Genomic DNA, 85,186 nt, shown 5'->3' on the forward strand with positions numbered 1-85,186 from the left:
GGTCATCGCGCGGCCGATGTGGGCCATGAGCGTGGCGTGCACCCAGTTCAGCTGCCCGGCCACCAGGACCGGCAGCAGATCGCCCTCGTCGGCGCCGACCTCCTCGCACAGCGTGCGCTCCAGGTGGTCGGCCGTCTCCTGCTGGAGGTACCACAGCCGCGCCTTCAAGGCCGCCGAGCCGTGGATGACCTTCATGAACCGCTCGTACCCCTCGAAGAGCCCCACCCGCGGCGAGACCGCCTCGACCTCCTCGCGCAGCTCGCGGAGGACCGCGGCGGCGGCCGACTCGCCGGCGCTCCGCGCGCGCACCCAGCGCGAGAGCCGTTCCACGACGCCCTTGCTGCGGTCGAAGAAGAGGTCCTCCTTGGCGGGGAAGTAGTTGTAGACGGTGTTGACGGAGACCTCGCACGCCTCGGCGATCTCCGCGACGGTCACCGCGTCGAAGCCGCGCTCCAGGAAGAGGCCGGTGGCCACGTCCGACAGGTACTGCCGGGTCTGCCGCTTCTTCCGCTCGCGCAGCCCTTCCTTCTTCGGCTCCTCGCCCTTCTTCGGCTCCTCGCTCATGGCCTCATCCTAGGTCCGGTTGTGCGCCCTGAAAATTTGGTGGCATTGCAAAATTGTGGCCGCTCTGCTTTTCTTGCCGCCATGCCCGCCATCACCGCCTCCGGCCTGTCCCGGACCTTCCAGACCAAGCGCGGCCCCGTCGAAGCCGTCCGCTCCGTCGACCTCACCGCCGAGCACGGCGAGATCCTCGGCCTCCTCGGCCCCAACGGCGCCGGCAAGACCACGACCCTGCGCATGCTCACCACGCTGCTGCCGCCCACCGGCGGCACCGCCACCGTCGCGGGCTGCGACCTCGCCCGCGACCCGGCGGGCGTACGGCGGCGGACCGGGTACGTCGCCCAGTCCGGCGGCGTCGACCCGACCGTCTCGGTACGCGAGGAGCTGGTCACCCAGGGCCGGCTGTACCGGCTCGGCAGGTCCGAGGCCGTGGCGCGCGCCCGCGAACTCGCCGCCGACCTGGGCCTGGAAGGGCTGCTGGACCGGAAGACGGCCGCGCTCTCGGGTGGCCAGCGGCGCCGGCTCGACCTCGCCATGGGACTCATCCACCGGCCCGAGGTGCTGTTCCTCGACGAGCCGACCACCGGGCTGGACCCCGGGCGGCGCGCCGACCTGTGGGACCTGGTCCGCCGCATCCGTGACGAGCACGGCACCACCGTCGTGCTGACCACCCACTACCTCGACGAGGCCGACGCGCTCGCCGACCGGCTGGTCGTCATCGACCACGGCGTCGTGGTGGCCGAGGGCCCACCCGCCGCGCTCAAGGAGCGGTACGCCGGCTCGGCCGCCGCCTCCCTCCAGGACGCCTTCCTGGCCCTCACCGGCCGCTCCCCCGCCGCCGAGAAACCCGCCCCGCTCTCCGTATGAGGAGCCCGTCCCGATGTCCACGACCCTCTCCGACACCGCACTGGTCTTCGAGCGCTACGCCCGCCAGACCCTGCGCTCGAAGTTCCAGATCCTCTTCGGCATCCTGATGCCGCTGCTCTACCTGCTCTTCTTCGGCCCGCTGCTGACCGGCCTGCCGCTCGGCTCGGCCGGCAGCTCATGGCAGGTGCTGGTCCCGGGACTGCTGCTCCAACTCGCCCTGTTCGGCGCCTCGTTCTGCGGCTTCGCGATCATCATCGAGAAGAACCACGGGGTGGTGGAGCGGATGCGCGTCACCCCGGTCAGCCGGCTCGCGCTGCTCCTCGGGCGGGTGCTGCGCGACGCCCTGCTCTTCGTCTTCCAGGCCGTCCTGCTGGTCCTCGTCGCGCTGGCCATGGGGCTGCGCGCGCCGCTCGCCGGGCTCCTCATCGGCTTCGGCTTCGTCGCGCTGCTGGTCGTGTCGCTCGCGTCGCTGTCGTACGCGCTGGCGCTGAAGGTCCGTACGCCCCAGGAGTTCGGGCCGGTCATCAACGCGCTGACCATGCCGGCCATGCTGCTCTCCGGGCTGATGCTGCCGATGGCGCTGGGCCCCGGCTGGCTGGACGCCCTGTCGCACCTCATGCCGCTGCGCTATCTGGTGGACGCGGTGCGGGACGCGTACGTGGGTCGGTACGCCACCGCGCACATGCTGTACGGCGTCCTGGTCGCGCTCGCCCTCGCCGCGCTCGCCGTGACGGTCGGCACACGCGTCTTCCGGAAGGCCGGGGCATAACTACGCTGGCGGGATGGTCAATCTGACGCGCATCTACACCCGCACCGGCGACCAGGGCACCACCGCCCTCGGCGACATGAGCCGGACCGCCAAGACCGATCTGCGGATCGCGGCCTACGCCGACGCCAACGAGGCCAACGCCGTCATCGGCAGTGCCATCGCCCTCGGCGACCTCGCCGAGGAGGTCGTCAAGGTCCTCGTCCGCGTCCAGAACGACCTCTTCGACGTGGGCGCCGACCTCTCGACGCCGGTCGTGGCGGACCCGGAATTCCCGCCGCTGCGGGTCGAGCAGAGCTACATCGACAAGCTGGAGGCGGACTGCGACCACTTCCTGGAACAGCTGGAGAAGCTCCGCAGCTTCATCCTGCCCGGCGGCACGCCCGGCGCGGCCCTGCTGCACCAGGCATGCACGGTCGTCCGGCGCGCCGAGCGGTCCACCTGGGCGGCCCTGGAGGCGCACGGCGAGACCATGAACCCCCTCACCGCCACCTACCTCAACCGCCTCTCCGACCTGCTGTTCATCCTCGCGCGGACGGCGAACAAGGAGCTGGGCGACGTGCTCTGGGTGCCCGGCGGCGAGCGCTGAGCGGCCCCCGGTCCTGATCACGGCTTGGTCAGGGTCCGGGGCCGCTCCCCCGTGGCGCCCCCGGACCCGTCCGCCTCCTGCGCCCGCTCGCCCCTCTTCGGCTGCTTCGGCCAGATCGTGTACGTGAGGGCGATCAGCCCGTGGATGCCGACGATGCGGGCCGCCGTGAGCTGCCAGGACCGCAGCGACGCGGTGTCGCCGTCCCCCACGTACCAGACGGCCGCCTGCAGCAGCCCGGCCGCGACCAGCCCCATCACCACCGTGCGCAGCCACAGCTTCCACTCGTGCACCGCGCGCGCCCGGCCGTACCCGGCGCCCGGCGGCTTCGGCCCGCCCGCGAAGCGGTACGCGAACTGCCCGTCCGCCCACCGGATCGTGTAGTGGCCGTAGGCCACCGTGAAGCCGATGTAGACGGCGGCCAGCCCGTGCTTCCAGTCCGCCTGCGCACCGTTGCGCAGGTCGATGACCGTCACCACGAGCAGGACCAGCTCCAGCAGCGGCTCCAGCAGCAGGACCGTGGCCCCGGCCCGCGGCAGCCGCGCCAGATAGCGCAGCGCCAGCCCCGCGACCAACAGCACCCAGAAGCCGACTTCGCACAGCACGACCAGCGTCACGATCACGGTTCGCTCCTCTCCCTCCCCACCAGCCTCCGCGCCCCGGACGCCCTTTTCGTCGTCGCCCGTGACGATCCGCCACTGCATCCTTCGATGTACGCGCCGCCGGCCGCGGATCGTCACGGGTAGGGAGGCCCGGCGCGGCCCCGCCGTGTTGGATGGCAGGGTGCGCCCCTTCACCGCCCCCGGCCGCCCGCACCGCGATGACGTCCTCATCGCGGCATCCGGCCTGCTCGGCGGCTTACTGCTGTGGTTCCTCGGGCTGCACGGCGGCCCGCCGCTGTTCGGCCTGCCGGCGCAGCTCGCGCTGCTCGCGCTCGCCGCCATGTCCGGCGCCGAGCTGCTGCGCCGCACCGCGCCGGGCACGGCCCTGGCCGTCGGCGTCGCGGCGATGGGCCTGGACGTGCTGTGCGGCACGGTGATCGCCACCGTGCTGATGTTCACCGACGTGATCTACGCGGCCGTCATGTACGGCACGCCGGCCGCGGCCCGCCGCATCCCCCGCGCCTGCGCCCTGGTCACCGTCCTCGCCACGCTGCTGCCCGTGGCCCTGCTCCGCGACCCGGAGGCGCTGCTCATCGGCGTCGCGGTCGGCGTCGGCACGGTCGGCCCGGCCTGGACAGCGGTCCTCATCCGCGACCACCGCGACGCCGCCCAGGCCGCCCGGCTGCGCGCCGAGCAGACCGCGCTGCTGGCCGAACTGGACCGCCGGGAGGCCGTCCTCGCCGAGCGCGCCCGGATGGCCCGGGAGCTGCACGACATGGTCGCCAACCACCTCTCGGCCATCGCCATCCACGCCACCGCGGCCCAGGCCCTCGACGACCCCGCCGCGACCGGCGACGCACTCGGCGTCATCCGCGAGAACAGCGTGCAGGGCCTGGCGGAGATGCGCCGCATCATCGGCCTGCTGCGGGACGCCGGGGCGCAGGACGCGCCGGCCGTCACACCCCGCCTCGACGCCCTGGACGCCCTCCTGGAGCGCGCCCGCGGCCACGGCGCCGGCAGCGGCCTCACCTTCGCCCTCGTCGACGAGCGCCCGCCCGGCTGCCCCGCGCTCGCCGCGCCGGTGGAGCTCGCCGCGTACCGGATCGTCCAGGAGTCCGTGACGAACGCGCTCAAGCACGCGGCACCCGGCGAGGTGACCGTCCGCATCGGCCGCACCGACGGCGCCCTGTCGCTCGCCGTCACCAGCCCCTACGACCGGCGCCCCGGACCGCGCGCGCCCGGCTCGGGCGCCGGGCTGGTCGGGATGCGGGAGCGGGCCGCCCTGCTGCACGGGACGTTCGACGCGGCCCCCGACGGAGACGTGTGGCGCGTACGGGCGACCCTGCCCGCCGACGAGAAGGAGGCTGCCTCATGACGACCCGATCCACCGACCGCACCGGGAGCCCCGGCCGGGCGCCCCGCCCGATCCGGGTCCTGGTGGCCGAGGACCAGTCGGCCGTCCGCGCGGGCCTGGTCCTCATCCTGCGCTCGGCGCCCGACATCGAGGTGGCCGGGGAGGCCGCCGACGGCGAGGAGGCGGTCCGGCTGGCCGCGGAGCTCCGCCCCGACCTGGTGCTGATGGACGTCCAGATGCCGCGGCTGGACGGCGTCTCGGCCACCCGAGAGATCACCGGGCAGGGCCTGGCCGACGTGCTGGTGCTGACCACGTTCGACCTGGACGAGTACGTCTTCGGGGCGCTGCGCGCGGGCGCGGCCGGCTTCCTGCTGAAGACCAGCGACGCGGCGACGCTGCTGTCGGCGGTCCGTACGGTCGCGGCCGGCGAGGGGATCATCGCGCCCGCCGTCACCCGGCGGCTGATCGCGGAGTTCGCGGCGCCGCGCCCGGCCGGTCCGGCAGCGGACGCCGCCGTTCTCGACGTGCTCACCCCGCGGGAGCGCGAGGTGCTGGGCTGCCTGGGCGAAGGGCTCTCCAACGCGGCCGTCGCGGCCCGCCTGGACATGGCCGAGGCCACCGTGAAAACCCACGTCAGCCGGGTGCTGAACAAGCTGGAGCTGCGCAGCCGGGTGCAGGCGGCCGTGCTCGCCCAGGAACTGGGCCTCGGCCGCGCGCAGCCCTAGCGCCGGGCCGGACCCGCGGCACTCCCCGGAAAGGCAGCTTCCGAAGGAGCAGCTCCCGGAAAACAGGAAACCCGGACAGTCGTCAAGCCACGTTGACTCTCTGTCCGGGTGGTGCCGCCTCCAGCCAGGCGAGGAAGCCGGTGAGCGCGTCCTCGCTCATCGCCAGCTCCAGGCGCGTGCCCCGATGCCGGCAGGCGAGGACGATGGAGTCGGAGAGCAGGGCCAGCTCCTCCTCGCCCTCCGGGCTGCGCCGCTCCAGTACCTCGATGGAGGCGCGCTCCAGGATGCGCCGTGGGCGGGGCGCATAGGAGAAGACCCGGAACCACTCCACGCGGTCGCCGTTGTACCGGGCCACGCCGTAGATCCAGCCTTTGCCGCTGGGCTCGCCGTCCGGCGTCGTCACGGCCGCCGCGGCGGGCACGTCCCAGCGCAGGCTGCAGTCGAACGTGCCGCCGGACCGCTGGATCAGCCGCCGCCGCAGTCCGAAGACGAAGAGCCCCAGTAGTACCAGGACGACGACCGCGGCGCTCACACACAGAGCGAGGACCATCTCCACCGACCTCCTCGCCTCGAATACGGTTACGCACCTGCATCGCCTCAGCCGCGGACCGCTCTGGAGAATTCCAGCGCAGCCCGCGGCTGAGGGTAAAGCTCGTCTGTGACGGGGTTCAGTGAACGCCTGTCACCGCACGCAGCCGGACATCGGCGCGGCGCTCGGCGGCCGCGTCGGCCTCCGACTTCGCACGCTCCAGGGCCCGCTCCGCGCGCTGGACATCGATCTCGTCCGACAGCTCGGCGATCTCCGCGAGCAGAGACAGCTTGTTGTCGGCGAACGAGATGAAGCCGCCGTGCACCGCGGCGACGACCGTGCCGTCCCCGCTTTCGCCGGTCGTACGAATCGTCACCGGACCGGACTCCAGCACGCCGAGCAGCGGCTGGTGACCGGGCATGACGCCGATGTCGCCCGACGAGGTGCGCGCGACGACCAGGCTGGCCTCGCCGGACCAGACCTGACGGTCCGCGGCGACCAACTCGACGTGCAGCTCAGCCACGATGGCTCCTCGGGTCTTCACCTGCCGGGAACAGCAGATGTCGGGTCAAATACTAGTGGGCGTCGGCACCGGGGGCGGCCACGACCGCCCCCGGGACCGGAAGCCGGGGGTCAGGAGACGCCCAGCTCCTTGGCGTTGGCCTTGAGGTCCTCAATGCCACCGCACATGAAGAACGCCTGCTCGGGGAAGTGGTCGTACTCACCGTCGCAGATCGCGTTGAACGCGGAGATGGACTCGTCCAGCGTCACGTCCGAACCGTCGACACCGGTGAACTGCTTCGCCACGTGGGTGTTCTGCGACAGGAAGCGCTCGACGCGACGGGCACGGTGGACGACCAGCTTGTCCTCTTCGCCCAGCTCGTCGATACCGAGGATCGCGATGATGTCCTGCAGGTCCTTGTACTTCTGCAGGATCGTCTTCACGCGCATCGCGCAGTCGTAGTGCTCCTGCGTGATGTACCGCGGGTCCAGGATGCGGGACGTCGAGTCCAGCGGGTCCACCGCCGGGTAGATGCCCTTCTCCGAGATCGGACGCGACAGAACGGTCGTGGCGTCCAGGTGGGCGAAGGTGGTCGCCGGCGCCGGGTCGGTCAGGTCGTCCGCGGGGACGTAGATCGCCTGCATCGAGGTGATCGAGTGACCACGGGTCGAGGTGATGCGCTCCTGCAGGAGGCCCATCTCGTCCGCCAGGTTCGGCTGGTAACCCACCGCGGAGGGCATGCGGCCCAGCAGGGTGGACACCTCGGAACCCGCCTGGGTGTACCGGAAGATGTTGTCGATGAAGAAGAGGACGTCCTGCTTCTGGACGTCACGGAAGTACTCCGCCATCGTCAGACCGGCCAGCGCGACCCGCAGACGGGTGCCCGGCGGCTCGTCCATCTGACCGAAGACCAGGGCGGTCTTGTCGATGACGCCCGAGTCGCTCATTTCCTCGATGAGGTCGTTGCCCTCACGGGTACGCTCACCGACGCCCGCGAACACCGACACACCGTCGTGGTTGTTGGCCACGCGGTAGATCATTTCCTGGATCAGAACGGTCTTGCCGACACCGGCACCACCGAACAGACCGATCTTGCCGCCCTTGACGTACGGGGTCAGCAGGTCGATTACCTTGACGCCGGTCTCGAACATCTCGGTCTTGGACTCGAGCTGGTCGAAGGTGGGGGCCTTGCGGTGGATGGGCCAGCGCTCGGTGACCTCGGCAGCCGCCTCGGGCTTGTTGAGGATCTCGCCGAGGGTGTTGAACACCTTGCCCTTGGTGACGTCGCCGACGGGGACGGTGATGCCCGTGCCGGTGTCGGTCACCGAGGCCTGGCGGACCAGACCGTCGGTGGGTTGCATCGAGATCGCGCGGACCAGGCCGTCACCCAGGTGCTGGGCGACCTCCAGGGTCAGCGTCTTCTTCGCCCCGGCCTCGGCCGGGTCGGCGACCTCGACGGTCAGCGCGTTGTAGATGTCCGGCATCGCGTCGACGGGGAACTCCACGTCGACGACCGGGCCGATGACCCGCGCGACGCGGCCCGTGGCCACGCCCGCTGCAGCGGTCGGCTCAACAGTGGTGGTCATAGTTGTCAGTCACTCCCCGCGGTCGCGTCGGCCAGTGCGCTCGCGCCACCGACGATCTCGCTGATTTCCTGGGTGATTTCGGCCTGGCGGGCCTGGTTGGCAAGCCGCGAGAGCGACTTGATGAGCTCTTCCGCGTTGTCGGTCGCCGACTTCATCGCGCGCCGGCGGGCGGCGTGCTCGGAGGCGGCCGACTGCAGCAGCGCGTTGTAGATGCGCGACTCGACGTACCGCGGCAGCAGGGCGTCCAGGACGTCCTCGGCCGACGGCTCGAAGTCGAACAGCGGCAGCAGCTCGTTCGCGGCCGACTCGTCGTCGGCGTCCTTCGCGTCGAGGCTGAGCGGCAGCAGCCGGTTGTCGACCGGCGTCTGCGTCATCATCGACACGAACTCGGTGAAGACGATGTGCAGCTCGTCCACGCCGCCCTCGGCCGTGTCCTGCTGGACGGCCTCGATCAGGGGCGCCGCGACCGCCTTGGCGTCCGCGTACGTCGGGCTGTCGGTGAAGCCGGTCCACGACTCCACGACCTTGCGCTCACGGAAGGCGTAGTACGACACACCCTTGCGGCCGACGATGTAGGTGTCGACCTCCTTGCCCTCGCCCTTGAGCCGCTCGGTGAGCTGCTCGGCGGCCTTGATGGCGTTGGAGGAGTAGCCGCCCGCGAGACCGCGGTCGCTCGTGATGAGCAGGACCGCGGCCCGGGCCGGCTGCTCCGCCTCGGTCGTCAGCGGGTGCTGGGTGTTCGAGCCGGTGGCAACCGCCGTCACCGCGCGGGTCAGTTCACTCGCGTACGGCGTCGATGCCGCCACCTGGCGCTGCGCCTTGACGATGCGCGAGGCGGCGATCATCTCCATCGCCTTGGTGATCTTCTTGGTCGCGGTGACGGAGCGGATGCGACGCTTGTAGACCCGGAGCTGGGCTCCCATGGATCAGGTCCCTTCCGTCGTCACTTGGCGGCGCTGACCGAAGCGTCCTCACCGAGCAGCTTGCCGTCCGAGGTCTCGAACTGCTGCTTGAAGGTGGAGACCGACTCGGTAAGGGCCTGGATGGTGTCGTCGGACATCTTGCCGCCCTCGACGATGCTGGTGAGCAGCTCCTTCTTCTCGCGGCCCATCCAGTCCAGGAGCTCGCGCTCGAAGCGGCGGATGTCCTCCACCGGGACGTCGTCCATCTTGCCGGTGGTACCGGCCCAGATGGAGACGACCTGCTCCTCGACGGGCATCGGCTGGTACTGGCCCTGCTTGAGCAGCTCGGTCATGCGCTGACCACGGGCGAGCTGGGCCTTGGAAGCGGCGTCCAGGTCGGAACCGAAGGCGGCGAACGCCTCCAGCTCACGGAACTGGGCGAGGTCCACGCGGAGCCGGCCGGAGACCTGCTTCATGGCCTTGTGCTGCGCGGAACCACCGACTCGGGAGACGGAGATACCGACGTTCAGCGCCGGGCGCTGGCCCGCGTTGAACAGGTCGGACTCCAGGAAGCACTGGCCGTCGGTGATGGAGATGACGTTGGTCGGAATGAACGCCGACACGTCGTTCGCCTTGGTCTCGACGATCGGCAGACCGGTCATCGAGCCGGCGCCCATGTCGTCCGACAGCTTCGCGCAACGCTCCAGCAGGCGCGAGTGCAGGTAGAAGACGTCGCCCGGGTAGGCCTCACGGCCCGGCGGACGGCGCAGCAGCAGCGACACGGCGCGGTAGGCGTCGGCCTGCTTCGACAGGTCGTCGAAGATGATCAGGACGTGCTTGCCCTGGTACATCCAGTGCTGGCCGATGGCGCTGCCGGTGTAGGGGGCGAGGTACTTGAAGCCCGCCGGGTCGGACGCCGGAGCCGCGACGATCGTCGTGTACTCCAGGGCGCCGGCCTCCTCCAGGGCGCCGCGCACGGACGCGATGGTGGAGCCCTTCTGGCCGACCGCGACGTAGATGCAGCGGACCTGCTTGTTCGGGTCGCCCGAGCGCCAGTTGTCGCGCTGGTTGATGATGGTGTCGACGGCCAGCGCGGTCTTGCCGGTCTGGCGGTCGCCGATGATCAGCTGACGCTGACCGCGGCCGATCGGCACCATCGAGTCGACGGCCTTGTAGCCGGTCTGCATCGGCTCGTGGACCGACTTACGGACCATGACGCCCGGAGCCTGCAGCTCCAGGGCGCGGCGGCCCTCGGACTCGATCTCGCCGAGGCCGTCGATCGGGTTGCCCAGCGGGTCGACGACGCGGCCGAGGTAGCCCTCGCCCACGGCGACCGAGAGCACCTCACCGGTGCGCTGCACCGGCTGGCCCTCCTCGATACCGCTGAACTCGCCGAGGACGACCGCACCGATCTCGCGCTCTTCGAGGTTCAGCGCGAGGCCGAGGGTGCCGTCCTCGAACTTCAGCAGTTCGTTCGCCATCGCCGAGGGAAGACCCTCGACCTTCGCGATGCCGTCACCGGCCTCGCTGACCGTCCCGACCTCCTCGCGCGAGGCCGCGTCCGGCTTGTACGCCTGGACAAAGTTCTCCAGCGCGTCCCGGATCTCCTCCGGCCGGATCGTGAGCTCCGCCATCTGGGTTCCCTGCTCTCCTTGTTGGGCCCGAAGTCTTCATGCGGGGTACGGTTCTCCCCCGCCGCAGGCAGGGGGCGGGTTCGCCCCCTTGATCTTTCCCTGCGTACGGCCCAACTCGGGCCGCTGCTCATGCTGTTGAGTTGGTTGGCTGTCTCAGCCGGCCATCCGCCGGGTCGCCTCGTCCAGGCGCTCGGAGATGGTGCCGTTGATGACCTCGTCACCGATGCGCACCTGCACGCCGCCGAGGACCTCGGGGTCCACGTCGAGGTTCAGGTGGACCTGCCGGCCGTACAGCGAGGTGAGGGCAGCGCCCAGGCGCTGCTTCTGGGTCTCGCTGATCGGCACCGCGGAGGTGACCACCGCGACCAGCCGGTCCCGGCGGTGCGCGGCCAGCTTGGCCAGGGCGTCCAGCCCCGCCTCCAGGCTACGGCCCCGCGGCTGTGCGACGAGTCGCACGACCAGGCGCTCGGTGACCGGGTTCGCCCGGCCGCCCAGCAGCGAGCGGATCAGCCCGGCCTTGGCCGTGTCGTCCGCCCGGCGGTCGGTCAGTGCGGAACGCAGCTCGGCCGAGGAGGACACGATCCGGCCGAACCGGAACAGCTCGTCCTCCACGTCGTCGAGCGCCCCGGCCCGCTGCGCGGCGACGAGGTCGGCGCCGTACGCCAGCTCCTCGATGCCGTCCACCAGGTCGCGCGACTGCGACCAGCGGGAGCGGACCATGCCGGCGACCAGATCAACGGTCTCGCCGCCGACCTGGCTGCCCAGCAGACGCCCGGCCAGCTCGGCCTTGGCCTCGCCGGCCTGCGCCGGGTCGGTGAGGACCCGACGCAGCGACACCTCGCGGTCGAGCAGCGCGGTGACGGCAGCCAGCTCCTCGGCGAGCTTCGCCGCGTCGACGGAGGCGTTGTCCGTCAGCGCGTCGAGACGCTCCCGTGCGGAGGCCAGTGCCTCGCGGCTCGCTCCATTCATCGGCCGGCCTCGGCCTTCGCCGTGTCGGTCGCCGACTTCGCCTCGAGCTCGTCGAGGAAGCGGTCGATCGTGCGGCTCTGCCGGGCGTGGTCCTCCAGGGACTCACCGACGAGCTTGCCGGCCAGGTCGGTGGCGAGCTTGCCCACGTCCTGGCGCAGCGTGTGCGCGGCCTGCTTCCGGTCCGCCTCGATCTGGGCGTGACCGGCGGCGATGATCTCCTCACGCTGCCGCTGGCCTTCCGCGCGCATCTCGGCGATGAGCGCGGCACCCTGCTCCTGCGCCTCCTGGCGCAGACGCGCGGCCTCGTGGCGGGCGTCGGCGAGCTGGGCCCGGTAGTCCTCCAGGACCTGCTGGGCCTCGGCCTGAGCGGCCTCCGCCTTCTCCATGCCGCCTTCGATCGCCGCACGGCGCTCGTCCAGAACCTTGTTGATGTTCGGGAGGAGCTTCTTGGCGAGGAAGCCGAAGACGAGGAAGAAGGCGATCAGGCCGATGACAAGCTCTGGGATCGGCGGAACGAGCGGGTTCTCAGGAACCTCGACCTCGCTCGCCAGGGTGACCAGGGCGTTCACATCAATGCCTTCCGTCTAAGGGGTTCGTCGATGTGGCTCGGTTTACTTGTAAACGAAGCCCATGACGATGCCGATCAGGGCGAGCGCCTCACAGAAGGCGAAACCCATGATCTGGTTGGTGCGGATCAGGCCGGCGGCCTCGGGCTGGCGGGCCAGGGCCTGGGTGCCGTTACCGAAGATGATGCCGACGCCGACGCCGGGGCCGATCGCGGCGAGACCGTAGCCGATGGCGCTGACGTTGCCGGACACCGTGTTCTGGGCGGCGAGGTTGACCATGTCGAGAGCAGCGGACATGCCGTTACTTCCTTCTCTTGCACGGACCGGTGGGGGTTGGCCACCGGACGTCTGGTGGGTATCGGGGAGGCGGGGTGCTCAGTGGTGCTCGGCGAGCGCGCCCTGGACGTAGTTGCAGGCCAGCAGGACGAAGATGTACGCCTGAACAGCCTGGATGAAGAGCTCGAAGGCGGTCATCAGGATGGTCATCACGAACGAGGCGCCGGCGTAGACGATGCCCACACCGTTCAGCAGGTACCAGCTGGCGATGGTGAACATCACGATCAGCATGTGGCCCGCGAACATGTTGGCGAACAGTCGCACCGCGTGCGTGAAGGGCCGGATGATCAGGTTCGAGAGGAGCTCGATGACCATCAGCAGCGGGAGGACCCAGCCGAGCGACTTGTCGTAGCCGGAGAAGTTCTTGAAGGCGCCGACGAAGCCGTGCTTCTTGAAGGTGAGGCCCACCCACAGGAGCCAGACCAGGAGGGCCAGGCCCGCGGGGAACGCGATGACCGAGGTCACCGGGAACTGGGCGACCGGAATGATCGACCAGAGGTTCATGATCCACACGAAGAAGAACAGCGAGACCATGAAGGGGACGTACTTCTCGCCCTCCTTCTTGCCGAGCGCGTCGTACACGAGCCCGCGGCGCACGAAGTCGTAACCCGCTTCGCCGATCATCTGCAGCTTGCCCGGCACGACCTTCGCCCGGCCGAATGCGGCCCAGAAGAACCACACGACGACGACCGTGCTCAGCAGGGCCAGCAGCATCGGCTTGTTGAAGTTGAAGCTGCCGATCGAGAAGAGCGGATCGAAGACGAACGAGTGCAGGCCGGGAGCCTCGAAGCCACACCCTGGAATGAAGAGGTGGCACTCGGTGTTAAAGGCGAGCGTATTCATGTCAGCACTCACCGCGAGCTCCTTCAGCGTGGCGCATAGGTACGGCAACCTCGTTGTGTCGGCGCGGCGTTGATCCGCGGAACGGCACTGGACTGGTCTTACGGATTTGGGGGCGGCATATCGGCACTGGGCCGGTTCGCATCACAGGCGGGGGCCACAGGAGGTGTTCGTCCTGCCCCGGGGGACTCGGGAGCCGCGCCGCCTGCGCCAACTGTGCCGCAGATGGCACCGGACGATAGCAGGCTTCCACAGCTGCGTTTATCCCGGCCCTACGTCTCACGGCGTGGACCCCGCCGTTTCCGCGCGCTTGGCTTCGGCGGCTTCGGGGTCGACGTAGAGAATCTTCGCCTTCATGTACCCGCGGGCCTGTGCGGCGATCCACACGAGAGTCGCGGCGAGCAGCGAGAACGCGAACGCCTTGGTGTCGAAAAGGGAAGTGTCCTTGAACGCCAACAGGAAGACCGCGACGAACAGGATCTGCACGGCGTACAGCAGCAGCCCCATCATCTGGAACAGCCCGGGGTACTTCTTCGCGGTCTGCTGGAGGACGACGAGGCTGAGGCCCATCACAAAGAGCACCAGCGCCACACCGACCACGGCGCCGAGCGCACCCTTCCCGCCGGCGACCAGCGCACTGACGACGGCGGCGAGGGCACCGACGACAAGCGTCGGAACGAGGGCACGAAGAAAAAGGCGAGCGTCATGTGACTGCATGGCGGCGCTCCGGCGGGGTGGGGGCAGGTGTGCTCGCGGACGAGCGTAGACCCGGCACGACGGCGAGCTGACGAGCTGACGAGCCGAATGGTCTGTCCGACTCGGGACTTACGGCTCTATCACCGGGTCTCGTGAACGGTATCACAAACTATTTGATGAGGTCTTTACCTACTTCGTGTGCTACCTGTCACACGTGAGCAGTACCCCGCGCGTTGGTGCACTGACGGTCGCCACTTTGTGTGCTATGCGCACGGAATCGTCCGATTTTCAGTGTGGCGAACATAATGTCGAACGCGTATCAAGAAAATTTCCGGAACCTGCGCTTCAGTGCCGACTGTCGACCCGTCGCCAGTCCTGGAACCGGGACCGGTCGCCGATCGCGGTGGCGCCGTGCAGCCCGGCCGGCACCGGTTCCGGCGCCTCCTCCCCCGATGCCGCCGCGTCCGCGGAGCCGGCTTCGGAAGCCGCGCCGTCCGTGTCGTTCATGTTGTCCGCACCGGCCGCCGCGGTCCGCCGCCGGTACCGCGGCGGCACCATCCGCTCCGCCCAGCGCGGCGCCCGCGGCGTGAACCGGGGCAGCAGCAGGAGCCCCAGGCCCACCGCGCTCAGCGCGACGATGCCCAGGACGATCCATACGCTGGCGTTGTTCACCGAGTACGCGACCGCGCCGAACGCGATGAGCGCCGACCAGAAGTACATGATCAGCACCGCGCGGCTGTGCGAGTGCCCGATCTCCAGCAGCCGGTGGTGCAGGTGGCCGCGGTCGGCCGTGAACGGCGACTGGCCGTTCCAGGTGCGCCGCACGATCGCCAGGACGAGGTCGGCGAAGGGCACCGCGATGATGGTCAGCGGCAGCAGCAGCGGGATGTAAACCGGCACCATCGTGTGCACCGCGAGCCGCTCGGAGCCGGCGAACAGCTGCATCGCGTCGGGGTCCACCTGGCCGGTGACGGAGATCGCGCCCGCGGCCAGCACCAGCCCGATCAGCATCGAGCCCGAGTCGCCCATGAAGATCCGCGCCGGGTGCATGTTGTGCGGCAGGAAGCCCAGGCACATGCCCATCAGGATCGCCGCGAAGAGGGAGGCGGGCGCCGCCGCCTCCAGGCCGTAGCCGTACCAGATGCGGTATGCGTACATGAAGAACGCGGCGGCCGCGATGCACACCATGCCGGAGGCGAGGCCGTCCAGGCCGTCGACGAAGTTCACCGCATTGATGGTGATGACGACCAGCGCGACGGTGAGCAGCGTGCCCTGCATGGGGGTCAGCGAGACCGTGCCGACGCCGGGCACCGGGATCCACAGGATGGTCAGACCCTGCAGGACCATCACGCCCGCGGCGATCATCTGCCCGCCGAGCTTGATGAGCGCGTCCACGCCCCACTTGTCGTCCAGGACGCCGAGGATCCAGATCAGCGCGGCGCCCGAGAGGAGCGCGCGCGGCTCGTTGGAGAACTCGAAGACGCTCTTGATGTTCGTGAAGTGGGCGGAGACGAGCAGACCCGCGCACAGACCGCCGAACATCGCGATGCCGCCGAGCCGCGGCGTCGGTTCGCGGTGCACGTCGCGGGCGCGGATCTCCGGCATCGCGCCGGCCGCGATCGCGAACTTCCGTACCGGCCCGGTCAGCAGGTAAGTGACCGCGGCCGTGACGCACAGCGTCAGCAGGTATTCACGCACGGGCTGCCCCATTGGTATCGCTGGCCATCACAGCCACACACCATATGCGTGTCCGCCCCTCAGCCGTGAATGTAGGTAAGGACGTTCCTCGCGCGCGAGTGGTTCCCCGATTCAGGCCGGTGGGGGATATGGCGGGAAGTTCCGGACCAGTTCCGTGGTGGCTGCACGGACCGCGCCGTCCTCCCGCAGTGCCGCTCCGATCAGCGCCCCGATGCGTGCCATCTCCCCTTCTCCCATCCCCTGCGTGGACACGGCGGCGGTGCCCAGCCGGATGCCGGTCCTGCGCGTCGCGGCGTCCACCGGGCCGGGCAGCGCGCAGGTGTCCAGGACGATGCCGGCCGCGGCCAGCCGCCCGCGCGCCGTCCGGGCTTCCAGCCCCAGCGGCGCGGTGTCCGCGGTGATCAGGTGCGTGTCGGTGCCCCCCGTGGTGACCGCAAGGCCCTCGTCCTGGAGCGCCGCGGCGAGCGCCCGCGCGTTGGCCGTCACCCGATGGGCATACGCCGCGAACGCCGGCCTCGACGCCTCCCCGAAGGCGACCGCCTTCGCCGCGACCGTGTGCATCTGCGCACCGCCCTGGGTGAACGGGAACACCGCCCGGTCGATCCGCTCGGCCAGGTCGGCGCCGCACAGGATCATGCCGCCGCGCGGGCCCCGCAGGACCTTGTGCGTGGTCGCGCACACCACGTCGGCGTACGGCACCGGGTTCGGCGCCGCTCCCCCGGCCACCAGCCCGATGGGGTGCGCGGCGTCCGCGATGAGGTACGCGCCCACCTCGTCGGCGATCTCCCGAAAGGCCGCGTAGTCGATGTGGCGCGGATACGAGATGGAGCCGCAGACGACGGCCTTCGGGCGGCGCCGCACCGCCAGCTCCCGGATGGCCCGGTAGTCCAGCAGCCCGGTGTCCGGATTCACGCCGTAGCCCGCGAAGTCGAACCAGCGGCCGGAGAAGTTCGCCGGCGAGCCGTGCGTCAGATGGCCGCCGTGCGGCAGCGCCATCGCCAGCACGCTGTCCCCGGGGCGCAGCAGCGCGGCGTAGGCGGCCAGCACCGCCGAAGAGCCGCTGTGGGCCTGCACGTTGGCGTGCTCGGCGCCGAAGAGGGCCTTGGCGCGCTCCACGGCCGTTCGCTCGGCGAAGTCCACCAGCTCGCAGCCGCCGTGGTGGCGGGCGCCCGGATAGCCCTCGGCGTACTTGTTGGCGAGCGGGGAGCCGAGCGCGGCCAGTACGGCGGGCGAGGTGAAGTTCTCCGCGGCGATCAGCTGGAGGCCCGCCGCCTGCCGGGCGCTCTCGCCGAGCAGCGCGTCGGCGATCTGCGGGTCCTGGGCGCGCAGCTGGTCGAAGCCCGGCCCGCCCCAGGGCGCTGCGGTGGCCACGGGCCCGGGCGGCCGTCCGTCGCTCTGCTGCCGGACCGGCCGGGTGTGTGGGGTGGCGCTGCGGGTGGACGCGGGAGTCGCTGACATCGCTCGCTCCGGGCCTCGTACGGGGGACGTACGTCCAATGTAGGCGCGGAACGGCGCTCAGGCGCGGTGTACGGCGTGACGGGGCGGCCGGGCGGGTGGTGGCGGGCTGATACGGCCAGCCGGCGGGCAGGGCGGCACAGGGCCGCTCAGGCGCGTGCGGGGACTCCTGTGAGGGCCGTGACGACCGGGTCGAGGGCCTGGTTGATCTCGTCGCCGATGGAGCGGAAGAACGTGATGGGCGCGCCGTAGGGGTCGTGCACCTCGTCGGCCTCGGCGTTCGGCGCGAGGAGCCAGCCGCGCAGCGCGGCCGCCGCGCCCACCAGCGCGCGGGCGCGGGCCACCAGGCCGCCGTCGGGCAGCGCCGGGTCGGGCTCGGGCAGGGTGGCCGGATCTATGGCCTTCACCAGCCGGTTGAACTCCTTCAGGGTGAAGGTGCGCAGGCCGGCGGAGTGGCCCATGGAGATGACCTGGGCGCGGTGGTCGCGGGTGGCGGTCAGCACGAGGTCGGCGCGGATGACGTGCTCGTCCAGCAGCTCACGGCCGATGAACCCGTCGGCGTCCGCGCCGTAGTCGGCCAACACGGTGGCGGCGTGGGTCTCCATGGGGGCGCCCTCGTGGCCCCAGGTGCCGGCGCTCTCCACCACGATGCCGCTGGTCAGCTCGGTACCGAGTCTGCATTGCAGGCCATGGCGGTGCAGCCGCTCGGTGATCGGCGAGCGGCAGACGTTGCCGGTGCTGACGTGGAGGATGCGGAAAGTGGTCCAGCCGTCCTGCGCTCCCGCTATGCCACGCCCCTGCGGGGCCATCAATTGGCCACCTCGAGCTCGGGTACGACCTTGCGGAGCTCGTCGGCGTCGATCGCGCCGGCCCGCAGCAGCCGCGGGATCCTGCCGGTGACGTCGACGATGGAGGACGGCACGGCGGCCGGGGTGGGCCCGCCGTCCAGGTACACGGAGACGGAGTCGCCCAGCATCTCCTGGGCGGCGTCGCAGTCCTGCGGGGAGGGGTGGCCCGTGAGGTTGGCGCTGGAGACGGCCATCGGGCCGAACTCGGTCAGCAGCTCGATGGCGACCGGGTGCAGCGGCATCCGTACCGCGACCGTGCCGCGGGTCTCGCCCAGGTCCCAGGTCAGCGACGGCTGGTGCCGCGCGACGATGGTCAGCGCGCCGGGCCAGAAGGCGTCGACCAGCTCCCAGGCCTGCTCGGAGAAGTCGGTGACCAGGCCGTGCAGGGTGTTCGGCGACCCGACCAGAACCGGCGAGGGCATGTTGCGGCCGCGACCCTTGGCCTCCAGCAGGTCGCCGACGGCCTCCGAGCTGAAGGCGTCCGCACCGATCCCGTAAACGGTGTCGGTCGGCAGCACGACCAGCTCCCCGCGCCGGACCGCCGAGGCGGCCTCGCGCAGGCCGGTCGCGCGGTCGGTCGCGTCGCTGCAGTCGTATCGCCGTGCCATTAGCGGGCCTCCTGGTGCGGAACGGTGGTGGGGGTGGAACGGCGCCCGGCGGCGGCCGGGGCCCGGTGGGGAACTACGGATACGGTCACGGCGTCGCCCTGCGGGCGGTCGCGAAGCGCGGCCGGTTGTTCAGGTCGGGGTGGTCGGCGGCGTCCGCCCAGCCGCGCTCCTCGGTGAAGATCCACGGCACCTGGCCGCCCTGGGTGTCGGCGTGCTCGATCACGACGACGCCGCCGGGCCGCAGCAGGCGGTGTGCGGTGCGCTCGATGCCACGGATGGTGTCGAGGCCGTCCTCCCCGGAGAAGAGCGCGAGCTCGGGGTCGTGGTCGCGCGCCTCCGGTGCCACGTGCTCCCACTCGGTCAGCGGGATGTACGGGGGGTTGGAGACGACCAGGTCGACCTGGCCGTCCAGCTCGGGGAGCGCGGTCAGCGCGTCGCCCTGATGGAGAACGACGCGGGACCCCTCGACGTTCTTGCGTGTCCACACCAGGGCGTCCTCGGACAGCTCCACGGCGTGCACCCGCGAGCGCGGGACCTCCTGGGCGAGCGCCAGCGCGATGGCGCCGGAGCCGGTGCACAGGTCCACGATGAGCGGCTCGACGACGTCCATCGCGCGGACGGCGTCTATCGCCCAGCCCACCACCGACTCGGTCTCCGGCCGGGGGACGAACACCCCGGGGCCGACGTGCAGTTCGAGGTACCGGAAGAAGGCGCGCCCGGTGATGTGCTGGAGCGGCTCGCGGGCCTCGCGGCGCGCGATCGCCTCCCAGTACCGGGCGTCGAAGTCCGCGTCGCCCACCATGTGCAGCTGGGACCGCTTCACGCCGTGCACGTGGGCGGCGAGCTCCTCGGCGTCGAAGCGGGGCGAGGGCACGCCGGCGTCGGCCAGCCGCTGGGTCGCCTGGGCCACCTCGGCGAGCAGCACAGACCGGGCCTTGGGGGCGCGCCCCCCGGGAGACTGCTGCACTGGTCCTCCAGCCGGTACGTACTTCGGTCGTGCGGTGCGGGGCGGGCGCCGGACGCCCGCCCGCGGCTTACTGGGCGGCGGCGAGCTTGGCCGCCGAGTCGGCGTCCACGCAGGCCTGGATGACCGGGTCGAGCTCGCCGTCGAGCACCTGGTCCAAGTTGTACGCCTTGAAGCCCACCCGGTGGTCGGAGATCCGGTTTTCCGGGAAGTTGTATGTCCGGATGCGCTCGGAGCGGTCGACCGTGCGTACCTGGCTGCGGCGGGCGTCCGACGCCTCCCGCTCGGCCTCCTCCTGCGCGGCGGCGAGCAGCCGGGAGCGCAGGATGCGGAGCGCCTGCTCCTTGTTCTGCAGCTGGCTCTTCTCGTTCTGGCAGGAGACGACGATGCCGGTGGGCAGGTGGGTGATGCGCACCGCGGAGTCGGTGGTGTTGACCGACTGGCCGCCGGGGCCCGAGGAGCGGTAGACGTCGATCCGCAGGTCGTTCGGGCCGATCTCGACCTCGACCTCCTCGGCCTCGGGCGTGACGAGCACGCCGGCGGCGGAGGTGTGGATCCGGCCCTGGGACTCGGTGGCGGGCACGCGCTGCACGCGGTGCACCCCGCCCTCGTACTTCAGGCGGGCCCACACGCCCTGGCCGGGCTCGATCTGCCCCTTGGTCTTCACGGCGACCTGGACGTCCTTGTAGCCGCCGAGGTCGGACTCGTTGGCTTCGAGGATCTCGGTCTTCCAGCCGAGGCGCTCGGCGTAGCGCAGGTACATCCGCAGCAGGTCGCCGGCGAACAGCGCGGACTCCTCGCCGCCCTCGCCGGCCTTGACCTCCAGGATCACGTCCTTGTCGTCGCTGGGGTCGCGGGGGACGAGCAGCAGCCGCAGCTTGTCGGTCAGCTCCTCGCGGCGGACCTCCCCCTCCTTGACCTCGTCGGCGAAGTCGGGGTCGTCGGCGGCCAGTTCCCGGGCCGTCTCGATGTCGTCCCCGGTCTGCTTCCAGGCGCGGTACGTGGCGATGATCGGGGTCAGTTCGGCGTAACGCTTGTTGAGCCGCATCGCCTCGCGCTGGTCGGCGTGGACCGCGGGGTCGGCGAGCCGCTTCTCGAGGTCGGCGTGTTCGCCGATCAGTTCCTCGACCGCCTCGAACATCGTGGTGTTCCTCTGCTGGCTGGAATGTACCGGGGGCGCCCGCGGCCGGCGGGCCGGCGGGCCATTGACGGCAAAACGCCGGTCCGGTCGCCCCTGCGCAGGGGCGACCGAGAACCGGCGCCTTGTGGGTCGCTACTTCTTGCCGGACCCGGCGTTCTTGCCGAAGCGGGCCTCGAAGCGGGCCACACGGCCACCGGTGTCGAGGATCTTCTGCTTGCCCGTGTAGAACGGGTGGCACTCGGAGCAGACGTCGGCACGGATGGTGCCGCCGGCCACGGTGCTACGGGTGGTGAACTCGGCGCCGCAGGTGCAGCTGACCTGCGTCTCGACGTACTCGGGGTGGATGTCGCGCTTCAAGGGATTCTCCTATGTATCGGGAGGGCACCGGGTCGTGCTCGCGGGATGCGTCACGTGAACCGGGGCCGACGATCCAGTTTGCCAGTACTGGCCGCATCTCCCCAAACCGGGGGGCGGCTGCCGTTATTCCCCGCCCGGAAGCGGGCCGGGGGCGGCGCCGCCCCGTCTCACCGTACGTAGTCGGACGTGCCGCCCTTGTCGCCGGCCGAGTCCTTCAGGGCCGACTTCGGGATGGCCCGGTCCTCCCGCAGCGCCTTCCAGACCTGCTTGTTCTGGGCTTCCAGCGGCAGCACCCGGTTGGGGTTGTTCGGGTCGTACGTCACCGGCAGCGTGGCCATGTTGATGTGGTTCGAGCCGATGCCGCCGAGGTCCTTGGCCAGGCCGACCAGCGCATTGACCGAGTTCAGCTGGGTGTCGGTGGTGATCGCCTTGGTGGCGGTGTCCCCGATGTCGTACAGCTTCGTGGGCTGGGACAGCACCCCGACGTCCTTGACCTGGTCCATCAGCGCCTTGATGAAGGTCTGCTGCAGCTGGATGCGGCCCAGGTCACTGCCGTCGCCGCCGGGCACGCCGTGCCGGGTGCGGACCAGGCCGAGGGCCTGCTCGCCGCCCAGGGTGTGGGTGCCGGGGTCCAGGTCGAGGTGGCTGTCCGGGTCGTGGATCGCCTTCTTCGTCGTGATGTCGACGCCGCCGAGGGCGTCGATCAGCTTCTTGAAGCCGCTGAAGTCGACCTCGACGAAATGGTCCATACGGATGCCACTCATGGACTCCACCGTCTTGACGGCACAGGCCGGGCCGCCGACCTCGTACGCGGTGTTGAACATGACGTGCTGCGCGCCCGGGGCCTGCTTGCCGCCCTTGGTGCACGAGGGCCGCGAGATCAGCGTGTCCCGGGGGATGGAGACCACGCTGGCCTTCTTGTGGCCCTTGTAGACGTGCACCACCATCGCCGTGTCGGAGCGGGCCCCGCCCTCGTCGGCGCCGTACTTGGCGTTGTCCCCGGCCCGGGAGTCCGAGCCGAGCACCAGGATGTCCATCGACCCGTTGTCGACGTCGTCCGGGCGGTCGCCGCCCAGTGCCGCGTCGATGTCGACGCCCTTGAGGTTGCCGTCGAGCTGGTAGTAGACGAAGCCGAGCCCCGCGCCGCCCAGCAGCACGCAGCTCACCAGCGCGCAGAGTGTGATCGTCAGCGCCCTGCGGCGCCTCGTGGGTCCCTTGCGCCGGCGGCCGGTGGCGCGTATGCCGCGGGAACGGCTCTCGGCCGTCCGCGCGGCCCTGCTGCTGTCCGCCATCTCTCCTCAGTCCTTGCTGCTCGGCTGGCCTCTCCGTACCCGGCTGTCACGTCCTCTCACCGGTGGTGGTTCGCACCTAGTCAGACGGGAGGCATTCGGGAAGGGTTGCACAGACGGCCGGGCCGGCCGGGCGGCTCCGGACGGGCGTGCCGGGCCCGGGGCACAACTGTTCGCCCCTCGCTCACCAGGGCTTTTGTCCGGTCTGTCGGAGGCGGTACGGGACGTTTGCGGACGTTGGGGCTGTGCGGAAGGTCTCAGCGCGCGGCCCTCGTGCGGCCACGGAACGCGGCATGCGTCACAGCATTTTCACGGCGCGGACGCGGCGCCGAGGCACGACGAAGCCCTCCCCGTCACCGGTGGGACGGGGAGGGCTTCGTTCGACGGTGCCGGGGGCGTCAGTCGTTGCCGTTGCCCGGGGTCGGCGTCGTCTTCTGGATCTGCAGCAGGAACTCCGCGTTGGACTTCGTCTGCTTCATCTTGTCCAGCAGCAGCTCGATGGCCTGCTGCTGGTCCAGGGCGTGCAGCACCCGGCGCAGCTTCCACACGATCGAGAGCTCGTCGCTGGACATCAGGATCTCTTCCTTACGCGTACCGGACGCGTCCACGTCCACCGCGGGGAAGATGCGCTTGTCCGCGAGCTTCCGGTCGAGCTTGAGCTCCATGTTGCCGGTGCCCTTGAACTCCTCGAAGATCACCTCGTCCATCCGCGAGCCGGTCTCGACCAGCGCGGTGGCCAGGATGGTCAGCGAGCCGCCGTCCTCGATGTTGCGCGCCGCGCCGAAGAAGCGCTTCGGCGGGTACAGCGCGGTCGAGTCGACACCACCGGACAGGATGCGGCCGGAGGCGGGCGCCGCGAGGTTGTACGCGCGGCCCAGACGGGTGATCGAGTCCAGCAGGACGACGACGTCGTGGCCCAGCTCCACCAGGCGCTTCGCGCGCTCGATGGCGAGCTCGGCGACGGTGGTGTGGTCCTCGGCCGGGCGGTCGAAGGTCGAGGAGATGACCTCGCCCTTGACCGACCGCTGCATGTCGGTGACCTCTTCCGGACGCTCGTCGACGAGGACGACCATCAGGTGGCACTCGGGGTTGTTGCGGGTGATCGCGTTGGCGACCGCCTGCATGATCATGGTCTTACCGGTCTTCGGCGGGGCCACGATCAGACCGCGCTGGCCCTTACCGATGGGCGACACGAGGTCGATGATGCGGGTGGTCAGCTGACCGGCCTCGCCCTCAAGGCGCAGCCGCTCCTGCGGGTACAGGGGGGTCAGCTTGCCGAACTCCGGGCGGCCGCGGCCCTGTTCGGGGGCGACGGAGTTGACGGAGTCCAGCCGCACCAGCGCGTTGAACTTCTCGCGGCGCTCGCCCTCGCGGGGCTGGCGGACCGCACCGGTGACGTGGTCACCCTTGCGGAGGCCGTTCTTGCGTACCTGCGCGAGCGAGACGTACACGTCGTTCGGGCCGGGCAGGTAGCCGGAGGTCCGGATGAACGCGTAGTTGTCGAGGATGTCCAGGATGCCCGCGACGGGGATCAGGACGTCGTCCTCGGCGACCTGCGGCTCGGCGCCGAAGTCGTCACGGCCGCGCCGGCCACGGCGGTCGCGGTACCGGCCCCGGCGACCGCGGCGGCCGCCCTGGCCGTCGTCGTCGAAGTCGTCCTGGCGGTTGCCACCGCCGCCGCCCTGCTGCTGACGGTTGCCACCGCCCTGCTGGCCGCCGCCGTCGTTGCCGTCGTTGTTCTTGCGGCGGTCACGGTCGCGGTCGCGGCCGCCGCGGCGGTCGCCCTTCTGGCCGCGGTCCTGACGGTCGCCGCGGTCCTGGCGGTCACCCCGCTCCTGACGGCCCTCGCCGCCCTTGCGGCCCTCGCCGTCCTGGCCGGAGCCGTCCTTGACCTCGGTCTTCGGCTCGGCCTTGGCCTCGCCGCGAGATCCGTCCTTGGCCTCACCGGCGGCGGACTCGGGGCTGCCGGCCGCTGCAGTGGCGCGGCGCCGGCGGCGCTCGCCGGCCGGCTGCTCGTCGCCGGCGCCCTGGCCGGGAATCTCGATCTGCTGCTGGCCGCCGGCGGTGTCCGCGGCCTGCCCCACCTTATCGGCCTTGTCGGCCTTCTCGGCCTTGGCGGGCTTCTCGGCGGTCTTCTCCGCCGCCTCGCCGGTACGGGCCTTGGAGGTGGCCCGGCGCTTCGGCTTGGTCTCGGCGGGGGCCTCGGCAGGCGCGTCGGCGGTCTTGGCCGCGCCGGCCCCGCCGGCGGCCTGCTTCTCCTTGATGACCTCGATGAGCTGGCTCTTACGCATCCGCGCGGTGCCCTTGATTCCGAGGCCGGAGGCTACCTGCTGCAGCTCGGCCAGGACCATGCCCTCGAGGCCGGTGCCGGAACGGCGTCGCCGCGAGGCACCAGAGGCGGCCCCGGTGGCAGGCGCGGCGGGAGCGTCCGTGGCGGGCGCTGCGGCATCGCCATCGGTGCGTACGCCCATCAGATCGGTGGTGTCGCTCACGAAGGGTCCTTCCCTGGAGCGGGCGTCGGCCTGTCTGGCTCGGCGACCGGTTGTGCTGTCCGACCGCGGTCCCTCGACATTCACGGGCCGGGCCGGGGCGGTGGTCCCGCCGGATTCGGCGGAGAGATCAGTTCATGGTTCCGGCGCGAAAGATGCTGCGCATTCATGCAGGTCACGCTTCATGCACATCACGCCGATTTCCGGAGCATGCTCGCTTCTGCTTTAGGCAGTCGCTCCAAGCAGGTTGGGAGGCTCCCGGAAGAAAGGTGGTCCCGACTGGGGACACGAAGCACCTCGCCGCTGCGGCGTCGGGTACTCACTTGAGGTTAACACTACCGGATCCAACAAACATTCCCCCTCTCTCAGACCGGCAATCCGTCGGTCACCCGGCGAGCGGCAGCACGCTCGTTCCCGCTGCGTCGAGGGACAGCCGATTGGCCGCCCACCCCTCGCCCGCCAGGCACGCGACCTTGTCGGCCGCTCCCTCCTCGACCAGCGCGAGCACCGTCGGGCCCGCGCCGGATACGACCGCGGGGACGCCGTCCGCGCGCAGTCGGTTCACCAGGGCGATGCTCTCCGGCATGGCCGGCGCGCGGTACTCCTGGTGAAGTCGGTCCTCGGTCGCGGCGAGCAGCAGCTCGGGGCGCCTGGTCAGGGCCTCGACGAGCAGTGCGGCGCGACCGGCGTTCGCCGCGGCGTCACCGTGCGGGACGGTGCGCGGCAGCAGGCCCCGGGCGGTCTCGGTGAGCACCGGCTTGCCCGGTACGAAAACCACCGGAACGACGGAATCGGCGGGGTCCATCCTGATGGCGCGGGCTGCGCCGGCGTCCATCCAGGACAGGGTGAAACCGCCCAGCAGACAGGCGGCGACGTTGTCGGGGTGACCCTCGATCTCGGTGGCCAGTTCCAGCAGTCCGGCGTCGTCGAGCTTCTGCTCGCCGCCTATCGTCACGGCGCGGGCCGCGACGATGCCGGCGCAGATGGCGGCGGAGGAGGAGCCGAGGCCCCGGCCGTGCGGGATGCGGTTGGCGCAGACGACCTCCAGGCCGCGCGGCTGCCCGCCCAGCAGGTCGAAGGCGGTGCGCAGGGACCGTACGAGCAGGTGGCTCTCGTCGCGCGGCAGGGTGTCGGCACCCTCACCCGCGATGTCCACGTGCAGTCCGGAGTCGGCGACGCGTACTACGACGTCGTCGTACAGACCCAGGGACAGGCCGAGGGCGTCGAAGCCGGGACCGAGATTGGCGCTGGTGGCGGGGGTGCGCACCCGGACGGCGGCGGCGCGGAACGCTGGACCGGCCATCGCTCGATGACTCTCCTTGATGTGAAACTGCGGTACTGCCCCGAAGCGCCGCGGTACCGAGGCACCTGATCGACTCATGGGGTCCGTTCTGACCTGCCCTGCACACCACTGCACTATGCCGCGGGGAGGGGAGTTGACTGCCAGCCTATCGAAGGAAGGTTCAGTGGCGACATAGGGCGCACAGGAGGCGCACGATGCGTGTCGCGCGCCCTCTCATGCCACACCACTCACTTTGCAGCCTTTGCAGGATTTGCCCTGTGTGGCCTCGCGGGGCCGGTGCGACACGCGCGCCGACCCCGCCGGAACCGTTCCGACCGGCTGTTTCCGGTCGAATTTTTGTCTTACGGCAGATGCCTTACGCCAGGCCCAGCCGCTCGGCCGCGGCGTCCGCGTCGACCGGGACCGTCACCGGCTGCGGCGCGCCGGCCACCGCCCAGTCCGGGTCCTTCAGGCCGTTGCCGGTCACGGTGCAGACGATCTTCTGGCCCGGGTCGACCCGGCCCTCCTCGGCGGCCTTCAGCAGACCGGCCACCGAAGCGGCCGAGGCCGGCTCCACGAAGACCCCCTCCTGCGACGCCAACAGGCGGTACGCAGCGAGGATCTGACGGTCGGTCACCTCGTCGATGGCGCCGCCCGACTCGTCCCGCGCGGCCTCCGCGAAGGACCAGGAGGCCGGGTTGCCGATGCGGATCGCGGTGGCGATCGTGCTCGGGTCCTTGACCACCTCGCCGCGCACGATCGGCGCGCTGCCGGACGCCTGGAAGCCCCACATGCGCGGCGTACGGGAGGCGAGCTTGTCGGCCGCGTACTCCTTGTAGCCCTTCCAGTACGCGGTGATGTTGCCGGCGTTGCCGACCGGCAGGACGTGGATGTCGGGCGCGTCGCCGAGCATGTCCACGATCTCGAAGGCCGCGGTCTTCTGACCCTCGATGCGCACCGGGTTGACGGAGTTCACAAGTGCGACCGGGTACTTCTCCGACAGGCCGCGGGCCAGCGTCAGACAGTCGTCGAAATTCCCGTCGACCTGGAGGATCTTCGCCCCGTGCACCAGGGCCTGACCCATCTTGCCCAGCGCGATCTTGCCCTGCGGGACGAGCACGGCGCTGACCATACGGGCCCGCACGGCGTACGCCGCGGCGGAGGCCGAAGTGTTGCCCGTGGAGGCGCAGATGACGGCCTGCGCACCCTCCTCCTTGGCCCGGGTGATGGCCATCGTCATGCCGCGGTCCTTGAAGGAACCGGTGGGGTTGGCACCCTCGACCTTGAGGTGCACCTCGCAGCCGGTGCGCTCGGAGAGCACCTGCGCCGGCACGAGAGGCGTACCGCCCTCGCGCAGGGTGACGACCTCGGTCGTGTCCTTGACCGGCAGGCGGTCGCGGTACTCCTCGATGATGCCGCGCCACTGGTGGGTGGTGCCGGCACTGGTAATGGCAGACATGGGTTCCTTTACTCCCCTTCGACCCGCATGATGCTGGCGACGCCCCGGACGGTGTCCAGATTGCGCAGCGCCTCGACGGTCGAGGACAGCGCGGCGTCGGCGGCGCGGTGGGTGACGACGACGAGCGATGCCTCGCCGTCTCCGTCTGGCCGGCCTTGCTGGCGCACCGTATCGATCGATACGCCGTGCTCGGCGAAGACCATGGCGACCTGGGCCAGGACGCCGGGTTTGTCGGCCACATCAAGGCTGATGTGGTAGCGGGTGACGACCTCACCCATGGGGCCGACCGGCAGCTGCGTGTACGCCGACTCGCCGGGTCCGGTGGACTCGTTGAGCTTGTTGCGGCAGACCGCGACCAGGTCGCCGAGGACGGCCGAGGCGGTCGGCGAGCCGCCGGCGCCGGGGCCGTAGAACATCAGCTGGCCGGCCGCCTCGGACTCCACGAAGACGGCGTTGTAGGCCTCGCGCACGGACGCCAGCGGGTGGGTCAGCGGGATCATCGCGGGGTGGACCCGCGCGGTGACCGAGGCACCGTCCGCGGCCCGCTCGCAGATGGCCAGCAGCTTGACGGTGCAGCCCATGCGCTTGGCGGAGACGATGTCGGCCGCGGTCACCTCGGTGAGGCCCTCGCGGTGCACGTCGTCGATGGTCACCCGGGTGTGGAAGGCGATGCCCGCGAGGATCGCGGCCTTGGCGGCGGCGTCGAACCCCTCGACGTCCGCCGTCGGGTCGGCCTCGGCGTACCCCAGCGCGGTCGCCTCGTCCAGCGCCTCGCTGTACCCGGCACCACTGCTGTCCATCCGGTCCAGGATGAAGTTGGTCGTCCCGTTCACGATGCCGAGCACCCGGTTGACCTTGTCGCCGGCCAGCGACTCGCGCAACGGCCGGACCAGCGGGATCGCGCCGGCCACCGCGGCCTCGTAGTACAGGTCGGCGCCGTGCTCCTCGGCGGCCGCGTGCAGCGCCGCGCCGTCGGCGGCCACCAGCGCCTTGTTCGCGGAGACGACGCTCGCCCCCTGCTCGAAGGCGGTCATGATGAGCTTGCGCGCCGGCTCGATGCCGCCGATGACCTCGATCACCACGTCGATGTCCCCGCGCTTGACCAGCGCGGTCGCATCCGTCGTGACCAGCTCGGCGGGCACGCCCTCGCGCACCCGGTCCGGACGGCGCACGGCGATGCCCGCGAGCTCCACCGGCGCGCCGATCCGGGCCGTGAGGTCGTCCGCGTGCGTCGTCATGATGCGCGCCACCTCTGAGCCGACCACACCACAGCCCAGGAGCGCCACCTTCAGCGGACGCGTACGCATCATTCGACCTCTGCTCTTCCTCGTGATGGCCAGGACGGCCACGTGCTTGTTCGCAATGGACCAGTCTCACTCACCGGACGGCGATTTCTTTACCTCGTCCAGATCCCGAGACATCTATTTCACTTATCCGACATCGAGCCGCAGGAGATCTTCCTCCGTCTCGCGCCGGACGATCACCCGGGCCTCGCCCTTGCTCACCGCCACGACCGGCGGCCGCAGCGCGTGGTTGTAGTTGCTGGCCATCGACCGGCAGTACGCACCGGTCGCCGGTACGGCCAGCAGGTCGCCCGGCGCGAGGTCCGACGGCAGGAACGCGTCCCGCACGACGATGTCACCGCTCTCGCAGTGCTTGCCGACCACCCGCGAGAGCATCGGCGCGGCGTCCGAAGCCCGCGAGACCAGCGCCACGCTGTACTCCGCGTCGTACAGCGCCGTACGGATATTGTCCGACATCCCGCCGTCGACGCTGACATACGTCCGCAGGCCCGCCAGCTCCTTGACCGTGCCCACCTCGTACAGGGTGAACGCGGTCGGACCCACGATGGCGCGGCCCGGCTCGACCGAGAGCCGCGGCACGGCCAGCCCCGCGGCCTCGCACTCGTGCCGCACGATCTCCCCCAGCGCCTTCGCGATCTCGTGCGGCTCCCGCGGATCGTCGTCCGGGGTGTACGCGATACCGAGGCCGCCGCCCAGATCGATCTCCGGCAGCTCGACCCCGTGCTCCTCGCGCACATCGGCCAGCAGCTGCACGACACGCCGCGCGGAGACTTCGAATCCCGCCATGTCGAAGATCTGCGACCCGATGTGGGAGTGGATCCCCGTGAGCTCCAGCCCGTCCAGCTTCAGCACCCGGCGCACGGCCTCGGCGGCCTGCCCGTCGGCGAGCGCGATGCCGAACTTCTGGTCCTCGTGCGCGGTGGCGATGAACTCGTGCGTGTGCGCCTCGACGCCCACGGTCACCCGGATCTGCACCGCCTGCCGCTTCCCCAGCTGGTCGGCGATGTGTGCAACCCGCGCGATCTCCTGGAACGAGTCGAGCACGATCCTGCCGACCCCGGCCTCGACCGCCCTGCGGATCTCCTCGTCACTCTTGTTGTTCCCGTGCAGCGCGATCCGCTCCGCCGGCATCCCGGCCGCCAGCGCGGTGGCCAGCTCGCCCCCGGAACAGACGTCGAGATTCAGCCCCTCCTCGTGCAGCCACCGCACGATGGCCCGCGAGAGGAACGCCTTCCCCGCGTAGAAGACGTCCGCGCCCTCGCCGAAAGCTTCCTTCCAGGCCCGGCACCGCTCCCGGAAGTCGTCCTCGTCCAGGAAGTAGGCAGGCGTACCGAACTGCTCCTTCAGGTCGGCGACGGAGAGGCCGCCGACGGTGACGACACCGTCGGCGTCCCGCCGCACGGTGCGGGCCCAGACCCGCGGGTCCAGGCCGTTCAGATCGGCGGGCGGAGCGGTGTAGTGGCCCTCGGGCAGTACGTCGGCGTGGCGGGGCCCTGCGGGGTGCGCGGAACGGCTCATGACGGTGGGAGATCCCCTCGGAGTTTCAGAGGTGTTCGGGTGCGGAGACGCCCAGCAGGGTCAGACCGTTCGCAAGCACCGTACCGGCGGCCTGGGCGACGGCCAGCCGGGCGCGGTGAACGGTCATGGGTTTCTGCTCTCCAACAGGAAGCGGCGGACAGGTGACGAGGAAGCGGAGCACGGCGTCGGCGGTCACTTCCAGATGCCGAGCCAGCCGGTCGGGCGCCCGCAGCCGCGCGGCGGCTTCGAGCACCGCGGGATAGGCGGCCAGTGCGGCATGCAGGGGGGTGTACGGGACGGTGGCTCCGTCGTCGACGGAGCCCGCGGTGGCGCCGGCCTTGTTGCGGGCGACGGCCGCTTGCTCCGCAGCGGCTTCATCGGCGCCTGCGGGGAGTACGCCCAGGTCGTGGGCGTTACGCAACGCTGCGCAGGTACGAGCGTACGCGTACTGCACCAGGAACCGCGGATTGCCCTCCCGCTGCACCGGCCGCTCCGGCACCCGTACATGATCATGCGCGGCGGGGTACAGCAACACCCACCGCATCTCGTCGCTCCCGAGCCGCGCGACCAGCTCCTCGGCGGTGGCGTAGCCCCCGTCGTTCTCCCTCACCGGGACGGGCCGCACGTCCTCGCCCCCGGTCCGGGTCCCCTCCCCCACCGCCTCCATGATCGCGCGCAACGCCTCGGCGACCACTGCGGCCCGGGGGTGCGGGGCGGGACGGAGGTGAACGGGGGAACCGGGCCCTGAGGCGGCCCCCGCCACCCTCCCCATCCGCCCGTACGCCGACCCGGCCGCCAACACTTCCCGCACGAGCGCGGCGGAAGCATCGCCACCCAACGTGATGTTCAAAAACCCAGGTCCGGCGATGTCCACCGCCGCGATCCCCGGCACACCGGCCAGCCGCTTGGCGACGACCCCCGCGACCTCCCGCGGCGGCGCCCCCGCGGCCTTCGCCAGCCGCAGAGCGACATTCGTGGCGTAGTCCCCGCACCCCTCATGCGGCGGCGGGGCGACATCCACCCGCTCGGGCAGGGCGCTCTCCGCCAGAACGAGCTCCCGCGCCTCGACAGCACCGCGCACGGAGCGCAGGACGGTGCGGGAGAGCTCAGCGGGAGTCACAAGGACAAGCGTATGGGAGAAGGGGGGTGGGTATGCGAACGGGTTTCGCCCCTCGGACACGCCCTGCCCGAACACCAGGCCCTGCAGAGCCCCGCGGCCACCACCACGGAACCGCCCGCGCCCTCATCCTCATCCCCTACGTCCACGTCCTACGCGCCGCCCGCCGGGCCGGCCATGTCACCCCGTAGGCCGGGCGGCGGGCTGAGAATCCGGATCGGCATCGGCCGACCCGTCCACCGGCCCGCCGCCATGTCCTGAGCCGTGCACCTCGGCCAGCAACTGGCGCACGGTCCGTATGAGCTCGACCGGCTCGAACGGCTTGGCGAGGAACGCGTCCACCCCGAGCGCCTCCCCGCTGTCCACCTCCAGCTGCGTGCACGCGCTGACGATGGCGATCGGGAGCTCCCTGGTCCGCGGATCGGCGCGCAGCCTCTCGGCAGTACGCAGTCCGTCCAGTCGCGGCATCACGACATCGAGGGTCACGACATCCGGACACACGTCGTGCACGATGTCGAGGCACTCGGCACCATCAGCCGCGGTCACGACCTCGAAGCCCTCCAGCTCGAGATTGACCCTGATCAACTGCCGGATGACCTTGTTGTCGTCGACAACAAGGACCCGGCCGGACAAGCCAGGCACATATTGAGACTAAGCGCCTGCCACCTGCTGCGTCCGGGTTTTCCCCACTTCCGCCCCGTGCGAGGGACCTTTCCCCGATCACCGCGGCCACCCCTCCCCCATGCGCTAGGACCGCTCTTCGGCCTCCTTCCGCAACCCGTTCATGACCACCCCCTCCGAGCTGGTAGTGTTCTACCCGTCGCAAGCGCACAGCGCCCGACACGCCCCCGTAGCTCAGGGGATAGAGCAACGGCCTCCGGAGCCGTGTGCGCAGGTTCGAATCCTGCCGGGGGCACCCACTATGAGGTGCCCAAAGACCCCGTCACCAGCGGAAAAGCTGAGGCCGGGGTCTTCGCGTATGTGCAGGCGTGTGCCGCCTAGAGCGGCCGTATGCCGGGGTCCATGGACGAGGCGTGGACGGGATCTTGAAGCATCGTCGCAGGTGAGGTCCCGAAAGCCCCGACATGGCTGGACGGTCGGTCCGCAGCGCTCCGGTGTTCTCGAACTACCGGATGCTGGTTAGGGCGTCGAGGCACGGGAGCGCGAGGGCCGGGCCGCCAGGAGGGCAAGAGGCACGCACGCAAGTTCACCGAGGGCCACGAGCGGGAAGCCGGGGGCGAGGAAAAGGAAGCCGCGGGACGACCACCCCGGCATGGACGCAAGAAACAGCAACTCTACTATCAGAGTGGTCCCATCAGACGTGTGCCGGAATCCTGCCGGTAATCACGGGGAACACCGGGAAGCCCACGGACCCGCCTCAGACGTGGGCCTCCTTCCGCTACAGGTCAGCCCTGCAGCGAGCCCTTGACCACCTCACCTTCCAAGCTGACGCCCGAGCACGGAATGCGTTCTTCTGCAGCAAGCTGAAGAAGGGCCCCATGGCCGCTTTGTCGCCGGCCGTCCCGGCTCTACCTATCGATTCGGCCATCCGGTGGCGGTCGAGGGCCCGGACAAATTCCGGGAGCGGAACTGCGATCCTCGATCGCTGTGCAGAATGCAGCCGTCGATGTCTCCACGCTGGGCTCTCCTCAGATTTAGCATCAATCCACCGACGGCAATTCGGGGCGAGTGCTTGCTGTTGACAAAGCGATGGTGGCGGGAGTCAGGCCAGCGGAGCTGTGGTGCCGAAGACCGGCGCAGAAGACCGGCAGCCAGTTAGGCTCGACGAGCGATCACAACGCACAATACCGGCGACCGTTGCACTCCCGGAGAGGCGGCACCAACCCCATGAGCAGCGCAGGCGGGGCACCCCAGGCACCGGACCCTCGGCTTGTACGACTGGCCACGCAGTCCCGCAACTTCGGCTTCCTGCTGCCCCATCTTCCGCTGCTCGTCGCCTACGGAACCGCCGCAGAGAGTCATGTCTTCAGCGACCCGAACACCTCCCTGATCAAATCCCGCCAGTTCGCGGAAGCCATGGCGGCCGACCTGGTCAGCCGGGCCCGGCTCCGCGTGGAGGGCAGCACCCAGTTCGACCGTTTGCGGGCCCTCGACCGGGAGGGCTACCTCCACGGTGACGTGGGCACCGCCTTCCACGAGGTGCGCACTCTCGGCAACGAGGCGAGCCATACGGGACTCGACAGTGCCGACGACGCCTTCCGCGCCCTGCGCACCTGCTTCCGCCTCGGGACCTGGTACCACCGGCTGCTCACCGGCTCACGCGAGCAGTTGCCGTTCGTACCGCCCAGCCCCGACCACATCCCGGCCGCCGAGAACGAGCGCGTGCTTCAGGACGTTGCCCGGGCCCGCAGGGAGCTGGAAGAGGCCCGCCTCAGCTACCACGACCAGACATCCCAGGCCCAGGCCGAGCAGGCCGCCCGGAGCGCAGTCGAGCGTGAGCTGGCCCAAGCTCAGGCCGAGCGCGAAGAACTGACCCGTGCGGTCGCGGCCATGCAGCACCAGCTCAAGGAGTTTCAGGCCGCCGCCGAGGCCACGCAGCTCGACCGCCGGCACACCGCCACCACCGACCGCGCCGCCGCGTCGGCCGCCGTCGCCGAGCGTGCCCGCCTCCTCGACAACGCCGAGCAGGCGTCCCGCGAGCCCCTCACCGAAGTGCAGGTCCGCAAGCGACTCGACGCCATGCTCACGGCGGCGGGCTGGGACGTCCAGGACGGTGGCGCGGACCTCAACCTCCACGTCCAGGGTGACCGGCGGGGCAACGGTGTCGCCGTCCGCGAGGTCACTACCGCCCGGGGCCGCGCCGACTACGCCCTCTACGTTGACCGCAAGCTCGTCGGCGTCGTCGAGGCCAAGCGCGAGGGCGCCGACCTGTCCGCCGCGGAGGCCCAGGCCGACCGGTACGCCGACCATCTCACCGACGCCCAGCAGCGCCTCAGCGCCTGGCGCACCCCGCTCCCGTTCCGGTACGTGAGCGACGGCGGCGAGACCCGCTTCCGGTCGATCCTCGACCCGGACTCCCGTACCCGCCGCATCTTCTCCTTCCACCAGCCGCGCACCCTCGCCCGCTGGGTCCGCCAGGCCGAGGAGGACGAGCAGGCCCCCAGCTACCGGGCCCGCCTGCGCTGGCGTATGCCCGACCTCGACGAGCGCCCGCTGCGCCCGGCGCAGATCAAGGCAGTACACGGCGTGGAGAACTCGGTGGCGCTTGGCAAGGGCCAGCAGGGAATGGGCCAGTCCCGCTCTCTCGTCCAGATGGCCACCGGCGCGGGCAAGACGTTCACGGCGGTGACCTTCTCGTATCGGATGCTCAAGCACGCGCGTGCCGAGCGCGTCCTGTTCCTTGTCGACCGCAACAACCTCGGTGTGCAGGCATTCGCCGAGTTCGAGAACTTCAAGACGCCCGACACCGACCGCAAGTTCGCCGACCTCTACAACGTTCAGCGCCTCGGCGCGGAGGGCATGTACCCCTCGTCCAAGGTCGTCATCTCCACCGTCCAGCGCCTCTACATTGAACTGACCGGCGCGAGCCTGCCGGGCAGCGACGCAGACGACGCCGAGATGGACTACGACGTCGACGTGCCGGGCGGCATCCAGGTCGGCTACAACGCCGACATCCCTCCGGAAGCTTTCGACCTGATCGTCGTCGACGAGTGCCACCGCTCCATCTACGGCAAGTGGCGCTCCGTCCTCGAATACTTCGATGCCCCCATCGTCGGCCTCACCGCCACCCCCGTCGCCCAGACCTTCGGATACTTCAACGGCAACCTGGTCAGCGAGTACTCCTACCAGGAGGCAGTGGCCGACCGTGTCAACGTCGACTTCTCCGTCTATGAAATCGAGACGCGGATAACGGCCGAGGGCGGAGTCATCGCGCACGGCACCATCCCGGTCCGCGACCGCCGCACCCGCCGCCAGCGCTACGAGGACATCGACGAGGACATCGAGTATGGCGCCAACCAGGTCGGTGTCGGCGTCATCAGCAAGGACCAGCTGCGCACGGTCGTACAGACCTTCCGTGACCGCCTCTTCACGGAGATCTTCCCCGAGCGCGCCAAACACGATCCGGCCACGGGGGCGCTGCGGTGGGATGAGATATACGTGCCCAAGACGCTCATCTTCGCCAAGAACGACAACCACGCGGAGGAGATCGTCGAGGTCGTCCGTGACGTCTTCAGCAAGGGCAACGACTTCTGCGCGAAGATCACCAGCGCGGCTCGCAACGCCGCCGAGCGCCTCGCGGCCTTCCGTAACCTCCCTGAGCTGCGCATCGCGGTCACCGTCGACATGATCGCCACGGGCACGGACGTCAAGCCGCTGGAATGCCTGCTGTTCCTCAGGGACGTCAAGAGCTGGGCGTACTTCGAGCAGATGAAGGGCCGCGGCGCCCGGACCCTCTCCCTCACCGACTTCGAGAAGGTCACCCCCGGCGTCGGCCCCAAGACCCGCTTCGTGATCGTCGACGCGGTCGGCGTGACGAAGAAGCCGAAGGTCGACGCAGCACCGCTGGAACGCCACACCGAGAAGCAGATCAGCCTGGAGAAGCTGCTCCGTAAGACCGCCGCGAACACCATCGAGGAGGAAGAGGTATCCACCCTCGCGGCCCGCCTCGCCAAGCTCGACATCCAGATGACGGACGAGGAGCGCGTCGAGATCCAGCGGCTGAGCGGCGGGCTGGAACTGGAGAAGATCGTTCACGGGATGGTCGAAGCCGTCTCGACGGACCGGCAACTGGAGGTGCGGGAGGCCGCCGAGCGCGCGGGGCGCAACCCCGAGCGCGCGGTACGCGACCTCATCGAGCAGTCCGTCCGTCCCCTCGCCGCCACGCCGCCGCTGCGCGCCCGCCTGCTGGAGATGCGGCGCGCGAAGGACATCCTCTACGACGAGAACGGCACGGACGAACTGCTTCGCGCGGGGGCAGTCGCCGACGACGAGGACACGGCGGCGGAGACGGTCCGCGACTGGCGCCGGTACATCGCAGCGAACCGCGACGAGATCGCGGCGATGTCCGTCGCGTTCAGCGCCGGCTCCGAGGTGCCGCCCGGCGTCGCCATGGAGCGGCTCAAGGACGTGGCCCGCAGTATCGCCCGCCCGCCGCGCGCGTGGACTCCGGACAGACTGTGGAAGGCGTACGAGAAGGTCGGCGAGGCGGTGGTAGACGGGGCCCACCGCAAACACACGGCCTCGGACCTACTCGCCCTGCTCCGCTACGAACTCGCAGGTGGCGCCGCACAGGGGGCCCCGGCACCACGCCCTCACGAGGAGCTCGTGCGCGAGCGCTATCAGGCGTGGATCGCCCGCCAGGAACAGGCGGGCGCGCGTTTCACCGAACGGCAGCGCTGGTGGCTCGACCGCATCGCCGCGGCAACGGCCGAGCGTGTACGCTTCGACACCGCTGACCTCGATTACGCCCCTTTCACCTCGCGCAACGGTACAGACGGATTCCTCGCGGAATTCGGTGGGACGCGGGCGGAACATATCATCAACGAGCTGGATAGGGAGCTGAGCGCGTGACGACCGACTCGGGTGTGGGGCCGGGAGGTTTGGGCTCCGCGGGGGATGTCGCGGACGCGGAGGGGCTGCCGGCTGGGTGGGGTCGGGCGACCATCGGCGAGTTGTGCGATGTGAATCCCCGGGGGTTTGATGAGGAACCCGGCGACGATGAGCTCGTCTCACAGGTGCCTATGACTTCTGTCGAAGCGGAGACGGGACGCATGGATGCGTCGACTCAGGTGCGGTACGGCGATATCAAGAAAAAGTCGCTGACCAGGTTCCAGGAAGACGACGTACTCTTCGCGAAGATCACGCCCTGTATGGAGAACGGGAAGATCGCGAAAGCGTGCGGGCTGACAAGTGGCCGAGCTCTGGGAAGCACCGAGTTCCATGTGCTGCGAAGCCGGGGGGCTGTTCTCCCTGAATACCTGATGCACTTTCTACTGCAACGGCATGTTCGCCGTGCGGCGGAGTATCACATGACCGGCGCCGTAGGCCAACGCCGTGTGCCGCGCCCCTACTTGGCTGAACTGGAGATCCCGGTACCACCCCTCGCAGAACAGCATCGCATCGTCGCCAAGCTGGACGAGCAGTTGGCGTATATCGAGGCAGGTGAGAGTTCTCTAACGGATGCCGAAGCGCGGGTTGCTGATTTCGTTACATCCTTGCTCGCTGGGGTCACTAAGCCACGCTCAGAGATGTCAGGCTGGAAGATTAAGGCGATCGGGGAGATAGCTGCTGTCTCGTCTGGCGCTACCCCTCTTAAGGGGAGGTCGGACTACTACGATGGCGGAACAGTGCCGTGGGTTACCAGTTCCCTCCTTAATGCCCCCTTCGTGGATCGAGCCGAAAAGTTCATTACTGACAGAGCGGTGATGGAGACGGCTGTCAAAGAATATCCGCCGGGCACGCTCTTGCTTGCTATGTATGGTGAAGGTAAGACCAGGGGGAAGTGCTCTGAGCTTCGAATTCGTGCAACTACTAATCAGGCGTGCGCGGGAATTCAGCTTGCGGCAGCATATGAGTGTCGTAGGGACTGGGTGAAGCTCGTTCTGGAAGCTCGATACGAAGAACATCGAGCCTTGGCTTCTGGTGGTGTTCAGCCGAACTTGAGCCTCGGACTTGTCAAGAAGATTCAGGTTCCTCTCCCGCCGCTTGAGCGCCAAAAGGAGCTCCTGGAGTACGTGACTCAGCGCCGCGCTGACGCAAGCGAGATGGCCAAGGTGATTGAGTCTGTGAAAGTGCAGGCCTCTGAATTGCGCAATGCCCTCCTCCATGCCGCCTTCACCGGCGCCCTCGTCCCCCAGGATCCCGACGACGAGCCCGCCTCAGTCCTCCTCGACCGGATCAGCAGACAGCGGGCTGTCAACGTCAAGCCGACCAAGCGCAAGCGCACGTCCCGTGTGCTCTCCCCGGCGGCCCCCCAGACCTCCGGTCGACCGATTCCCTCCGGCACCCAAGAAGCACTTCCCCTGTGAGCACCGCCATGAGCAGCAGCACCGAGACGCCGCCCCCCGAAGATCCCGCCGAGGCGGTCTCTCAGGCACCCGGCAACCTGCCTGCCCCTCGCGCGGCGGAAGCGAGAACAAAGGCCGCCCCCGCAGCCTCCACCTCCACCCTCGTCAACCGCCTCTGGTCGTACTGTGAACTGCTGCGCCACTCCGGTGTCTCTACCCTCGACTACGTCGAGCAGCTCACGTATCTCCTCTTCCTCAAAATGGCCGACGAGCGCGCCAACCGGCCGACGGCCTTCCGGCGCAACGCCCCCGAGGCGCCTCTCGTCCCCGAGGGCCGGGACTGGAAGAGCCTGACCACCCGGTCCGCCGAAGCGCTGCTCGATCATTACGAGTTCATCCTCAAGGACCTCGGCCAGCGCGGCGGCACCATGCTCGGCGAGGTCTTCACCAAGGCGCAGAACAAGATCCATGAGCCGGCCGTCCTCGACCGCCTGATCAAGGACCTGATCGACCCCTACACCTGGACCACCGAGAACCAGGACCTCAAGGGCGACGCCTACGAAGGTCTCCTCCAGCGCGGCGCCGAGGACCGCAAGACTGGCGCGGGCCAGTACTTCACGCCCCGCCCGCTCATCGACGCCATGGTCGACTGCGTTCAGCCGCGACCCGGTGAGACCATCACCGACCCGGCCTGCGGCACCGGCGGCTTCCTCATCGCCGCGCACGCCCACCTCATGCAGAACTACGAGGACGAGCTGTACGGCGACAAGGGCCGCGCTCTCCAGTCCGGCGCGATCACCGGTTACGAACTCGTCCGCGAGACCGGCCGCCTGGCCCTGATGAACATGCTGCTCCACGGCATCGGAAGCTCCGAGGCCAAGCCGCTCATCACCATCCGAGACTCCCTGGCGCGCCCCCCGAAGCGGCACTACGACATCGTGCTCGCCAACCCGCCCTTCGGTGTCGGCTCGGTGACCGGCGAGTCGTACACCTCTCGCACCGACTTCTGGGCACCGACGACGAACAAGCAGCTCAACTTCGTCCAGCACATCTACAACCTGCTGAAGACCAACGGCCGAGCCGCCCTCGTCCTCCCCGACAACGTCCTCTTCGAAGGCGGCGCCGGCGAGACCATCCGCAAGAACCTCCTCAACCTCTGCGACGTCCACACTCTCCTGCGCCTGCCCACCGGCATCTTCTACGCCAACGGCGTCAAGGCCAATGTCCTATTCTTCGACAAGACCGGCCAGCGCACCGGAAGCCGACCCGGCACGCGCCAGCTCTGGGTCTACGACTTCCGTACGGACCAGCGCTTCACGCTCAAGCAGCGCCAGTTGGGCCGCCATCACCTCGACGCCTTCGTCGCCGCGTACCACTCCGGCGGCACGGACTTCAGCAAGCGCACCCCGAACGACCGTTTTCGCGCGTACGACTACGATGAGCTGATCGCCCGGGACAAGGTCAACCTCGACCTTACGGTGCTCAAGTCCGACGCCGCCGCGACCACGGATTACGCGTCACCGGATGTGATCGCCCAGGAGATCGTCAACGAACTCGAAGTGGCGCTCGCCCAGTTCACGGCCGTGGCCCGTGCCATGAAGAAGGACCTACCGCCGTCGGCTGACGACAAGTAGAGCCAGTCGGCGGCCCGGTGGTTCGCCGAGAACCACCAGTCCGCCTGTCTTCGCCTCTCTCCGCGCTCAGAGCTCGCCCGCGATCACGCCCCCCGGAACGCGGCCCACTCCGACGCGGTGAACCGCAGTGGTTCCCGCTCCGGATTTTTCGAGTCACGTACGGCCCGCGCGCCGTGCGGCAGTTCGGCGACCTCGACGCAGTCTTTCTCGCCCGCGCTCGCAGATGCCTTGCGGTGTACGGCTGGATGACCCCGATGCGGAGTCGGGGCGTGGGCTGCCGTTGGTCGATCTGCTCGCACCGGGGTGACGGGTCACGGGGACGCCGGTTGGCAAGCAAGTGCGCTGCTGGATTCCGGCTCAGTAGGAGAGCAGGGCCTGACAGGCCAAAAAAGTTACTGCTTGGGGCCCCGGATGCCGACCTTGCACTTACCCTGAAAGGGAGTTGATCGTCGGCGGCCCGATCGACCGGTTCTGATGTGTTCTCGGAGCGTTACGTCACCGGATCCGATGCTGCCGGAACAGGGGGGTGGCCCGTCGGCGCATCTACTCGGACAGAGACGTTCGAGAACGGGTGGGGCATGGCGACGGAGCGCGACGGCATCGGGGCGAGTGGGCCGGAGGGTCACTGGACGGCAGAGGGGATCTTCCGGCGCTGGCAGCGGTTCTTCGAGCAGAAGCCGAGCCTCAAAGGGCTGACGCGGCTGGAGTTCACCGAGCACATCGCCTATCTGCTTTTCCTGAAACTCGACCATGAGCGCGCCCAGCGGACGGGGATGTTCGCGAGCCCGCCGATCGCGCCGGCGGACAGCTGGCCGAGTCTCGTGCTCGCCAGCGGTGAGGATCTGCACCGTGCCCTGACCGGGCTGATGGCCGAACTCGGCAAGCCGAACCCGCAGGACCCCCGCCGGGCAATCGCGAGTGTCCTCTTCCACGACTCCCGCCCCTGGCCGGCCGACAAGATGGCGGATCTCGGACGGCTGATCGTCGAGGAGTTCGACCCGTACCGCTGGTCGGGCGTGCGCCGGGACGAGCTGGGCTCCGCCTTCTCCCTGTTGATTGCCGACTGCCGGGACGACGTCCGGGCCAAGCGGGAGACGGGTCAGTTCCTCACGCCACCCCATTTGCTCACTGTGATAGCCAGGGCGCTCGCTCTCACCCCACAGGACCGGGTGGTCGACGCGGCCGTCGGAGTCGGCACCAGCCTCATCGCCGCCCACCACGAGATGGCCGCGCGCGGGGGCCGCGTGGACGCCGCCGCCATCGCAGGTGCCGACATCGACGTACAGATGTGCCGCCTTGCAACGATGAATGTACTCCTCAACACTGGGCGTCAGTTCCACGACGTCCCGCCGATACTGCGAGCGGACTCGCTCGACACGAAGGAACGTCTCGTACGCCGGTATGAGCGGGACGTGGCCGCCACCGCAGTCATCTGCAACCCGCCGTTCAAGAGCAACGTCGAGGCGAACACCGAGCAGCGAGACGACTTCTGGGCGCAGAACGCCACGCTCCCGGCCAACTTCCTCCAGCATCTGGCCATCACTCTCCCGCAGGGGGCCAGAGCGGCCGTCTTCGTTCCCGACGGTGTGCTGTTCCACGGCGGAGCGGCGGCCGCCATCCGCAGGGCACTTCTGAGGAACTGTGACGTGCACACCCTGCTGCGACTGCCGACCGGCATGTTCCACGACACCGGTTCCAAGTCGAACGTCCTCTTCTTCACCAAGTCCGTCCTGCGCCCGAACGGTGATCCGGCCACCGACGAGCTGTGGGTTTACGACGCCCGCGACCTGCACCACACGGACACCGAGAACCCGCTCACGGAGGGCGATTTCGCTGAGTTCCTGGAGGCGTACCGGCCCGAGGGGGAGGGGTGCGCGGGGCGCGCCGAATCGGCGCGCTTCAAGCGGTACGACCGTGACGAGGTGCGCAAGATACTGGAGAGCCGCACCGCCAGCCTCGACCTGAAGACGCATCTCGCCGGCGCGCCCGACAACTTCGGCGAACCGCGCGAGATCGCCCGGTCGATTGTGGACCACCTCGGCGACGCGCAAAGGAGCTTCCAGGTGGTGCTCGACTCGCTCAGCTGACGCCTCCGTGCCGCCCTCTTTCGCTGCTCCCCGTCAGCCGAACAGGAAGACCATGAACGCGACTCTCCAGCAGCCCGCCGTCCCCGCCCCGGTCCGCCAGACCGCGCGTGCCTTCGACGAGACGTACACCAGCCTCATCAACATGAGCGACTTCGGTAATCGTCCGTCGGAGCAGACCAAGCCCGCTTTCCGCTCCCGCGCCCTGGCGGCGCACGCCGTGCGGATCATGACGGGATGGACGCCCGAGCAGGCGGCCGACTGTGTCATCGACGGTGGCCAGGACCAGGGAATCGACGCCATCGCCATCGACGAGGCGGCCGCACACATCTACCTCGTACAGGCCAAGTGGAGCGCGAACGGGACAGCCAAGGCCGATGAGACCGCGGTGCAGAAGCTCTTCGCGGGTCTGAGGCTCATCGACTCCGGAGAGGCCGGCCAGTTCAACCCTCGCGGTCAGATACTCGTCAAGCAGGCACACGAACTCATCACTGAGAAGGCCACCCGGATCACACAGGTGGTCGTCCTCATGGGTGTCGAGCCGCCCGCGCCGGGTGTACGGCAGGCCATCGAAAACGGCGAGAAGGAGTTCAACTCCCTCGGTGACTACGTCGACCACCGGTTCCTGCATGCCCCCGAGATCCACGCGCTGGTCCGCGAGGATCAGCACAGCGACCCCATCACCCTGGAAGTGACGCTGAGCCCCTGGTTCAGCGTGCCCTCGCCCTACCTCTCCTACGAGGGGATCGTGCAGGCGGAGGAGATCGCGAGCTGGGCCGAGCACGGCAACGAGCTGTTCGCCCGCAACATCCGCAACCCCCTGGGGCTGACCCCCATCAACAAGGAGCTGGTGGACACCCTCACTGAGGAGCCGTCCCACTTTTGGTACTTCAACAACGGTGTCACGGTCCTGTGCGACTCCGTGAACGCGGTGTTCAGATCGCAGCGGGTTCCCGAGCGTCACCCTGTCCGCCTCACTGCCCATGGCGCCAGCGTCGTGAACGGCGCGCAGACCGTACGTTCCGTCATCGACGCCGCCCAGCAGGCCGAGGACGCCGAACTCGCACAGGTCACCGTCCGCTTCATCGTCACCGGTGGCGACGCCGAGTTCGCCAACCGCACCACCCAGGCCACCAACCGGCAGAACCACATCACCGAACGCGACCGCATCGCCCTCGACCCCGTCCAGGCAGAGCTCATCGCCGAGTTCCGCGCCGAACTCGGCCTCGTATACAGCGTGCGCCGCAGCGAACTCGAACCGCAGGACGACGAGGGCTGCTCCGTCGTGGAAGCTGCGTGCGCGCTCGCCTGCGCCCACAGCGGCAGCCGGTTCGCGGCCCGGCTCGTCGCGTCCGGCTCCACCGACGTGCTGTGGGAACGGGGCGGCAGCGGCATCTACGACCCCCTCTTCCGCTCCGTTCCCAGCGTGTACGAGACCTGGAACGCTGTGAACGTCCTGCGGGCGGTGCGTACGGCTCTGCGTGCGGAACGCGAACAGTACGCCGGGCGCGCGGCCGCCGTCATCGACGACGGCACATTCCTCATCACCCACCTGGTGTTCCGGCAGCTCCTCACCCAGGATGCTGGCATGGGCGAACCGGACCAGTCGCTCACCTGGGCTGCCGAGGCCAAGGCGCAGGTGCCCGACCTGGTCAAGCGCGTCGTCCCGGCGCTCGTACAGGCTCTGGATGGTGTGGGAACTCGTTCGAGCCTTCAGCGGGTGTGCGCCGATTCGGGAGAGGCCGCCGACCTCGTGACCGCGGCCCTGGCAGCTCTCGAAGGCAGCGGGGTCGAAGACGCGGCAGCGCAGTACCGGCGCGAGGAGAACAAGCCCCGTAAGCGACGCAGGCCCAACGCCGTGCACGTCATCGTCGACAAAGGCGCCCTGGAGGAGGGAACACCGCTGCATCTGGCCCTGTACCTACAGCCGGAGAAGGACGCGCTGTCCGCTTGGCTCGACGCAAACCCGCGCCGCGCATTCGCGAAGTGGACCAATACCAACCGGGCACGTCCGATCATCTGGGCCGCCGACGGCAACGCCTACTCGCCCAGCGGTCTCATCGCACGGATGTGGGAGCTGGCCGAGTGGGAGGGCCGTCCCGTCTCTAACCAGGGCACCTCCCGTTGGGCTACCCAGGATGGAGAGACCCTTGCCGTCCTCGCGCGGCGGCTCCTTGACAGTATGGAGGAAGAGAAGGACGCCGAGTAGCAGCCGAGCAGGTCGGGGCTTCTCCGGCCGTAACGCGGATTCCTCGTTTGTGGTTACGTCGAGCGCCATGTAGGCGCGCTCCAGAGCTGGGGCCAGCTGACAGATAGGCCGTCGGGCCGTGCCGCATGCTCCGCTGACAGCACTGTGCTATTTGACGCCGACGCTCTGAAACCGTGAACCACCCGTGGACAGATTACGTCCGCCCGATCGCGAACGCGCCTCGGACCTGCCGCTTTGTTTGAGTGTTAAGCGCCCTCCGGAGACGTGTGCGCAGGTTCGAATCCTGCCAGGGGCACAGCAACCGGATCAGCGTAATGACACCGCTGATCAGCCCATGTGCCAAGGACGAAGGGTCGGGCCCATCTCAATGGGTCCGGCCCTTCGTCGTGTCTGGGTGTGTCGCGCACGTCAGGGCTTTGCGGACGGAGTGCGGTCCGAAATGGGCCATACGTATGGGAGGCCTCGGGGTGTGTCCGGGAAGTGCTGGGCGTAGTAGGTCGGGTCCTTGGTGAGGAGGGCCGATTGGTGGCTGCGGTGGAAGGCGGGGTCGCCGAGCCAGTTGGGGAGGTCGCCGGAGGCAGCCAGTTCCGCGTAGGTGCGTGGTGGATGCGAGTCGGCGGACGACGTTGCGGCGTAGTCCTGGGTGAGGGTGACGGCGCAGGTGTCCTGGCGGCCGGTGGCGGTCCAGACGCGGCAGATTTCCAGGCCGTAGCGGACGAGGGCTTCTTCGTAGCCCGTCCACATGCGGACCGCCGGGTGGTGGCGCCAGCCGTAGCCGGGGACGGTGAGGCCACGCAGGACCTGGAGCGCTTCGACGCGCTGTTTGCCGAGGCGGCGGGCGTCCAGGACCGCGGCGGAGGCGGAGAAGTCCGGGTACGGGAGGAATGTCTGCACGGGGACATGCGTAACCGCTCTCCCGGGCGCGTAACCGTGCCATGCGGGAGGCGGCCCGCCGCCGGGTGCTGCGGGGCGGCGGAGTGGCGCGTGAGCGGTCACACGAGGGGTCCCGGAACTCCGGCCCCGCCCTCCTTCACGCCGTTCACGAACGCATTCCACGCGGCGGCGGAGAACGTGAGCACCGGTCCGGCGGGGTTCTTGCTGTCGCGCACGGGGACGAGGCCGACGTGTATGTAACGGCTGCCGACTTCCACGCAGTCGCCGCCGCCGCCGTCGCTGTACGAGCTCTTGCGCCACACGGCGGAAGCGTGCTCAGGTCGCGAGCTTGGCATGGTCGAATTCCTCCATCGCCTGCTGGAGCAGGGCCCTTGACGTGTCCGGTGGCAGCGCCCGGGCGTGCACAAGATCGTAACGATACGAGTGTCTGGCCACCATGGCCCTGTCTTCCACCAACTCCCCGGAATGTCCAGCCTCCAGGTATGCCACGTCCGATGCGTGCTCGAACGACAGCAGAGTGAGCGAGCCCCCCATAGCCGAGTGTCCGCCGGCGGCGAAGGGAAGCACCTGCACCTCGATACGAGGCAGTCCCGCCGCCTCGACGACACGGGCCAGCTGGTCGCGCATGACCGCATGCCCGCCCACCGGGCGGCGGATCACTGCCTCGTCGAGTACGACCCACAGCAGCGGGGGTTCCGCCCGCTGCAGGAGGGCCTGGCGGCTCACCCGGGTTGCCACCTTCTCCTCGATCTCCTCCGCTGTGCACCAGGGCTGACCGAGCCGCAGCACTTCGCGCGCGTACGCCTCCGTCTGGAGGAGACCGGGCACGCTGTGCGCCATGTACTTGTGCATGGCGGTCGCCCTGGCCTCGTGCTCCATGAATCTGCGCGCCCAATCCGGATACGGCGTGCGTTTGATGTGCTCCCACAGGTCCGTCAGGTCGCCGCCCGCGTCGAGGAGCGTGTCCAGTCTTCGTGAGACGTCCTGCGGCGGGGTCTCATTGCCCAGTTCGAACTGGGCAATGCGGCTGTGTGCGAGCGGAATCCGGTCGCCCAGCTCGCGCTGGGTCAGTCCCGCGCGGACGCGGAGCTTGCGCAGCTTCGAGCCGTACAGCGCCGCGAGTGACGTGGATGGGTCGAGTTCCTTCGGTGCGGGCACGGTCACCCCCGTATCGTGTCGGCGGTCCAGCACTCGTTACTCTCCGCGAGAGTAGCGGTACGCACCCACATCACAGGGGCGGTTCACGCGTCCGTGCGGATCACCACCACCAGCGTGCGGGGGCCGTGTACGCCCTCGACCCGCTCCAGTTCGATGTCGGAGGTGGCGGAGGGGCCGCTGATGAGAGTGGTGGGGCGGGTGGGGGCGAGGCGGGCCACGGTCTCGGGGACGCCGGCCTCCACCGTCGACCGGTCGACTACGCAAACGTGCAGGTCGGGGACGAGGGTGAGGGCGCGGCGGCCCTGGTCGGGCGAGGCGTCGAGGAAGATGGTGCCGGTCTCGGCGCAGGTGACGGCGGAGGCGGTCACCACCCCGTCCAGCGCGTCCAGTTCGGGCGCGGGAACGTCGGCGGAGTCGCGCCGGACCTCGCCGTCGTACGCCGTGAGCCAGGACGGGTCGAGGCTGGGCGGTACGCCGATGCGGCGGGCGCCGTGGTCGCGCAGTACGGCGGCGAGCACTTGGGCGGTGTCCGCGGCCGGGCAGGCATGCACCTCGGCCTTGTAGTCGACCAGGCGGTCGGTCAGCAGTTCCAGGAGTTCGTCGGTGGGGAGGGTACGGCCGGTGCGGTAGGCGCGCGGGATCGTCACCTCCTCGGCGGGTGCCAGAGCCTGGGCGTCGCGGATGCGGGCCAGGATCGCCTCGCGGGCGGTGGTGGGTGCGGTCACTGTTCCTCCTCGTCGTGGACGTCGCCGTCGGCCCGGGAGCCCGCCGCATCCTCGGCATGAGCCCCTGCCGACCGTCCCCGCGCCCCTTCCTCCGCCGTCGTCGTCCGGAGGGCCTCCCGGCCCTCCTTCGCCGCCGCGCGCATCGTCTTCGCGCCCTCCTCCGAGGCCAGCCATGCCCGGAAGGTCTGCTTCGGTGGGGCCGGGGTGTCGCGGGTGTCGCTCCAACCGTTGAAGGGGGGCGGGAGGTGGGAGATGCGGCCGTCGCGGCCCGCCAGGGCACGGCCCAGTCCCGACGCCTTCTGCGCCGCCCGGTACACCCCCGGCCTGCCCATCACGGCGGCCGCGGCCTTCATGGCCAGTTGCTCGGCCGTCGTACCGGCGGCCTCGGTGTGCTGGTGGCGGAGTTCGACGAGGAGGGACGGGATGTCGATCTTCACGGGGCAGGCGTCGTAGCAGGCGCCGCAGAGCGTGGAGGCGTATGGGAGCGAGCTGTTGGGGTCGTCGGAGGAAACGTCCATCCCGGCGAGTTGCGGGGTGAGGACGGCGCCGATGGGGCCGGGGTAGGTCGAGCCGTACGCGTGGCCGCCGGCCCGCTCGTACACCGGGCAGACGTTCAGGCAGGCCGAGCAGCGGATGCAGTTGAGGGCCTGGCGGCCGATCTTGTCGGCGAGGGCCGCCGTGCGTCCGTTGTCGAGGAGGACGAGGTGGAAGTTCTGGGGACCGTCGCCCGGCGTCACGCCCGTCCACATCGAGGTGTACGGGTTCATGCGCTCGCCCGTGGAGCTGCGCGGCAGGAGTTGGAGGAAGACCTCCAGGTCCGCGAAGCGGGGGAGGATCTTTTCGATGCCCATGACGGTGATCAGGGTGTCGGGGAGGGTGAGGCACATGCGGCCGTTGCCCTCGGACTCGACGACCGAGAGGGTGCCGGTCTCGGCGATGCCGAAGTTGGCGCCGGAGACGGCGACGGGGGTGGTCAGGAACTTCTCGCGCAGGTAGGCGCGGGCTGCGGCGGCGAGGTGGGCCGGTACGGAGTCCAGGTCCGGGTCGACGCCGGGGATGCGGTCGCGGAAGATCTCGCGGATCTCGTCGCGGTTGCGGTGGATGGCCGGGACGAGAATGTGGGACGGCTTGTCGTCGGCGAGCTGGACGATCAGCTCGGCGAGGTCGGTCTCGTGGGCCTTGATGCCTTGCTCGGCGAGGTGTTCGTTGAGGCCGATCTCCTGGGTGGCCATCGACTTGACCTTGATGACCTCGTCGGAGCCGGTCTGCTGGACGAGGCGGGTGACGATGTCGTTCGCCTCGGCGCCGTCGCGGGCCCAGTGGACCGTGCCGCCGGCCTCGGTGACCTTCGCCTCCAGCTGCTCCAGCAGCTCGGGGAGGCGGTTCATGGTGTCGGTCTTGATCGCGGAGCCGGCGTCGCGCAGCGCTTCCCAGTCGGGGAGTTCGCCGGTGACGGCGAGCCGTTTGGCGCGGATGGTGTGGGTGGCCTTGCCGAGGTTGCGGCGCAGCTGGTCGTTGCGGAGCTCGTCGTGGGCGGCCCGCGGGAACTTCCGGTCGCCGCGCAGGTTGCCGGTGCCGTACGGGGAACGGGGCGGGACGGTGGGCATGCCGAGGTAGGTCGTACGGGCGGGCGCGTCGGCCTGCGAGGTACGGGGGCTCATCGGGTGGCCGCCTCCAGCTGGTCGGTGTCGTCCGGCAGGACGTACGGGTGCGTACGGGTGGACGCGAGGATCTGGGCGAGGTGGAGGGTGCGGGTGCCGGCCTCGATGCGGGAGAGGCCGCCCCCGATGTGCATCAGGCAGGACGAGTCGCCGGCCGTGCAGACGTCGGCTCCCGTGCCCGTGACGTGGCGCATCTTGTCGGCGAGCATCGCGGCGGAGGTCTCGGCGTTCTTGACCGCGAAGGTGCCGCCGAAGCCGCAGCAGGCGTCGGCCTCCGGCAGCTCGACGAGGTCGATGGCCTCGACGGCGCGCAGCAGCCGCAGCGGCTTCTCGCCGACCCGCAGCATCCGGAGGGAGTGGCAGGTGGGGTGGTAGGTCACCCGGTGCGGGAAGTACGCGCCGACGTCGGTCGTGCCCGCCACGTCGACGAGGAACTCCGACAGCTCGTACGTCTTGGTCCGCACCGCAGCGACGCCGGCGCGCAGGGCCGCGTCGCCGTACCGCTCGGCGACGATCCCGTGCTGGTGCCGCACGGAGCCCGCGCAGGAACCGGACGGCATGACGACCGCCTCGATGGACGGGTCGCCGAACTGCTCGGCGAAGCCGCGCACCAGCGGGACGGGCTCGCGCTGGTAGCCGGTGTTGACGTGCATCTGGCCGCAGCAGGTCTGGCCCGGCGGGAAGACCACGTCGTGGCCGAGCCGGGCGAGCAGGACGGCGGTGGCTTTCACCGCGTCGGGGAAGAGCGTGTCTCCCAGACAGGTGGCGAAGAGTCCGACGCGCATGGGACCTCCGATCGAGGTGACCGTGGGTCGCCGTCGGCTGCCCTCGGGCCGGCCTTCGTACGACCTCTGTATGGTCGGACCATACTAGCGAGGGCTCGGTGCGGGCCATCGCCCCCGGGGGGCGGCGCCGCGCTCAGCCCTCCGGTCGGTCCTCCACCAGCGTGCCGTGGAAGCCCCGGATGTGCCGTTCGGCCAGGTCGGCGGCGCCGGCACCGTCGCCGGCGCGTACCAGGCGGAGCAGTTCGGTGTGCTCGGCGTTGAGCGCGGCCGCGGTGGCCGGCCAGTCCTCGGCGGCCTCCAGGGCGCGCAGGATCAGCGGCCGTACGGACTCGCGGACGGCCGCGGTGAGGGTGGAGGTGAGCGCGTTGCCGGAGCTCCGGGCGATCTGGACGTGGAACCGGGTGTCCAGGTCGTTGAACTCCGGCACGCTCACCTCCGGCGCGGCCATCCGCGCGACGAGCGCCGCCGCCTCGTCCAGGTCCGCTGCGGCGGCGTGCTCCGCCGCGGCGTGGAAGCTGGAGCGTTCCAGGGTGACGCGGGCCTCCAGGACGTCCTCCAGGCAGTAGCTGCCGAGGGCGAAGTGGAGGCGGAGCAGCCGGCCGAGCGCGTCGTCGGGGTTGCGGACGATCCGGGCGCCCGCGTCGGGACCGCGGCCGGCCTGGGCCACCAGGACGCCGATGGTCTCCAGTACGCGGAGCGCCTCGCGGAGAGCGGAGCGGCTGACGCCCAGCACCGGGGCCAGCTCGCGCTCGGGCGGCAGCCGGTCGCCGGCCTTCAGCTCGCCGGCGAGCACCCGCTCCTCGATGCTTTCGAGAACGAGCTCATGCGTACGGGACTGCCGTACGGGTCGCCATTCGACAGCCATCCGTCACTCCCTGGTCGGCCGGTACCGCATCTTCTGGTCGGTCGGCACCGCGTCCTCTGACGATCGGTCGGCGCAGCACTGCTCGGCCGGCGCGGCATCCTCCGGTCGACCGGCACCGCGGCTCTGGCCGACCGGCGCCGCATCCCGATCAACACGGCATCCCGATCGACACGGCATCCCGACCGGCGCGCCGCGTCCCGATCAACACGGCGTCCCGACCGGCGCGCTGCCTCCCGATCGACACGGCATCCCGATCAGCACAGCATCCCGATCGGCCGGTGCCGCACCGAAAAACTATGTCACACGGCAGGTCACGCCGTAATTGCGGTCGGACCGGACGCTTCCCGCCGCGTCCGGACGCTTTCCCGCCGCGTCCGGCCGCTTCCCCCTTCCCCCTCTCCCCGTTCTCCCTCTCCCCCGCTCCCCCCCGATCCCCCCGTTCCCCTCTTCCCGTTCCCGCGATTGCTTTCCTGCCGGCCGCCGGCGCCGATGCCCCCGCCGGCGTCCCGCGCCCTCAGCCGTGCAGGCGTACCGGCAGCGATTCCACTCCGTAGACGATCGACAGCTTGCGGAATGCCAGTTCCTGTTCCGGCACGGCGAGCCGCATGTTCGGGAATCTGCGGACCAGGGCCGGATACGCGGCGCGGAGTTCCATCCGGGCCAGCTCGGCGCCGACGCAGCGGTGGATTCCGTAACCGAATGCGAGGTGCGAGGGGACCTTGCGGGTCGGGTCGAACTGCTCCATGTCCGGGCCGAGCTTTCCGTCCCGGTCGGCGCCGCTGAGCGAGCACAGGACGACGTCGCCCTCGGCGATGCGGATGCCGCCGATCTCCACCTCCTCCCGGGCGAACCGGGGAAAGGCGACCTGTACGACGGTGAGGTAACGCAGCAATTCTTCGACGTAGCGGTCGGCGGCGTCGTCGCCGTCCTTCAGCGCCGCGAAGTGGTCCGGGTCACGGAGCAGGACGAGGGCGCCGAGCGCGAGCATGCTCGCGGTGGTCTCGAAGCCGCCGGTGAGCACACCGTCGGCGAGTCCGGCCAGCTCATCGTCGGTGACGGTGTCGCCGTGATCGCGCACGATCTGGCCGAGCAGGCCGTCACCGGGGTTCTTGCGCTCCTTTTTGACGATTTCCTGGAAATAGGCGAGCGATTCCGATATGGCACCGAAGGAGGCGCTCGCGCCGCCGAAGAGGTCGAAGCGGGCCGCGCTCAGCCGCTCGAAGTCGGCGCGGTCCTCGTAGGGAACTCCCAGCAGCTCGCAGATGACGAGGGAGGGAATGGGCAGGGCAAAGGTGTGGACGATGTCGACGGGCTCGCCCGAGCGCCCGAGGCGCTCCATTTCCGTCAGCCGGTCCTCGACGATCTCGTGGATGCGCGGCGTGAGCCGGCCGAGCCGGCGCATGGTGAATTCGGGGGTCAGCAGGCGGCGCAGCCGGGTGTGGTCCGGCGGGTCGGCGAATCCCAGGCCTCCGGGGTTCTTGCCGGCGTCGGCGCCGGCATTGCCGACGAGGTTGGTGTAATCGCTGCTGAAGGCCTTCGCCTTGCCCAGCACCTCCTTCACCTCGTCATAGCCGGTGACCAGCCACACATTGGAGGCGAGCGGCACGGGCAGCACACTCACCGGCGACTTCTGCCGCACTTCCGACAAGTCGGCCACCGGGTCAAGGCCGTGGCGACGCAGCGGCATGAGGGTGGACTCGGGCAAGAAGGGCATTCGGGACAGATCGAAGCCCTTTTTCTGAGTCCGCGCGAGATATCTGCGGGCCAGCCAAGCGGTGACGCCCGAGCGGATTTTGGTCATGCCCGCAATACTGCCTGGCCGATACCCGTGCTGACCAAGCGACCTGGCAGCGAAGTGATAACAAGATGAACGTCTGTTACGCCCGGTGCGCCCCGTCGACCACCCTTTGCACCCGTCTGCCCCCAGCAGCCACCTCCCCGTAGCAGCCCTCCGCCCCCGCACCCGTACATCGGCACCCCGTGTACCGGCCCCCGTACACCGACACCGGCGGCGCCAGGGCCTGATCATGATCGTCCTCGGTGGCTTGTGCCCGGCCTCTTGCTAGTTTGCCTGACATGACCGCGACCACGGCCGCGACGGCGGACGCCCCTCCCCCAGGTATCCGGCTGCCCAGGCGCCGCGGCGTCGAACTGCTGCTGCTCGCCGGCGCCGTCCTGATCAGCGTCTACGGCTACGTCGAGGTCGGCCTCGCCCGGCACGGCACCGTACCGGCCGGCGCCGCGAGCTACGGCGCGGGACTGGCCGTGCTGGCGCTCCTCGGCCATCTCGCCGTACGGTTCCGGGCGCCTTACGCCGATCCGCTGCTGCTGCCGATCGCGGTCCTGCTCAACGGCCTCGGCCTCGTCCTGATCTTCCGGCTCGACCAGGAGACGCCGCACGACGAGGCGGCGCCCACCCAGCTGATCTGGTCCGCGCTCGGCGTGGCGCTGTTCATCGGCGTGCTGGCGCTGCTGCGCGACTACCGGGTGCTGCAGCGGTACGCCTACCTCAGCGTCGCCGTCGCGCTCGTCCTGATGGTCGTACCGATCCTCTTTCCCGCGGTCAACGGCGCGAAGATCTGGATCCGGTTCGCCGGGTTCTCGATCCAGCCCGGCGAGTTCGCGAAGATCCTGCTCAGCATCTTCTTCGCGGCCTACCTCGCGGCGAACCGGCACGCGCTGGCGTACACCGGCCGCCGGCTGTGGCGGATGCAGCTGCCGACCGGCCGGGTGCTCGGCCCCATCGTCGCGATCTGGCTGGTCAGCGTGGCGGTCCTGGTACTCGAACGGGACCTGGGCACCTCCCTCCTCTTCTTCGGCGTCTTCGTCGTCCTGCTGTACGCGGCGACCGGGCGCACCGGCTGGATCGCCGTCGGACTGCTGCTCGCCGCGGTCGGCGCGGCGGCCGTCGGCAGCGTCGAACCGCACGTGCACAGCCGCGTCGCGGACTGGCTGCACCCCTTCGCGAGCATCGAGCGGGGCGAGGGCGCCAGCCAACTCGCCCTGTCGCTCTTCGCCTTCGGCGCGGGCGGCATGCTCGGCACCGGCCTCGGCCAGGGCCACTCCGCCCTCATCGGCTTCGCCATGAAGTCGGACTTCATCCTGGCCACGGCGGGCGAGGAGCTGGGTTACACCGGGCTGACCGCGCTCTTCCTCCTCTACACGCTGCTGGTCGCCCGCGGTTACCGCGCGGGCCTGGCGCTCCGCGAGCCCTTCGGCCGGCTGCTCGCGGTCGGCCTGTCCTCGCTCCTCGCCATCCAGGTGTTCGTGATCGCGGGCGGGGTGATGGGGCTGATCCCGCTCACCGGGATGGCGATGCCGTTCCTGGCCCAGGGCGGCTCCTCCGTCGTCACCAACTGGATGATGATCGCGCTGCTGGTCCGCATCAGCGACCGTGCGCGCCGCCCCCGCCCGGCCCGCGCGGACACGGGAGTGATCGCACGGGTGGTGATTCCGGAGGAGGGGGCCGACGGGAACGATGAGACCTACGGGAACGGTAGGACCGACGGGAACGGTAGGACCGACGGGAACGGTGGGACCGACGGGAACGGTGCGGACGGCACCGGACCCGAGGGGGACGACGACGGGGACGGCCGGTACGACGACGGGGACGGCCGGTACGACCGGTACGACGGCGGGGACGGCCGGTACGACGGCGGAGGGCGCCATGGGCCGGGCGCGCAGGCCGCCGGACCGCGCTACGGACAGCGCGACGGGCGGCCGGGCGGCCGGCGCCGGGCCGGGAACCGCCGAGCCGCGAACCGCCGCCGGAACGGAGGCACCAGGTGATCCGCCACATCCGCCGCACCTCGGTGTTCTGCCTGCTCCTCCTGGTCCTGCTGCTCCTGAACGCCGCCCGCGTGCAGCTCCTCAACTCCGACGAGTACGCCCACAACCCCGCCAACCACCGGGCCGCCCTCCAGCGGTACGACCAGCCGCGGGGCTCCATCGTGGTCGGCGACGCGCCCGTGGCCGGTTCCCGGGACAGCGGCGGCTCGCTGCAGTACGCCCGTACGTACACCCAGGGGCCGCTGTACGCGCCGGTCACCGGGTACGCCTCGCAGATCTACGGCACCTCGCTCCTGGAGAACGCCGAGGACGCCATCCTCTCCGGCACCGACGCCCGGCTCGCGCCCGTCCCGCTGTGGACCGCGCTCACCCGCGAACAGCAGCCCGCCGGGGACGTGGTCACCACCATCGCCCCATCGGTGCAGCGGGCCGCGTACGAGGGGCTGGGCGGCAAGAAGGGCGCCGTGGCCGCCGTGGAACCGGCGACCGGAAAGATCCTTGCGCTGGTCAGCACGCCCTCGTACGACCCGGGCGAGCTGTCCGGCAGCAGCACCGCCAGTAGCAACGCCTGGGCCCGGCTGAACGCTGCCGCCGACCGGCCGATGCTGAACCGGGCGCTGCGCCAGACGTACCCGCCCGGCTCGACGTTCAAGGTCGTCACCGCGGCCGCGGCGCTGGACCACGGCGTGGTGGAGGACCCGGATGCCGCCACGGACACCCCGAGCCCGTTCACGCTGCCCGGCACTTCCACCCGGCTCACCAACGAGGCGGGCGGCTGCAAGGACGCTTCGCTCCGGCGCCTTCGAGGTCTCCTGCAACACCGTCTTCGCGCGCCTGGGCGTGGACGTCGGGCTGGACGGCATGGCGGACACGGCCGAGAAGTTCGGCTTCAACGACGACTCGCTGATGATCCCGTCCCGCGTCGCCGAGAGCACCTTCGACACCGACATGAACGACGCGCAGCTCGCGCTCTCCTCCATCGGCCAGTACAACACCGCCGCCACCCCGCTGCAGATGGCGATGGTCGCCGCCGCGGTCGCCAACGACGGCGATCTGCGGCGCCCGTACCTGGTGGACCGGCTGACCGACGCGCGGGGACACACCCTCACGCACACCCGGCCGCGCCGACTGCACCGCGCGATGAGCGAGGACACCGCGCACCAGCTGCGCGCCCTGATGACCGACGTGGTGACCAAGGGCACCGGCACCAAGGCGGCCATCCCCGGCGCGACCGTCGGCGGCAAGACCGGCACGGCCCAGCACGGCGTCGGCAACTCGGGCACGCCCTACGCCTGGTTCGTCTCCTGGGCCCAGGCGGACGGCGCGGAGGAACCCGCCGTCGCGGTGGCCGTCGTGGTCGAGGACGCCGCGGCCCGCCGCGCCGACATCAGCGGCGGCGGCAGCGCGGCGCCCCTCGCCCGCCAGGTCATGCGCGCGGCACTCGACCGGTGAGGACGGACGAGGAGAACCGGCACCGACAAGAAGGACGAGAAGAACGAGGAGAACGAGGAGGGGAAGGCGAGAAAGGCGAAGAAGGCGAAGAGGACGAGGAACCACCCCGAGGCGCATCTCTCGGTCCGGCGGCCCGGTGGCCGCGTCTCAGTCCAGCGGCTCGGTGGCTCCCGTTGCCGGGAAGGGAGTCAATGAAGCTCCTGGACGTCCCTCGGGTGGCAGCGCAGGACGACCATGACGCCGCGTCGTCCCGCCCCCGAACTCGCTTTCCCTCCGTGCCGCAGGGAAAGCTCTGTCACCGGCCCCTCGGGGTCGGGGGACCGCCACATGGCCATGCGATACGGATTGCGCCTCTTCAGGCGCGGTTCCGAGGGCGTGAGCCAATGCCACTCGTCCGATGGCTCGGGGAAACCCGGGTCGTTCCAGGAACCGGCGAACACCGGCTCCCCGAGCACGCCCCGGGCTGCGGCGACGTACTGCGACCACACTGCGGCCCCTTCTTCCAGAACGAGTTCGTCCTCTTCCGGCGAGCCGGCCGTGAGGTGCCACACGGTGTACCCGACCGCCGAGACGGGGCTCCACCCTCCGGAGTGGACCGGTTGGAGGACCAGCTGTGTTCCCGACATGGTGCGGACGCGCAACACCCGCTCCACCGATATCGGGCGCCAGCCGAACAGCGCACACCAGTCGTCCAGGCTCGGACCGGGCATGGGCGGACCGGACCAGACAGCCGGCCAATCCACGTACCCCAGGCCTCTGAGCTCTTCAGCCATGTCGTCGGGGGACTGTTCGGCGGTCGACTCACCCATTGCGTTCCACGCCTTTCCTCATACTTCCCAGCGATACTTCCCAGCGATACTTCCCAGCGGCCGCCCCGAATCGCGGTCCGCCGGGTTGCAGCAGCCGTGACCGATCCTCGCACCGGTGCACTCCCGTCGATCGGCCGGTGCGGTGCACGGCTTCCTCCACGCGGTAGCAACAGGAGCAGCGCAGCACGCACTTGGTACCGGTGCCGCACGTAGGGTGAGACCTCGTCATGTGATCGTCGCTGCGGGGGGATGTGGCCATGTCCGGGAACGGGGTCCAGGCCAGGAAGATAATGATCGGGGGCGGGCCCGCCGTGCTCGCCCGGCCGGACGGAGCACTGCTGGTCGATCGCCGGGCCGGCCCGCATCACTGCGCTCCCCTGAGCCGTCTCGCCCAGACGCCCGACATGCTCCGGCAGTTGGCCGCGTACGGATTCGACCCGTATGCGGTCGCGGCTCCCGGCGAGCGGGTGCCCACACTCGCCGTCCGAGCCTGGCTGGACCGCATGGCCGCGTGCGGTCCGATGGTGGACGGGGACGGTTTCCTCGCGTTGAACAGGGAACGCGAGATGGTCGCACTCGTCCACCCCCTCTCCGGCGGCGAGGGAATGATGGTCCCGGTGGACGGCATCCCCACCATCGCCCCGGGGCTGCCCTCCCAGATCACCCCCGGTTGCGTTCCCGAAATGAACAACGGCCACGAGGCCGTGCCCTGGATGCTGGCCCAGCTGAACACGGTGCGCCCGAAGTCGCAGCATCTCGGTGACTCGATGGTCGCGCTGATCGAGCAAGGGTGCACGGTGCCGGACATCCTTGCGCTGCTGGACCGTTCCGACCCGGCGCTGACCGACTCGCTGGCCGTGCCGATCTCCGTGATGCGGGCGGACATCGCCTTCCACGAAGCACGGCAAGCCGGCGGACGGCTGTATTACGGAACCCAGCTGACGACGGGCGATATCGCACCGACCGTCGCGGACAGCTGGATCGTGGCCGGCGGCGCCGATGATGCTTTGGCCACCGCCGAAGTCCTGCTCACGGGGAACCCGGACGCCACCGTGGCGGTGGTCGCCGAGAGGATCGACCCGGCGGCTCTCCACACCGCCCGGTACGCCGAACTGTGCGCCCGGTACGGCACGACCGAGAGCGGCGACGGGCGGCTGGTGTTCCATATCGGAACCGCGCCCGGCTCCGTCCGCTTCGACGAGCACGCCGGCCTCTTCACCGAGGGTTCGGTGACGGCCGAAGGGTACGCGGCCTGTCTCGGGCGGGCGGCGCAGCTGCCGGTCGCCGTCAAAAAGCTGACGGAGTGGGCGGAAGGGCACTACGGACGCATCACCGGATGCCTCCTCTTCGACGAGTACCGCCAATACCTCGGCTACCGACTCAACTTCTGCGCGGAGGACTTGATACGTCAGGTCGATGTCACGGGCGCCGCCTCGTGGACACTGCCCGCAGAGGCGTTCCCCGCGGAACTGGCGCACCAGCTCAGCGCACTCGGTCTGCGCGCGGTACCGCCGGAGTCCGGCAGCTCCCCCACCGACCTGCTGCCCGTGGTCGAGCAAGCAGCCCGGCTGGCCGGAGCACGCCGGCGGCAGACCGTACAGGTGACGGAGACAATTCCCGAGGGCTGGCTCCAGACCGCCCGGTACCGTCCGGCGCCGTCGGCGGGTGCCGCGCCACAATGGCCCCATGAGTGACACGACGCTGCTGACACTGCCCGAGGTCGAGGCGCTGGCGCGCCGGGCGCACGAGGGCCAGACGGACAAGGCCGGACGGCCGTACGCCGAGCACCTGGCGGCGGTGGCGGCAGGCGTGCGGGCGCGCGGCGGGAGTGCCGAGCAGATCGCGGCGGCGTGGTTGCACGACGCGGTGGAGGACGACGCGCTGTCGGCGGCGTGGCTGGCGGAGGCGGCGCTGACGCAGGCCACGAAGGACATGGTCCTGGCCGTCACGAAGCGGGCCGGGGAGCCGCCGGAGGAGTACGCCGCGCGGATCCTGGCCACGCCCGGCGCGCTGCTGGTCAAGGAGGCCGACCTCGCCCACAACGCGGATCCGGACCGGCTGGCCGTGCTGGACCCGGCGACCCGGGAGCGGCTGACGGCGAAGTACGCGCGGATGCGGGGACTGCTGGGGCTGGCCGGCGGCTGAGTGCCCGTCCGTCCACCCGCCGGACACCCCCACGCAAAGATGCCCAATGCAGCTAACCTGCCGCGCATGAGCGCATCGGACGACACCCAGGCGCGTGTGATCGCTGCTCTTTCGGGGGCGAGCGTCCGCCGCATCACCACCGGCCAGGTCATCCTCGACTCCATCGACTGGTCCGTACGCAACGGGGAGCACTGGGCGCTGCTCGGCGCGAACGGTGCCGGGAAGACCACCATCCTCCGCCTCGTCGGCGCGATGATGTTCCCCACCACCGGCACCGTCGAGGTGCTCGGGCACCGGCTCGGCACGGTCGACGTACGGGAGCTGCGGGCCGCGATCGGCCTGGTCAGCAGCGCGCAGAAGGTACCGCAGGACCTTCCGGGGCACACGGTCGTCCTCACCGGCGCCAGCGGCACCGTGCAGCCGCTGTGGAAGAAGTACGACGACGCCACGCGGGAGCGCGCGCACGCGCTGCTGTCCGAGCTGGACTGCAAGGAGCTGGCGGACCGGCCGTACGGGGTGTGCTCGGGCGGGCAGCGGGCGCGGCTGCTCATCGCCCGCGCCCTGATGGCCGACCCCTCGCTGCTGCTGCTCGACGAGCCGTTCAACGCGCTCGACCTGCCCTCCCGCGAGGACCTGATCGACACCATGCACCAACTGGCCCTGAACCGGCCGGAGCTGGCGACGATCACGGTGACCCACCACCTGGAGGAGCTGTCGCCGGCCATCGGCCACGCGGTGCTGCTCCGCGAGGGTCGCGTCCAGGCGAAGGGCCCCGTCGAGGAGGTACTGACCGGGGCCGGCATGACGGCGTGCTTCGGCCGTCCGATCGAGGTCACCCGCCACGAGGGCCGCTGGCTGGCCCGCTCGGGCCGCCGCTGACCGCGCCGCGGCCGACCCCGGGACCAGCATGCGGCCGCCCCCGTGACCAGCATGCGGGCGACCCGGTGACCGTGCCCGCACCCGCTGGCTAGGGTGCGGGCATGATCACACCCGCCGCGGCCACGCCGCCGCCCGCCCCCTTACCGGCACTCGCCCAGGTCAACATCGCCCGCCTCAAGGCTCCGCTGGACTCTCCTGAACTCAAGGACTTCGTCGACGGGCTGGACCCGGTGAACGCGCTGGCCGAGGCCGCCGACGGGTTCCTGTGGCGGCTGAAGTCGGAGGGCGGGGACGCCACCGACATCAGCATCTTCGAGGACGACTGGCTGATCGTGAACATGTCGGTGTGGCAGGACCTGCCGTCCCTCACCTCGTTCATGTACACCGGCCTGCACCGGGAGTTCCTGGCGCGGCGCCGCGAGTGGTTCGAGAAGGTCGACGAGGCCATGACCGCGCTGTGGTGGGTCGCGCCGGGCCACGAGCCGACCGTCGCCGAGGCCGAGGAGCGCCTGCTGCACCTGCGGGAGCACGGCCCGACGCCGCACTCCTTCAGCCTCCGTACGACGTTCCCCGCCGCCCTCTGAGGCGCCCTTCCCTGAGCAGCGCGTACCCCGTCACCACCGCGCCCGCGCCCTCCCACAGGCCGACGCCGAGAAAGCCGGTGGGAGCCGCGCCGGAGATCACGGCTGCGGTGAAGACGGCGCAGGTCAGCAGGCGGAAGGGCACCGTCCAGCGGAAGAAGGCGCGCCAGTCGGCCGCGGCGGCGAGCAGGTAGTAAGCGCCCATGTTGAGGGACGCCGTCGACGACGCGGTCAGGAAGGTGCGGGTGTGGTCGGCGGGGGCGCGGACGGCCGGGTCGGCGAAGCCGAGCGTGGCGAGCAGCGCGCCGGGCGCCAGCAGCCCGGTCACCCCCATCACCAGGGCGCAGCCGCCGAAGACGGCCATGGTCCAGCCGGCCGCCGACCGCGGCAGGCCGGGCCGCCGGGGTCTTCCCGACACTACGCGGTGCCGCCGCGTTCGATCGCCTCGGCGACCTCGGCGGTGCGGGCGGCCTCCTCGGCGGCGAAGCGCTCCGCGTCCAGCTTCTCGGCCAGCTCCTCGTCCTGGGCCATGAGCAGGTCCAGGTTGGAGTCGCCGAGGTCGAAGACGCCCATGTCGAGGTAGGTCTGCTGGAGGCGCTTGCCCCACAGGCCGATGTCCTTCACGCACGGGACGATGCGGCTGAAGAGCAGCTTCCGGAAGAGGTGCAGGAACTCGGACTGCTCGGTGAACTCCTCGGCCTCCGCCTTGGGTATGCCCCAGTTCTCCAGCACTTCGAGGCCGCGCAGCCGGTCGCGCATCAGGTAGCAGCCCTCGATGACGAAGTCCTCGCGCTCGCGGAGCTCGGCCTCGGTGAGCTGCTTGTAGTAGTCGCGCAGGGCCATCCGCCCGAAGGCGACGTGGCGGGCCTCGTCCTGCATGACGTAGGCGAGGATCTGCTTCGGCAGCGGCTTGTTGGTGGTGTCGCGGATCATGCCGAAGGCGGCCAGCGCGAGGCCCTCGATGAGGACCTGCATGCCCAGGTAGGGCATGTCCCAGCGGGAGTCCTTGAGGGTGTCGTTCAGCAGGGACTGGAGGTTGTCGTTGATCGGGTAGAGCATCCCGATCTTCTCCTGGAGGAAGCGGCTGTAGATCTCGGCGTGCCGCGCCTCGTCCATGGTCTGGGTCGCGGAGTAGAACTTCGCGTCCAGGTCGGGGGCCGACTCGACGATCCGCGCCGCGCAGACCATCGCGCCCTGCTCACCGTGGAGGAACTGGCTGAACTGCCAGGAGGTGTAGTGCTGCCGCAGCTCCCCGCGCTCCTTCTGCGACATCCGGTCCCAGTACTTCGTGCCGTACAGGGACATCGACTCGTCGGGCGTGCCGAGCGGGTCGTACGGGTCGACCTCCAGGTCCCAGTCGATGCGCAGGTCCGCGTCCCACTGCTTGTCCTTGCCCTTCTTGTAGAGGGCGAGGAGGCGGTCGCGGCCGTCGTCGTACTCCCAGGTGAAGCGGGCCGCGCCGGTGGCGGGCACCTGCCACAGCGACGCGCCCGGATCGGTGACGTAGAGGTCGTGCGTGGACATGGGAGGCCCCCTTCGGATCCCGAACGCCGCGGCGCGTCCGGTAGTTGGCAGGCTCACACGCACCTTACCGACGGGTCAATAAGTCGCGCGCAGGGGATTGACGCCCTTACTGACACGCAGTCTCATAAAACGTGACCGCCGGTAACCCACGAGCGAGGTACCCACAGCCATGACGACAGCTCCCGACATCAGCACGGCGGAGACCGAGGCCCTGCGGGACGCACTCGGGCTGCTCAAGGACCGTGAGCAGGTCGCCGAGCGCCTGCTCGACTCCTCCGCGAAGCACTCGTTCGATCCGGACACCGAGCTGGACTGGGACGCGCCGCTGGAGGAGGGCAAGTGGTTCTGGCCTCCGGAGCTGGTGTCCCTCTACGACACTCCGCTGTGGCATCGCATGCCCGAGGAGCAGCGCATCGAACTCTCCAAGCACGAGGCGGCGTCCCTGGCGTCCCTGGGCATCTGGTTCGAGATCATCCTGATGCAGCTGCTGACCCGCCACATCTACGACAAGTCGCCGACCAGCTCGCACGTCCGCTACGCGCTCACGGAGATAGCCGACGAGTGCCGGCACTCCAACATGTTCGCGAGGCTGATAAGCCGCAGCGGGGCACCCGTCTACCCCGTCTCGAAGACCCACCACAACCTCGGCCGGCTCTTCAAGACGGTCTCCACCACGCCCGGTTCGTTCACCGCGACCCTGCTCGGCGAGGAGATCCTGGACTGGATGCAGCGGCTCACCTTCCCCGACGAGCGCATCCAGCCGCTGGTCCGCGGCGTGACCCGGATCCACGTCGTGGAGGAGGCGCGGCACGTCCGGTACGCCCGCGAGGAGCTGCGTCGCCAGATGACCTCGGCGCCCCGCTGGAGCTGCGAGTTCACCCGGCTCACCTCCGGCGAGTTCGCCCGCGTCTTCTCGCAGGCGTTCATCAACCCGATGGTCTACACGAACGTGGGGCTGAACCGCGCGGAGGCCGTCGCCCAGGTGAAGGCCAGCGGCCACCGGCGCGAGGTCATGCAGACCGGCGCCAAGCGGCTGACCGACTTCCTGGACGAGATCGGCGTCCTGCGCGGCGCGGGCCGCAAGCTCTGGCAGAGCTCCGGCCTGCTGGCCTGAGGAGGCGGCGCCTGAGGCGGCGGAGGGGGCCAACCACCCCCGGACGGCGGAGAAGGGGGCGGTTACGCTGCTGGTTATGAACGGCAGCGGCACCGCCCCAGCAGTCCCCCGCCCCGCCTACCGGCGGCTGAGCGTGGCGGAGCGGCGTGCCCAGCTGCTGACGGCGGCGCTCGGCCTCTTCGCCCAACGCGCGCCCGAGGACGTGTCGTTGGACGACGTGGCGAACGCAGCACAGGTGTCCCGGCCGCTGGTCTACCGCTATTTCCCCGGCGGCAAGCAGCAGTTGTACGAAGCCGCGCTGCGCAGTGCGGCCGACAACCTCGAAGACTGCTTCGCCGAGGCCGAGACCGGCCCGCTGACCCAGCGGCTGGGCCGCGCCCTGGACCGCTACCTCGCCTTCGTCGACGAGCACGACGCCGGGTTCAGCGCCCTGCTCCAGGGCGGCAGCGTGGTGGAGACGGCGCGCACCGACGCCATCGTCGACGAGGTGCGGCGCACGGCCGCCGAGCAGATCCTGCACCACCTGGGCGCACCGGAGCCGGGCCCCCGGCTGCGCATGATGGTCCGTACGTGGCTCACCGCCGTCGAGGCGGCCTCGCTGATCTGGCTGGACGAGGAGAAGCAGCCGCCGCTGGACGAGCTGCGCGACTGGCTCGTCGACCACTTCATCGCGCTGATCCTCGCCACCTCGGCAACCGACGAGGAGACCGGGCGGATCGCGGCCGCCGCCATGGCCGCCGAGCCCCGCGAGGGACCGGCCGGCACCCTCGTGCAGCGGCTGGCACCGATCCTCGGGGGCGCCGCCCACCTGCTCTGAGCACGGCCCCCCGGGTCCGGTGCCGGCGCTGATGTGACACTGAGCGCGTGAGAAGCGAGAACACACCCTTCGTCGGCGGCCCGCTGGACGGCCGGGTGCTCCCCGTGCTGGTCGGCGCGACCGGCCGGCCGCCCGCCCGGTACGAGATCCCGGTCCCCGGAGAGGCCGGCGCGGAGCCGACGGTGCACGTCTACCGGCGCGAGCCGGGCCCCGCCGGGCGGCTCGGGCTGCCGCGCGGCTGGGTGTACGCCTACGCGGCGGACGCGGAGCCCGGCGGGGTCCGCCCCATCTGGCCCTGGAAGCGTCAGCGTTGAGGGAACCCCCGGCCTGACCCGGGCGTTCTTCCCTTGTACGACTCGTATGACGGCCGCCGAACGGGTGACGCCCATCCCCCGGTTCGCCCGCTCCCCGAGCGGGCAGGTGTGCCGCGTGGCACCATCCGAAACAGTCGGATGGTCGGTCCAGAGCGGAGGTGCACGGTGCGGGGACGGTTCCGGCGGACGGTGGGGACGGTGGCGTTGCTGAGCGCCGCCGCCGTGGCACTGCCCGCGGCTCCCGGGTACGCGACACCGCGGCCCGCAGCGCCGCCCGACATCCCCGTGAGCGAGCTGCTGACCCGGCTGCAGAAGCTGTACCAGCAGACGGAGGCGGCCACCGAGGCGTACAACGCCACCGAGGAGGACCTCAAGGCGCAGGCCGAGCGGTCCAAGAAGCTGGACGGCCGACTGAAGGACGCCCGCGCCGACCTGGCGCAGGGCCGCGCGGACGCCGGCCGGCTGGCGCGCGAGCAGTACACCGGTTCCGGACCCGGCGGCCTCTCCCCGTACGTGCAGTTCCTGCTCTCCAAGGACCCCGAGCAGGCGCTGGACCGCGGCCACCTGCTCAAGGAGGCGGCCGGCCACCAGGCCGACACCGTCACCCGGCTCGCCGGCAGCGCCGCGGAGGCGGACAAGCTGGCGACCGCGGCGAAGAAGGCGCTGGAGAAGAAGAAGTCCCTGGCGGAGAAGCAGAAGAAGCAGAAGGCGACCGTCGAGAGCCGGCTGCGGGAGGTGGAGGCGATGCTCTCCTCCCTCTCGCCGGAGCAGCTGGCGGAGCTGAGCCGCCTGGAGCGGGCCGGCATGGCGGACGCGCAGAAGGCCTTCCTCGGCTCCGGCAAGCTCGGCGGTCCGCAGGCCCCCTCGAAGGGCGGGCAGCGGGCGATGGCGTACGCGCTGACGCAGGTCGGCAAGCCGTACGTGTGGGGTGCCGAGGGCCCGGACTCCTTCGACTGCTCCGGACTCACCTCACAGGCCTGGGCGCACGCCGGTAAGCCGATCCCCCGGACGAGCCAGGAGCAGTGGAAGCAGCTGCCGCACGTCAGCCTGCGCAAGCTCCGCCCCGGCGACCTGGTGATCTACTTCCCCGGCGCCACGCACGTGGCGATGTACATCGGCGAGGGCATGGTCGTCCAGGCACCGCGCCCCGGCGCCGACGTCAAGATCTCCCCGATCGCCGCCAACCCCCTCCTCGGCGCCGTCCGCCCCGACGAGGACGCCGCCAGTCTCAAGAACTACACCCCGCCCGAGGTCCCCGAAGAAGCGAAAAAGGGCTCCGACACGGGCTACAGCAGCCCGTCGGCCCCGAAGGACTGACGGCCGCCCGCCCGGACACGACGACGGGGCGGCTCCCCCGAGGGAGCCGCCCCGTTCCGTCCCGCGTGACCGCCCTCAGGCGCCCAGCGAGGCCAGGTACGCGTTGGTCTTCTCCGGCTCGTAGAAGAAGTTCTCGAAGTCGGCGGGGTCGTTGAAGCCGTTGGCGAAACGGTCGGCCGCCGGCTGGAGCTGGCCGGCCGCGCCGATGAGGTTCAGGACGTGCTCCGGCGGCGGGGCCAGCATCGCGTTCGTCCACTTGGTGACGTGCTGGGCGGTGTTCCAGTACCGGTCGAAGGTGGCCTGCATGAAGTCCCGGTCGAACGGCTTGTCCCCGTGCTCGACGATCGAGTCGAGGTAGGCCTTGGCGCACTTGGACGCGGAGTTCGAGCCCTGGCCCGTGATCGGGTCGTTGGCCACGACCACGTCGGCGACGCCGAGCACCAGGCCGCCCGAGGGCAGCTGGCCGATGGGGTTGCGGACGGTCGGCGCGTACCGGCCGGACAGCGTGCCGTTCGCGTCGGTCAGCTCGACCTTCGTGGAGCGCGCGTACTCCCACGGCACGAACTTCTCCAGCAGCTCCAGCGTGAGCGCCAGGTGCTCGTTGGGGTCCTTCACGCCCTGGAAGGCGTCCAGCGGACCGCCGGGGATGCCCTCCCAGAAGAGGATGTCGGCGCGGCCCGAGGTGGTGTAGGTCGGCATGACGAAGAGCTCGCCGACGCCGGGCACGAGGTTGCAGCGCACCGCGTCGAACTCGGGGTGCTCCGGGCGGGGGCCCATGCCGTGCACGTACGCGACGGCCAGCGCGCGCTGCGGGGTGGCGTACGGGGAACGGGAGGCGTCCCGGCCGAACATGGACACCAGCTCGCCCTTACCCGCCGAGACCAGCGTCAGGTCGTAGCGGGAGGCGAAGAAGTCGAGGTCGGAGACGGCGGCGCCGTGGATGACGAGCTGGCCGCCGCGCTGCGCGAAGGTCTCCATCCAGCCGGCCATCTTCACGCGCTGGTCGACGGACTGCGCGTAGCCGTCGAGCTTGCCGACCCAGTCGATGGCGCGCTGCGTGCCCTCGGGCGACTCGTGGCTGCCGGGCGCGGCGACGGAGACACCGAGGCCCTCGATGCGCGGGGCCTGGCTCTCCCAGAAGTTGATCTGCAGGTCACGCTCGTGCTGGAGGGCGGTGTGGAACATGCACTGCGTGGACATGACCCGGCCGGAACGGATCTCGTCGGCGGTGCGATTGGACATGAGGGTGACCTCATAGCCCTTGGACTGGAGGCCAAGAGCCAACTGGAGCCCGGACTGGCCGGCTCCGATGATGAGTATCTTCCGCATGGTGGTGCTCTTCTCTGCTGGGGCTCGCGAGCGGTGCGAACCTATTCGGGGGTCAACTCCAGGGCATGCGCGACGAGCGTGAGCAAGGACTCCACGACCGTGATCCGCTGACGTGCATCCATGATCACCACGGGCACGTCGGGCGGTACGGACAGGGCCTCGCGCACATCCTCGGCCGCGTATTCGGCGGTCCCCTCGAAGTGGTTGACGGCGACGACGTACGGAAGTCCGCAGCTCTCGAAGTAGTCCAGAGCGGGGAAGCAGTCCTCCAGCCGCCGGGTGTCCGCCATCACTATCGCGCCGATGGCACCCCGGACCAGGTCGTCCCACATGAACCAGAACCGCTGCTGGCCGGGCGTACCGAAGAGGTACAGGACCAGGTCCTGGTCGAGCGTGATGCGACCGAAGTCCATCGCGACCGTGGTCGTGGTCTTTTCCGGGGTGGCCGTCAGGTCGTCGGTGTCCTCACTGGCCTGCGTCATCACCGCTTCGGTCTGCAGCGGCGTGATTTCGGAGACCGACCCGACGAACGTCGTCTTGCCGACGCCGAACCCGCCCGCCACCACGATCTTCGTGGCGATGGGGGCCCGCGTACGGTCCGTCTGCCAGCTCTGCAGACCTTCGTCGGCGGCAGGCGTCCCGGCGCTCGCCGTCATCGTCTCAGAGCCTGCGAAGTCCACTCAGCACCCTCTCAAGCAGCGCGCGGTCGGGCTGGCCGGTGCCGTGACCGGAGCCGTAGACGCGGATCTTTCCCTGGTCGGCGAGGTCGCTGAGCAGGACGCGGACCACGCCCAGCGGCATTTTGAGCAGCGCGGAGATCTCCGCGACGGACCGCATCCGGCGGCACAGCTCGACGATGGCGCGCATCTCGGGCATGACGCGGTCGGCCCAGCCGCCCGAGGTCAGCTCGCGACGCTCCTCGGGCGCGTCCAGCGCGGCCACGAAGGTCTCCACGAGCAGGACGTGCCCGAAGCGGGTGCGGCCGCCGGTGAGCGAATACGGCCGCACGCGCGCGGGTTTCTTGTCCCCACCTCGTGTGGGGAGTTTGGGTGCGGTACTCACTGGACGCTCTCCATCGACTTGCGCAGTTCGCTGCGGAGTTCGGGGGTGAGGACATGGCCGGCCCGGCCGACGAAGAGCGCCATGTGGTACGCCACGACACTCATGTCGCAGTCGGGGGTCGCGTGCACGCCGAGCAGCGAGCCGTCGCTGATGTAGCTGACGAACAGGCTGCCCTCGTCCATGGCGATCATCGTCTGCTTGACCGTTCCGCCGTCCATCAGCTTCGCCGCGCCGTTGGTGAGGCTGCCGACGCCGGAGACGATGGTGGCCAGGTCGGCGCTGGAGCCGCGCGGGCCGCGCGTCCCCCCGGCGTCAACGGCCCCCTCGGCCAGCTCCGGGTCCGAAGCCAGCAGCAGCAGTCCGTCCGACGACACCACGGCCACCGAACGGATGCCCGGCACCTCGTCGACCAGATTGGACAACAGCCACTGCAGATTCCGTGCCTGGCTGCTCAGTCCGTAAGCAGTGGGCGCTTGCGCCATCAATCGCGTGCCTCCTCGACAACGTGACTCTCTCCCGGGGCCCCCGCTCCGTCGGTGTCCGTTTGTGGGATGGTCTGTTCCGCCGTGTGCTCCGCGATCTCCGCGGCCACGTCCCGGCGGCCCTCGCGCGCCCCCTGCTGGAAGCCGCCGAGCCGGCGCCGCAGCGCTTCGGCGTTCACCCCACCGCTCTGCCGCGGGGCACTCGGCGGCCGCTGTGCCACGACGCGGGGCGTGCGCTTGGGCAGCCCCATGTCGGTCAGCCGCCGCGCGGGCGGCTCCTCCTCGGTCTCGGCCCGGCTGTGCTCGGCGCCCTCCGCGTGCGCGGCAGGCGCGGCGGCCGGCGCGTCGTCGGCGACGTACGGCGACCGGCCGGCGGGCGCGCCACCGGTGGCCGGCTCGCCGTCGGGGTCACCGGAGAAGTCCGGCACCCCCGGGCGTCCCGGGCCGGCCTGGCCCGTGGGCCCGGCGGGGCCGGGCTGCGCGACCGGCGCCTGGGCCTCCGGGACGTGCGCCGCCGGGCCGTTCCGGTCGTACGGCGCGTGCGGCGCCGGGCCGGGGTGCGGGTATCCGCCCGGCGCGCCCGCCTCGGGCCCGCCGGTGCCCGGCGCAGCGGCGTCCGGTCCCAGGCCCGCCGCGTCGATGCTCCGCTCGGCCGCCTCGATCAGCGGGTCGGCGGGCTGCCCGGGGAACGGGCCCGTCAGGGAGTCAGGGAGAGGATCCGTGAGCGGATCGCCCAGCGGCGCCGGGGCCGGCTGCGCGTGCTGCTCCTGCGGTGCCTGCGGTGCCTGCTGCGGTGCCTGCTCCGGCCGGCTGTGCCGGCCCCGCTGCTCCAGCTGCGCCGGCCGGCCCTGCTCCACCTGCTGCGGCTGGGCCTGCTGCGGCGTCAGCGGGCGCTGGCCGCGGGCCGGCAGCGCGTTGGAGTTGGCCTCGGCGACCGAGCCCGGGAGGGTCGGTCCGGCCTGCACCGTGCCGGGCTGCGCGGCGGCGGCCGGCGTCGGGCGGGTCGGCAGGATGGACTTCGGCAACACCACGACGGCGGTGACGCCGCCCTGCTGCTGGTCGCGCAGCTGGACGCGGACGCCGTGCCGCGCGGCGAGCCGTACGACGACGTACAGGCCGAGGCCGAGCGCCTCGTCGACGGTCTCCGAGGAGGTGGCCGTCTCCGGGTCCGCCAGCCGCTGGTTCAGCTCCGCCATCCGCTCCGCGGTCATCCCTATGCCCTGGTCCTGGACCGAGAGCATCAGCTCGCCGCTCTCCAGCAGCCAGCCGGACAGCTCGACGTGGGCGTCCGGCGGGGAGAACGCCGTGGCGTTGTCCAGCAGCTCGGAGATCAGGTGGCTGACGTCGTCGGCGGCGAAGCCGGCGACCTGGGAGTGCGGCGGGAGGGACTGGATGCGCACCCGCTCGTACCGCTCGATCTCGCTGATCGAGGCGCGCAGCACGTCCAGCAGCGGCACCGGTACGGCGTTGTGGTTGCTGTGCTCGGAGCCGGACAGGACGAGAAGGTTCTCGCTGTTCCGGCGGATCCGGGCGGCGAAGTGGTCGAGCTTGTAGAGGGTGTCCAGGCGCTCGGGGTCCTGCTCCTTCTCCTCCAGGCTCTCGATGACCGCGAGCTGGCGCTCGATCAGGCCGACGGTACGCATCGCCAGGCTGACGAATCGGTTGTTGACGCCGGAGCGCAGGGCGGCCAGCCGCTCGGTGAGGTCGGCCCGCTCCTCCAGCAGCACGTCCCGCTCGGCGGCCAGCCGCTTGCGGCCGCTCGCCATCCGGGCGCGCTCGCCCTCGGCCTCGGCGGCCTTCTTCGCCAGCTCGGCGACCTGCGAGTGCAGCGCGTTGACCGAGCGGACGGTCTGCGCGTACTCGTCGTTGCGGCCCTTGTACTCGACCGGCTGCTCGTCGGCGGGGTCCTTGGCGAGCCGCGCGGCACCGCGGCGCAGCGCGGACAGCGGCTGGGTCATCGTGCGCGCCGACCAGATGCTGATGCCGACGGCGAGCAGCAGGCAGAGGCCGACCAGGCCGATGCGGATCTCCAGCGTCGTGACGTCGTCGTCCCGGAGCGTGCCCATGGACTTCACGTCGGCGGTGGTCAGCGAGGACTCCACGCTGCGCATCAGGCCGATGCGGGTGCTGAGCGAGGTGCGGATGCGCTCGCGGTTCAGCTGGAGGTCGAGGGGGGAGACCCGGGGCTGGTCGGTGAGACGGGTGAGGTAGCGCTCGGCGGTGTCGACGTCGGTGCCGTTGACGGTCCGGTCGTAGCTGTCGCGGGAGTGCGCGTCGGCGCTCTGCCGGAAGTCGGCGACGGCGGCCTGCGCGCGGACGTGCGACTGCTGCGCGGCGGCCGACAGGTCCGGCTGCCGTCCGCCGCTCGCCAGCGCGGCGAGCAGCAGTCCGCGGGTGGCGGAGGCCTGTTCGGTGGCGCGGGCGAGGAGCGGCAGGCCTTGCGCGTGGGAGCCGGCGGCGAGCGCGCGGGGCGGCACCTTGCGGGCGATGTCGGTCGAAATGGCGTCCAGTGCCTGAATGGTGGCACTGTAGGACTTGAACGTGTCCAGGGCGGTGCCCCGGCCCGTCAGTCCCTGCTGGCGCACGCTCGGCAGCGTCTTGAGGGCCCGGCCGGCGTCGGCGAACGCCGCGGTCTCGGCGGAGGTCTCGGCCGCCTCGGCGCGCAGGTCCTCGATCTGCCGGTCCACGCGGGCCCGCTGGGCCTCCGACACGCCGCCGCCGTTCTGCGTCGTACGGCCGGCCGCGACGTACGTCGTCATGGCGTCGCGCTCGTCGGCGAGGGAGTGGGACAGGGTCACCGCGCGGGCGTTCAGCTCGCCGAGGTCGACCAGCTCCTGGGAGCCGTCCACGTCCTGTGCCGCCGAGGCGATGACGGGCGTGCCGACCGCCAGGACGGCGACGGCGACCACCGCCACGGCCCCCACGAGCCTGTTGCGCACGCGCGCGGGACGTCCGCCCGCGCGGCCACCGTCCGTACCGGACCTGGCCGGGCCGGCCGGTGTTCCCGGCTCCACCACGTCACCCCGAAGCCGCTTCTTCCGCACCGCTGCTCGCAATCCTGTCTCGCCTGCCCACGCCGTGTGGCCTTGCGGACCCGGCCGTTCTCCCCCGGGGGCGGACCTGCGACGCGTCCGCGGCACCTCACGCCCCCGCCGGGGAAACAGTCCGGCTGTGCGCGTCCCGGTGAGCGAATGACCCACCCCATGATCCGGAATACGACCATTTCACCGGCGCCGCGCGGCGGCCCGGCAACACTTGCCCGGCCACCTGAATGAGTGAACATCAATCGGAAGTTGACCATCAACTTCCGCTGTGAGGCGCAACAGTAGGCCATCGGCGGGCGGGTTTGGAGAACCGTCGCGGTCCTGGCAGGATGCCCGCCCGCATTTTCCGGAGCGGCCTTTCCGCGGACCGAAGTGCCGGCACGGGCGCGGCTTCGGGCCCACGCCACGCGAACCGCGCATTCCGGACGGCCTCTTTCGGTCCCTCCGGCATGCTTGCTCCCATGCGCATCGAACTCGCCACGGAGCCCGGCGACCCTCAACGCCCCAATGAGGACTACGCATCAGTAGCGCTGCCCGCGTCCGGGGAGGGCGGCGTACTCGTCCTGCTCGACGGGGTGACGCCGCCGCCGGAGGACTTCGGGTGCCGCCACGACGTCCCGTGGTTCACCGCGCGCCTCGGGGGCGCGATGCTCGAACTGTCCGGTTCGCTCCGCGACATGACGCTCGCCGAGGCGCTCGCCGAAGCCATCGGCCGCACCGCCGCCGCCCACCGCGACACCTGTGACCTTTCTCACAGTAGGACTCCGCAGGCAACGGCGATCGCCGCGCGGTGGTCGCCGTACGCCGTGGAGTACCTGGTGCTGTCCGACTCCGCGCTGCTCATCGAAGCGCCGGACGGGACGGTCGAGGCGGTACTGGACGAGCGCCTCGCCCAGCTGCCGGCCTCGGTCGGCGAGCTGCGGGCCGCCGTACGGGCCCTGCCGGAGGGGTCCGCCGAACGGGCGGCGGCGGCCCGCGAGTACGTCGCCGCCGTCGAGGCGCTGCGCAACGCCGAGGGCGGCTTCTGGACCGCGGCCGCCGATCCGTCCGTGGCGGCGCGGGCGGTCACCGGCACCGTGCCGCGCGAGCAGGTGCGCTCGCTGACCGCGCTGAGCGACGGGGCCGGGCGCTGGGTGGAGGTGTTCCGGGAGGGCTCCTGGGCCGACTGCCTGGCCGTGGTGCGCAAGGAGGGGCCGCGGGCGCTCATCGAGCGGGTGCGGGCCGCGGAGGACGCCGACGCCGACCGGCTCGCCTTCCCGCGGGGGAAGCTGCACGACGACGCGGCGGTGGTGCACGCGGAGCTGTGAGCGGGGGGCGGCGCGCCCGCCGTCACCCGTCCGCCGCCTCCCGGCCCGGCTCGGCGGTCGACCCGCGTGCCTCGTCCGCCGCGCGTTCCTCGTGCAGCTCGCGCTCCTGCTCCTGCTCCTGTTCCTGCTCCTCGTTCAACCGGTGAAGGAGCCGTGCCAGTTCGCCGATCTCGCCGCGGTCCCAGGAGGCGAGGCGGCGGGCGTAGCGGTCGCGCCGGGCATTGCGTACCCGGGTGAAGCGGGCCAGCCCCTCGTCGGTGAGCCGGACCAGGACGGCGCGCCCGTCCGCCGGGTCCTTCTCGCGGGCGACCAGGCCGAGGTCGTCCAGCGCCCGCAGCTGACGGCTGATGGTCGCCTTGCCGACGCCGACGTAGCAGGCCAGCTCGGTGGCCCGCTGCTCGCCCACGTCGGCGAGCCGGACCAGCAGGCCGTACGCCGAGGGCTCCAGGTCCGGGTGCACCTCGCGGGCCATCTCGCCGGAAGAGGCGCGGGCCCGGCGCAGGAATACCGCCAACTCGCGTTCGAGCGAAAGAAACAGGTCGTCCATGCCGTCGGGCCGCCGCGCCGCCGCCCCGTCGGTTCCGGTGTTGTGCACGTCAGCGCCCTTTCCCGTTTTCCGGACGATGGAAGAATTTTTCAGCGGCGGCCGATTCCGCAGCTGAGACAGTATTTCGCAGGATTAGACCAACGGAATCATCCGACCCCCTTTCCGCTCCAGGTCTACGCGCGTACCGTCCTTTATGGCATGACCACACCAAGTCATGGACCACGGTCGGCCTCCCCCCCCAGATCCCACCGAGATCTTCGGAGTCACGTATGCACGTGCACAGATCCGGTCCGGCCCGCCACCCTCGGCGCTCCGCCGCCAGGGTGGCCGGAATCCTCCTCACCCTGCTCGCGCTGCTCGGCGGCACCTTCGGCACCGCCGCCGCGGCGCAGCCCGCGGGCACCCCCGCGAAGGACGCCCCCGAACCCACCCATCCCGGCCAGGACTGGGCCGGCTCACAGATCGCCAAGCACGAGGGCGGTACGGGCCTGCCGGTCGCACCGTCGCTCGCGGCGTCCGTCGAAGGAGTGGACGTCAGCGGCCATCAGGGCAACGTCGCCTGGTCGACGCTGTGGAACAGCGGGGTGAAGTTCGCCTACGTCAAGGCAACCGAATCGACCAGCTACATCAACCCCTATTTCGCTCAGCAGTACAACGGGTCCTACAACGTCGGGATGATTCGCGGGGCCTACCACTTCGCGACACCCAACACCTCCAGCGGCGCCGCCCAGGCCAATTACTTCGTGGACCACGGGGGCGGCTGGTCCCGGGACGGCAAGACGCTGCCCGGCGCGCTCGACATGGAGTACAACCCGTACGGCGCCACCTGCTACGGCATGAGCGCAACGGCGCTGGTCAACTGGATGAAGGACTGGTTCGCGACATACAAGGCGCGGACCGGGCGGGACGCGGTGATCTACACCTCCACGAGCTGGTGGAAGCAGTGCACGGGCAACTACGCGGGCTTCGGGAACACCAACCCGCTGTGGATCCCGCGGTACGGCTCCTCCGTGGGGGAACTCCCGGCCGGCTGGGGCTTCCACACCATCTGGCAGTACACGTCCACCGGGCCGACCGTGGGCGACCACAACTCCTTCAACGGCGCGTACGACCGTCTCCAGGCGCTCGCGAACGGGTAAGAGGCGGACAGGGCTCCCCCACCGTGCCGCGCGGACCCGCGCCGGGATCCTCCCGCGGGCCCGCGCCGCACGGCGCCCTGTCTCCCCCTCCCCGTGCGCGTCTTCGAAAGAGGCTCCCCCCTATGCGCATACGCCGGTGCAGCACGCTGCTCTCCACACTCGGCGCGGCCCTCGCGGTGACCGTGCCCGCATCCGCCGCCTCCGTCCCGACCGACGGCTCCCCCCTCTCCGGAGCCGACCACCGTGCGGGCTCCACGCTCCGCTCCCACGAAGGCGGCGCCGCGCCGGGCACCGCGCCGCAGCCGCTCGCCGGAGTGGCCGGCATGGACGTCAGCAGCCACCAGGGCAACGTGAACTGGGCAGCGGCCTGGCGCGCCGGCGCCCGCTTCGCCATCGTCAAGGCCACCGAGGGCACCGGCTACCACAACCCGAAGTTCGGGCAGCAGTACGGGGGTTCGTACAACGTGGGGATGGTCCGCGGCGCGTACCACTTCGCGATCCCCAGCTCCTCGTCGGGCAAGGCGCAGGCCGACTACTTCGTCGACAACGGCGGCGGCTGGAAGGCGGACGGCCGCACCCTGCCGCCCACGCTGGACATCGAGTACAACCCGTACGGCTCCATCTGCTTCGGCCTGAGCCAGGCGGCGATGGCGCGGTGGATCCACGACTTCAGCGCGACGGTGCACAAGCGGACCGGCCGCCACCCGATGATCTACACCGCCACCAACTGGTGGAAGCGGTGCGTCGGCGGCAACGCGTCCTTCGGCATGAACCACCCGCTGTGGATCGCCCGCTACGCGTCCGCCCCCGGCCCCCTCCCGGCCGGCTGGTCGTCCCACTCCATCTGGCAGTACGCCGACAGTGGCCGCTTCCCCGGCGACCAGAACGTCTTCAACGGCTCGGCGGCGCAGCTGCGCAAGCTGGCTACGGGGTAGCGCGTCAGTCGCGGGGGAACCTGTCCGTTGCCAGGGTCATGCCGAGGACGGTGTCGGTCAGGTCGACCGGCTCACCGAAGTCGAGGGACAATCGACTCCGGTATTCGCCGTTCCTCGGCAGGGTGAAGAGGTGCCAACGGGCGGTGCAGGGGTCGGCGATCAGGTACACGGGAACGGCGCCCGCGGCATAGGCGGCCTTCTTCGCCCCGTAGTCGCTGCCAGCGGTCTCCCGCGAGATCACCTCCAGGACGAACTCGACATCCTGGTACCGGTGACGCCCCTGCGTGTCCCGCCCGGCCGTACCGGACAGCTTGAACAGGTCCGGCGCGAAGGCATTGTGGTGGCCGGGGAGGTCCAGACGGACGTCGTGCCAGAGGTCGCTCACTTCCCCGAAGCGATGGGTCAGCTGGAACAGCACATCGGCGGTGATGTCCCATGACGTGTTGGTCTGTGGCCACATGTGGACGGCCCCGCCGACGACCTCGGACTTGTAGCCCTCAGGGGTGATGCCGTACAGCAGCTCGATCAGGCTGTCGAGGTCCCCCGGGGGGCCGACGACCGGCTCGACAGTCATCGTGCGCTCCTCCCCGCCACCGCGGGCACGGCAGCCACGCAGTACAACGATACGCACGGTGACCAGGACACGCGCGGCCCGGAACACCCGCGTGGCGGGGTTCCGGGCCGTCGTCACCGGTCCGCGGGCGTCACGCCGCCACCGGCACCTCCGGGGAAGCCGGGGCCGACGCCGGGGTCAGGGCCAGTTCCAGGACCTGGCGGACGTCGGAGACCGGGTGGACGTCGAGCTTCTCCAGGACCTCGGCGGGGACGTCGTCGAGGTCGGCCTCGTTGCGCTTCGGGATCACGACCGTCGTGATGCCCGCGCGGTGCGCCGCGAGGAGCTTCTGCTTGACGCCGCCGATGGGCAGCACCCGGCCGGTGAGGGAGACCTCGCCGGTCATGGCCACGTCCGGGCGGACCTGGCGGCCGGAGAGGAGCGAGGCCAGCGCGGTGGTCATGGTGATGCCCGCGCTGGGACCGTCCTTCGGGACGGCACCGGCCGGTACGTGCAGGTGCACGCCGCGGTCCTTCAGATCGCCGACGGGCAGCTCCAGCTCCGCGCCGTGCGAGCGGAGGAAGGAGAGGGCGATGTGCGCCGACTCCTTCATCACGTCGCCCAGCTGGCCGGTGAGCTGGAGGCCCGAGCCGCCGGTCTCGGCGTCGGCGAGCGAGGCCTCGACGTAGAGCACGTCGCCGCCCGCGCCGGTCACGGCCAGGCCGGTGACCACGCCGGGCACCGCCGTACGCCGCTCCTCCGGGTCCTGCGCCGACTCCGGGACGTGGTGCGGCCGCCCGATGAGCGGGCGCAGCTCGTCCACGCCGACGGTGAAGGGCAGGTCCTGCTCGCCCAGTTCATGCTTGGCCGCGATCTTGCGGAGGAGGCGTGCGACGGAACGCTCCAGGTTACGGACGCCCGCTTCCCGCGTGTACTCGCCCGCGAGCTTGCGCAGCGCGGCGTCCTCGATCACGACCTCGCCGGGCTCCAGTCCCGCCTTCTCCAGCTGGCGCGGGAGCAGGTGGTCGCGGGCGATGGTGACCTTTTCGTCCTCGGTGTAGCCGTCCAGCCGGACCAGGTCCATCCGGTCCAGGAGCGGCTCCGGGATCGCTTCGAGGACGTTGGCGGTGGCGAGGAAGACCACGTCGGAGAGGTCGAGCTCGACCTCCAGGTAGTGGTCGCGGAAGGTGTGGTTCTGCGCCGGGTCGAGGACTTCGAGCAGAGCCGCCGCCGGGTCGCCGCGGAAGTCGGAGCCGACCTTGTCGATCTCGTCGAGCAGGACGACCGGGTTCATGGAGCCGGCCTCCTTGATCGCGCGGACGATGCGGCCGGGCAGCGCGCCGACGTACGTACGGCGGTGGCCGCGGATCTCCGCCTCGTCCCGGACGCCGCCGAGCGCGACGCGCACGAACTTGCGGCCCATGGCGCGCGCGACGGACTCGCCGAGGGAGGTCTTGCCGACGCCGGGCGGGCCGGTCAGGGCCAGCACGGCCCCGCCCGCCCGTCGCCCACCACCACCCTTGCCGGAATCGCTGCGCGATGCCCCTTCTGATGGCCCGCCGACCAGGCCGAGGCCGCGGTCGGCGCGGCGCTTGCGTACGGCCAGGTACTCGGTGATGCGCTCCTTGACGTCGTCCAGGCCCGCGTGGTCCGCGTCCAGGACGGCGCGGGCGCCCTTGATGTCGTAGGCGTCCTCGGTGCGCTCGTTCCACGGCAGCTCCAGGACGGTGTCCAGCCAGGTGCGGATCCAGGAGCCCTCGGGGCTCTGGTCGCTGGCCCGCTCCAGCTTGTCGACCTCCTTGAAGGCGGCCTTGCGGACCTCCTCGGGCAGGTCGGCGGCCTCGACGCGGGCGCGGTAGTCGTCGCTCTCGTCGTCCGTTTCGCCGTTCAGCTCGGAGAGCTCCTTGCGGACGGCCTCCAGCTGGCGGCGGAGCAGGAACTCGCGCTGCTGCTTGTCGACGCCCTCCTGGACGTCCTTGGCGATGGACTCGGCGACGTCCTGCTCGGCGAGGTGCTCGCGGAGCGTCTCGGTGGCGTCCTTCAGGCGGGCCACCGGGTCGGTGGTCTCCAGGAGGCGCACCTTCTGCTCGGTGGTCAGGAAGGGTGAGTACCCGGAGTTGTCGGCGAGCTGGCCGACGTCCTCGATCTGCTGGATACGGTCCACGACCTGCCAGGCACCGCGCTTGCGCAGCCAGCTGGTGGCCAGCGCCTTGTACTCCTTGACCAGCTCGGCGACCTGGCCGGGCAGCGGGTCGGGCACGGTCTCCTCGACCGTGGTGCCTTCCACCCAGAGGGCGGCTCCGGGACCGGTCGTCCCGGAGCCGATCTTCACGCGGCCCAGGCCGCGGATGAGCGCGCCGGGGTCGCCGTCGGACAGCCGGCCGACCTGCTCGACCTTGCCGAGCGTGCCGATGCCGGCGTAGGTGCCGTCGACCCGTGGAACGAGCAGCACCCGTGGCTTGTTACCGGGAGAGGCGGCGGCCTGCGCGGCCTCCACCGCGGCGCGTACTTCGGTGTCGGACAGGTCCAGCGGCACCACCATGCCGGGCAGCACGACCTCGTCGTCGAGCGGCAGCACGGGCAGGGTGAGCGGTGTGGACGTCGAAGCCATGATCTCCCCTTCGGCAGGCAAGTTGAGCTGTACCCACTCAATGCACATGAGCCCGTGAGTGTTCCCCTGCCGTGTTCGCTGTCAGCGATCAGCCGCGAAGCGGGGACGGGCCGGTTCGGGCGCCCGACCGGTGTGCGGCTCGTAGGGTGGGGGCCGCCCGGCCGACCCCGACCCGGAGGACACGCACCCATGCCAGCCCTCTACGAGACCGACGAGGCGCCCGTCACGCTGGAGCGCCGGGACGGACCGTTCGGCGAGGTGGTGCTGCGGCGGCGGGGCGCGCATTTCGAGATCATCGCCAACGGGTGCTTCCTGATGGACACCTCCGACGGGCGGTCGGAGCGGCTGCTGATCGACGCCGCGCTCGCGGCGCTACCCGCCGACCGCCTGCGGCCGTCCGTGCTGATCGGCGGACTCGGCGTCGGCTTCTCGCTGGCCCGCGCCGCGGCGGAGCCGCGCTGGGGCCGGATCGCGGTCGTCGAGCGCGAGGAAGCGGTCGTCGACTGGCACCGCGACGGGCCGCTGGACGCGGTGTCGGGCCCGGCCCTGGCCGACCCCCGCACCGAGATCGTCCAGGCGGATCTGGTGGCGTACGTACGCGGCGGCGCGGGCGCCGACACCTTCGACGCGCTCTGTCTGGACATCGACAACGGGCCGGACTGGACCGTCACCGAGGGCAACGACAGCCTCTACTCCCCCGCCGGTCTGGCCGCCTGCCGGGACCGGCTGACGCCCGGCGGAGTGCTCGCCGTGTGGTCCGCGCAGCCCTCCGCGACTTTCGAGTCCGCTCTCCGGAATGTGGGGTTCAGCGAGGTTCGCACCGAAGAGATCCCCGTTGTCCGAGGCGTCCCCGACGTGGTCCACCTCGCGAGGAAACGCGCGTAGCCGCGGGTCCGATCGTGCCTTTACGCTGCTGCCAGCAGTGTGCGACCAGCCGGTACACCGGGTCAGCAGGTCGGCACAACCAGTCAGTAACGCGACCACGCACGGGGAAATTCAGGGGCGGGCGATGGACCAGACTCAGACCACCCACGGCACCGCCGCGGCGGCGGCCACGCCCGGCGCGCAGCGGCGCGTCCTCGTCGTCGAGGACGACCCGACGATCGTGGACGCCATCGCCGCCCGGCTGCGCGCCGAGGGCTTCCAGGTGCAGACGGCCGTCGACGGCCCGTCGGCCGTGGACACCGCCGAGGCGTGGCAGCCCGACCTGCTCGTCCTCGACATCATGCTGCCGGGCTTCGACGGCCTGGAGGTGTGCCGCCGGGTGCAGGCCCAGCGGCCGGTCCCGGTGATGATGCTCACGGCGCGGGACGACGAGACCGACATGCTGGTCGGCCTCGGCGTCGGCGCCGACGACTACATGACCAAACCGTTCTCCATGCGCGAGCTGGCCGCCCGCGTGCACGTCCTGCTGCGCCGGGTCGAGCGGGCCGCGCTGGCCGCGCACACCCCGCGCAGCGGCATCCTGCGCCTGGGCGAGCTGGAGATCGACCACGCCCAGCGGCGGGTCCGGGTGCGCGGCGCCGACGTGCACCTCACCCCCACCGAGTTCGACCTGCTGGTGTGCCTGGCCAACACCCCGCGCGCGGTGCTCTCCCGTGAGCAGCTGCTGGCCGAGGTCTGGGACTGGGCGGACGCCTCCGGCACCCGTACGGTCGACAGCCACATCAAGGCGCTGCGCCGGAAGATCGGTGCCGAGCGGATCCGTACGGTGCACGGCGTCGGCTACGCGCTGGAGACCCCGCCGGCATGAGGTCGCCCGGTCCTCTGGCGCGTGAGCTCTGGCAGCGGGCCTGGGAGGCGCTGCGCCCGCTCGACCCGTACCGGTCGGTCAAGGCGGCGCTCGGCGCGCTGGTCACCGTTTCGGTGATCATCACGACGCTGCTGGTCCTCGTCGCGTTCCACTCGGCGACGGAGCTGCGGGTCATCACCGTCTTCTCGATCATCGCCTCACTGCTGATCACCCAGTTCGTCGCGCAGGGCCTGACCGCGCCGCTGGACGAGATGACGGACGTGACGCGGGCGATGGCGGCGGGTGACTACACCCGGCGGGTGCACGGCAGCCGGCGGGACGAGTTCGGCGAGCTGGCCGAGGCGTTCAACCGGATGGCCGCCGACCTGGAAGCGGTGGACACCCACCGCAAAGAGCTGGTCGCCAACGTCTCGCACGAGCTGCGCACCCCGATCGCCGCGCTGCGCGCCGTGCTGGAGAACGTCGTCGACGGCGTCTCCGAGGCCGATCCGGAGACGATGCGCACCGCGCTGAGCCAGACCGAGCGGCTGGGCAGGCTGGTCGAGCACCTGCTGGACCTCTCGCGGCTGGACAACGGGGTCATCCCGCTGCACGCCCGCCGCTTCGAGGTCTGGCCGTACCTCTCCGGGGTGCTGAAGGAGGCCAACATGAGCCGCAGCGCCTCCACGCTGTCCATCGGCTCCAGCCACCACAGCCGTACGGACGTCCACCTCCACCTGGACGTCTCGCCGCCGGAGCTGACCGCGCACGCGGACGCCGAGCGGCTGCACCAGGTCGTCGCCAACCTGATCGACAACGGCATCAAGCACAGCCCGCCGCACGGCCGGGTGACCGTACGGGCGCGCCGCGGCGAGGGCGCCGGCAGCCTGGTCCTGGAGGTGCAGGACGAGGGGCCCGGCATACCGGAGTCCGAGCGGCACCGAGTGTTCGAGCGGTTCAACCGCGGCGGCCCCGCGCCGTCCGGTCCGGGGACCGACGGCGGCACGGGACTGGGCCTGGCGATCGCGCGGTGGGCGGTGGATCTGCACGGCGGGCGCATCGGAGTGGCCGAATCCCCGCGTGGCTGCCGTATCCGCGTCACCCTTCCGGGGACCGGTCAGCCTCGTTCTTGACGCTCGGTGACGTAGGGTCGGTGGTGGAACCACTCATTCGGGGTGTTCCCCGCGCCCCACCGGGGGTGCGATGGCGATACCCCCTACCCAGGCGCGAGCGAACCACGCATGTTTCCCGCCAAGTCGTTCCCCGAAACCCGGCGCCAAATGTGACGTGCGCGACGAGTACCCCTCCCGGACTGCAGCATCGGTCGACAGAGGCGTAGCCTTTATTCCCGCTGTCCACCACCTTTAGGAAGCGGAAGAGGGCGGTTGCCGCCGTGTCGCCACAGTCCCCCAACACTTCGAGTGCCTCGACCGACCAAGACGGGCAGGGTAAGAACCCTGCAGCCGGATTCGGTGCGAACGAGTGGCTCGTCGACGAGATCTACCAGCAGTACCTCCAGGACCCGAACTCGGTAGACCGAGCCTGGTGGGACTTCTTCGCCGACTACAAGCCAGGAGCCCCGGTGACCTCGGGCACCCCGGCCGACGAGGCCAAGCCCGCCGCGCCGGCCGCCAAGCCGGCGGCTGCCGCCCCGGCCGCGCCCGCGAAGCCGGCCGAGGCCAAGCCCGCGCCGGCCAAGCCGGCCGCCGAGGCGAAGGCCAAGCCGGCCGCCGAGGCGAAGGCCAAGCCGGCTGCCGAGGGCCCCGAGTTCGTCACGCTGCGCGGTCCGTCCGCCGCCGTGGCGAAGAACATGAACGCCTCGCTGGAGCTGCCCACGGCCACGTCCGTGCGCGCGGTCCCCGTGAAGCTGCTGTTCGACAACCGCATCGTCATGAACAACCACCTCAAGCGCGCCCGCGGTGGGAAGGTCTCCTTCACCCACCTCATCGGGTACGCCATGGTGCAGGCGCTCAAGGCGATGCCCTCGATGAACTACTCGTTCGCCGAGAAGGACGGCAAGCCCACCCTGGTCAAGCCGGACCACGTGAACCTCGGTCTGGCCATCGACCTGGTGAAGCCGAACGGCGACCGCCAGCTCGTCGTCGCGGCCATCAAGAAGGCCGAGACGCTCAGCTTCTTCGAGTTCTGGCAGGCGTACGAGGACATCGTCCGCCGCGCCCGGGTCGGCAAGCTGACCATGGAGGACTTCACCGGCGTCACCGCGTCGCTGACCAACCCCGGCGGCATCGGCACCGTGCACTCCGTGCCGCGCCTGATGCCCGGCCAGGGCCTCATCGTCGGCGTCGGCGCGATGGACTACCCCGCGGAGTTCCAGGGCACCTCGCAGGACACCCTGAACAAGCTCGGTATCTCCAAGGTCATGACGCTGACCAGCACCTATGACCACCGCGTGATCCAGGGCGCCGCCTCCGGCGAGTTCCTGCGCATCATGAGCCAGCTGCTGCTCGGCGAGAACGAGTTCTTCGACGACATCTTCAAGTCGCTGCGGATTCCGTACGAGCCGGTCCGCTGGCTGAAGGACATCGACGTCAGCCACGACGACGACGTCTCCAAGGCGGCCCGGGTCTTCGACCTGATCCACGCCTACCGGGTGCGCGGCCACGTCATGGCCGACACCGACCCGCTGGAGTACAAGCAGCGCAAGCACGCCGACCTGGACATCACCGAGCACGGCCTCACCCTGTGGGACCTGGAGCGGGAGTTCGCGGTCGGCGGCTTCTCCGGCAAGTCGATGATGAAGCTCCGCGACATCCTCGGCGTGCTGCGCGACTCGTACTGCCGCACCACCGGCATCGAGTACATGCACATCCAGGACCCCAAGCAGCGCAAGTGGCTGCAGGACCGCCTGGAGCGCCCGCACACCCCGCCGGAGCGCGACGAGCAGCTGCGCATCCTGCGCCGCCTGAACTCCGCCGAGGCCTTCGAGACCTTCCTGCAGACGAAGTACGTCGGCCAGAAGCGCTTCTCGCTGGAGGGCGGCGAGTCCGTCATCCCGATGCTGGACGCGGTCATCGACTCCGCCGCCGAGTCGCGGCTGGACGAGGTCGTCATCGGCATGGCCCACCGCGGCCGCCTGAACGTCCTCGCCAACATCGTCGGCAAGTCCTACGCGCAGATCTTCCGCGAGTTCGAGGGCAACCTCGACCCGAAGTCGATGCACGGCTCCGGCGACGTGAAGTACCACCTGGGCGCCGAGGGCACCTTCACCGGCCTGGACGGCGAGCAGATCAAGGTCTCGCTCACCGCCAACCCCTCGCACCTGGAGGCCGTGGACCCGGTCGTCGAGGGTGTGGCCCGCGCCAAGCAGGACATCATCGGCAAGGGCGGCACGGACTTCACAGTCCTGCCCGTCCAGCTGCACGGTGACGCCGCGTTCGCCGGCCAGGGCGTGGTCGCCGAGACGCTGAACATGTCGCAGCTGCGCGGCTACCGCACCGGCGGCACGGTGCACATCGTCATCAACAACCAGGTCGGCTTCACCGCCGCGCCGGAGTCGGCCCGCTCCTCCATGTACGCCACCGACGTGGCCCGCATGATCGAGGCGCCGATCTTCCACGTGAACGGTGACGACCCGGAGGCCGTGGTGCGCGTCGCGCGCCTCGCCTTCGAGTTCCGCCAGGCGTTCAACAAGGACGTCGTCATCGACCTGATCTGCTACCGCCGCCGCGGTCACAACGAGTCGGACAACCCGGCCTTCACCCAGCCGCTGATGTACGACCTGATCGACAAGAAGCGCTCGGTGCGCAAGCTCTACACCGAGTCCCTCATCGGTCGCGGCGACATCACGCTGGAGGAGGCCGAGCAGGCGCTGCAGGACTTCCAGGGCCAGCTGGAGAAGGTCTTCACGGAGGTCCGCGAGGCCACCACGACCCCGGCGACCCCCGAGGTGCCGCAGCCGCAGGCCGAGTTCCCGGTCCACGTGGACACCGCGGTCTCCCAGGAGGTCGTGAAGCGGATCGCCGAGTCCCAGGTCAACATCCCCGACCGGGTCACCGTCCACCCGCGCCTGCTGCCCCAGCTGCAGCGCCGCGCGGCCATGGTCGAGGACGGCACGATCGACTGGGGCATGGGCGAGACCCTGGCCATCGGTTCGCTGCTGATGGAGGGCACCCCGGTCCGGCTCGCCGGCCAGGACTCCCGCCGCGGCACCTTCGGCCAGCGTCACGCGGTCCTCATCGACCGGGAGACGGGCAACGACTACACGCCGCTGCTCTACCTCTCCGAGGACCAGGAGCGGTTCAACGTCTACGACTCGCTGCTCAGCGAGTACGCGGCGATGGGCTTCGAGTACGGCTACTCCCTCGCCCGGCCGGAAGCGCTGGTCATGTGGGAGGCGCAGTTCGGTGACTTCGTCAACGGCGCGCAGACCGTCGTGGACGAGTTCATCTCCTCCGCCGAGCAGAAGTGGGGCCAGACCTCCGGCGTCACCCTGCTCCTGCCGCACGGCTACGAGGGCCAGGGCCCGGACCACTCCTCGGCCCGCATCGAGCGCTTCCTCCAGCTGTGCGCGCAGAACAACATGACCGTCGCGATGCCGACGCTCCCCTCCAACTACTTCCACCTGCTGCGCTGGCAGGTGCACAACCCGCACCACAAGCCGCTGGTCGTCTTCACCCCGAAGTCGATGCTGCGTCTGAAGGCCGCGGCGTCGAAGACGGAGGAGTTCACCACCGGCGGCTTCCGCCCGGTGATCGGCGACAGCACGGTCGACGCGAACGCCGTCCAGAAGGTCATCTTCTGCTCCGGCAAGGTCTACTACGACCTGGAGGCGGAGCGGGAGAAGCGCGGCGCGAACGATGTCGCGATCGTCCGCATCGAGCGCCTGTACCCGCTGCCCGGCAAGGAGCTCCAGGCGGAGATCGCCAAGTTCCCGAACGCCGGCAAGTACCTCTGGGTCCAGGAGGAGCCCGCCAACCAGGGCGCCTGGCCGTTCCTCGGCCTGAACCTGATCGACCACCTGGACCTGGCGGTCGGCGCCGACGTGCCGCACAAGGAGCGCCTGCGCCGCATCTCGCGGCCGCACGGCTCCTCCCCGGCCGTCGGCTCCGCCAAGCGCCACCAGGCCGAGCAGGCCCAGCTCATCGCCGAGGCGTTCGACGCCTGAGCAACCGGCACCGCCGGACCCGGCAGTACCTGAAAAGGGGCGGGGG

Annotated in this window: 72 protein-coding genes, 1 tRNA gene and 2 pseudogenes (1 of these 75 only partly in view); 28 read left to right on the top strand and 47 right to left on the bottom strand. The window is 70.4% G+C overall.

The annotated features are described in order from the left end of the window. Positions 1-564, bottom strand: the 5' portion of a protein-coding gene (locus IF20_RS12195) for a TetR/AcrR family transcriptional regulator (protein WP_052865119.1). It extends 111 nt beyond the left edge of the window; 564 of the gene's 675 nt are visible here — the first part of the coding sequence; the start codon lies at positions 562-564; the stop codon falls past the left edge of the window. Between the two features lie 81 nt (positions 565-645). On the opposite strand from IF20_RS12195, the gene IF20_RS12200 reads away from it, so the two are divergent. Genes IF20_RS12200 through IF20_RS12210 form a run of 3 tightly spaced genes read left to right on the top strand, consistent with a single transcriptional unit; the run spans position 646 to position 2,783 of the window. Continuing rightward, positions 646-1,428, top strand: coding sequence for an ABC transporter ATP-binding protein (locus IF20_RS12200; RefSeq protein ID WP_052865120.1), 783 nt, complete (start codon positions 646-648; stop codon positions 1,426-1,428). Between the two features lie 13 nt (positions 1,429-1,441). Beyond that, the gene (locus tag IF20_RS12205; RefSeq protein WP_052865121.1) at positions 1,442-2,197 is read left to right on the top strand and encodes an ABC transporter permease; all 756 of its coding nucleotides are present in this window, start codon (positions 1,442-1,444) and stop codon (positions 2,195-2,197) included. Between the two features lie 13 nt (positions 2,198-2,210). Beyond that, positions 2,211-2,783: a cob(I)yrinic acid a,c-diamide adenosyltransferase gene (locus tag IF20_RS12210; protein WP_052865122.1), complete on the top strand. Its 573-nt coding sequence runs from the start codon at positions 2,211-2,213 to the stop codon at positions 2,781-2,783. 17 nt (positions 2,784-2,800) lie between these two features. Here IF20_RS12210 and IF20_RS12215 read toward each other — a convergent pair whose 3' ends face one another. Then, positions 2,801-3,403: a hypothetical protein gene (locus tag IF20_RS12215; protein ID WP_052865205.1), complete on the bottom strand. Its 603-nt coding sequence runs from the start codon at positions 3,401-3,403 to the stop codon at positions 2,801-2,803. Between the two features lie 160 nt (positions 3,404-3,563). On the opposite strand from IF20_RS12215, the gene IF20_RS12220 reads away from it, so the two are divergent. Next, positions 3,564-4,757 carry a sensor histidine kinase gene (locus IF20_RS12220; RefSeq protein ID WP_234426616.1) on the top strand — a complete coding sequence of 398 codons (1,194 nt, stop codon included), beginning with the start codon at positions 3,564-3,566 and terminating at the stop codon, positions 4,755-4,757. Further along, positions 4,754-5,461 (top strand): response regulator, encoded by a 708-nt coding sequence (locus IF20_RS12225; RefSeq protein ID WP_052865123.1) that lies wholly within the window; start codon positions 4,754-4,756, stop codon positions 5,459-5,461. Before IF20_RS12220 ends, IF20_RS12225 begins: the two co-directional genes overlap by 4 nt. 82 nt (positions 5,462-5,543) lie before the next feature. Here IF20_RS12225 and IF20_RS12230 read toward each other — a convergent pair whose 3' ends face one another. The 25 genes from IF20_RS12230 to IF20_RS12350 form a co-directional block, all read right to left on the bottom strand. Next, positions 5,544-6,011: a DUF2550 domain-containing protein gene (locus IF20_RS12230; protein ID WP_052865207.1), complete on the bottom strand. Its 468-nt coding sequence runs from the start codon at positions 6,009-6,011 to the stop codon at positions 5,544-5,546. Between the two features lie 118 nt (positions 6,012-6,129). Continuing rightward, the gene (locus tag IF20_RS12235; protein WP_052865124.1) at positions 6,130-6,513 is read right to left on the bottom strand and encodes a F0F1 ATP synthase subunit epsilon; all 384 of its coding nucleotides are present in this window, start codon (positions 6,511-6,513) and stop codon (positions 6,130-6,132) included. Positions 6,514-6,623: 110 nt separating this feature from the next. Next, positions 6,624-8,078 (bottom strand): F0F1 ATP synthase subunit beta, encoded by a 1,455-nt coding sequence (gene atpD / locus IF20_RS12240; RefSeq protein ID WP_052865125.1) that lies wholly within the window; start codon positions 8,076-8,078, stop codon positions 6,624-6,626. A 5-nt stretch (positions 8,079-8,083) separates the two neighbouring features. Beyond that, a complete protein-coding gene (locus IF20_RS12245; RefSeq protein WP_052865126.1) occupies positions 8,084-9,001 on the bottom strand; it encodes a F0F1 ATP synthase subunit gamma in 918 nt (305 codons plus the stop codon). A gap of 20 nt (positions 9,002-9,021) precedes the next feature. Further along, positions 9,022-10,614 (bottom strand): F0F1 ATP synthase subunit alpha, encoded by a 1,593-nt coding sequence (atpA, locus tag IF20_RS12250; protein WP_030621199.1) that lies wholly within the window; start codon positions 10,612-10,614, stop codon positions 9,022-9,024. A gap of 153 nt (positions 10,615-10,767) precedes the next feature. Next, complete coding sequence (locus tag IF20_RS12255) at positions 10,768-11,583, bottom strand: F0F1 ATP synthase subunit delta (protein ID WP_052865127.1); 816 nt, start codon at positions 11,581-11,583, stop codon at positions 10,768-10,770. Further along, complete coding sequence (locus IF20_RS12260) at positions 11,580-12,152, bottom strand: F0F1 ATP synthase subunit B (RefSeq protein WP_052865128.1); 573 nt, start codon at positions 12,150-12,152, stop codon at positions 11,580-11,582. Before IF20_RS12260 ends, IF20_RS12255 begins: the two co-directional genes overlap by 4 nt. Positions 12,153-12,194: 42 nt before the next feature. Beyond that, positions 12,195-12,446 (bottom strand): ATP synthase F0 subunit C, encoded by a 252-nt coding sequence (atpE, locus tag IF20_RS12265; protein WP_199896564.1) that lies wholly within the window; start codon positions 12,444-12,446, stop codon positions 12,195-12,197. Positions 12,447-12,524: 78 nt separating this feature from the next. Continuing rightward, the gene (gene atpB, locus IF20_RS12270) at positions 12,525-13,328 is read right to left on the bottom strand and encodes a F0F1 ATP synthase subunit A (protein ID WP_052865129.1); all 804 of its coding nucleotides are present in this window, start codon (positions 13,326-13,328) and stop codon (positions 12,525-12,527) included. A gap of 276 nt (positions 13,329-13,604) precedes the next feature. Beyond that, the gene (locus tag IF20_RS12275) at positions 13,605-14,042 is read right to left on the bottom strand and encodes a hypothetical protein (RefSeq protein WP_052865130.1); all 438 of its coding nucleotides are present in this window, start codon (positions 14,040-14,042) and stop codon (positions 13,605-13,607) included. Positions 14,043-14,366: 324 nt separating this feature from the next. Beyond that, the gene (locus tag IF20_RS12280) at positions 14,367-15,731 is read right to left on the bottom strand and encodes an MraY family glycosyltransferase (RefSeq protein WP_052865131.1); all 1,365 of its coding nucleotides are present in this window, start codon (positions 15,729-15,731) and stop codon (positions 14,367-14,369) included. Positions 15,732-15,830: 99 nt separating this feature from the next. Next, complete coding sequence (locus IF20_RS12285) at positions 15,831-17,177, bottom strand: serine hydroxymethyltransferase (protein WP_052865132.1); 1,347 nt, start codon at positions 17,175-17,177, stop codon at positions 15,831-15,833. A 146-nt stretch (positions 17,178-17,323) separates the two neighbouring features. After that, positions 17,324-17,986 (bottom strand): arsenate reductase/protein-tyrosine-phosphatase family protein, encoded by a 663-nt coding sequence (locus IF20_RS12290; protein WP_052865133.1) that lies wholly within the window; start codon positions 17,984-17,986, stop codon positions 17,324-17,326. After that, the gene (locus IF20_RS12295) at positions 17,983-18,630 is read right to left on the bottom strand and encodes an L-threonylcarbamoyladenylate synthase (protein ID WP_052865134.1); all 648 of its coding nucleotides are present in this window, start codon (positions 18,628-18,630) and stop codon (positions 17,983-17,985) included. Before IF20_RS12295 ends, IF20_RS12290 begins: the two co-directional genes overlap by 4 nt. 85 nt (positions 18,631-18,715) lie before the next feature. After that, a complete protein-coding gene (prmC, locus tag IF20_RS12300; protein WP_110944084.1) occupies positions 18,716-19,597 on the bottom strand; it encodes a peptide chain release factor N(5)-glutamine methyltransferase in 882 nt (293 codons plus the stop codon). A gap of 67 nt (positions 19,598-19,664) precedes the next feature. Continuing rightward, a complete protein-coding gene (gene prfA, locus IF20_RS12305; RefSeq protein ID WP_052865136.1) occupies positions 19,665-20,735 on the bottom strand; it encodes a peptide chain release factor 1 in 1,071 nt (356 codons plus the stop codon). 132 nt (positions 20,736-20,867) lie between these two features. Continuing rightward, positions 20,868-21,092 (bottom strand): 50S ribosomal protein L31, encoded by a 225-nt coding sequence (gene rpmE / locus IF20_RS12310; RefSeq protein WP_052865137.1) that lies wholly within the window; start codon positions 21,090-21,092, stop codon positions 20,868-20,870. A gap of 167 nt (positions 21,093-21,259) precedes the next feature. Next, positions 21,260-22,384 carry an LCP family protein gene (locus IF20_RS12315; protein WP_052865138.1) on the bottom strand — a complete coding sequence of 375 codons (1,125 nt, stop codon included), beginning with the start codon at positions 22,382-22,384 and terminating at the stop codon, positions 21,260-21,262. Between the two features lie 395 nt (positions 22,385-22,779). Then, entirely contained in the window at positions 22,780-24,873 is a 2,094-nt protein-coding gene (gene rho, locus IF20_RS12320) for a transcription termination factor Rho (RefSeq protein ID WP_052865139.1), read from the bottom strand. Between the two features lie 382 nt (positions 24,874-25,255). Further along, positions 25,256-26,173 (bottom strand): homoserine kinase, encoded by a 918-nt coding sequence (gene thrB, locus IF20_RS12325; RefSeq protein ID WP_052865140.1) that lies wholly within the window; start codon positions 26,171-26,173, stop codon positions 25,256-25,258. A gap of 355 nt (positions 26,174-26,528) precedes the next feature. After that, entirely contained in the window at positions 26,529-27,611 is a 1,083-nt protein-coding gene (gene thrC / locus IF20_RS12330; protein ID WP_052865141.1) for a threonine synthase, read from the bottom strand. An 8-nt stretch (positions 27,612-27,619) separates the two neighbouring features. Then, positions 27,620-28,921 carry a homoserine dehydrogenase gene (locus tag IF20_RS12335; RefSeq protein ID WP_052865142.1) on the bottom strand — a complete coding sequence of 434 codons (1,302 nt, stop codon included), beginning with the start codon at positions 28,919-28,921 and terminating at the stop codon, positions 27,620-27,622. A gap of 120 nt (positions 28,922-29,041) precedes the next feature. Beyond that, positions 29,042-30,433: a diaminopimelate decarboxylase gene (gene lysA, locus IF20_RS12340; RefSeq protein ID WP_052865143.1), complete on the bottom strand. Its 1,392-nt coding sequence runs from the start codon at positions 30,431-30,433 to the stop codon at positions 29,042-29,044. 25 nt (positions 30,434-30,458) lie between these two features. Continuing rightward, positions 30,459-31,553 (bottom strand): ArgS-related anticodon-binding protein NrtL, encoded by a 1,095-nt coding sequence (gene nrtL, locus IF20_RS12345; protein WP_052865209.1) that lies wholly within the window; start codon positions 31,551-31,553, stop codon positions 30,459-30,461. A 177-nt stretch (positions 31,554-31,730) separates the two neighbouring features. Next, complete coding sequence (locus IF20_RS12350; RefSeq protein ID WP_052865144.1) at positions 31,731-32,192, bottom strand: response regulator; 462 nt, start codon at positions 32,190-32,192, stop codon at positions 31,731-31,733. 202 nt (positions 32,193-32,394) lie between these two features. On the opposite strand from IF20_RS12350, the gene IF20_RS12355 reads away from it, so the two are divergent. From IF20_RS12355 to IF20_RS12370, 4 genes are all read left to right on the top strand, one after another. Beyond that, a tRNA-Arg gene (locus IF20_RS12355) sits at positions 32,395-32,466 on the top strand. 932 nt (positions 32,467-33,398) lie between these two features. Continuing rightward, on the top strand, positions 33,399-37,082 hold the full coding sequence (locus tag IF20_RS12360; protein WP_199896565.1) for a DEAD/DEAH box helicase family protein: 3,684 nt from the start codon (positions 33,399-33,401) through the stop codon (positions 37,080-37,082). Continuing rightward, entirely contained in the window at positions 37,079-38,539 is a 1,461-nt protein-coding gene (locus tag IF20_RS37600; protein WP_110944086.1) for a restriction endonuclease subunit S, read from the top strand. The genes IF20_RS12360 and IF20_RS37600 overlap by 4 nt, the downstream gene beginning before the upstream one ends. Before the next feature lie 8 nt (positions 38,540-38,547). Beyond that, complete coding sequence (locus IF20_RS12370; protein ID WP_110944104.1) at positions 38,548-40,152, top strand: class I SAM-dependent DNA methyltransferase; 1,605 nt, start codon at positions 38,548-38,550, stop codon at positions 40,150-40,152. A gap of 83 nt (positions 40,153-40,235) precedes the next feature. On the opposite strand, the gene IF20_RS37605 is transcribed toward IF20_RS12370, so the two are convergent. Beyond that, the gene (locus IF20_RS37605) at positions 40,236-40,451 is read right to left on the bottom strand and encodes a DUF397 domain-containing protein (RefSeq protein WP_324605565.1); all 216 of its coding nucleotides are present in this window, start codon (positions 40,449-40,451) and stop codon (positions 40,236-40,238) included. Between the two features lie 279 nt (positions 40,452-40,730). Between IF20_RS37605 and IF20_RS12375 the strand changes: the two genes are divergently transcribed. Together IF20_RS12375 and IF20_RS12380 are read left to right on the top strand one after the other, a co-directional pair. After that, a complete protein-coding gene (locus IF20_RS12375; protein WP_052865146.1) occupies positions 40,731-42,239 on the top strand; it encodes an N-6 DNA methylase in 1,509 nt (502 codons plus the stop codon). A gap of 52 nt (positions 42,240-42,291) precedes the next feature. Next, positions 42,292-44,445, top strand: a complete 2,154-nt coding sequence (locus tag IF20_RS12380) for an AIPR family protein (RefSeq protein WP_052865147.1) — start codon at positions 42,292-42,294, stop codon at positions 44,443-44,445. Positions 44,446-44,853: 408 nt separating this feature from the next. Here IF20_RS12380 and IF20_RS12385 read toward each other — a convergent pair whose 3' ends face one another. From IF20_RS12385 to IF20_RS12420, 8 genes are all read right to left on the bottom strand, one after another. Further along, positions 44,854-45,339, bottom strand: coding sequence for an MSMEG_6728 family protein (locus tag IF20_RS12385; protein WP_052865148.1), 486 nt, complete (start codon positions 45,337-45,339; stop codon positions 44,854-44,856). Positions 45,340-45,437: 98 nt separating this feature from the next. Next, a complete protein-coding gene (locus tag IF20_RS12390) occupies positions 45,438-45,674 on the bottom strand; it encodes a DUF397 domain-containing protein (RefSeq protein ID WP_052865149.1) in 237 nt (78 codons plus the stop codon). Next, positions 45,655-46,503, bottom strand: a complete 849-nt coding sequence (locus IF20_RS12395; RefSeq protein ID WP_234426617.1) for a helix-turn-helix domain-containing protein — start codon at positions 46,501-46,503, stop codon at positions 45,655-45,657. Before IF20_RS12395 ends, IF20_RS12390 begins: the two co-directional genes overlap by 20 nt. A 77-nt stretch (positions 46,504-46,580) precedes the next feature. Further along, positions 46,581-47,222 carry a LutC/YkgG family protein gene (locus IF20_RS12400; RefSeq protein ID WP_052865150.1) on the bottom strand — a complete coding sequence of 214 codons (642 nt, stop codon included), beginning with the start codon at positions 47,220-47,222 and terminating at the stop codon, positions 46,581-46,583. Continuing rightward, on the bottom strand, positions 47,219-48,883 hold the full coding sequence (locus tag IF20_RS12405; protein WP_110944087.1) for a LutB/LldF family L-lactate oxidation iron-sulfur protein: 1,665 nt from the start codon (positions 48,881-48,883) through the stop codon (positions 47,219-47,221). Before IF20_RS12405 ends, IF20_RS12400 begins: the two co-directional genes overlap by 4 nt. After that, the gene (locus tag IF20_RS12410) at positions 48,880-49,668 is read right to left on the bottom strand and encodes a (Fe-S)-binding protein (RefSeq protein WP_052865151.1); all 789 of its coding nucleotides are present in this window, start codon (positions 49,666-49,668) and stop codon (positions 48,880-48,882) included. Before IF20_RS12410 ends, IF20_RS12405 begins: the two co-directional genes overlap by 4 nt. Before the next feature lie 133 nt (positions 49,669-49,801). Then, positions 49,802-50,533 carry a FadR/GntR family transcriptional regulator gene (locus tag IF20_RS12415; protein WP_052865152.1) on the bottom strand — a complete coding sequence of 244 codons (732 nt, stop codon included), beginning with the start codon at positions 50,531-50,533 and terminating at the stop codon, positions 49,802-49,804. A 514-nt stretch (positions 50,534-51,047) separates the two neighbouring features. Continuing rightward, a complete protein-coding gene (locus IF20_RS12420; RefSeq protein ID WP_052865153.1) occupies positions 51,048-52,334 on the bottom strand; it encodes a cytochrome P450 in 1,287 nt (428 codons plus the stop codon). Positions 52,335-52,609: 275 nt separating this feature from the next. Here IF20_RS12420 and IF20_RS12425 point away from each other — a divergent pair. Next, positions 52,610-53,983 (top strand): annotated as a pseudogene (locus IF20_RS12425) (FtsW/RodA/SpoVE family cell cycle protein); the annotation flags it as partial. A 335-nt stretch (positions 53,984-54,318) separates the two neighbouring features. Further along, positions 54,319-55,774 (top strand): annotated as a pseudogene (locus tag IF20_RS12430) (penicillin-binding transpeptidase domain-containing protein). A gap of 188 nt (positions 55,775-55,962) precedes the next feature. Here IF20_RS12430 and IF20_RS12435 read toward each other — a convergent pair. Then, positions 55,963-56,484 (bottom strand): hypothetical protein, encoded by a 522-nt coding sequence (locus tag IF20_RS12435; RefSeq protein WP_234426618.1) that lies wholly within the window; start codon positions 56,482-56,484, stop codon positions 55,963-55,965. A gap of 356 nt (positions 56,485-56,840) precedes the next feature. On the opposite strand from IF20_RS12435, the gene IF20_RS12440 reads away from it, so the two are divergent. The 4 genes from IF20_RS12440 to IF20_RS12455 all read left to right on the top strand — a co-directional run bounded on the left by IF20_RS12440 (position 56,841) and on the right by IF20_RS12455 (position 60,191). Beyond that, positions 56,841-58,277 (top strand): hypothetical protein, encoded by a 1,437-nt coding sequence (locus IF20_RS12440; RefSeq protein WP_199896566.1) that lies wholly within the window; start codon positions 56,841-56,843, stop codon positions 58,275-58,277. Beyond that, on the top strand, positions 58,270-58,728 hold the full coding sequence (locus tag IF20_RS12445; RefSeq protein ID WP_052865156.1) for an HD domain-containing protein: 459 nt from the start codon (positions 58,270-58,272) through the stop codon (positions 58,726-58,728). The genes IF20_RS12440 and IF20_RS12445 overlap by 8 nt, the downstream gene beginning before the upstream one ends. Before the next feature lie 66 nt (positions 58,729-58,794). After that, positions 58,795-59,607 (top strand): ABC transporter ATP-binding protein, encoded by an 813-nt coding sequence (locus IF20_RS12450; RefSeq protein WP_052865157.1) that lies wholly within the window; start codon positions 58,795-58,797, stop codon positions 59,605-59,607. 101 nt (positions 59,608-59,708) lie between these two features. Further along, on the top strand, positions 59,709-60,191 hold the full coding sequence (locus IF20_RS12455; protein ID WP_052865158.1) for a DUF3291 domain-containing protein: 483 nt from the start codon (positions 59,709-59,711) through the stop codon (positions 60,189-60,191). Here IF20_RS12455 and IF20_RS12460 read toward each other — a convergent pair. Together IF20_RS12460 and IF20_RS12465 are read right to left on the bottom strand one after the other, a co-directional pair. Next, complete coding sequence (locus IF20_RS12460; protein ID WP_052865213.1) at positions 60,157-60,552, bottom strand: hypothetical protein; 396 nt, start codon at positions 60,550-60,552, stop codon at positions 60,157-60,159. The genes IF20_RS12455 and IF20_RS12460 overlap by 35 nt on opposite strands. A 53-nt stretch (positions 60,553-60,605) precedes the next feature. After that, positions 60,606-61,712 (bottom strand): ferritin-like domain-containing protein, encoded by a 1,107-nt coding sequence (locus IF20_RS12465; RefSeq protein ID WP_052865159.1) that lies wholly within the window; start codon positions 61,710-61,712, stop codon positions 60,606-60,608. A 169-nt stretch (positions 61,713-61,881) separates the two neighbouring features. Here IF20_RS12465 and IF20_RS12470 point away from each other — a divergent pair, with 169 nt between their 5' ends. The 4 genes from IF20_RS12470 (at position 61,882) to IF20_RS12485 (ending at position 65,274) form a co-directional block, all read left to right on the top strand. Next, a complete protein-coding gene (locus IF20_RS12470; protein ID WP_052865160.1) occupies positions 61,882-62,826 on the top strand; it encodes an AurF N-oxygenase family protein in 945 nt (314 codons plus the stop codon). Positions 62,827-62,902: 76 nt separating this feature from the next. Then, the gene (locus IF20_RS12475) at positions 62,903-63,643 is read left to right on the top strand and encodes a TetR/AcrR family transcriptional regulator (protein ID WP_110944088.1); all 741 of its coding nucleotides are present in this window, start codon (positions 62,903-62,905) and stop codon (positions 63,641-63,643) included. A gap of 47 nt (positions 63,644-63,690) precedes the next feature. After that, entirely contained in the window at positions 63,691-63,957 is a 267-nt protein-coding gene (locus tag IF20_RS12480) for a hypothetical protein (RefSeq protein ID WP_052865161.1), read from the top strand. A 198-nt stretch (positions 63,958-64,155) separates the two neighbouring features. Further along, on the top strand, positions 64,156-65,274 hold the full coding sequence (locus IF20_RS12485; protein ID WP_324605566.1) for a C40 family peptidase: 1,119 nt from the start codon (positions 64,156-64,158) through the stop codon (positions 65,272-65,274). A gap of 75 nt (positions 65,275-65,349) precedes the next feature. On the opposite strand, the gene IF20_RS12490 is transcribed toward IF20_RS12485, so the two are convergent. Genes IF20_RS12490 through IF20_RS12510 form a run of 5 tightly spaced genes read right to left on the bottom strand, consistent with a single transcriptional unit; the run spans position 65,350 to position 71,086 of the window. Then, on the bottom strand, positions 65,350-66,603 hold the full coding sequence (locus IF20_RS12490) for a styrene monooxygenase/indole monooxygenase family protein (protein WP_052865163.1): 1,254 nt from the start codon (positions 66,601-66,603) through the stop codon (positions 65,350-65,352). Positions 66,604-66,644: 41 nt separating this feature from the next. Beyond that, on the bottom strand, positions 66,645-67,259 hold the full coding sequence (locus tag IF20_RS12495) for a GTP-binding protein (RefSeq protein ID WP_052865164.1): 615 nt from the start codon (positions 67,257-67,259) through the stop codon (positions 66,645-66,647). Between the two features lie 4 nt (positions 67,260-67,263). Further along, positions 67,264-67,665, bottom strand: coding sequence for a DUF742 domain-containing protein (locus tag IF20_RS12500; RefSeq protein WP_052865165.1), 402 nt, complete (start codon positions 67,663-67,665; stop codon positions 67,264-67,266). Next, the gene (locus tag IF20_RS12505; protein WP_052865166.1) at positions 67,662-68,147 is read right to left on the bottom strand and encodes a roadblock/LC7 domain-containing protein; all 486 of its coding nucleotides are present in this window, start codon (positions 68,145-68,147) and stop codon (positions 67,662-67,664) included. The genes IF20_RS12500 and IF20_RS12505 overlap by 4 nt, the downstream gene beginning before the upstream one ends. After that, the gene (locus IF20_RS12510; RefSeq protein ID WP_052865167.1) at positions 68,147-71,086 is read right to left on the bottom strand and encodes a nitrate- and nitrite sensing domain-containing protein; all 2,940 of its coding nucleotides are present in this window, start codon (positions 71,084-71,086) and stop codon (positions 68,147-68,149) included. Before IF20_RS12510 ends, IF20_RS12505 begins: the two co-directional genes overlap by 1 nt. 566 nt (positions 71,087-71,652) lie before the next feature. Here IF20_RS12510 and IF20_RS12515 point away from each other — a divergent pair. Beyond that, entirely contained in the window at positions 71,653-72,498 is an 846-nt protein-coding gene (locus tag IF20_RS12515) for a protein phosphatase 2C domain-containing protein (protein WP_052865168.1), read from the top strand. 22 nt (positions 72,499-72,520) lie between these two features. Here IF20_RS12515 and IF20_RS12520 read toward each other — a convergent pair whose 3' ends face one another. Further along, positions 72,521-73,045 carry a MarR family winged helix-turn-helix transcriptional regulator gene (locus IF20_RS12520; protein ID WP_110944105.1) on the bottom strand — a complete coding sequence of 175 codons (525 nt, stop codon included), beginning with the start codon at positions 73,043-73,045 and terminating at the stop codon, positions 72,521-72,523. Positions 73,046-73,314: 269 nt separating this feature from the next. On the opposite strand from IF20_RS12520, the gene IF20_RS12525 reads away from it, so the two are divergent. Beyond that, on the top strand, positions 73,315-74,184 hold the full coding sequence (locus tag IF20_RS12525; RefSeq protein WP_052865169.1) for a lysozyme: 870 nt from the start codon (positions 73,315-73,317) through the stop codon (positions 74,182-74,184). Between the two features lie 122 nt (positions 74,185-74,306). Next, the gene (locus tag IF20_RS12530; protein WP_052865170.1) at positions 74,307-75,119 is read left to right on the top strand and encodes a lysozyme; all 813 of its coding nucleotides are present in this window, start codon (positions 74,307-74,309) and stop codon (positions 75,117-75,119) included. 4 nt (positions 75,120-75,123) lie between these two features. On the opposite strand, the gene IF20_RS12535 is transcribed toward IF20_RS12530, so the two are convergent. Both IF20_RS12535 and lon read right to left on the bottom strand, forming a co-directional pair. After that, positions 75,124-75,693, bottom strand: a complete 570-nt coding sequence (locus tag IF20_RS12535) for a Uma2 family endonuclease (protein WP_052865171.1) — start codon at positions 75,691-75,693, stop codon at positions 75,124-75,126. Between the two features lie 130 nt (positions 75,694-75,823). Beyond that, positions 75,824-78,283 carry an endopeptidase La gene (gene lon, locus IF20_RS12540; protein ID WP_052865172.1) on the bottom strand — a complete coding sequence of 820 codons (2,460 nt, stop codon included), beginning with the start codon at positions 78,281-78,283 and terminating at the stop codon, positions 75,824-75,826. Positions 78,284-78,472: 189 nt separating this feature from the next. Here lon and IF20_RS12545 point away from each other — a divergent pair, with 189 nt between their 5' ends. From IF20_RS12545 to IF20_RS12560, 4 genes are all read left to right on the top strand, one after another. Further along, complete coding sequence (locus IF20_RS12545) at positions 78,473-79,168, top strand: spermidine synthase family protein (protein ID WP_052865173.1); 696 nt, start codon at positions 78,473-78,475, stop codon at positions 79,166-79,168. Positions 79,169-79,292: 124 nt separating this feature from the next. Beyond that, complete coding sequence (locus IF20_RS12550) at positions 79,293-80,036, top strand: response regulator transcription factor (RefSeq protein WP_052865174.1); 744 nt, start codon at positions 79,293-79,295, stop codon at positions 80,034-80,036. Continuing rightward, positions 80,033-81,148: a HAMP domain-containing sensor histidine kinase gene (locus IF20_RS12555; protein ID WP_052865175.1), complete on the top strand. Its 1,116-nt coding sequence runs from the start codon at positions 80,033-80,035 to the stop codon at positions 81,146-81,148. The genes IF20_RS12550 and IF20_RS12555 overlap by 4 nt, the downstream gene beginning before the upstream one ends. Positions 81,149-81,408: 260 nt before the next feature. Then, positions 81,409-85,140, top strand: coding sequence for a multifunctional oxoglutarate decarboxylase/oxoglutarate dehydrogenase thiamine pyrophosphate-binding subunit/dihydrolipoyllysine-residue succinyltransferase subunit (locus IF20_RS12560; protein WP_052865176.1), 3,732 nt, complete (start codon positions 81,409-81,411; stop codon positions 85,138-85,140). The last annotated feature ends 46 nt before the right edge of the window (positions 85,141-85,186 follow it).

Source organism: Streptomyces niger, from assembly GCF_000718305.1.
In the GTDB taxonomy this organism is placed as follows: domain Bacteria; phylum Actinomycetota; class Actinomycetes; order Streptomycetales; family Streptomycetaceae; genus Streptomyces; species Streptomyces niger.

Coding starts and splice junctions, on each gene's coding strand:
- IF20_RS12200 (WP_052865120.1), top strand. CDS start 646: ATGCCCGCCATCACCGCCTCCGGCCTGTCCCGGACCTTCCAGACCAAG.
- IF20_RS12205 (WP_052865121.1), top strand. CDS start 1,442: ATGTCCACGACCCTCTCCGACACCGCACTGGTCTTCGAGCGCTACGCC.
- IF20_RS12210 (WP_052865122.1), top strand. CDS start 2,211: ATGGTCAATCTGACGCGCATCTACACCCGCACCGGCGACCAGGGCACC.
- IF20_RS12225 (WP_052865123.1), top strand. CDS start 4,754: ATGACGACCCGATCCACCGACCGCACCGGGAGCCCCGGCCGGGCGCCC.
- IF20_RS12230 (WP_052865207.1), bottom strand. CDS start 6,011: ATGGTCCTCGCTCTGTGTGTGAGCGCCGCGGTCGTCGTCCTGGTACTA.
- atpD (WP_052865125.1), bottom strand. CDS start 8,078: ATGACCACCACTGTTGAGCCGACCGCTGCAGCGGGCGTGGCCACGGGC.
- IF20_RS12245 (WP_052865126.1), bottom strand. CDS start 9,001: ATGGGAGCCCAGCTCCGGGTCTACAAGCGTCGCATCCGCTCCGTCACC.
- atpA (WP_030621199.1), bottom strand. CDS start 10,614: ATGGCGGAGCTCACGATCCGGCCGGAGGAGATCCGGGACGCGCTGGAG.
- IF20_RS12255 (WP_052865127.1), bottom strand. CDS start 11,583: ATGAATGGAGCGAGCCGCGAGGCACTGGCCTCCGCACGGGAGCGTCTC.
- atpE (WP_199896564.1), bottom strand. CDS start 12,446: ATGTCCGCTGCTCTCGACATGGTCAACCTCGCCGCCCAGAACACGGTG.
- atpB (WP_052865129.1), bottom strand. CDS start 13,328: ATGAATACGCTCGCCTTTAACACCGAGTGCCACCTCTTCATTCCAGGG.
- IF20_RS12275 (WP_052865130.1), bottom strand. CDS start 14,042: ATGCAGTCACATGACGCTCGCCTTTTTCTTCGTGCCCTCGTTCCGACG.
- IF20_RS12280 (WP_052865131.1), bottom strand. CDS start 15,731: ATGGGGCAGCCCGTGCGTGAATACCTGCTGACGCTGTGCGTCACGGCC.
- IF20_RS12285 (WP_052865132.1), bottom strand. CDS start 17,177: ATGTCAGCGACTCCCGCGTCCACCCGCAGCGCCACCCCACACACCCGG.
- IF20_RS12295 (WP_052865134.1), bottom strand. CDS start 18,630: ATGGCACGGCGATACGACTGCAGCGACGCGACCGACCGCGCGACCGGC.
- prfA (WP_052865136.1), bottom strand. CDS start 20,735: ATGTTCGAGGCGGTCGAGGAACTGATCGGCGAACACGCCGACCTCGAG.
- IF20_RS12315 (WP_052865138.1), bottom strand. CDS start 22,384: ATGGCGGACAGCAGCAGGGCCGCGCGGACGGCCGAGAGCCGTTCCCGC.
- thrB (WP_052865140.1), bottom strand. CDS start 26,173: ATGGCCGGTCCAGCGTTCCGCGCCGCCGCCGTCCGGGTGCGCACCCCC.
- thrC (WP_052865141.1), bottom strand. CDS start 27,611: ATGTCTGCCATTACCAGTGCCGGCACCACCCACCAGTGGCGCGGCATC.
- IF20_RS12335 (WP_052865142.1), bottom strand. CDS start 28,921: ATGATGCGTACGCGTCCGCTGAAGGTGGCGCTCCTGGGCTGTGGTGTG.
- lysA (WP_052865143.1), bottom strand. CDS start 30,433: ATGAGCCGTTCCGCGCACCCCGCAGGGCCCCGCCACGCCGACGTACTG.
- IF20_RS12360 (WP_199896565.1), top strand. CDS start 33,399: ATGAGCAGCGCAGGCGGGGCACCCCAGGCACCGGACCCTCGGCTTGTA.
- IF20_RS12370 (WP_110944104.1), top strand. CDS start 38,548: ATGAGCAGCAGCACCGAGACGCCGCCCCCCGAAGATCCCGCCGAGGCG.
- IF20_RS12375 (WP_052865146.1), top strand. CDS start 40,731: ATGGCGACGGAGCGCGACGGCATCGGGGCGAGTGGGCCGGAGGGTCAC.
- IF20_RS12380 (WP_052865147.1), top strand. CDS start 42,292: ATGAACGCGACTCTCCAGCAGCCCGCCGTCCCCGCCCCGGTCCGCCAG.
- IF20_RS12390 (WP_052865149.1), bottom strand. CDS start 45,674: ATGCCAAGCTCGCGACCTGAGCACGCTTCCGCCGTGTGGCGCAAGAGC.
- IF20_RS12405 (WP_110944087.1), bottom strand. CDS start 48,883: ATGAGCCCCCGTACCTCGCAGGCCGACGCGCCCGCCCGTACGACCTAC.
- IF20_RS12410 (WP_052865151.1), bottom strand. CDS start 49,668: ATGCGCGTCGGACTCTTCGCCACCTGTCTGGGAGACACGCTCTTCCCC.
- IF20_RS12415 (WP_052865152.1), bottom strand. CDS start 50,533: ATGGCTGTCGAATGGCGACCCGTACGGCAGTCCCGTACGCATGAGCTC.
- IF20_RS12420 (WP_052865153.1), bottom strand. CDS start 52,334: ATGACCAAAATCCGCTCGGGCGTCACCGCTTGGCTGGCCCGCAGATAT.
- IF20_RS12435 (WP_234426618.1), bottom strand. CDS start 56,484: ATGCCCGGTCCGAGCCTGGACGACTGGTGTGCGCTGTTCGGCTGGCGC.
- IF20_RS12440 (WP_199896566.1), top strand. CDS start 56,841: ATGTCCGGGAACGGGGTCCAGGCCAGGAAGATAATGATCGGGGGCGGG.
- IF20_RS12445 (WP_052865156.1), top strand. CDS start 58,270: ATGAGTGACACGACGCTGCTGACACTGCCCGAGGTCGAGGCGCTGGCG.
- IF20_RS12450 (WP_052865157.1), top strand. CDS start 58,795: ATGAGCGCATCGGACGACACCCAGGCGCGTGTGATCGCTGCTCTTTCG.
- IF20_RS12455 (WP_052865158.1), top strand. CDS start 59,709: ATGATCACACCCGCCGCGGCCACGCCGCCGCCCGCCCCCTTACCGGCA.
- IF20_RS12460 (WP_052865213.1), bottom strand. CDS start 60,552: ATGGCCGTCTTCGGCGGCTGCGCCCTGGTGATGGGGGTGACCGGGCTG.
- IF20_RS12465 (WP_052865159.1), bottom strand. CDS start 61,712: ATGTCCACGCACGACCTCTACGTCACCGATCCGGGCGCGTCGCTGTGG.
- IF20_RS12470 (WP_052865160.1), top strand. CDS start 61,882: ATGACGACAGCTCCCGACATCAGCACGGCGGAGACCGAGGCCCTGCGG.
- IF20_RS12475 (WP_110944088.1), top strand. CDS start 62,903: ATGAACGGCAGCGGCACCGCCCCAGCAGTCCCCCGCCCCGCCTACCGG.
- IF20_RS12490 (WP_052865163.1), bottom strand. CDS start 66,603: ATGCGGAAGATACTCATCATCGGAGCCGGCCAGTCCGGGCTCCAGTTG.
- IF20_RS12495 (WP_052865164.1), bottom strand. CDS start 67,259: ATGACGGCGAGCGCCGGGACGCCTGCCGCCGACGAAGGTCTGCAGAGC.
- IF20_RS12505 (WP_052865166.1), bottom strand. CDS start 68,147: ATGGCGCAAGCGCCCACTGCTTACGGACTGAGCAGCCAGGCACGGAAT.
- IF20_RS12515 (WP_052865168.1), top strand. CDS start 71,653: ATGCGCATCGAACTCGCCACGGAGCCCGGCGACCCTCAACGCCCCAAT.
- IF20_RS12520 (WP_110944105.1), bottom strand. CDS start 73,045: ATGGACGACCTGTTTCTTTCGCTCGAACGCGAGTTGGCGGTATTCCTG.
- IF20_RS12525 (WP_052865169.1), top strand. CDS start 73,315: ATGCACGTGCACAGATCCGGTCCGGCCCGCCACCCTCGGCGCTCCGCC.
- IF20_RS12530 (WP_052865170.1), top strand. CDS start 74,307: ATGCGCATACGCCGGTGCAGCACGCTGCTCTCCACACTCGGCGCGGCC.
- IF20_RS12535 (WP_052865171.1), bottom strand. CDS start 75,693: ATGACTGTCGAGCCGGTCGTCGGCCCCCCGGGGGACCTCGACAGCCTG.
- lon (WP_052865172.1), bottom strand. CDS start 78,283: ATGGCTTCGACGTCCACACCGCTCACCCTGCCCGTGCTGCCGCTCGAC.
- IF20_RS12545 (WP_052865173.1), top strand. CDS start 78,473: ATGCCAGCCCTCTACGAGACCGACGAGGCGCCCGTCACGCTGGAGCGC.
- IF20_RS12550 (WP_052865174.1), top strand. CDS start 79,293: ATGGACCAGACTCAGACCACCCACGGCACCGCCGCGGCGGCGGCCACG.
- IF20_RS12555 (WP_052865175.1), top strand. CDS start 80,033: ATGAGGTCGCCCGGTCCTCTGGCGCGTGAGCTCTGGCAGCGGGCCTGG.